Consider the following 115343-nt stretch of genomic DNA (forward strand, 5'->3'; position numbering starts at 1 on the left):
ATGGCTATGGCAATAGTCGTCAGAAGTATTTATATTTGCCAGAGCCACAAAACGATTTCATCTTTTCGATTATTGCGGAAGAAACGGGATTCATCGGTGCGACAGTGGTGTTATTGCTATTTGCCATGCTATTGGTGACAGCGTTTGGCATCGCTATCCGAACGGAGGGGCGTTATGCATTTCTGATGGTCGCTGGAATGGGTTCAATGATCCTTTTTCAAACCTTTTTGAATGTCGGTGTCGTCTCGGGATTACTTCCTGTAACAGGTGTTACACTGCCATTCATCAGTTACGGGGGCTCTTCCTTAATGACGACTTGGATGGCAGCTGGAACTATTATGCATTTTACAAATAAAAAGAAGCCAGTGTGAGAGAGGAGGAGCCGACATGGATAAAGTCATTGATATTGAAGAGCGAATCCCTTCTATGCGTGAGAAGCGTCGTAGAAAGACAAATAAGAAATTCTTGTTCATGTTAATAATATTTGTTGTTGCGCTCCTCGCAATTCTCTATTTCCAATCAGACTTAAGTAAAATCGGTGACATTCATGTTAAAGGAGCAGGGCTCCATGAGTCATCGTTTTATGAAGAACAGAGCGGACTAACGATGGACAACCCTTTATGGAGTTTTAACATTTCGAATGTGGAAAATCGATTGATGGACATTAAGGGTGTTGAGGAAGTAGTAGTCTCTCGAAAATGGCTGCGAAATATCGAAATTGTTATTACTGAATGGAACACGGTTGCTTATCTTGAAGAGAATGGGCAATATAGCTTGTTGCTTGAAAATGGCGATACATTCCCGACGGGGGTGTTATTGCGAGAAGCAGAGGCACCTATCCTTAATAACTTTACGAATGAGGATAGCCTAAAGCGAATGTCTGCTCAATTGTTGAAAATGGAAAGTGATGTATACCATCTCATTTCTGAAATCATTTTCGATGGGGCGGCGGAAGATGAGGATAGTATTACTGTTTACATGGTTGATGGATTTGAAGTTCGCGCTATCATTTCAACATTTGCAGAAAAGATGGCATTCTATCCGGAAGTCACTGCACAATTGAAGGACTATGAAAAAGGTGTTATAGATATGGAAGTGGGCACGTTCTTTGTGCCATTCACGAAAATGTATGGACTTCCAGATGAAGAAGAGGAGGTGGATCCCGTTGACGAAGAAGACGAATGATGAATATAAGAAAAGAGGGAGACATATTCTTTTTTCTGTCGTCTTTCTTGTTCTTGGTTTCATCCTAGCCTTTTCCTATCGAACACTTGGCACGCATGATGAAACTGACAATATTCAATCTGCATCCTTCCTCAATGAAGAAAAATATCGGGAAGATTTGATAAGTCAACAAGAACGTAACAAGGAGTTAACTGATGAAATCGCCGCTAAGCAGGAAGAGATTCGTGAGTATGAGCGTTCCTTTTCTACAAGGGAGGAAGATCATGCCGGTCTCGTTGAAGAGGCACAGGATCTTCGCTTGCTGCTTGGTGTAATACCAGCTGTTGGACAAGGTATCAAAATCACACTAAAAGATGCTGATTATGATCCAGTTGAACAAAATCCGAATGATTATATTGTTCATGAAAGCCATATTTTTCGGGTCATCAATGAACTTAAAATTTCGGGGGCACAAGGATTAGCGATAAATGGACAAAGAATTACGTCAAATTCTTATATTAAATGTACAGGACCTGTCATTACGATTGATGGACGAACTTTTCCTGCTCCATTTGTAATCGAAGCGATCGGAGATATGGATGTACTATCTGCCTCATTGCATTTAAAGGGCGGTGTCATAGATAGTCTCATTCATGATAATATCGTTGTAACAATGGAGCAATTAAAGGAAATCCAATTATCTGCATTGAGGACTGAAAGTTGAAGGTAGGAGGAGGTTGGACGGGTGAAAAAAGTGATACATTGGAGATTCACATTAATCTTGCTAATCGTTGGGTTTATGATAGCCGTCCAATACAGTTCGATGAAAAGTCCAAAGGAGCGCGATACACGAGATATTTGGACAATTCGCAATGAGTTGTCCACAGAAAAACAGCTACACTCCGAATTGCTATCAGAAATCCGGGAGTTGGATAGGACCATTTATACCTATAGATCTTTAAGTGATGAAAATACGGGGAAAGCACTTACCGAAACAGTTGACAAGTTGTATCGGCAGGCAGGTATGACGGATGTGGAAGGACCGGGTATTCTTATCGAGGTGCGACCATCGGCAGAAAGCATTGCATTCGGAACACCAATTCGGGATATTTCTCCAGACTTACTAACCCGCTTTGTCAATGAAGTGAGTCGTTATAAAGGATTTACTCTTGAAATTGATGGTAAACGATTTACAACATTAAGTTCAATCAGAGATATCAATGGTGTGACGACAGTGAACGGATTGAATGTGTCAACCCCACCGTTTTCAATAAAAATCATTTCACCGTCGCTGAAGGAAAGTGAAAAAATGTACAATTATTTAGCAGCCTCACCCATTCACGATGATTTTTATCTGGATAATCTTCTGTTGGATATCGGAAAACCAGTAGAACAATTGGAAATCCGTGGCTTTCCAGAAAAATTCGACAACCAATTTTTGAAGGAAACGCCGAAAGGGGAATGACTATGTGGTTACCTTTGCTCGGATTAATTCTTGGAATTTCACTTGGTTTATTATCAGACATACAAATTCCACAAATTTATAGCAACTACTTATCGATTGCAGTGCTTGCTGCGCTCGATACGTTATTTGGAGGCATCAGGGCCTATTTACAGCAGGTGTACGATGATAAGGTGTTTGTGTCGGGGTTCTTCTTCAACATTGCTCTTGCGGCGATTCTAGCATTTCTAGGGGTGCATTTAGGAGTCGATTTGTATTTAGCGGCAGTTTTTGCTTTTGGTGTACGGTTATTCCAAAATATCGCCGTCATTAGGAGGATTATGCTCACAAAATGGACGGAGCGGGGCAAGCATTCTTCAACAAATGCTTCGGAATAAAAGGATTTGGACAAGAGATGTCGAAAATATTTAGACAATGTACCTGTAATACAATAGAATAAGATATGTATATAATATTAGTGTTTAGAAAGAGTTGCTATGGGAGGTGCTAGTTTGAGCCAATCAGAATTATATGTATCACTTGATATAGGTTCTTCAACAGTTAAAGTATTAATAGGCGAAGTAGATGGCGGGGCTTTACATGTCATTGGAGTAGGTAATGTCCAATCTGCTGGAATCCGCAAAGGGACAATTATCGACATTGACGCAACCGTTCAATCCATCCGTAAGGCGGTTGATCAAGCGGAACGAATGATTGGAATGCAAATTCGCGAAGTCATTCTTGGTATTCCAGCAAACGGGATTTTATTGCAGGATGTTAAAGGTGTTGTAGCTGTGAACTCGGAAAACCGGGAAATTACAGACGATGACTTGGAACGAGTGATGAAATCGGCACAAGTGATGTCCGTTCCGCCTGAACGGGAAATTGTTAATATTATTCCGAAGCAGTTCATAGTGGATGATTATGATGAAATTACAGATCCTCGTGGAATGATCGGTGTACGTCTTGAAATGGATGGTACACTCATTACGACCTCTAAAACGCTTGTTCATAATATATTGCGTTGTGTCGAGCGGGCCGGCCTAGTCATTCGTGAAATTTACTTGCAACCGTTAGCCGCAGGAACGTTTGCATTGACGGATGATGAGAAAAATCACGGAACTGCCTTTATTGATATCGGCGGAGGTTCTACAACAATTGCGATATTCGGAGAAAATCGTTTTATGGCGACGGCAGTTATCCCGGTAGGCGGCGACCATATTACAAAAGATTTATCGATTATTTTAAAAACACCGACGGAACAGGCTAGGAAAATTAAACACCAATATGGTCATGCCTTTTCGGATGATGCTTCCGATGATGAATTATTTGAAGTACCTGTCATTGGAGCAGATTCAAAAGATCAATATAGCCAACGATACATATCGGAAATTATAGGTGTCCGACTGGAAGAGCTCTTTGAACTCATTCTGGACGAGTTTTATCGGATGGGCATACGCGACTTACCGGGCGGTGTCGTACTAACTGGTGGGATTACGAAGCTCGATGGTATTTTACAGCTTGCTAGACATGTGTTGAAAACAAGAGTTCGAATTCATACACCAGAATATATCGGTGTAAGAGAGCCGATGTATACGACGGCAGTAGGGTTAATACGTTATGCACATATGCAAGACACCTATTTTGGTCATGAATCGACTACGGAGACGGTGACAGGGACAGATCATCATGTACCCGCTCCGAGTAACAAGAACAAGCCGGTAGAACGCAACAAAGAAAAGAAGCCGGGTATTTTGGATAAAGCAAAAAAAGTTTTTGACAATTTCTTTGAATAAGTAGATGAGGAGGAGAGACGATGCTAGAATTTGATACGAATATCGACGCGCTTGCGGTTATCAAGGTAATCGGTGTTGGCGGCGGTGGGAATAATGCTGTAAATCGAATGATTGAACATGGTGTACGAGGTGTGGAGTTCATAGCAGTGAACACGGATGCACAAGCTCTCAACCTTTCAAGTGCGGAAGTGAAATTACAAATAGGCGGTAAACTAACACGAGGGCTTGGAGCAGGTGCAAATCCGGAGGTTGGTAAAAAGGCTGCTGAAGAAAGTAAAGAACAGTTAGAGGAAGCGTTACGCGGTGCAGATATGGTATTTGTCACAGCTGGTATGGGCGGCGGAACAGGGACGGGTGCTGCTCCTGTTATCGCACAAATTGCCAAGGATCTTGGCGCACTGACAGTTGGTGTGGTTACAAGACCGTTTACATTTGAGGGACGCAAGCGTTCTACTCAAGCAATTGGTGGCATTACTGCGATGAAGGAATCTGTCGATACGCTCATCGTTATTCCGAACGATAAATTACTAGAAATAGTTGATAAAAATACACCGATGCTAGAAGCATTCCGCGAAGCGGATAATGTTCTACGTCAAGGGGTACAAGGGATCTCGGATTTAATCGCTGTACCGGGTCTTATTAACCTCGACTTTGCGGATGTGAAAACAATTATGTCCAATAAAGGCTCAGCGCTAATGGGAATCGGGATGTCAACGGGTGAAAACCGGGCGGCAGAAGCGGCAAAGAAAGCTATTTCAAGCCCATTGCTCGAAACGTCTATTGACGGTGCAAAAGGCGTTTTGATGAATATTACGGGTGGTTCGAACTTGAGTCTATTTGAAGTGCAAGAAGCCGCAGATATTGTAGCCTCTGCATCAGATGAGGATGTCAATATGATTTTCGGATCTGTCATCAACGATGATTTAAAAGATGAAATTATCGTTACAGTTATTGCAACTGGATTTAATGAAGCGCAACTAATGCAAGCGCGTCCTGCAAGAAGCGCAGGCTTCGGAACGGGTCGTCAACAGGCTGAACAATCAGCAACAACACAACAGCCGCTCACTCGTGAGCGTAGAGAAGAAGCGCCGCAGTTCCAACAACCAGAGCCAACGCGCCAGCAACAGAGCAGTCAGCAGGATGACACGCTCGATATCCCAACATTTTTACGCAATCGTCGTCGATAAAAAAAGAGAAGCTACGTCCTTGTCAATTTTGATGAGGACGTAGCTTTTTTATTTGAAAAAAAGATGCAGAAAAAGTGCAATATATGTCGGTTATTTCATAGGATTTCCTCCTTGTTCCGACAAACATTTTAGCTTTTAAATGCTATCGTTGTTTGCAGGGAGGGCGGTCTATGTACGGGGAAATCATTATTGGCGTGAATATGCTGTTCAATTATGCCATCCTGTCATTTGCGAACAAAGTAGGTAACGCTCATGCGACTCGAAGACGTCTCCTGCTCGCTTCCTTTGTAGGTGCACTACCTGTCACCATTTTTTCGTCATCCGCTGTCGCTGTTGTACTGTCTTTTATCGGCATGACCTATTGTGCTTTTGGCAAGGCTTTTGAGCCGTGGAAGAAATCTGCAACGATAGTGTTGATTGGAGCGGTATTTGCTGGTGGGTTATTAACAGCTTTCCATTTTCGCATCGAGACAGTGAATTCTTCGTTGAATGTCCTTGCTTATGCAATCGTTGCCTATGCAGCTCTCTATGTCATGCATAAGAAATGGCTAGCTGTCAGGATAGCACGACATGTATCAGAATTGAAATCATTGTCAGTGCTTCATATATGGGGACAGGATATTCCGCTAACTGTGTTTGTCGATTCGGGAAATGGTTGTACGGAGCCACTGACTGGCGCGCCTGTCCATTTTGTTGCCCTAAAATCAGTCGATGCTTATTTACCTGAGGATTTGAAAGAGGCATTGTTGGCGTGGGATGCTCAAAATGGGTCTTCGCTAGCGGCGTTCCCAGATAGACATCAAAAATCACTGCGGCTAATTCGACTTGTAACGATTCAAGGACGTTCGTGGGCGGTAGGATTAAAATTTGAGCACTGGACAATTGAAAGCGGGAATTTGCTACAACCTGGCTATATCGTACTTACGGTAAATGATCGTCGGTACCCAGATGGTGCCCAAGCCATTTTACACGTATCTGCAATGGAATCATTAAAAGGAGGAACTGTAGATGTTGCATGAAATGAAAAAGTGGATGTCGGTAATTGCCAGCTTTTTTAAACGAAAAAACGGCGTATACTACATCGGAGGACATGAATCATTACCTAAACCATTAACACGTGAGGAGGAAGCAAAAGCAATTCATGCATTTATGGAGGGCGATATGAATGCAAGAGACACACTCATTGAAAAAAATCTTCGTCTCGTCGTGTACATTGCTCGTCGTTTTGATAATACCAATACGCATATCGAAGATCTCATTAGTATTGGAGCGATTGGACTTATCAAAGCGATTGAGACATTTAAAATTGATAAAAATATAAAATTAGCAACGTATGCATCGCGCTGTATTGAAAATGAAATTCTCATGCATTTACGGAAAACGAATCGAACGCGCTCTGAAATCTCGTTTGACGAACCACTTAATTCAGATGCGGATGGTAATGAACTACTTCTTTCAGATATTCTTGGCACAGATGAGCATATTATTACTGATGATGTTGAAAAGAAAATTGAACGTCAGCACATGATTGAGGCGATTGGAACGCTTGACGAACGAGAACGTTATATTATGGAATGTCGATTTGGTTTGACTGGACAAGTGGAGATGACGCAAAAGGAAGTAGCAGAATTGCTTGGAATTTCCCAGTCCTATATTTCACGGCTTGAAAAGAAAATTATTATGGATTTACGCGAGAGGCTAAATCATTCCATCGTATGATGGTTGAAATTGGAGATGTGATTCCCCGCATATTCTGGATGACTGCGGACAGACTACTGTTACAGTCATCTACAGAATACGGAGGAAGAGCGAATGGTGCGTACAAGAGTAGAAATATGTGGAATCGATACGTCCGAATTGCCATTACTCACGAATGAAGTGATGAAAGCAACGTTTATTAGGCTACAAAGCGGCGATCATTCCGCAAGGGAAGAGCTAGTCATCGGTAATTTGCGACTTGTTCTTAGTTTAGTTCAGCGTTTTGCGTATAGAGGCGAGCAAGCGGATGATTTATTTCAAGTCGGCTGCATTGGCTTACTAAAATCAATTGACAACTTCGACTTGAAACATAATGTACGATTCTCAACGTATGCAGTGCCAATGATTGTTGGAGAGATTAAACGACATTTGCGGGATCATCATTCTATTCGAGTTTCAAGATCACTGCGCGACATTGCGTATAAAGCAATTCGTGCGAAGGAACAATTTATCAATGATAACCAAAAGGAACCGCGCATTTCCGATTTGTCGGAAGCGACGGGAATACCCGCGGATGATATTTTGTTTGCACTCGATGCAATTCAAGATCCGATGTCACTCCATGAGCCAATTAATAGTGACGGCGGAGATCCCGTCTATATGATGGATCAGCTACAGGATAAAACGGTCTCAGAAGAACGCTGGTTGACGTATGTCGCTGTAAAAGAGACGGTATCTGAAATGGATGAGCGGCAGCAGACGATTCTTTCCAAGCGATTTTATTTAGGACAGACGCAGACGGAGATTGCAAAGGAATTAGGTATTTCGCAAGCGCAAATTTCAAGATTGGAAAAAAATGCAGTGAAAATTATTCGGGATGGCATGGACCAGAAAATATAATTGTTAAAAACGAGATGCCAAAATGGTATCTCGTTTTTAATCATATAGTCATTCTAAGGAGGGGTTCATGATGAGATTTTCAGAAATTCAAAAAAAAGAAGTTATTGATGCAACGAAAGGTTCATTCCTTGGGTTTGTACAGGATGCGACGATTGACAGCAAGAATGGGAAAGTGGAGTCATTGCATGTAGGCGGTGGGGATCGAGGTTTGTTTTTCGAAGCTAAAGATAAGAATACAAAACGGGTTAGACTCGAGGATATTATGACAATCGGAAAAGATATTGTATTAGTTGGTAAAAAAGACAACGAAAAATGACTTATTATTGATATGTAGGCGCCCACTTGTTACAATGTAGTGTAAGAACTATGAAAAGTAGTGATAATGGTGAGTAGTTTACAACAAAGAATTGAAAAAATTGAAATTGATATACAGGATGCTTGTGACCGATCAGGTCGAAAGCGCTCAGAAATTACAGTTGTTGCTGTGACGAAAGAAGTGTCTGCGGCAAGAGCTTCAGATGTGATTGAAGCGGGTTTTGCCAATCTTGGTGAAAACCGTCCTGAAGTTTTACTTGAAAAACAGGAAGCGATTCAGAACGGGGCGACCTGGCATTTCATCGGTAATGTTCAAAGCCGAAAAGTGAAAGATATTATCAATCGAATTGATTACTTACATTCTGTTGATCGATTGAGCCTAGCAAAAGAAGTTCAAAAGCGTGCAGAGCAACCTGTTGACTGCTTCATCCAAGTGAACGTATCGGGTGAGGTGAGTAAATCGGGGGTTACGCCAGCTGAACTACCTGCTTTTATCGAACAGATGAGAGCTTACGATAAAATCCGTGTCATTGGTTTAATGACGATGGCACCATTCACGGAGGATATGGATATAGTTCGAGCGGTTTTCCGTTCGTTGCGGGAGCTTCGTGACGGCATAGCAGCTCAAGGATTGTCATATGCACCGTGCACACAATTGTCTATGGGAATGTCCAATGACTTCATAATCGCAATCGAGGAAGGTGCAACTCATGTCAGAATCGGGACTGCACTTGTCGGAGCAGAAAGCGGGGAGGACGCATGAGTATTAAAAATAAATTCGAAAAATGGTTTTACTTAGACGATGAAGAGGATGTTAGTCAAGAACAACAGCCAGGTCATGAGGAGCCACGCGCTTCCCAAGAACCACCACCGCAGCGTAAGGCGCAGCCACGAAGACAGAAACAGCCAATGGGCGAAGCACAACAAGCTGCGACAGTCGTCAGCCTGCAAAGCGTTCAGAAATCGTCTAAAGTGATACTTATCGAACCACGTGTTTATGCAGAAGCGCAAGATATTTCGGAGCATTTGAAAAACAAACGGGCAGTTGTCGTCAACTTACAGCGGATTGAACGTGACCAAGGTATTCGCATTGTGGATTTCCTAAGTGGAACGGTCTATGCGTTAAGTGGAGATATTCAACGCATCGGAACGGATATATTCCTTTGCACGCCTGAAAATGTAGAAGTTGCTGGAGCGATCTCTGACTACTTTGAACGATAGAAATCAATCACGCCAAGGCGTGATTGCGTCCGGATTTTTTCGAGCTTGCTCGAAAAGTACCTTTGAAAATCCGTGACATCCGCCGGAGGCTAAACTTAAATCAGCATGGAGATTGAACACCCACTGATTTGAAATACAACACAGCGCCTATCCTGCCATCTATGGAAGTGGAGGACTTTTGCTGAATTAAGTTGAATGAGGTGTATGAATTAGTATGGTAGTTTTACTTTATAACGGTGTATATTGGGCATTTCAAATTTATACAATAGCGCTAGTTATTTATATTTTGATGTCATGGGTACCATCCACACGCGAAACAAAAATTGGTCAATTTCTTGCGGTTATTGTAGAGCCGTATTTGAGTTTCTTCAGGAAATTCATCCCGCCACTAGGCATGATTGACATATCGCCAATTGTTGCGCTGTTTGCGCTAAGCTTAATTCGTGCGGGTGTTATTTCAATATTGAATATTGTTTTCTTCTAAAATATCATGCAAATCCTCACCTAGGTGAGGATTTTTGTATAAGAGAGGTAAAATCATGGAAACGATTTTGCAGCATTTTCGTAAGGACGAGCAGCCGTTCATTGAGATGGCGGTTGGCTGGATACGTGAGGTTGAGGATAGCTATGCCCCTAAATTGACGGGATTTCTAGACCCGAGACAGCAGTTTATTGTTGAATCACTAGCACGTAACTCTATGTTGTTGGTTGGCTCGTACGGGGCATTTGCCGAGGCAGAGCGACAGCGGATTTTAATCTATCCTGATTATTATGTGCCCGAAACGGAGGATTATCAAATTGCGATATTCAATGTGAAATACGCTACGAAATTTTTGCAGCTGGAGCATAAAGACATTCTTGGATCGATGATGTCGCTGGGCATTGACCGTTCAAAATTTGGTGATATTCGTGTAGGAGAGGATGAAGTACAATTTTCAGTTGCTGATGAGCTGAAGGATTATATGACGGCTAATTTTGTTTCTATCGGCAAAGCGAAGGTGACGGTCGAGGAAAGTAATCAACCGGAAGACTGGATTACTTCGGCAGATAGCTGGACGGAAGAAATGCATATTGTCAGTTCCTTACGACTTGATACAGTTATTGCAGCGCTGGCAAATGTCTCAAGACAAAAAGCGGCATCTCTTATTCATGGAGACAAAGTAAAAGTGAACTGGGCAGTAAGAGATCAGCCTGCGTTTGAACTCCAAGAGTCGGATATGTTATCTATAAGAGGTTCCGGCAGATTTAAAGTGATGGCGATTGAAGGAAGAACACGAAAAGACAAAATTCGCCTCGTCATTGGAAAGTTAGAATGATTTTTCAGATAATAGTTTTCGAAAAATGCTGTTTTCTAACACTTTAGCATGTATAATAGAATGTAAATGATGTTGTAGGGGGATGCGTTGAATGGCTCTATCACCAATCGATATACATAATAAAGAATTCACAAGTAAATTCCGCGGCTATGATGAGGATGAGGTCAACGAATTTCTAGAGCAAATCATGAAAGATTTTGAAAATCTTCTTGAAGAAAATAAAACATTGAAAAATAGCTTGAAGCAATCGACTGAACAAGTTACTCATTTCAATTCGATTGAACAAACGCTACAAAAGTCTATCCTAGTTGCACAGGAGGCGGCAGAGGATGTTCGTCGTAACTCCATGAAAGAATCTAAGTTAATTGTGAAAGAAGCAGAAAAAAATGCAGATCGAATTGTCAATGAAGCACTCACACGTGCCCGTCGAATTTCGGTGGAAATTGAAGATTTGAAAAAGCAATCAAAAGTATTCCGTACTCGTTTCAAAATGCTGATTGAAGCACAGCTGGACTTGATTCAATCTGATGATTGGGATAGTCTAATGGAGTACGAAATTGATACAGAACGGTTAGAAATGGTAGCGGATAACGAGTAAGCTTGACATTTATCTAATTGTACACTTATAATTGTCTCCATATATTTAGAATGGCATTGACAGAGATAGTAATTTTCAAATTTGTGCAAAGCGAGTCGGGGATGGTGAGAGCCCGGTCAACAAATTGGAAATGAAGATCACTCCTGAGCCGGATTGCGGAAAGTATACACAATCCCGGAAACACCCCGTTACGGTGTCTGAGTGGTAGCAAATTCGTTTGCTGCAAGTAGGGTGGTAACGCGAGAATAATTCTTCGTCCCTTTTAGGGGCGGGGGATTTTTTTATGTTCGCAAGTTTCGATTCTCTCTATATGTTGAATGAATGATCCTATATAATCTCTAGCGAAGGCGCCTTACTGGGGTAGCCGAAGCAATAATTTTTTTAACTCAGCTACCATTTTACAGGGGGATTGCTCCGGCATGCCTTGTATAATTTCTGCAAAGGACGCAGAAATTATACAAACCGAACCCTTCGCTGTTCGATTGACAGTGATCTTCTGTCTGGCTTATTGCGGGAGGCATCCCCAAGCGCCAAGCGTTGTTAGTAAGATTTTATTTATCAGCATATAGCAATTTTTCAACATTAAAAGGAGGAATACAAGATGGAATACAAAGATACACTACTAATGCCGAAAACAGGTTTCCCAATGCGTGGAGGTTTACCGACAAATGAGCCTAAAATGCAAGAAAAATGGGGAGAGATGGATATTTATAAATTAGTGCAAGAACGGACAGCGGGTCGCCCGTTCTTCATTCTGCATGACGGACCTCCATACGCGAATGGCGATCTTCATATGGGTCACGCTCTTAACAAAGTGCTAAAAGATATGATTGTCCGCCATAAATCAATGACTGGCTTCCATGCACCATACGTTCCCGGTTGGGATACACACGGTCTGCCAATCGAGCAGGCGCTCGTCAATAAAGGTGTCAAACGCAAAGAACACTCACTTGCTGAATTCCGTAAAATGTGTGAAGACTATGCGTACAGTCAAATCGATAGCCAGCGTTCACAATTTAAACGGATTGGTGTTCGTGGCGATTGGGATAATCCATACATTACGCTGAAACCTGAATTCGAAGCTCGTCAAATCAAAGTATTTGGTGATATGGCGAAAAAAGGTTATATCTACAAAGGTTTGAAACCTGTTTACTGGTCACCTTCAAGTGAATCAGCACTTGCAGAAGCAGAAATTGAATATCAGGATAAAAAATCAGCATCGATTTACGTTGGTTTCCCTGTTAAAGACGGTTTAGGTGTACTTGATACAGACGTACAATTCCTAATTTGGACGACGACTCCATGGACGATTCCTGCCAATCTTGGGATTTCGGTTCACCCAGAGTTCACATACGTAATTGTTAAAGTAGGAGAAGAGAAATTCCTGATTGCGAAAGATCTTCTTGCTTTCGTAGCAACAGAAATCGGTTGGGAAGATTATGTCGTTGAACGTGAATTGAAAGGCTCTGAATTGGATCGCGTTGTTGCGAAACATCCATTGTATGACCGCGATTCACTCGTTATGCTTGGTGAACACGTTACAGCAGAAGCGGGTACTGGATGTGTCCATACAGCACCTGGTCACGGGGAAGATGACTTCTACATCTCGAAAGCTTACGGCATTGATGCATTATCGCCAATTGATGATCGTGGTGTGATGACAGACGAAGCACCTGGCTTTGCAGGATTGTTTTATGAAGATGCGAATAAAGCAATTACAGAAGCGCTCGACAAAGTAGGCGCACTGAAGAAGTTATCATTTATTACACACTCGTACCCACATGATTGGCGCACGAAAAAACCGGTTATTTACCGGGCGACGGCACAATGGTTCGCTTCCATCGAATCATTCCGTACAGAATTGCTAGATGCCATCAACAATACGAAATTCACGCCGGCTTGGGGGGAAACACGTCTGTATAATATGGTTCGTGACCGCGGTGACTGGTGTATTTCACGTCAACGTGTGTGGGGTGTTCCAATTCCTGTGTTCTACGCGGAAAATGGCGAGCCAATTATTACAGATGAAACGATTGATCATGTTGCACAATTATTCCGCGAGCACGGTTCAAATGTTTGGTTTGAACGTGAAGCGAAGGATCTTCTGCCAGCAGGCTTTACGCATGAAGGAAGTCCAAATGGAGAATTTACAAAAGAAACGGACATTATGGACGTTTGGTTTGACTCAGGTACAACGCATCAAGGCGTACTCGTCGAAAGAGATGACCTTGTCTACCCAGCTGATTTGTATTTAGAAGGATCTGACCAATACCGTGGTTGGTTTAACTCGTCTCTAACGACAAGTGTTGCCATCAATGGCCATGCACCTTATAAGGGCTTGCTAAGCCACGGTTTCACACTGGATGGCGAAGGACGTAAAATGAGTAAATCAATCGGTAATGTAATCGTACCTGCAAAAGTGATGAACCAGCTTGGAGCTGACATTCTTCGTCTATGGGTTTCTTCTGTTGATTACACGGCGGATGTGCGGGTTTCGGATTCGAACTTCAAGCAAGTATCTGAAGTATATCGTAAAATCCGTAATACACTGCGCTTCTTGCATGGTAATACGTCTGACTTCAATCCTGCAACAGATGCAGTTGCGTTCGCAGATATGCGCCCTGTAGATCAATTTGTCTATGTGAAATTACAGGATTTGATCAAAGAAGTTCGCGAAGCATATGACAATTATGAATTCGCAACGGTTTACCATGCAGTGAACAACTTCTGTACAGGTGAATTGAGCTCGTTCTACTTGGATATTGCCAAGGATGTTGTCTATATCGAAGGTGCTGACCATCCACATCGTCGTGCGATGCAAACGGTCATGTATGACACATTGATGGCATTGTTGAAATTGTTGACACCAATCGTGCCACATACAACTGATGAAATGTGGGCGTATATCGAGCATAAGGATGAAGTGAGTATCCAGCTAACAGATATGCCGGAAGCGCAAGATCTTGGAGAACAAGCACAGGCACTGCGTGAACGTTTTGCAACGCTAATGCTTGTACGTGATGATGTCTTGAAAGCGCTGGAGGAAGCTCGTAATAGCAAAGTTATTGGTAAATCACTTGAAGCAAAAGTGACGGTTGCAGTTCCTGAAAACTTACAAGGTGTCTTTGCAGCAGAGGATATCGACTTTGCTCAATTCTTTATCGTATCGAAATTTGCTGAGGGCGATGTTACAAACATGCCTGAAGGAACATTGAAACTGGATACAGTCAGCGTTCTTGTTGAACCAGCAGATGGTGAGAAATGTGAGCGTTGTTGGACAATTTCTGAAACAGTTGGTCAGGATGATACACACGCAACGCTATGTGTACGTTGTGCGGATGTTGTGAAAACATACTACGCTTAATTTTTCGGAAAAGAAGCGGCTGCGGCAGTCTAATTGGAAGACTTGCCGTGGCCGTTTTTTTGTTTTATCTAATCTCGAGCGGCAGTCATCCCAAAGCGTTGTTAAAAAGAATCTCAACGTCAGCCTACTAGTTAGTGACACCCTAGCCTCTTAATGTGGTAAAATAATACGTAATCTGTTGGACGGGGGTATCGGGATTGTTTATTTATTATGGATTGGCAGCATTCGTCATTATTTTGGATCAGTTGACGAAATGGCTCGTCGTTACAAACATGGAACTTCGTGAAAGAATCAGTATTGTAGATCCCTATTTAGGCCTACTTTCTCATCGTAATAGAGGAGCGGCATGGGGAATGCTTGAAGGACAAATGTGGTTATTTTATATCGTCACAGTTCTTGTCGTGGCAGGCATCATCTACTTCTTCCATAAAGAAGCGAAAGGCTCTGCCTTATTCGGGTTTAGTTTAATGTTCCTTCTCGGTGGAGCGATTGGCAACTTTATCGATCGTCTATGGCGCAAGGAAGTCGTCGATTTTGTCGATGTCATCATCCCGGTTATCAATTACGATTTCCCGATTTTCAATGTTGCCGATGCCGCATTGACCGTTGGTGTAGTCATGATCATCATCCATGTCATTTTGGATGAAAAAAAGAATAAGAAAAAGGTGTCCTAATGGATCAATTTGAAATTGTAATAACGGAAGAGCAAGCAAATAGTCGTATTGATAAAGCTTTGACAACAGTGAACCCTGACTGGTCACGAACGCAAGTCCAGCAATGGCTGAAGGACGGCTTAGTGCTAGTAGGCGGTGTTCAAGTTAAACCTAATTATAAAGTGAAGCAAGGCGATACAATTATTGTAAATGAACCGGTGCCAGAGGAACTCGACGTCATTGCAGAGGATTTAAATCTTGATATTATTTATGAAGATAAAGACGTCCTCGTTGTCAATAAACCACGCGGTATGGTTGTCCATCCAGCACCAGGACATTCGACAGGAACAGTCGTCAATGGACTAATGTATCACTGCAAGGACTTGTCGGGTATTAACGGCGTGCTTCGCCCTGGAATTGTTCATCGAACAGATAAAGATACATCAGGACTTCTAATGGTAGCCAAAAATGATCAGGCTCATGTGTCGTTGGTGGATCAGCTTGTTGCTAAATCGGTCACACGCGTTTACTGGGCACTTGTTCATGGGCATATTCCACATGATAATGGTACGATTGATGCGCCGATTGGTCGTGATCAACGCGATCGCCAAAGTATGGCCATTGTCGATAAAGGAAAGCATGCAGTGACTCATTTTAAAGTGCTCGAGCGCTTCGGAAATTATACGCTTGTTGAATGCCGATTAGAAACTGGAAGAACGCATCAAATTCGTGTTCATATGAAGTATATCGGTTATCCACTTGTGGGAGATCCGAAATATGGCCCGAAAAAAACGCTTGAATTTGGCGGACAAGTACTGCATGCGGGAACACTCGGATTTAACCATCCGACAACAGGGGAATACATGGAGTTTTCAAGTCCTCTGCCAGAAGATTTTCAAGCTTTGATTGACAAACTTCGAAAAGGCGTTGACAAATCAGAAGAGTGAAGTCTATACTAAACAAAGAAATTGAATAGCGATACCTTTAACATCAGTCCAGAGAGGCTGGGAAGGTTGCACGGAAGTACAACAGAGCTGCTGCGCGCAGTTTCTTTGTACAGTTTTTTCTGCACATATACCCTCCCGCCGTCTAAGGCAGGAGGGTTTTTAATTTGAATTAGTGGGGAGTTCAAACCCCTTACTGATTCTAGCCTTAGACTTAAATTGGAGAAATGGAGGATAGGTCAATGACGGAAAAGGCAAATATTTTAGATGAACAGGCAATTGGCAGGGCAGTCACACGAATTGCTCATGAAATTATTGAACGCAACAAAGGAATTGACGATTGCATTCTTGTTGGCATTAAAACAAGAGGTGCTTATCTCGCCAAAAGACTTGCTGAAAAAATCGAGCAAATCGAAGGCAAGGCTATCAAAACAGGAGAACTCGATATTACGTTGTATCGTGATGATCTTATGCCGAAACATGACAACGAAGAGCCCCTTGTCCAACAAGTGGACATTAAACACGATGTGTCAGACAAGAAAGTAGTTCTTGTCGATGATGTGCTCTACACAGGTAGAACTGTACGTGCGGCGATGGATGCTGTTGTGGATTTAGGTAGACCCGCATCCATACAGTTGGCAGTGCTCGTTGACAGAGGGCACAGAGAATTACCGATTCGTCCTGATTATGTTGGAAAGAACATTCCGACATCGAGCGAAGAACGTGTCGTCGTTAGTGTACAAGAGACAGATGGTAAGGATAGTGTTTCTATCCATTCCATGTAATCAGATCAAATCTAGCAGGGATTTAAACCCCTATAAAATGAAGAAATAGATTCGGGGGAAATTAACAATGACTGAAAAAGTATTAGATGTACATGAAAAGCCTAGGGTAGACAGATGGCTGATCCTTAGCTTACAGCATATGTTCGCCATGTTTGGTGCAACGATTTTAGTTCCACAGCTTGTTGGATTAAGCCCAGCAATTGCGCTACTCACAAGTGGAATTGCAACGATTGTTTTCATAGTTGTAACACGCTTCCAAGTGCCGGCGTACCTAGGCTCATCCTTCGCCTTCATCATTCCAATCCAAGTAGCCACTGAAGCAGGTGGTGTTGGTAGTGCGATGATTGGCAGCATGTTCGTTGCACTCGTTTACGGAATCGTTTCCTTAGTTATTTGGAAAACTGGTCATAGCTGGATTATGAAAGTGTTACCACCGATTGTTGTAGCACCTGTCATTATCGTCATCGGCTTAGCTTTATCGCCAACAGCAATAGGCATGGCAAGCACAATCCAAGTTGGTGAAGAATCAGTATACAGTCTGTTGCATTTCTCAGCGGCACTGGTGACGCTAGCGACTGCGATTATTTGTCTGATGTTTTTCAAAGGCATGATTAGCTTAATGCCAATCTTAATAGGAATTATCGTCGGCTATATCTACTCAGCATTCATCGGCATTCTTGATTTTACAAAAGTACTGGAAGCCAAGTGGTTTGAGTTTCCGAAAATGCTAATTCCGGGTATCGATTATGACTTTGTTGTTACACCTACGCTGCTCATGGTTATGGTACCTATCGCGATTGTCACGATTTCCGAACATATCGGTCATCAACTCGTCTTGGGGCGAATTGTGGAACGAGATTACATAGAAAGTCCTGGTTTACATCGATCACTTCTCGGTGATGGACTAGGTACACTCATTAGTGGGTTTGTCGGTGGACCACCGAAAACAACCTACGGTGAGAATATAGGCGTACTAGCATTGACACGTGTTTACAGCATTTATGTCATTTTAGGGGCGGCAGTCTTTGCCATAGCTTTCTCATTTTTAGGAAAAGTCATGGCAGTCATTGCAACGATTCCGACTGCGGTACTCGGAGGTGTGTCGATTCTTTTATTCGGGATTATCGCATCATCTGGATTACGTATGCTCGTCGATCATAAAATCGATTTTGGTCAACAGCGAAACCTTGTCATCGCATCCGTGATTTTGGTTATTGGAATCGGTGGTGCTACCATCAAGTTCAGCGAGACATTCCAAATCGAAGGAATGGCATTAGCCGCCATCGTTGGTGTTTTACTCAATCTAGTCCTGCCAGGAAAAACAAATAAATCTTTAGCTGACGAAACAAAATAATGACCTTTTAAGATTGTCCAGAGAGGCAATGAAAGGTTCGTTTGACTCCGTTCTTTACAACTAGTAAAGAACGTGGATTGTCATGTGAAACGAGCCTTTCCGCCTGTCGGGAAGGCTCGTTTAAGTTGAATCAGCAAAAGTACCTGCTGATTCAACTTAAGCCTCCGGCGGATGTCGCAAATTTTGAGGGGAGTTAATGGCGCAAGCGCAATTCAAAATTAGGACGCACTTACGCCGAGGCGTAATTGATTACTGTATACAAGCACTAGGCACATCAAAGGAGGCAACATAATGGATCACCTAGTATCGATGAAGCAATTATCGGAAGAAGAAATTATGGCACTTCTTGAACGGGCGGAGACATTTAAAAAATTAGGTGTGCGAGAATTTCCCGGGAAATATACAATAAGCAATTTGTTTTTCGAACCAAGCACTCGAACGAAAATGAGCTTTGAAATGGCTGAACGACAACTTGGCCTTGACGTATTACCATTCGAATCTAGTTTCTCTAGCACGCTAAAAGGGGAAACCTTATATGATACGGTGAAAACACTAGAGGCAATCGGTGTAGATGCACTCGTTATCCGGCATCCTGAAGATGGTTATTATGAGGAGCTCATAGGTCGGACAAGCATATCCATTATTAACGGTGGGGATGGTTCAGGCCAGCATCCGACACAGTCAATGTTAGATTTATTTACGATACGAGAAGAATTTGGCTCATTCAAAGGGCTGAATGTCTTAATTGCAGGAGATATTGTACATAGCCGTGTGGCGCGATCCAATGCGGATGCATTAGAAAAACTAGGCGCCAACGTAACATTTCTTTGTCCAGCTGAATGGGCAGGAGAATTCAACAGCATCAGCTCATGGGATGAAGTAATTGAAACAAGTGATGTTGTCATGCTCCTACGTGTCCAGCATGAAAGACATGGAGGAGAAGAGCTCTTTACGAAAGAAAGTTATCACGAACAATATGGATTAACAGAACAACGTGCAAAACAAATGAAAGAACATGCAATCATTATGCATCCAGGTCCTTTTAACCGAGGTGTTGAAATAGCAGACAGTCTAATAGAATGTAAGCAATCACGAATTTTTAAACAGATGGAGAATGGTGTATTCATACGGGCAGCCGTATTAGAAGCGATTTTGAAAGGGAGGAATTAACATGGAGAAATTGATTCAAGGCGTACAAATGTTAAACGAAGCAGGCGAATTAATCACGGGGGATGTCAAAATTACAGGTGATAAAATTTCGGAAATTGGTAACGGGCTTGACAAGGGTAATGCGGAAACGATTGACGGTAAAGGCCTATTCTTAGCGCCAGGATTCATTGATGTACATGTGCATTTGCGTGAGCCAGGCGGCGAACATAAGGAAACCATTGCAAGTGGAACGCATGCAGCCGCTAAAGGTGGTTACACAACAATTTGTGCGATGCCGAATACACGCCCTGTGCCTGATACGAAAGAAAATTTAACAGTTGTCAATGAATTGATCGAAAAAAATGCACGCATCCGTGTCCTTCCTTACGCATCTATTACGATTCGAGAAGCAGGGAAAGAGCGTACAAACTTGACTGAATTAAAAGAACATGGCGCATTCGCCTTTACAGATGATGGCGTTGGTGTGCAAGAGGCGGGCATGATGTACGAAGCGATGCAAGATGCAGCTACAATTGGAATGCCGATTGTGGCGCACTGTGAAGATAATACGCTAATTTACGGCGGTGCCATGCATGAAGGCAAGAAAAACAAAGAGCTTGGTCTGCCAGGTATTCCTTCGATAGCAGAATCGGTTCATATCGCACGTGATATTTTACTTGCGGAAGCTGCAGGAGCGCATTACCATGTGTGTCACGTTAGTACGAAGGAATCGGTTCGTGTCATTCGCGATGCGAAACGGGCGGGTATTCACGTAACAGGGGAAGTGAGTCCGCACCATCTTCTACTTTGTGAAGATGATATTCCCGGTGATGATGCCGATTGGAAAATGAATCCGCCACTTCGTGGACAAGAGGATCTTGAGGCGCTACGTGAGGGTTTACTTGATGGAACTCTTGATTTCATTGCAACAGACCATGCTCCACATACAGCAGAAGAAAAAGCAAATGGCATGAAAAAAGCACCATTCGGTATTACAGGATTTGAAACAGCGTTCCCACTGCTCTATACGAACTTTGTTCAAAAAGGGACATGGACGTTGAAGCAACTGATTGATTGGATGACGCAAAAACCAGCGGATGTCTTCGGAATGCCTTACGGTAAACTCGAAGTTGGTGCAACAGCGGATTTGGTATTAATTGATTTAAATAAAGAACAAAAAATTGACCGTGCAACATTCGTATCACAAGGGAAGAATACACCGTTTGACGGTTGGACGTGCACGGGCTGGCCGGTAACAACAATTTTCGGCGGACAAGTCGTTTGGGAGGATGGACAATGATGAAAAAACGCATGCTCATTTTAGAAGATGGTACGATTTTTGAAGGAATCGCATTTGGTTCTGACGCTGCTTCAATTGGTGAAACGATCTTTACAACAGGTATGACGGGCTATCAGGAAACCATTTCGAATCCATCAGGGTGCGGACAAATTATTGTTATGACTTACCCGCTAATTGGGAACTACGGCATTAACCGCGATGACTACGAATCCATCGAGCCTGTGGCGAGTGGTGTTGTTGTCCGTGAATTGGAAGACGAGCCATCTAACTTCCGTAGTGGAATGACGCTTTGTGAACTGTTGACTTTAAAAGGGATTCCGGGTATTCAGGGCATTGATACAAGAAAGCTGACGCGTCTATTGCGTGACAAAGGACCACTAAAAGGCATCCTGACAGCAGCTGGAGAAGAAGTAGATGTTGAAGCGACGATTGCTGAGGTAGCTAGCTATGTATTGCCAACTGATCTTGTCGCACGAGTATCTACGAAAAAATCGTATGCAAGTCCAGGCAGTGAAGAACGTGTTGTTCTCATTGATTACGGAATGAAGCATGGTATTTTACGCGAATTAAATAAACGTAACTGTGACGTCATCGTTGTTCCTTATAATACATCTACGAAAGACATTCTGTCATTATTCCCAGATGGCATTGTACTCTCCAACGGACCAGGTAACCCTGAAGATGTTGAAGGCGCGGTAGCAACGATCAAAGCATTACTAGGCAAAGCACCGATTTTTGGAATTGGACTTGGTCATCAGTTACTTGCGCTAGCTTGCGGCGCACGTACAGTTAAGTTGAAAAATGGTCACTATGGCGGCAATCATCCCGTCAAAGACTTGCTAACGGGGCGTACTGAATTGACTTCTCAAGGTCATAGCTATGCGGTCGTTGAAGCATCACTTGAAGGAACGAATTTAGAAGTAACGCACAAAGCACTTAACGATAGTTCGGTTGAAGGAATCAAGAGCACAGAATACGAAGCATTTTCTGTCCAATTCCATCCAGAGGCTTCACCTGGACCAGAGGATTCGAATCACTTGTTTGACCGCTTCACAGCTATCATGAAAACGAGCAGCCGAAAGGAGAATTTCAATGCCTAAACGTCAAGATATTGAAACTATACTAGTAATCGGATCAGGTCCAATCGTTATTGGACAGGCGGCAGAGTTTGACTATGCTGGGACACAAGCTTGTCTGTCCTTAAAAGAAGAGGGTTACCGTGTTATTCTCATTAACTCAAACCCTGCAACGATTATGACAGATACAGAAGTGGCCGATAAAGTCTACATTGAGCCAATCACACTTGAATTTGTCAGCCGTATCATTCGCAAAGAACGTCCTGATGCATTACTACCGACGCTCGGTGGGCAAACGGGACTAAACATGGCGATTGAATTGCATGAATCAGGTATTTTAGACGAACTTAACATTGAAATTCTAGGAACAAAGCTCAATGCGATTCATCAAGCTGAGGACCGTGATTTATTCCGCACGCTGATGAATGAACTAGGTGAGCCTGTGCCAGAAAGTGATATTATTCATAACCTTGAAGAGGCATATGCATTCGTTGAAAGAATTGGCTATCCAGTCATTGTTCGCCCTGCATTTACGCTTGGTGGTACAGGTGGAGGGATTTGTCATGACAATAAAGAACTTGAAGAAATCGTCGCAAGTGGCTTGAAATATAGCCCGGTGACACAATGTCTACTGGAAAAATCAATTGCGGGCTTTAAAGAAATCGAATACGAAGTCATGCGTGACTCAGCAGACAACGCGATTGTTGTTTGTAATATGGAAAACGTCGATGCAGTCGGTATCCATACAGGTGACTCCATCGTTGCGGCACCAAGCCAAACGATGACAGACCGTGAAAATCAAATGCTACGCAATGTATCATTGAAAATTATTCGTGCGCTTGGTATCGAAGGTGGATGTAACGTCCAGCTGGCACTTGATCCGCACAGTTTCGATTATTACATCATTGAGGTAAACCCACGTGTTAGCCGATCATCTGCACTGGCATCGAAAGCAACAGGCTACCCAATTGCAAAATTGGCTGCGAAAATTGCGGTAGGTTTAACGTTAGATGAAATGATGAACCCTGTCACAGGCACAACATACGCTTGTTTCGAACCAGCACTCGATTATATTGTGACAAAAATTCCACGCTGGCCATTCGATAAATTCGAATCAGCAAAACGAAATTTAGGTACACAAATGAAAGCGACAGGCGAAGTAATGGCGATTGGCCGCACATTTGAAGAGTCTATCTTGAAAGCTGTGCGCTCACTTGAAACAGGGCAATTCGGTTTATCCTTGAAAAACGGCGCGGATATGACAGATGAATGGATTGAAAAACGCATCCGTCGTGCTGGTGATGAGCGACTCTTCTTCATTGGTGAAGCATTCCGTAGAGGTGTAACGGTTGCGACGATTCATGAATGGAGTCAAATCGACGTCTTCTTCCTACGCAAGTTAGAGAAAATCGTTCAGTTTGAAGCGGTTCTACAAGCAAGACCTTTCGACCTTGTAACATTGCGGACTGCAAAACGTATGGGCTTCTCCGACGTAACAGTTGCAGAACTGTGGAATACGAATGAGCGTGCTATCTATGATTGGCGTAAAGAGCAAGGACTTATTCCCGTCTATAAGAAAGTCGATACTTGCGCAGGTGAATTTGAATCGGATACACCATATTTCTATGGCACATATGAAGATGAAAATGAATCGGTTAAATCAGAGAAGAAAAGTGTCATCGTTTTAGGTTCAGGTCCAATTCGAATCGGACAAGGTGTTGAGTTTGACTACGCGACAGTACACTCTGTTTGGGCAATTCAGCAGGCGGGTTACGAGGCAATCATCATCAACAACAACCCAGAAACGGTGTCAACGGACTTCTCGATATCCGATAAATTATACTTTGAGCCACTAACAATTGAAGATGTGATGCACATCATCGATTTGGAGCAGCCAGAAGGCGTTATCGTTCAGTTTGGTGGACAGACAGCTATCAATCTGGCGGATGGACTGGAAGCACGTGGCGTGAAAATTCTAGGCACATCCCTTGAGGACATCGATCGTGCAGAAAATCGAGATAAGTTCGAGAGTGCATTACGTGAAATCGGCATTCCCCAACCACTTGGCAAGACAGCTATGTCAGTAGAAGAAGCAGTCGTCATTGCCAATGAAATCGGTTATCCAGTACTCGTTAGACCTTCCTATGTACTTGGAGGGCGTGCAATGGAAATCGTCTACCGCGAAGAAGAGCTACTTCATTATATGGAGCATGCAGTAGAAACAAGCCCTGACCATCCAATTCTTGTTGACCGTTATTTAACAGGAATCGAAATTGAAGTTGATGGTATTTGTGACGGAGAAAACGTCTTAATTCCAGGCATCATGGAGCATATCGAACGTGCTGGAGTTCACTCAGGTGATTCGATTGCTGTTTATCCGCCACAAAGCTTGTCGGCTTCTCAAATGGAAACCATCACGGATTATACGACACGCCTGGCAAAAGGCTTGAAAATCGTCGGTTTGCTTAACATTCAGTTCGTTATTTCAGAAGGGCAAGTGTACGTCATCGAAGTGAATCCACGTTCGAGCCGAACAGTGCCGTTCCTAAGTAAAATTACAGATATCCCGATGGCGAACATCGCAACAAAAGCGATTCTCGGACAGTCAATCCTTGAACAGGGCTATAAAAATGGATTGGCAGAAGCACCTGCTGGCGTTTACGTCAAAGTACCTGTGTTTTCATTCGCGAAATTGCGTCGGGTTGACATTACACTCGGACCTGAAATGAAATCGACTGGTGAGGTTATGGGGAAAGATACAACGCTTGAAAAAGCATTGTATAAAGGCCTCGTAGCAGCGGGTATGGAAATTAAAGAATACGGCTCCGTGCTCATGACTGTATCGGATAAAGATAAAGAAGAAATGGTTGGCATTGCAAAACGTTTTACAGCAATCGGCTATCGTATTTTGGCAACAGAAGGTACGGCAAAAGTATTGAGAAATCTAGATATCCCAGTGAAAGTTGTCGATAAAATCGGTTCTGAAGGACCAACTCTTCTCGACGTGATTCAAAAAGGAGAGGCGCAAGTCGTCATCAATACGTTGACAAAAGGGAAACAACCAGAGCGTGACGGCTTTAGAATTCGCCGAGAATCGGTTGAAAATGGCGTTCCTTGCTTCACTTCTCTTGATACAGCAGATGCGATGCTACGGGTTATTGAATCAATGACGTTCCAAACGGAGGAAATGGGGATACAACAATGATTATTCAGGATCGTATGAAGGTCACGTCGCAACGGCAAATTGCCCATCACATTTTTGAAATGACATTGGCTGGCAATCTGGTCGGGGAAATATCTTCCCCTGGCCAGTTCGTCCACATCCGGGTAGCTGATTCATTTGAACCTTTATTAAGACGTCCGATTTCCATTGCATCGATTGATCAGGAAGCGGGAGAAATGACCATCATTTACCGTGCAGAAGGGCGAGGGACAGCACTTCTATCTCAAAAACGTGCAGGTGATGAAGTCGATGTACTCGGTCCACTAGGCAATGGCTTCCCAGTGGAAGAAACAGCATCGGGGGAGACAGCAATCTTAATTGGTGGGGGCATTGGTGTACCTCCGCTTTATGAACTGTCAAAGCAATTGACGACTCAAGGTGTTACGTGTATCCATGTGCTTGGCTTCCAATCGGATAATGTTGTATTTTATGAAGAAAAATTTGCGGCACTTGGTGATACACATATCGTGACGGTCGATGGAACAGCAGGGACAGCTGGATTTGTTACAACTGTAATGGAGACACTAGGTACGGATTTCGCAACGTATTATAGCTGTGGACCTATGCCGATGTTGAATGCCGTGGAAAAAATGTATGCGGGTAAAAAGGGCTTCCTATCATTCGAACAACGAATGGGCTGCGGTATTGGTGCTTGCTTCGCATGTGTTTGTCAAACAACGGAAGGCAACGATAAAGCGTACATTAAAGTATGCTCGGACGGTCCAGTCTTCCCAGCAGGGGTGGTGGCCATATGAATAGATTAGCGATTGAACTGCCTGGCTTGCAATTGAAAAACCCGATTATGCCAGCGTCTGGTTGTTTCGGATTTGGTAAAGAATACGGCGGGTTATACGATTTATCGTTGCTTGGTGCGATTATGATTAAAGCAACAACGTTGGAAACAAGACTAGGCAATCCGACACCACGTGTGGCAGAAACTGCTTCTGGAATGCTCAATGCAATTGGTTTGCAAAATCCAGGGCTACAAGGCGTATTGGAAGGCGAGTTACCATGGCTTGAACAGTTTGATGTGCCGATTATCGCCAACGTTGCGGGTACAGAAACAGCGGACTATGTAGAAGTAGCGAAAGAAGTATCCAAAGCACCAAACGTGAAAGCATTAGAATTGAATATCTCTTGCCCAAACGTAAAAGCGGGCGGTATTACTTTCGGAACAGATCCTGAGGTGGCAAGAGAGCTTACAAGAGCTGTGAAGGAAGTTTCTCAAGTACCGGTTTATGTGAAACTATCTCCAAACGTTACGGATATCGTATCCATTGCCCAAGCGGTAGAGGCTGGCGGAGCAGACGGTATTACGATGATTAATACGCTAGTTGGTATGCGCTTAGATCAAAAAACAGGACGCCCTGTTATCGCCAATGGTACAGGCGGTTTATCTGGACCAGCCGTCAAGCCAGTGGCAATTCGGATGGTCTATGAAGTAAGCAAAGCGGTTAATATTCCGATTATCGGTATGGGCGGCGTATCAGAAACAGCCGATGTCATTGATTTCCTATCTGCGGGCGCAAGTGCTGTCGCAGTAGGCACAGCAAACTTCGTCAACCCGTTTATTTGCCCACAAATCATTGAGGAATTACCAGCGAAGCTGGACGAGCTTGGAGTCAACCGTATTTCTGAACTAATTGGAAGGAGCCATCGTCTATGAAAACATCTCCGATTATTGCACTCGATTTTGATTCAGCTAAAAAGGCGTTCGACTTCCTCCGTGCGTTTGATGGAGATATCAACGTCAAAGTCGGTATGCAGCTTTATTACAAAGAAGGACCAGCCATTATCGCTCGTTTGAAAGAGCTTGGCTATGACATCTTCCTTGATTTGAAATTGCATGATATTCCAAACACAGTGAAATCAGCGATGGAAGTGCTCGCAGGTTTCGGCGTTGACCTCGTCAATGTCCATGCTGCGGGTAACAAAACGATGATGGAGGCGGCACTTGAAGGATTGGATAAAGGCACACCGTCCGGTATCGCACGTCCTTCAATCATTGCGGTTACACAATTGACATCGACAGACGAGCGCCAAGTTCGAGAAGAGCAGCTAATCGGGGCTTCTTTACAGGAATCTGTCATTCAATATGCGAAGTTGACGAAAGAAGCAGGACTAGACGGAGTGGTTTGTTCTGTCCATGAATCGGCAGTCATTGCAGAAGTGTGTGGAAAAGAATTTTTCAAAGTCACACCAGGCATTCGTCTGGCAGATGGTGGCGCGCATGACCAAAAACGCATTGCGACGCCAGTAGAAGCACGCCTGGCAGGCTCCACACATATCGTTGTGGGACGCGCGATTACAGGTGCAACAGATCCGCGGGCAGCTTATGAACAGATCAATGCATTGTGGAAGGGGACAGAATGATGACGCAGAAAAAAGACATCGCCAAAATCCTATTAAACTTAGGGGCAGTTGAATTAAGCCCACATGAGCCATTCACATGGGCATCAGGCATCGAATCACCGATTTACTGCGATAACCGTTTAACAATGTCTGATCCAGTTGGACGCAAACAAATCGCACAAGGACTTGCGGATATCATTCGTGAAAAGTACCCAGAGACAACAGTGATTGCTGGAACAGCGACAGCGGGCATTCCGCATGCCGCTTGGGTAGCGGACATTCTTGAATTACCAATGGTCTACATCCGTTCAAAAGCAAAAGGACACGGACGTAGCCGTCAAATCGAGGGTAAAATTGATGTCGCTGATAAAGCAATCATCATTGAAGATTTGATTTCCACTGGCGGTAGTAGCTTGAATGCAGCGGAAGCACTTCGTTCTGAAGGTATTGCGGTGACAGGAGTTGTTTCGATCTTTACATATGAACTCCAAAGCGCTGACGAAACATTCGCATCTGCAGGACTGACGTATACAAGCTTGACCGATTTTGGTGCACTCGCTGAAGCGGCACAGGAAAGCGGTGCGATTAGTGAAGAGTCGATCGGCAGTTTGTTGGAGTGGCATGGGAAATTGAAGGCTGGTTTGTTGAAGTAAAGAGAAAAGCTATTCCACGGGTGTTTGACCTGTAGAATAGCTTTTCTAATTGGCACTCGGAAATAATTACTTTTTTAAATCCTCAATGGAATTAACGTCTTCCATATAGGTAGGTACAGCCAATCCTTGTTTAACACCGACCATATTCACTCCGATATCGTCCAATTGTCCATCGAACTTTTCTACATATGTTTTATGGGTATTCGGTAACCAAGCGGCAAATGTTGCATCTGCACTTCCATCAGCAACAGCTGAAAACATTGGACCTGGTTCAACCATTGCTAATTGAACAGTGTAACCCATATCTTCGAGGACGATTTTCATCATATTATGGCTCGCAAGTTCACTGTCCCATGGCGCATAGGCAAGCTTGATTGTATCTCCGTCCACGGTAGCAACTCCATCCGTCCATTCTGCTACTTTTTCTGGATTGTCATCAATCCATGTTTGTGCAGCTTCTTCAGGCTTGACACCATCTTCAATGGCAATCATAATCTGAGCCATGTCATCCATATCCCACTCGAAACGCTCGAAAATCGCATAGGCTTCAGGGAGATCTTCTTTCAACCCAATACGACCAATAGAATGGATTTCTTCAGCATCCCCGTAGATTAGTTTTGGATCATCCAAATACTTTAAATCGAATTTTGAAAACTTCCAATGTGGACTCCAAGCAGTTATGATAATGGGTTCTTCTTTATCATAGGCCCTTTTCAAAGCGGCTGTCATAGTGGCACCAGATCCCGAAGTTACATTCCAATCTGGCAGATCGTATTCTTGAAGTACTTTCGCCGTTAATTCCATATGACCTGATCCAGGGTCAATCCCTACGATTGTATGGTCTACGGATTCACCGACTGCTGCATTTGTGCCTGTCGTTTTATCCTCATTGCTGTCACTACTACAAGCTGCAAGCCCTAACGCCAACAACGCAGCAGTTCCAATCCCAGTTACCTTTTTTAAAAGTGTCATGTTCTTATTTCCTCCTTAATTTTTCCATATATGATATGGATTAAAAATTAATCGGGTATAAGTAAGCGCAATAGGTGTAAATAGAAATTACCAGAAGAGGGGGGGTTGAAACCCTCCATTAAAGAAGAATGACAAAGAAGGCAATTCTTTATAGCCTTATCGGATAAAGAATTTGCTGTAGTATGGGGAGTTTCTCTAGCGAAGAATGATTGTACATTCGCCTTTTCGTGCATCCATACAAATGGTTGACAATTCCCTTTTTTATTTCCAACAAAACAATAGCCTCTTCCATGTTGAGCGGCGTGCATTTTATAGTAAGTTATCTATTATCGATACTAGCCCCCTTATGATAATGATATGTGTTCAACAAACCGCAAATTAACTACATGTAAATCCCTTAATGATCTGGACTGTTCACCATCAGCCATTCATTACCCAACAACAGCTTAACATACTTTTGGTCGTCTTTCTTTTTACATTATTTGAATACTCGCTTTTAATAGTTCTTTATACTTATTCTTTAAAAGGGGGATACTTGGTGATAGTGAAGATAAAGGATTCCTATACCTAGTGTAGTCAAGCGATGTAAGAGGTGTCTGAAACCTTAATATAATTTGACGGTTTAAATAAAATGGAACAGGATTTAATTTTAATAAAAAAGTACTTTTTCACTAATAATAAAAGGGGTGCCTCGTGTGAGACAGCCCTTTGCTTTTAGTTCATGTTCTACTGGAGTGTCATAATGAATATGAAGGATTGGTCAATTTCTCCAATCGCTTCGTCAATCGTTCCCGCCAATCTTCAGCCAGATCCTGAACCGCCAACACTTGTTGGATTCCCTTAATATCCTTCGGACGGTGGAAATAAAGTTGATTGGCAAACAGGATGGACACTTGTTGAGGATGGGATTCGACTAATGTAATGGTCGAATCTTCGCGAACAATGCCTTCTTTTAGCACACGACATAAATAACCTGTAAATCCTGTATCGACCATCCCTTTCATAAGGGGAGGAAGTTCAGTTCTTTTGGTAATTGTGCTACAGGGAATGCGTCCTTGAGTCACTTGAATAACCGCTTCCCCAAGGCGGAAAACATCTCCAATATGAACGTCTTGTTCGAGCATATGGCTCACAGTTATATTTTCCCCGAAAGCTGCGGGTGGTAGAGGCTTGTTAAACTTCTGCTCCCAAAGCGCGTAGTGCTCATATGGATAGACACAAACAGCGCGGTCAAGCCCGCCATGATGTTGTAAATCTGCTACACCATCACCCCGAAAGCCATCTTTTGCTAGAAAGACTTCCTCTACTGTTTCTTTACAAATAGCTGTTTCAAGCTCTTTGTCCGTACCATACTTCATTTTTTTCGGCAATCCGATTGATAAGTTTTTTAATTCAATGATGGTTGTCATATTATGTACCTGCTTTCCGCCAAGTTCAACTTTTCTTATAATTAAACCACAGCGGAACGACGTTATCAAAATAATTTAAGGCACCTGTAAATTGTGTTGAATGAGAGTATGACAATTTTAGATGAAAGACTTGGTACGAAGTGAAATGGATATGATAGTAGAAAGAGGAGGGAACTGTAGATTAGGAAGAGAGATTTAAAGCATGCGAGGAGTTAAAAATTATGAAAGAGTTTAAAATAACTTATTTTTTCAGTGAAAATCATTACATCAGAAGATTTATTCATATGGAATCTTTTGGAAGTGCGGAAGAGCTAATCCGAGGTGAGCGAGATCAATATATATCGTTTCAGGATAGCAGGGGAATCTATCATGAATTGAATACAAAAGGTGTTCGGGTTGTTCAACTATCCGAGTATTTTAGAGTTGATAGAAGTAACGGAGTTAAACAAGAAGGCGAACGTATAGAAAAATAAAAACGACCGTTGATTCCATGCAAATGGAATCAACGGCCGCTTTTCATTTTCGAAGCTTCATTACAACATCTTCATCAGGCGTGACAAACATTGTCTTCTGCTCGAAATAAATGACAAATCCAGGCTTCGATCCATTCGGCTTTTTCACATGCCGCACTTCCGTGTAGTCGACAGGTACGGAAGAAGAACCGCGTGCTTTGCTGAAATAAGCAGATAATGTCGCTGCTTCTCTAATCGTTTCTTCATCGGGATTCGTATCGTGAATGACGACGTGCGATCCAGGAATGTCTTTTGTGTGGAGCCAGACATTATCGCGTGCAGCCATCTTGAACGTCAAATAGTCATTTTGTTTATTGTTTTTACCGACTGAAATTTTGACTCCAGCAGAAGATACATAGGTTTCCGGTGCTGGTTTCTTCGGTTTAATCTTCTTTTTTAGCTTGCGTGCTTTCAGAAAACCGAGTTCCGCAAGTTCTTCGCGTATTTCTTCGATGTCTTCAGGGGAGGCTTGCATGACCTGCTGTTTAATCATTTCAAAGTAGGCAATGTCCTCGGCTGCTTTTTCTAGTTGTTCCGCAATCATTATGAGAGCTGTTTTCGCTTTTACATAGCGTGAATAATAACGCTGAGCATTGTCAATTGGCGTTTTACGAGGATCGAGTGGAATGGATACCGTCGTACCTTCCTCATAATAATTATCTACAACTGCCTCTGTCATCCCTTTTTGCAACGCATAGCTATTGGCGGTCAGTAACTCACCGTACAGCTGAAATGTATCTAACTTCCCAGCAGCATCTTGTTCCTTCGAAAGTTTTTTCACTTTTAAATTTAACTTGGCAATTTCGTTGTCGAGCCAGCGTTCCAAATCCGCTGCCTGTGATTTGACGCGCTCTCTTTCTGCCCGTGCAAAATAGACCTTATCCAATAAATTACCAAGTGTCTCGTATGAGGCAACCGTTTTATCCGCATGTGATAACATAGCTGCGGAAAATACCGTTTTCGTCCCGATTTCTGCAATATTTGGTGTACTAGCTATTCCTTTAAATGAAGCGAGAAATGCTGCAAATAAAGCGAATGTTTCATTCGCAGGGACGCCCCTCATTCTAAATAATAATTCTTCCGCATTAATGGGTGAGAAGCCTGAAAAGGCTCCAACAACGTCCCGAGCACTTTCGAACTGTGGGAACAATGAATTGAATTGTTGCTCGGTTACACTAAATGGATCTGTTTTGTCTTGTGGCGGCGCGGGTATGAAAGGCTGCCCTGGTAACACTGTTCGGTAACTGTTCACAGAAGGTGGTAAATGTTTCATACTATCAATGATCATGTCGCGCTCCGGATCGACGATTAACAAGTTACTGTGCCGGCCCATAATTTCAATATACAATCTTCGACTAATGTCATCCCCGATTTCATTTTTCGCCTGAATATCGAACGTAATAATTCTGTCTGTGCCGAATTGATCGACAGCTGTAATCGTTCCGCCTTCTAGATGTTTGCGCAATACCATACAAAACATCGGAGGTTCAGAAGGGTTTGTAATTGCCTCTTCTGTTAACTGGACGCGTGAATAAGATGAATGGATAGAGATAAGAAGTTTATGATTTTTGCCGCCTGAACGGATAAGAAATACGACTTCTTGTGTGTTGGGCTGATGAATTTTGGAAATGCGTCCGTTTTTCAGAACCTGCAATTCCTGCACCATCGCCGTAGTGAATAAACCGTCAAATGCCATGCTGATTCCTCTTTCAATTCGTTTTGTCCCATTTTACCACTCTATGCGTGTGGTATGGTATAATAAGTGTAGATTGTTTTGATTGAACAACAATAATAGAGCTACCCCATAAGGGTTTTGCTTTAGCGTCAAGTAGACTAGATAAGAAGAGGGATTGCATGTACAAAAAACGTGGGCTTTTGATTGTTCTGTCCGGCCCTTCTGGTGTAGGGAAAGGGACAGTACGAAAAGAGCTTTTTTCTCAACCTGATACGAATTATGAATATTCAATCTCGATGACGACAAGAAGTCCACGAGAAGGTGAAGTGGACGGATCCGATTATTTTTTTAAATCGAGAGCTGAATTTGAACAACTCATTGAGGAAGGCAAACTTCTAGAGTATGCTGAATATGTAGGTAATTATTATGGTACACCACTCGACTATGTCAATGCTACATTGGATGCAGGGAGAGATGTTTTCCTTGAAATCGAAGTTGTTGGAGCGGCACAGGTCCGGGCAAAAGTTCCAGACGGATTATTTATTTTCTTAGCCCCACCAAGCTTGTCGGAGCTGGAAGATCGCCTCGTTGGTAGAGGAACAGAGGCGCCAGACGTCATTGCAACGCGCATTGCAAAAGCGAGAGAAGAACTTGAAATGATGAACTTGTACGATTATGTCGTCGAAAATGACGAAGTTTCAAATGCCTGTGATCGAGTCAATGCGATTGTTTTAGCAGAGCATTGCCGTAGAGAACGTGTAGAAAAACGCTATTTACTTATGCTGGAAGGGGAATAAACGATGTTAACACCAACACTGGATTCATTAAAAGAGAAAGTCGATTCTAAATATACACTAGTCACTCTTGCCTCAAAACGAGCACGTCAAATGCAGGAGGAAGGTACGAAGCTCTTAACTTCGTACAGATCACATAAAAATGTTGGAAAAGCACTTGAGGAAGTCGCAGCAGGCGTTTTATCAAAAGAAAAACAAGATGATTCTATCATTTACGAAGACGAAGTGTAAGTTTAAACCATCAATCAATTACGCCTCGGCGTAATTGCGTCCAAATTTTGAATTGCGCTTGCGCAATTGACTCCCTTCAAAATTTGTGACATCCGCCGGAGGCTTAACTTAAATCAGCCGGGGCTTGAACTTTCACTGAATTTGAAGGTATATCTAGCATTCATCCCACCACTTATAGAAGTGAAGGATTTCTGCTGAATTTAGTTAAAATAAGCATACGCCATACTCCCTTAGAAACGAATTTTCTTTGGGAGTTTGTCATTTTAGAAAGGATGAGAACTATGTTAGTGAACAAAAAAATCCTCCTTTGTGTTACCGGTGGAATCGCAGTCTATAAAGCGGTTGCACTCGTTAGTAAGCTTTCGCAGGCTGGGGCGGATGTGAAGGTCATGATGACGGAGTCGGCACAGCAATTTGTCACACCGTTAACTTTCCAAGCGATGTCTCGAAACGATGTTTTTTATGATACGTTTGACGAAAAAGATTCTCGAGTTATTGCGCATATTGACTTGGCAGATTGGGCTGATCTTGTTGTTGTTGCACCTGCAACAGCAAATGTCATTGGTAAACTGGCAAATGGCATTGCAGATAATATGGTGACGACGACATTACTTGCGACGACAGCTAAGGTGTGGATAGCTCCAGCAATGAATGTTCATATGTATGAAAATAAAGCCGTTATTCGCAATATCAATACGTTGCATGCCGATGGCTATCAGTTTATCGAGCCGTCCGAGGGCTTCTTGGCATGTGGTTACGTAGGGAAAGGTCGCTTAGAAGAACCAGAAAAAATTGTGGAATTGATTAGGGAGCACTTTACGACGCAAAAAAATCTTCCGTTAGTGGGGAAGAAAGTGGTCATTACAGCGGGCCCAACGCGTGAACGAATCGATCCAGTGCGCTATGTGTCAAACTTCTCGAGCGGAAAAATGGGCTATGCAATGGCAGAAGCGGCAGCTGCGCTAGGAGCAGAAACAGTTCTTATTTCTGGGCCTGTTGGGCTGGATAAGCCGACTGGCATGACAGTTATTGATGTTGAAAGTGCGGCTGACATGCTGGAGGCTGTGCAAGCGCAATTCGCTGATGCACATATTGTCGTCAAATCGGCAGCTGTCGCGGACTACCGCCCAAAGCATATTCATCCAGAAAAGATGAAAAAACAAGTGGGTGATTCGGTTATTGAACTCGAACGAACGACAGATATATTAAAAACAATGGGTGATGGAAAGACCCGTCAAATACTTGTAGGCTTTGCTGCGGAAACGAATAATGCTGTTGAGTACGGTAAGGACAAGCTTGCGAGAAAAAATCTAGATTATATTATCGTCAATGATGTTACGGATCCAGATGCAGGATTTGGAAAAGATACGAATGTTGTTACACTACTATCCAAGCGTGGGACACATCAGCATTTCGAAGCAATGGCAAAAAAAAGAATTAGCGAAGGTATTATTTGAAGCTATTTTACAAGAGGAAAGTGAACAACGCAATGATCGCTGAAGTCATTGTAGATGTATCGGCTTATCCGATTGACAGGCCTTTCGATTATCTTGTGCCTGACACGATGGCTGCCGTCATTGAAGTGGGTATTCGCGTGAAGGTACCGTTTGGACCACGAAAAGTACTCGGATATGTAACAGCTTTAAAAGAGGAAAGTGGACTGGATGTAGCCAAATTGAAGCCGATTGATGAGTTGATTGATTTGGAGCCGGTCATTTCGAAAGAACTACTAGCATTATCTGGTTGGCTGGCGAGGCAAACATTGGCTTATGAAATTGATGCACTTCAAGTGATGCTACCAGCTGCGATGCGTGCAAAATATGAAAAATTCATCGTTGTGGAACAAGCAGAAAGCATTAAAGATGAGGATTTTCTTCACCTCCTGGCAGGAAGACAACGGGTTGCGTTAAAAGAAGCGGAAACGCTGGAGATGTTGAAGACAGTGAAACGCTATGCTGAACAAGGCATTGTGACTGTCGATACAGCTATTAACCAGAAAACAGCTGTCAAAAAAGTGCGCATGATTCAAATAGCCAGCGCTGAAATGCTACTAGCAGTCCTCAATGGTGTACATACCAATGCGAAAAAACAAATTGAATTGCTACACTGGATGCAAGAACATGCTGGTCAATTGATACTTGCGAAACAACTGATGGAGCAATCAGGCATTCAGCCTGCCGTGTTAAAAGCGGTGATCGAAAGAGGAGCGGCTACAGAAGAATATACAGAAGTGTACAGAGAGCCTCAAGCACCGGGGTTAAAGGATACAGCGATACCTGTTAACTTGACTGACGAACAATGTATTGCACTTGAGAAGGTCAAAAATTCCGCGGATCAGCAAAAAGCAGAGACATTTCTTCTCCATGGTATTACTGGAAGTGGAAAAACGGAAATCTATTTGCAGGCTATTAAACATGTACTAGACAAAGGGCAGGAAGCGATTGTTCTCGTGCCCGAAATTTCATTGACACCGCAAATGACATTACGATTTAAAGAACGTTTCGGTCCACTCGTTGCGGTGATGCACAGTGGATTATCGGCAGGAGAGAAATACGATGAGTGGCGCAAGATTCAACGAGGTGAAGTCAAGGTTGTTGTTGGCGCAAGATCAGCGATATTTGCCCCGTTTGAAAATATCGGTATCATCATTCTCGATGAAGAACATGAATCGACCTATAAGCAGGAGGATACACCACGCTATCACGCGCGGGATGTTGCCATTAAACGATCTGAATATTATGGCTGTCCGGTTATTTTAGGAAGCGCAACACCCTCATTGGAATCCTACGCGCGAGCATCTAAAGGGGTCTACACATTGCTGACGTTGACAAGACGAGCAAAAGACCAGGAACTTCCTACGGTAACGGTCGTCGATATGCGAGATGAATTAAAAAATGGTAACCGTTCGATGTTTTCATTGCCGTTGGCGGAAGCGGTTCGTTTACGATTGGCGAGAGGGGAACAGACGGTTTTATTCCTCAATAAACGTGGGTTTTCTTCTTTTGTATTGTGTAGGGATTGTGGAACGGTAGTGGAATGTCCGAACTGTGATATTTCACTGACCTATCATCGTGCCAACGAAAGGCTGAAATGTCATTATTGCGGTCACGAGGAACATGTACCTCTTCAATGTCCACAATGTGAAAGTGACTATATCCGATTCTTTGGGACGGGGACTCAAAAAGCGCAGGAAGAAATTGCGAAACTGTTTCCAGAAGCACGTGTCATACGAATGGATGTCGATACGACACGACAAAAAGGGTCTCATGAACGGCTATTAAGGCAGTTCAGTGAAGGGCAAGCGGATATTTTACTTGGAACGCAAATGATTGCGAAGGGACTCGACTTTCCAAATATTACTCTTGTCGGCGTACTTGCCGCGGATACGACATTGCATCTTGCAGATTTCCGTGCCGCAGAAAAAACATTTCAACTGATGACACAAGTGAGCGGACGAGCTGGCCGCCATGAGTTGCCGGGGGAAGTATTCATCCAAACCTATTCTCCTGAACACTACGCCATCGACTTGGCGAAAGCGCAACATTACGAACCATTTTATAATTTAGAGATGGCGGCCAGAAGACAATATGGCTACCCACCATTTTATTTTGTGGCACTCGTCCAGTTTACGCATGAGGATTTGCTAAAAGTAGCCGACTTTGCGGAAAAAGGGGCTAGGTTTTTAAAAGGGAACCTATCGCCCGATACCGTCATCATCGGTCCAACTGCGGCTGCCATTAGCCGTGTGAATAATAGATATCGTTACCAATGTTTGATAAAATACAAAAAAGAGCCGAAGTTGACAGAGGCGCTTCAACAGCTCATTAAGTACTACAGGACAGACTGGATTAAAGCAGGCCTAACGATGACGGTTGATCTGGAGCCAGTGTCCATTTATTAAATTCGGTGATAGTACTGCCATTATTCAAAGGGCGGTACTATCACCTTAACTAGATAGAAAAGAGGAATTGGATTGGCAATACGTAAAATTGTGGAGCACCCAGCACCGGTGCTACGACAAATGTGTAAAGAAGTAGTGAAATTTGATAAGAAGCTTGCGAAGCTTTTGGATGATATGTATGACACGATGGTTGCGGCGGATGGTGTAGGCCTTGCAGCACCACAAATTGGTGAAGCGATACGTGTCGCTATTGTTGATATGGGAGAGGGACAGGACGTAATTGAAATGGTCAACCCTGTTGTGACAGCTATCGGAGGCTCTGAAGTTGAAATTGAAGGCTGTCTTAGTTTCCCAGGTCTATACGGTGAAGTAGAGAGACCATTTTTTGTCCGTGTAGAAGCACAGGAACGGGATGGTTCCTTGTACCAAATTGAAGCTGAGGATTATGAAGCACGCGCTATTCTTCATGAAATCGATCATTTAAATGGTGTGCTGTTTGATTCGAAAATCATTCGAGTGGTCGATCCATCTGAATTTGAAGAAATGGACGAGGAAGAGGAGGCAAGTGAACATGACTAATATCGTATTTATGGGCACGCCAGAATTTTCGGTATCAGTCCTCACAATGCTGCATGAGGAAGGGCATACAATTTCGGCAGTCGTCACGCAACCCGATCGACCGGTTGGACGCAAACGTGTTTTAACGCCGCCACCTGTAAAAGTAGAGGCGCTACGACTCGGCTTACCGATTATTCAGCCTGAAAAACTAACAGGCTCTAGTGAATTAGCGGAAATTATTGCACTCAAACCAGATCTCATTGTAACTGCAGCCTTCGGTCAAATTTTACCGAAAGAATTGCTGGAAGTTCCAAGGCTGGGTTGCATTAATGTCCATGCTTCTTTATTGCCAAAATACCGTGGCGGCGCGCCAATCCATCAGTCTATTATGGACGGGGAAACGGAAACAGGCGTGACGATTATGTATATGGTTGAAAAATTAGATGCAGGCGATATTATTTCACAAGTGGTTGTGCCGATTGCTGACACAGACCATACGGGATTGCTCTTTGATTCATTGTCTGTGGCGGGAACAAAGTTATTGAAGGAAACACTTCCTTCTATAATAGATGGTACAAATAATAAAACGGTCCAAGATGAATCACTTGTGACATTTGCGCGTAATATCTCACGTGAACAAGAGCGGATTGATTGGTCCCAAGGCGGAAAAGCCATCTATGATCAAGTTCGTGGACTCCATCCTTGGCCGGTTGCCTACACGACGATGCAAGGTGAAAACGTCAAGGTTTGGTGGAGTGAAAAGGTTGCAACGCAGTTAGATGCTGAACCGGGTACAATTCTTAAAATTGAACCAGATCGAATTATTGTTAAAGCAGGCGATGATGTCGCTGTCGCGATAACGGATCTCCAACCAGCCGGAAAAAACCGGATGCCAGCGGATGTATTTGTTCGTGGAACCGGATCGAAGTGGAACGAAGGGGACCGATTTGTATGAATACTAGACCGAAAAAGAAAATCTGGAACGGCAATGTCCGGGACGCGGCATTATCTATTTTAATGGAAATTAATAATAACCAAGCATACAGTAATTTATTGCTACACCGAACAATTGAAAAATATGGTATCGAAACGAAAGACCGTGGGCTATTGACGGAATTGACATATGGTACATTACAACATCGCATGGCACTCGATTATTATTTGGAACCTTTTGTTCGTGGGAAACTGGACGGCTGGGTGCGAGAATTGCTTAGAATGTCAATTTATCAAATTGTCTACCTAACGAAAATTCCGCCACATGCGGTTGTCCATGAAGCGGTTGAAATTGCGAAAAGACGTGGTCATAAACGCATTGCGCCAACAGTCAACGGTATTCTTCGTTCGGTCTTACGCAAAGGTGTTCGTTCGTTGGATGATATGGCGGATGGCATCGCAAAAACAGCGATTGAAACGAGCCATCCTGAATGGCTTATTAAGCGCTGGAGTGAACAGTTTGGCGAGGAAGAAGCTGCGATTATGGCGCACGAAAACAATAATCCACCTGCAATGACAGTTCGTGTCAATACAGCTAAAACAACAGTAGCCGAAGCGATTGCATCACTTGAAGCAGAAGGTATTGAAGTCAGAATAGGTGAAGTGGTCCCAGAATGTATCGTTTCCGTCACTAGCAATCCAGCGAATACAGAAGCCTATAAAAAGGGTTGGATTACCATTCAAGACGAAAGCTCCATGCTGCCTGTACTAGCATTAGACGCACAACCTGGCATGAAAGTGCTTGACATGTGTGCAGCGCCAGGTGGGAAAACGACTCATATTGCTGAGAAGATGAAAGATACAGGCGAAGTGTTCGCACATGATATTCATGAACATAAATTGGCTTTGATTGAAGCGAATGCTTCACGACTTGGTTTAACATCCATTCAAGCAAAAAGTGGGGATAGCCGAAAGTTGACGGAAATATACGCTGCATCCTCTTTCGATCGTATCCTTGTTGACGCACCATGCAGTGGACTAGGAGTCATTCGGAGAAAGCCTGAAATTAAGTACAATAAGACAGAAGCTGATTTCAATGGACTCGTACAAATCCAATCTGACCTACTCGATACAGCCCGCGAACTGATTAAACCGGACGGCATCATCGTCTATAGTACATGTACAGTAGAGCATATGGAAAACCGTGGCATGGTGGAACATTTCTTAGCGCGCCATTCAGACATGGAAAAAGTTCCATTAACTCAGTTAAATGACATCGACAAATTAGCAATCGAAGACGATACACTCCAAGTCCTACCACAGCACTTCGGCAGCGACGGATTCTTCGTCACCGTATTCCGTAAAAAACAGCAATAAGTATTTGAGCTACTGACTTTATTTATTCTCTAGCGAAGGCGCCTTACTGGGGTAGCTGAAGCGATAAGACCGAGGGTGGTTTTCCGTCAGGCTTATCGTGGGAAGCATCCCCAAGCGCCGAGCGAATTTCAATGGGATCACTTAATTTCACAGAGAACTCGAAACAAACAAGGGGGGATGGACGTTGCAATTCGAAATCTTATCAGACGTAGGTAGGAAAAGAACCGTTAACGAAGATCGCGCAGCCGTGTACACATTGCCAAACGGCATCATTCTGGCGGTGATAGCAGATGGAATGGGTGGTCACCAGGGCGGAGATTATGCCAGCTCAACAGCTATCCAACTAATTGGCGAGCAATTTATGAAGCTGGATAGTACCAGCTTTGAAGAGGACCAGCATTGGGTAGAATGGCTTCGCGAAGCCGTCAATCATGTCAACAGAGTAATTTATAATTATGCCAATGATAATGAGAACCTGAAAGGAATGGGGACAACATTAGAGGCGGCGCTTATTCGTGGGCGTAGCTGTCTTGTTTCCCATACAGGCGATAGTCGCGTTTATGCTATTAATGATAACGGGATTTGTCAGGTGACACGTGATCATTCCTACGTCAATGTGCTACTTGATAGTGGTGAAATAACGGAGGCGGAGGCGGCTGTCCATCCCCAAAAAAATTGGATTATGAAGGCAATCGGTTCTGAAAAGACGATTGAACCTGATCATTATTCAATTGAATTGGATGAAAAAACTTATTTGCTCCTATGTACAGACGGTTTGAGTAATAAAGTCGATCAACAGCTTATGCGTGAAGTGGTCCTTTCGGATGCTACGCTACATGATAAAGCAAAAAAACTTGTAGATTTAGCAAATGAAATGGGTGGAGAGGATAATATCTCAGTCATTTTGGTTGATTCTACCAAGTCGGAGGTGAATAATCCATGATTGGAAGTAGAATCGGAGAACGTTATGAAATACTTAAAAGTATTGGTGACGGAGGGATGTCGAAGGTTTACTTAGCACATGACATCATTTTAAACCGAGATGTAGCTATTAAAGTTTTGAACTATGATTTCGCGAATGAAGAAGAATTGAAGCGCAGGTTCCAGCGAGAGGCATTGTCTGCTACAAGCTTAACGCATCCACATATTGTCGATATTTTTGATGTGGGTGAGGAGGGAGAACTACTCTATCTTGTAATGGAGTATGTAGAAGGCCAGACGCTGAAAAAATTCATTCAAACAAATGGTCCATTATCTCCTAAACAGGCATTGCCAATTATGCGACAGCTCGTTTCCGCTATATCAAATGCCCATCATAATGGTATTGTGCACCGTGATATTAAGCCGCAAAATATTTTGATGGATGCAGAGGGAAATTTGAAAATTACAGACTTTGGTATTGCGATGGCGCTCAGTGCAACTGCCCATACGAAAACCAATTCGGTAGTTGGTACAGTCCATTATTTATCACCTGAGCAAGCACGTGGTGGGATGGCAACAAAAAAATCTGATATTTATTCACTGGGTATTGTTTTTTATGAATTATTAACAGGCGAACTTCCGTTTTCAGCAGAAACGGCTGTTGCGATTGCACTAAAGCATTTACAGGAGGAAACGCCTTCTGTTCGTGCCTTATTCCCAGCCATTCCACAAAGTGTAGAAAATATCATTCTGAAAGCAACAACGAAAGATGCTGCACATCGTTATCGGTCGGCTGATGAAATGTATGACGATTTACTGACGGCATTGTCATCGGAGCGAGCTGCAGAGCCGAAATTTGTTGTACCATTTGACGACGATCGGACGCATGCGATTCCGGTTGTTACAGAGGCATCCAAGTTTGAAGTGCTGGAAATGACAAAAAAAGTGGAGCCAGTTATCGTAGTTGATCCTCCGCAAATCCCTGTTAAAAAGCGGAAAAAGTGGCCACTCATTGTCGGCGGAATTGCTGGTGCATTTGTGATAGTCCTCCTATTGCTGCTATTACCAGGCTTATTAGGACCTAAAAAAGAATTCATTCCAGAAGTTGCTGGAAAAACGGAAGCTGAAGCAATTGATATTTTATTGGAGGCAGGCTTTAAGTTGGAGGAAACACTGAAACAGCCATCTGAAGAGTTTGAAGAAGGGCAAATTATCCGTACCATCCCGGAAGAAGGAAAGAAGCGGGATGTCGGTTCTGCAGTTACTTTGTATATGAGCACAGGGAAAGATAAGGTGGAGTTTGAGGATTATACAGATCAGGACTATGAACGAGTAGCAGATTTCCTAACAAAGAAAGGCTACAAAGTAGACTCTAAAGAAGCTTTTTCGGATAAAGAGCCAGGTACTATTTTAGAGCAGGATCCGGTAGAGGGGACAGCTGTAGTGCCAGAAGATACAGATGTAGTCTTTACGATAAGTAAGGGAAAAAAACTTCAAAAACTTGAGGATCTCAGAGGGTATGATAAACAAGCGTTGAATGACTATGCGAAGACATCAGGGCTTGCGATTACTGTAGTGGGGGAAGAATATTCACCTACAGTGCCAGCAGGACATGTCATTTGGCAAACACCTAAACAAGGGACGGACATGAAAGATGGGGATAAGGTAGAGGTTGCCCTCTCGAAAGGTGAAGAGAAGAAACCGGATAAGGTCATTGTTCACAACGTGACGATTGAATATTTACCAGAGGAGATTGATGTCGGCGACGGAGAAGTAGATGAGGATGGCAATTGGGTACCGCCCGCACCACCTGTTCTAGTTCCGCAAGAGATTAAGATTTATGTGCAAGATAAGACCAATAATATGGCTAAGCCTGTAGAGGTTTTCACGATTATGGAAAATACTAAGAAGAAGATTAGTGTTGAATTAGAAGAAGGTCAACGCGGGGCTTATATGATTACACGCGATGGCAAAATTATCGTTGAGCAGGCTGTTGATTATAATGAAAAATAGAAAGAAGGTATTGGATGCCGGAAGGACAAATTAGAAAAGCGATTAGTGGGTTTTATTATGTAGAGCAGGATGGGCAATTGATACAGTGTAAGAGTCGTGGGGTGTTTAGAAATCGTGGGATTCATCCACTTGTGGGAGATCATGTAACGTTTGTGCCTGATGGGGATAATGATGCGCTTATTACCGCTGTCCACGAGCGCCGCAATGAGCTCGTACGCCCACCGATTTCTAATATCGATCAAGCCTTGCTTGTGTTTTCGATGGTAGAACCGGCTTTTAGCCCGCACCTGCTGGATCGATTTTTGGTTGTCGTCGAATCGTTTGACGTGCAGCCTGTCATTTGTTTGACGAAAAAGGATTTAGCGGATGGTGAGGAGCTTAAGAAAGTTGCAGAAGCGGCAGCTTATTACAAAAAAATTGGATATGACGTTATTGAAACCTTTATTGATGATGAGTCTCTTTCTGCTACGCTAGAACCTTATTTAAAAGGAAAGACAACCGTTTTAGCAGGGCAGTCTGGTGTTGGAAAGTCGACTTTATTGAATACAGTGTTACCGATCCTTGCGTTGAAAACAGGTGAAATTTCAGAAGCACTTGGTCGGGGGAAACACACGACTCGACATGTAGAGTTACTTGAGATTGCAGGAGGACTTGTTGCAGATACACCGGGCTTCAGTTCACTCGATTTTGATCATATTGAAAAGGAACAATTATCCCATTACTTTGTTGATATGGATGAACTGTCCACGATGTGTAAATTTCGGGGATGCTTACACTTAAAGGAACCAAAGTGTGCCGTGAAAGAGCAGGTAGAGGCTGGCGGAATGCCACGCCATCGGTATGAAAACTACTTGCAATTTATGCAAGAAATATTAGACAGGAAGCCGAGGTACGACAAACATGATTAAAATAGCACCTTCTATTTTAGCAGCTGATTTTTCAAAACTTGCCGACGAGGTAAGAGAAGTAGAAGCAGCAGGGGCAGAGTTGATTCATATCGATGTAATGGATGGTCATTTTGTTCCTAATATTACGATGGGACCAATTGTTGTGGAGGCACTAAGACCAGTGACAAAGCTACCGTTAGATGTCCATTTGATGATTAGCAATCCTGATGCGTATATTGAGCAATTTGCAAAAGCAGGAGCAGACTATATCACGGTTCATGTGGAAGCATGCCCGCATTTGCATCGCACTTTACAGCTCATTAAATCACTCGGTGTAAAATCAGGTGTCGTCTTGAATCCGCATACACCGATTGAAACGATTCAACATGTTCTGGAGGAAGTTGACATGGTGCTGTTTATGACGGTGAATCCTGGATTCGGGGGTCAGAAATTCATCCATTCAGTACTTCCAAAAGTGAAGCAATTGGCGGATATCATCCGCAATCGTAACTTGCCAATTGAAATTGAAATTGACGGCGGTGTCAACGAAGAAACGATTATACCTTGTGTAGAAGCGGGAGCAACAATCCTTGTTGCCGGATCGGCTGTTTTTAATGCATCGGACCGCGCGGCAGCATTACAGCGCATCAAGCTTGCAGGTGAAGGTGCGTTAATAAAATGACAATTGCCGTCGTTTGCGCGGGTGGCCCTCATTCAGAAATTGTAGATATGATGGAATTTCGGTGTGAGGACACAGTTTTCATCGGGGCGGATAGAGGTGCATTACACTTATTGCAACAAGGTATTATTCCACATGAAGCTGTCGGTGATTTCGATTCGGTGTCGATTGATGAATATAATCAAATTGTGGCAGCTGTTCATAAAGTTGGGCGGTTCCGTTCGGAAAAGAATGAAACTGACACGGAACTAGCCGTCGACTGTGCACTCTCGTATAATCCAAACCATGTTATTTTGACAGGTGTTACAGGTGGCAGGCTGGATCATATGGAGTCCGCCCTTCACCTGTTGTACCGTCTTCAGATGAAACATAAAGAAATTCGTTTTTCAATACGCAATACAACGAATGAGTTGTCTATCCTACTGACAGGTCAACATGAATGCGCACGTGATGACCGTTTTCCATACGTTTCTTTCTTCCCTTTTGGCGGGGATGTGGTTGGTCTTACATTATCGGGTTTTAAATACGAGACGCAAGATGAGAGACTCGAAACCGGCATGACTAAATTTACGAGTAACGAACCCGCGGCAGAAGTCTGTACTATCTCATTCCATCGGGGCATATGCTTAATGGTAAGGAGTTCAGATTCCTGAAAGGAGTGGGGAATTGCGCGTTTATACATTTACGATGCCGAAAGTTGTGAGTGGTTTCGTCCGGAAGTGCTTGGTTGTTTTTCAAAAAGAGGATCCGCCAAAGGTTACTGCTAGTAATAAATCTAGAAAAAAGAAAAGAGAAAAAACACCAGGCTGAAGGAATTCAGCCTGGTGTTTTATTTCCGTTCATGTTTAATTTTACGGCGTTAGCCTATAAAATTAAACGCGTTGAACTTTACCTGATTTAAGGGCTCTTGCAGAGACCCATACACGTTTAGGTTTACCGTTAACGAGAATACGGACTTTTTGAAGGTTCGCACCCCAAGTACGTCTGTTAGAGTTCATCGCGTGTGAACGAGAGTTTCCCGCACGGGCTTTGCGTCCTGAAATAACACATTCTTTAGCCATAGTTAGTACCTCCTTGCGAATGATGATTAAGCGATTTACTTGTTATTCGCATACCATAATAATGTATCATATGACAAACGGTGTTGCAACCTTTTTTACGACATCTTTCAAGGTGAATGCCTTTACAGACTTTTTTAGTCCGAAAAATAATAAAGTTGTGCACTCTGTGTATAGTTATTTTGGAACGCCTTAGATTGAACAAATTCTATACGATTATCGTGATGTGTTTTATATACAGGGATGCGGCATCGCCGCATTTCTACACATTTATTCTCGCGGTAATTTTGTCGTGGATAATTCGCCGAAAAGCGAACCGAAAATGATCCAGTGGAAAATGATGCCTTTATTCAGAATACGAATGCTTTCTTTTATTATGATTGTAGATATAGTACAATAGGGGCAAGTGAGAAAAGATGCAGGAGGGACCTAACCATGTCAGTTGAAGTGAAAAATGAATACGGCAAAATCGATATTACAAACGACGTCATTGCTCAAGTAGTTGGCGAAGCGACGATTGAATGTTACGGCATTGTTGGAATGGCTTCAAGGCATCAGATTCGAGATGGATTGACAGAGATACTTCGTAAAGAAAGCTTTGCGCGGGGAGTCATCGTCCGTAACGTTGGAGATGATACGCATATTGATATGTACGTCATTGTTGGATATGGTACTAAAATTTCCGAAGTTGCCTACCAAGTCCAATCGAAAGTAAAGTATACATTGCAAAAAACAATTGGTATGACTGTTAAATCGGTAAATATTTTTGTCCAGGGAGTCCGAGTGACTAACCTGTAGAAGGAGGAAGTAATTTTAATGAAGTCCATAGATGGTTTAAAGTTTGCAGAAATGATAAAGATGGGTGCTCATCACCTCTATCAAAATGCGGACTATGTCGATTCACTTAACGTTTTTCCAGTGCCAGACGGTGATACGGGTACAAATATGAATTTGTCCATGTCATCAGGGGCAAAAGAAACAGAGGTAAACGCTGTTGCCCACCTAGGAGAAACCGCAAATGCATTATCAAAAGGTTTACTTATGGGTGCACGCGGAAATTCGGGTGTCATTTTGTCACAATTATTCCGTGGCTTTGGAAAGTCAGTTGAGAATGAAGCGACTTTAGATGGCGAGAAATTTTCAGTTGCCTTGAAATATGGTGTTGAAACTGCCTATAAAGCAGTGATGAAGCCAGTAGAAGGAACGATTTTGACGGTTGCCAAGGATGCTGCAAATGTTGGTGTAGAAAAAGCGAAAGCAACTGAGGATATCATCGCAGTGATGGAAGCAATCGTGGAGGAAGCGAAAGCATCGCTAGAGCGGACGCCGGATTTATTGCCCGTTTTAAAGGAAGTTGGCGTCGTAGATAGCGGCGGTCAAGGTCTCGTTTATGTATACGAGGGCTTTTTAGCATGTCTAAAAGGCGAAGAACTTCCAGAAAGAACAGTTGTTGGATCGATGGATGACCTAGTGAATGCTGAGCACCATCGTAGTGTTCAAGGCTTCATGAATACGGAAGATATCGAATTTGGCTATTGTACAGAATTTATGGTGAAATTTGCAGCGGATAAATTAGCAACAAATCCGTATGATGAATCTGAATTCCGCCAAGCATTAAGTGAGTTTGGTGATTCACTGCTTGTCATTTCTGATGAGGAAGTTGCCAAAGTACATATTCATACAGAAGAACCAGGCGACGCCCTTAATTATGGACAAAAATTCGGTTCGCTAATCAAAATTAAAATTGAAAACATGCGTGAACAACATATGGAGATTGTCGGTGAGAACTATTCAGCACAAACTCCAACAAAAAAACAGGCGGTCAAACATCCATATGCAGTTGTGACAGTTGCGATGGGGTCTGGTATTGCTGATTTACTGAGAAGTGTAGGGGCATCTGCCGTTATTGAAGGTGGACAAACAATGAACCCATCAACGGAGGATATTGTTAAGGCGATTCAAGAAGTAGGCGCAGAGCGTGTTCTTATTTTACCGAACAATAAAAACATCATTATGGCAGCTGAACAAGCGGCAGAAGTAATCGGTATTGAAGCGGCTGTTGTACCTACAAAAACAGTGCCAGAAGGTCTTGCAGCTATTTTAGCTTTCAATCCGGAAGTAGAAGTGACTGCGAATGCGAATGTGATGAAGGAAGCTGCATCATTTGTCAAAACAGGACAAGTCACATACGCTGTACGCGACACGTCAATAGATGGTGTCGATATTAAAAAAGATGACTTCATGGGTATTGCAGGTGGAAAAATTATTATTTCAACACCTTCACTTGAAGAAGTGATGAAGGCGTTACTCGCTTCACTCGTTGAAGAAGACGATGAAATTGTCACGATTTTATATGGTGAAGATGTTAGTGAAGAACAAGCAGCCGCGATGGTAGATTATGTAGAGAATAACTTTAGTCATACGGAAGTTGAGTTGTATGATGGAAAGCAGCCGCTATATCCGTATATCATTTCAGTGGAATAAGGTTTAAAGGAGCAGTGCACCGTATTTGTGGTGTACTGCTCCTTTAATGATATTATCTAAAAACAATATTTTTTGTTTTAAACCATTTATTCATGTAAAATGAACAGAGTACTATTTCATTTAAAAGGGGATAATATAAGATGAAATTTAGATCCGTTTTTGAAATTATTGGTCCGGTCATGATTGGTCCGTCTTCTTCACATACTGCTGGTGCCGCAAGGATTGGTCGTGTTGCACGGACACTTTTTGGTCGTCAACCTGAGTGGGCAAGAATCCATCTGTATGGTTCGTTCGCACAAACGTATAAAGGTCACGGAACGGATGTAGCAATTATTGGGGGATTGTTAGATTACGATACGTTTGACGAACGCATTAAAACAGCGTTTGAAGAAGCTGCGCAATTGGGGATGACATTTGAATTCATCGCTGAAGAGGAAGAGGCTGACCATCCAAACACAGCACGACTTGTCATTGGCGATAGTAAAGGGACGATGGAGTTAACGGGCATTTCGATTGGCGGGGGAACGATGGAAGTTGTCGATTTGAATGGTTTTCCGTTACGTTTATCAGGACATTATCCAGCGCTTCTTGTTGTTCACGATGATCGTTCTGGTGTCATTGCAAGCGTTTCCAATGTTATTGCGAAGCAGGGCATGAATATCGCTCATATGGAAGTGGGCCGCAAGGAAAAAGGGGAAATGGCTCTTATGGTCATTGAGGTAGATCAGATGATTGACGATACACTATTGAACGAGCTACAGGCCTTGCCGAATGTCACACAAGTTTCAACGTTAGCGAACTAAGGAGGAGAACATATATGGAGATTTTATTTGGTACGGTTAAAGAGCTAGTGGCACTTGCGGAAACGCAACAAAAACCGATTTCAGAAATTATGATTGAACAAGAAATGCTAGTAACGAAACGATCACGTCAAGATATTATTGCACAAATGGATAACAACTTGACTGTAATGGAAAATGCGATTGAAAGAGGGCTTCAGGGCGTGCAATCGACATCTGGTTTAACGGGTGGAGATGCGGTTCTTATGCAAAATTATATCGCGACAGGTAAAGGCTTATCAGGTGATTTGCTATTGGATGCAGTTAGTAAAGCGGTCGCCACAAATGAAGTGAATGCTGCGATGGGCACGATTTGTGCGACACCAACTGCTGGTGCAGCCGGTATTGTACCAGGAACATTATTTGCCGTGAAAAATAAGTTGAATCCAACACGAGAGCAAATGATTAACTATCTCTTTACGACAGGTGCATTCGGTTTTATCGTCGCGAATAATGCCTCGATTTCAGGTGCAGCTGGTGGCTGTCAGGCTGAAACCGGTTCAGCAGGTTCTATGGCAGCAGCTGCTATTGTGGAAATGGCTGGAGGGACACCTCAACAAAGTGCAGAAGCCTTTTCGATTGTGATGAAAAACATGCTTGGACTTGTTTGTGACCCAGTAGCAGGTTTGGTAGAAGTGCCTTGTGTGAAACGCAATGCGATGGGAGCGGCTAAAGCACTTGTTGGAGCAGATATGGCGCTTGCAGGTATCGTTAGTCGTATTCCAACAGATGAAGTCATTGAAGCGATGCATAAAATCGGTCAGTCTATGCCTTCTGCACTACGGGAAACAGCAAAAGGTGGTTTAGCTGCAACACCGACAGGAAAAGCGCTAGAGGCAAAAATATTCGGGAAGGATAATGCTAACAGTGACCTCGTCAATTCATGATGCCGTTACGACAATCAAGGGTGTCGGAAAATCGACAGGTGAACAATTAGAAGCACTTGGGATATCCACAATTTACGACTTTGTCATGACATTCCCGTACCGCCATGAAGATTTTAGATTGAAGGATTTGACTGAAACACCACATAACGAACGGGTGACGATTGAAGGAAGGGTCGAAAGCGAGCCTTCCGTTCTTTTTTTAGGCAAAAATAGGTCGCGTCTACAAATCCGTCTTCTTGCTGGCAGTCATCTCGTGAAGGCGGTCTTTTTCAATCAGCATTATTTAAAGGATCGTTTAGTACCTGGCATGATTGTGACTGTTACAGGCAAGTGGGACCGTGGCAGGCAAGTCATCAATGTGAGCAATTTTAAAGATGGACCAAAGACCGAGCAAGCTGACTTTGAGCCTGTCTATAGCTTAAAGGGCATCATGCATCAAAAGACATTTCGCCGTTTTATGCGCAATGCATTGGATGCCGCTGTTGGGCAATATGAAGAAGCGCTTCCTTTTGATATTCGCGAGGCTTATCGCTTACCTGAAATCGGGCAGGCACTTGAAATGGTTCATTTCCCCACAAGTCCTGAAGATGTTAAGCATGGAAGAAGACGTTTTGTCTATGAGGAATTGCTGCTATTCCAACTAAAAATGCTAGGCATGAAAAAGGCGCGAAAAGAAGCAGAGCAAGGCGTCGCCATTGACTATGATTTGACGAAAGTAAAAGCCTTTATTGCGAGCTTGCCCTTTGAATTGACAGGTGCCCAAAAGCGAGTCGTAAATGAGTTATGCTCAGAATTGAAAAGTCCAATTCGCATGAATCGTCTATTACAAGGTGATGTTGGATCGGGGAAGACAGTTGTGGCGGCTATCGCCCTATACGCGGCTATTACAGCGGGCTTTCAAGGGGCACTGATGGCGCCAACAGAAATCCTGGCCGAGCAACATGCGGCATCACTTGCCGAATGGCTGGAGCCGCATGGTGTTACGGTGGCGTTTTTAGCAGGATCGACGAAGGCGAAGGCGAGAAAAGCTTTGCTAGAACAGCTAGAGTCAGGTGGAATTGATTTGCTAATCGGTACACATGCACTAATCCAACCGGACGTTGTTTTTAGTAATCCTGGATTAGTCATCACGGATGAACAGCATCGTTTCGGTGTCGAGCAACGTCGTATTTTGAGGGATAAAGGATTAAATCCAGACGTCCTATTCATGACGGCGACGCCGATTCCAAGGACGCTGGCTATTACCGCGTTTGGTGAAATGGATGTGTCGATTTTGGATGAATTACCTGCTGGGCGGAAGAAAATCGAAACGCATTGGTTGAAAGAGGATTCACTATTGCCTGTATTACGCAAGATGGAAACAGAGCTGAGCGCAGGACGTCAGGCCTATGTGATTTGCCCTTTGATTGAGGAATCCGATAAGCTGGATGTTCAAAATGCGGTAGATGTGCACGGCCAACTGGCGACTCATTTTGCCGGGAAATATAATGTTGGCCTCATGCACGGTCGTCTTCATGCGGACGATAAGGATGCCATTATGCGTGAATTTAGCGATGGGGACATTCACATATTGGTTTCGACGACAGTCGTAGAAGTTGGGGTGAACGTCCCGAATGCGACGTTTATGCTTATCTATGATGCGACACGCTTTGGACTTGCGCAACTCCATCAATTAAGGGGGCGAGTAGGTCGTGGAGCTGATCAGTCCTATTGTGTTTTGCTAGCCGATCCGAAAACGGAGGAAGGCAAGGAGCGGATGCAAATTATGACGGAGACGAATGATGGCTTTGTTTTAGCAGAAAAGGATTTAGAATTAAGAGGAGCAGGAGATTTCTTCGGAAGAAAGCAAAGTGGGATGCCTGAGTTTAAAGTGGCAGATCCTGTACATGACTATCGAGCACTCGAAACAGCTAGGAAAGATGCAGAACGATTATTGGGCTCCACTCAGTTTTGGGAAAATCCCGAATATGCTGTTCTTCAATCACAACTGGAGCAATCTGGCGCGCTTAGTATGGAAAGGCTGGATTAAGAGATGTGAGTCAAGCGGGAAGCTTATTGGATAAAGGCTAAATTCCTTTAAACGGCGCCTTCCGCATTTCTATACTTGCATTCTCTTTTCCGTCTTTATATACTACTATTAGTACCAAGTGCTAATCCGGAAGGTGAAACGATTGAGAATGCCTAAAAAGGAACGGCAACGACAGCTTGGATTGTTGCTTGAAGAAAACCCGTTTTTAACAGATGGGGAATTAGCGGAGCATTTTACAGTGAGTGTACAGACGATTCGATTGGATCGACTTGAGGGCGGTATCCCAGAGCTAAGGGAACGATTAAAGACTGTTGCTACACGTACGATGCAAGAAGAAGTGAAGTCACTTCATTCCGACGAAATTATTGGAGATATTATAGATATTGAACTTGATAAAAGGGCTTTGTCCATTTTCGATGTGACGCAGGATCATGTTTTCCAACGCAATGGTATTGCGCGCGGGCATCACCTTTTCGCTCAAGCTAATTCATTGGCAGTTGCGGTGATGGATGATGATTTGGCATTGACCGTCAAATCGTCTATTCACTTTTTAAAGCCCGTGAAAGCAGGTGAGCGCGTTGTCGCGCGCGCTGAAGTGAAGAAAGAAAGCTTAGTAGAAAAAAGGACGCTCGTTGAGGTTGTTTCAACAGTTGGTGATGAAACAGTGTTCACGGGAGAGTTTTATATGTACCGGACGACGGATAGGAAGCAGGTAGAAATCATATGATTATAGCGCTAGATGGAATGGGCGGGGATCATGCACCTGGTGAAATTATTGCGGGTGCATTGGAAAGTCTCGCTGCATTTGATGACATACACATACATATTTATGGTGATGAGCAAGCTATGTCGCCATTCTTACAACAACATGAGCGTTTGAAGGTTATCCACTGTACAGAAAAAATTGAGGCGGATGACGAACCAGTTCGAGCAATCCGTCGGAAAAAAGATGCATCTATGGTTAGAATGGCGCAAGCCGTGAAAGATGGCGAAGCGGCGGCATGTGTATCCGCAGGCAATACAGGAGCACTAATGGCCGCAGGCTTGTTTGTCGTTGGACGAATTGACGGTATTGAACGTCCTGCGCTTGCCCCGACACTTCCAACTGTGGATGGCAAAGGCTTCGTTATGCTAGACCTTGGTGCTAATGCAGATGCAAAGCCGTCCCAGCTTGGGCAATATGCGGTAATGGGAAGTATTTACGCAGAAAAAGTGCGAGGCATTGACAATCCGCGTGTAGGTTTACTGAATATAGGCACAGAAGAAGGTAAAGGCAATGAACTGACGAAAGCTGCTTTTGGTGTTCTAACAGAAGCGCCGATTAATTTTATCGGTAATGTGGAGGCGCGTGATTTATTGACCGGTGTAGCGGATGTTGTGGTGACGGATGGTTTTACAGGGAATGTTGTGTTAAAGACCATTGAAGGAACCGCGGGTGCATTCTTCTCGATGCTAAAAGAAGTTTATGGTAGTTCAGTGAAAACGAAATTGTCTGCTGCACTTGTAAAAAATGACTTGCGTGGCTTGAAAAATAAAATGGATTATACAGAATATGGCGGAGCCGGGTTATTTGGCTTAAATTCTCCCGTTATTAAAGCACATGGCTCGTCCAATGCCAATGCTATTTTGAATGCCATCCGACAAGCAAGAACAATGGTGCAATACGATGTTACTGGAACTATTCGCGAAACAGTAAGGAAGGTGGACATTCAATGACGAAAGTAGCATTCATATTCCCAGGACAAGGCTCACAAGCAGTAGGGATGGGAACAGAATTGGCAGCAACCTATGCCGATAGTAAGCAATTTTTTAAGCAAGCTGATGAGGTCCTTGGATTTCAACTAAGTCAGCTTCTTACAGAAGGACCTCAAGCTGAATTGACACTCACTTACAACGCACAGCCGGCGCTTTTAACAGTCGGTTCAATGATTGCCGCACGATTAGTAGAAGCTGGTATCACACCGGATTATACGGCAGGACATAGTCTAGGCGAGTATACAGCGCTTGTTGCTTCAGGCGTTCTGACATTTGCGGATGGTGTGTCTATCGTTCATCAGCGTGGATTATTTATGAACGAAGCTGTTCCGGCAGGTGAAGGGGCAATGGCAGCCATTTTAGGACTGGATGGTGACAAGCTAAAGGCCGTTACTGATGCAATTACGGCAGAGGGCTTTGCCGTTCAACCCGCCAATTTAAATTGTCCGGGACAAATTGTCATTTCCGGCACGAAGGCAGGCGTCGAGAAAGCTTGTGTAGCGTTGAAAGAAGCAGGCGCTAAAAGAGCGATTCCACTCGATGTAAGCGGACCATTCCATTCATCATTGATGGAACCTGCGGCGCAAAAGTTACGTGCGGCGTTGGACGAAGTAACAATGTCAGATGCCACGATTCCGGTCATTGCTAATGTGAATGCATCAGTAGTTACTCATTCGAATGACATCAAAGGCTTCCTTGTTGAACAGCTTTATTCACCTGTTCTGTGGGAGGATTCGGTTCGCACATTGCTGGAGCAAGGCGTTACGCATTTCATCGAATGTGGGCCAGGGAAAGTATTGAGTGGGCTTGTCAAAAAAATAGACCGTAGTGCCACTGTCCTGCCGGTTTATGATGAAGAAACGTTACAAGCTGTCATCGAAGCTTCGAAAGGGTGGTCGTAATGGGGAGATTTGCAGGGAAAACAGCGATTGTTACAGGAGCTTCACGGGGAATTGGACGTGAAATTGCATTGCTTTTAGCTAAGGAAGGCGCGCGTGTAGCGGTTAATTATAGTGGAAGTAAAGGCAAAGCCGATGAAGTCGTTCAATTGATCACGGAGTCTGGTGGAGAGGCATTTGCAATCCAAGCAGACGTTTCAAATGCAGACAGTGTGAAGGTGATGGTCGATCAAACGCTAGAGACTTTTGGTTCGATTGATATTCTCGTTAACAATGCAGGCATTACAAGAGATAATTTGCTAATGCGAATGAAGGATGATGAATGGGATGATGTTATCAACATCAACCTAAAAGGTGTTTTCCTGTGCACGAAAGGTGTTACACGCCAAATGATGAGACAGCGTGCTGGTAAAATTGTCAACGTTGCATCAATCGTTGGCGTATCAGGAAATCCGGGTCAAGCAAACTATGTAGCTGCAAAAGCGGGAGTTATTGGTTTCACGAAAACCGCCGCTAAAGAGCTTGCGTCACGTAATATCAATGTCAATGCTGTAGCTCCAGGCTTTATTACGACGGACATGACCGATGCGTTGAATGAAGAAGTGACAAAACAAATGCTAACAGCAATTCCACTCGGCAAGTTGGGAAGTCCAGCAGATGTAGCGAAAACCGTCCTGTTTTTATTATCAGACGATGCCGCTTATATCACAGGACAGACTATCCATGTTGACGGTGGAATGGTAATGTAATAAAGGTGTATTGCAACAGATGTGTGGTGATTGTTTGTTCGGTTGTGCGCACATTTTAAGTTTTACTCTTGTTGATTGTAGCGTAAGGCGGCGACTCCAGCGGGAATAGCTTGAGCTGAAGACCCTGGACTGAGCGTGGCGAGGGAAGCGGCTGAAGCCAAGCCCGCGGAAAGCGTCCGCCTGAAGCGGAAATCAACCTTGTTCGGATTATGACATTGAGAGGAGGTGACAAATTTGTCAACAGTACTTGAACGTGTAACGAAAGTAATCGTCGATCGCCTTGGTGTCGATGAAAGTGAAGTTAAATTAGAAGCTTCTTTCCGTGACGATCTAGGCGCAGATTCATTGGACGTCGTAGAACTTGTTATGGAATTAGAAGATGAATTCGAAATGGAAATTTCTGATGATGATGCTGAAAAGGTGACGACTGTAGGAGATACAGTTTCGTATATCGAATCAAAAATCAACTAATAGTTATGCCGATTGAGACTCCTTCATCCTTTCTATAAAGGGTGAAGGAGTCTCTTTTCAATTTTTTACGAATCTTTTTTGCACAAAGGCATCGAAAAGGGTAAAATTAAATCATTATGTTTTGAAAGGCAGAATCGGTTATGAACACTAGACGAACTAACGGAAAAACTATCACTGCGACACTCCCAGTTGCGACTCGTACTAAATTTGACGAGCTACAACAAAGATTGGATATTCAATTTAAAAATCATGCACTATTGTACAATGCGTTTACGCATTCATCTTATGTGAATGAGCACCGAAGAAAAAACTTCACTGATAATGAAAGGCTTGAATTTTTAGGAGATGCAGTGCTTGAACTCGGGGTTTCTCAGTTCCTGTATGCAACTGAGCCTGGTATGAGCGAAGGAGAGCTGACGAAATTAAGGGCAGCTATTGTTTGTGAGCCTTCCCTCGTTAAGTTTTCAAACGAACTCCATTTTGGTGATTATATTCTTCTAGGAAAAGGCGAAGAACAAACAGGTGGACGGATGCGACCGGCTCTTCTAGCAGACGTATTTGAAGCGTTTATCGGAGCGCTATACATAGACCAAGGAATGGAAGCAGTCGTGCCGTTTCTTGAGAAAGTCGTCTTTCCTAAAATCAGTATCGGTGCTTTTTCGCATGTGATGGATTATAAAAGTCGTCTACAGGAAATTGTTCAGCAAAAAAATAATGGTCAACTCCAATATGAAATTATTGAAGAGAAAGGTCCGGCTCATGCTAAAAAATTCGTCACTGTTGTTCGTCTCGGGGATGTAGAGCTTGGAACAGGTCTCGGGAAATCGAAAAAAGAAGCTGAACAGGAAGCAGCCCGTCATGCGATTCAAGAACTTAAGAGTCGACAGGCCGAAGGGGAGAGCTAATTGTGTTTCTGAAAAGACTTGAAATTATGGGGTTTAAATCGTTTGCCGAGCGTGTGGGCGTCGATTTTGTGCCGGGCGTGACAGCGGTTGTCGGTCCAAATGGTAGTGGCAAAAGTAATATTACAGATGCCATTCGTTGGGTTCTTGGGGAGCAGTCTGCTAAATCACTTCGGGGTGCGAAGATGGAGGATGTAATTTTCGCAGGGAGTGATTCCCGAAAACCACTTAACTTTGCAGAGGTAACACTTATTTTGGACAATAGCAAAGGGCTATTTCCGCTCGATTATACGGAAATTAGTGTTAGCAGACGGGTGTTTCGTTCTGGGGAAAGTGCGTACTTACTAAATGGTCAGCAATGTCGATTGAAAGACGTCAATGATGTCTTTATGGATTCAGGGCTTGGCAAAGAAGCGTTCTCCATTATATCCCAAGGTCGTGTTGATGAAATTCTCAATAGTCGACCGGAAGATCGCCGGAGTATTTTCGATGAAGCAGCCGGGGTTTTGAAATATAAAACGAGAAAAAAGAAAGCGGAGCACAAGTTATTTGAAACCGAAGATAACTTAGATCGTATTCTTGATATTTTGAAGGAGCTCGATTCGAGAATAGGTCCGCTACAAGAAAGCGCGGAAGCGGCTAAAACACATAGCATACTTACAGAAGAAATGCGTGAGGCAGATGTGAGCTTACTCAACTTCGATGCCAAAAATCTAAGCGATGCCATCATTGCAAAATCAGAGGAAGCTGAAAAGTTTAAGCAAAGTAAAGAGCAGCTAGAATCTGAAGTGGGAAGTGCGGAGCAGCAGTCGGTTGCATTGACTCAACAGTTGAATGCGATAGATGAACAGCTGGATACTTTACAAAAAAAGCTTGTGGAAGCGAGCGCAGAGGCGGAAAAATGGGAAGGTAGACGTTTGCTGTCCTTGGAAAAACGCCGAAACACTGACCAGCAGCTCGAAAGGATTCAGCAGGAGCTTGTTGTGCATGAAGAGGAAAAGCTAGTCCTAGCAGAAAAACTACTATCGGCTCGTGAGAAATTGGCATTGACGGAGACGGATTATGGCGTGATTTCTGTTGAAATGGATGGTATTTCTCAAATTTTGAAACGCTCTGTTAAAGAGACGGAGCAGCAAATTGAAGAGTTAAAGTCGACTTATATTGATTTACTCAATGAGGAAGCGACAATCCGTAATGATTTGAAGCATATAGACGAACGTCTTGAAGGCGAAAAAACTTCATCGGAAAAAATTACACAGCAGACAACGATTCTGAAGGAGAGATTTCAAGAACTCACGAAAGAAAAGGCTGTAAAAGTTGCTGCGTTAGCAGAATTGAAACGACGATTGACAGAGGCTGATGTAGCTTATCGTGAAGTATCGAAGGCTTTGCGGGAAAAAGAAGATGATCTCAATGCCCAGCAGGAGCTTGTGCAAACAGCGTTGAATAAGCAACATGAAATGCGTGGTCGGTTACATGCTTTGGAAAGTATGGAAGCAGATTTTTCTGGCTTTTATTCTGGCGTCAAAGAAGTATTGATTGCGAAAAAATCCGGTAAATTACTCGGTATCGATGGTGCAGTCGCTGAATTGATTTCCGTGGATACTGGCTTTATTAAAGCAGTGGAAACAGCACTTGGTGGTGCCATGCAGCATATTATTACTGCGACCGAGCTGGAAGCGCGAAAAGCCATTGCTTATTTAAAGGCTAAAAATGCTGGGAGAGCTACATTTTTACCAAGAGATGTCATGAAATCGCGGAAGATTCAACCGTCTGCATTGCGTGCCGTGGAGCAACATCCGGAATTTATAGGTACTGCGGATCGTCTTGTGCAAACCGATGAGGCGTATGCGATCATTACTGAAAATCTACTAGGTAATACAATTGTTGCTAAAACACTTGCCGGTGCTTCGGCAATTGCAAAAGCACTTAACTATCGTTTCCGTGTCGTTACGATTGATGGAGATATTGTCAATGCGGGCGGTTCATTAACTGGAGGCGGTGTCAAAGGCCAGGCCTCAGTATTTACGCGGAAAGCCGAGCTTGAAACATTGCAGGTGCAGCTTGCACGGATGGCGGAGTCCATCCAGAATGCTACTGCAAAAATCGGTAACACAAAAATGGATGTAGCGAAAAAACTACATGAAGCAGATCAGTTCCGTAAATTAACCGATAGTCTGCAAATTAGAGTCGCAACGGGTGAGTCAAGCGTTCGTGAGTCAACCATCGCCATTCAAGCCGTGGAAGCAGAAATTGCTTCGACTGATATAGGAAGACGCGGTGCCGAGCATACTGGCTCTGAGCTATTAGATAGGAAATCGTCACTACTGAAAAGCCATGCATATGTTAAAACCAAGTTGACTACGATTCAGACAGAGGTGACCACGCTCGAACGTCTTGCTACCAATTGGCGAAACGAAGAAGCGACGTTAACAAGTCGCTACAATGAGCTACGTGAGCAGGTGGCCGTTTTACGTGAGCAAAAGGTGCATCAGCAATCATCTATTACTGAAATGGAACGTGCAACGGGTCAAGTGGAGCATAAAATCGTTTCATTGCAGGAGCAATTGCAATACTTTACAGGCAATGAAGACGGTCGTGAAATGACGGCTGAGGAAATTGGTGAACAAATTGTTAAGGCGACAGCGGATCGAGCTCTCATTGAAACAGCGATTACGACAGGCAGAGAAGGTCGCGCAAAGCTATCTGACCAATTGGAAGGGCAAAGCGCATTGCTTCGACAACTGAGGGAAAGTTCGGGGAAAGCGATTGCTACACTGAACACCTTGTCTGTCGATGTTTCACGACTCGAAGTGAAGTATGAGGCGGTCACACAACGATTGCTGGATGACTATGGATTATATCCAAATGGCATTATCCCAGCCGATTTTGATGAGCTCCAAATGCGGTCAAGAGTGGAAGAGTTGAAGCGGCAGTTGTCGATTCTTGGCCCAGTCAACCCCGGTGCTATTGAGGAGTTTGCTGAAGTATCCGAGCGACATACGTTTTTAACTGAGCAACGTAATGACTTAGTTGAAGCAAAAAATACATTACGTGAGGCAATGTCTGAAATGGATGCAGAAATGACAATGCGTTTCTCGACGACATTTAATGCAGTTCAAAGCCGTTTTCGTCAAGTGTTTAAAGAGATGTTTGGCGGTGGGGATGCAGATTTAATCCTGACACAACCTGATAATTTACTGGAAACGGGTGTCGAAATTGTCGCACGACCTCCGGGGAAAAAGCTGCAAAATTTGAGCTTATTGTCGGGTGGCGAACGTTCATTGACGGCAATTGCTTTACTGTTTTCCATCATCGAAGTACGACCTGTACCATTTTGTATTCTCGACGAAGTGGAAGCTGCACTCGATGAGGCAAATGTCATCCGATATAGTAAATATTTGAAAAAGACCTCAGACAAGACGCAATTCATCGTCATCACACATCGTAAAGGAACGATGGAGGGCGCTGACGTGCTGTACGGAATTACGATGCAGGAATCAGGGGTTTCCAGACTTATTTCGGTCAAACTATCTGAGGTGCCTGAAGAAGCTATTATGTAAGGGAGCGGATCATCATGTCCTTTTTTAAGAAAATAAAAGAGAAAATCACGGGTACAAATGAAGCTGTAACAGAGAAGTTTAAGGATGGTTTGACGAAAACAAGAGATACATTCACCTCGAAAGTAAATGACCTAGTTGCACGTTTTCGTGAAGTCGATGAGGAGTTCTTCGAGGAACTAGAAGAATTGCTGTTGCAGGCAGACGTAGGCTTTGAAACGGTTATGGAACTCATTGATCAATTAAAGCTAGAAGTACAGCGGAAAAATATTAAAGATACAGCTGGTATTCAATCCGTTATTTCGGAAAAACTCGTTGAAATTTATCAAGCAGGAGAAGAAGTAGATAGTAGCTTAAACATTCAAGAAAATGAACTGACTGTTGTGTTATTAGTCGGGGTGAATGGTGTCGGTAAGACCACGACGATTGGGAAGTTGGCTGCACGACTAATGGCTGAAGGTAAAACAGTGATGCTAGCGGCTGGCGACACATTCCGAGCAGGGGCGATTGACCAACTCGTTGTGTGGGGCGAGCGTGCAGGCGTCGAAGTAATCCGTCAATCAGAAGGTTCTGATCCAGCTGCTGTTATGTACGATGCCATCCGCGCTGCGAAAAATCGCAATGTCGATGTTTTAATTTGTGATACAGCTGGAAGGCTCCAAAACAAAGTGAACTTAATGAATGAGCTGGAAAAAGTACATCGGGTCATTAGTAAGGAAGTAGCAGGTGCGCCGCATGAAGTACTGCTCGCGCTCGATGCGACAACAGGGCAAAATGCATTGGTGCAGGCACAGACATTTAAAGAAGCAACAAACGTCACAGGCATCGTTTTAACGAAGCTTGACGGAACGGCGAAGGGCGGAATTGTCCTTGCCATTCGCAATAAATTGAATATCCCTGTAAAATTTGTCGGCCTTGGTGAAGGAGTAGACGATTTACAGCCATTTGATCCTGAAAAGTATGTCTATGGTCTATTTGCAGATGGACTCGAATTGGAACAGCAGGCAGATGAAACAGACAAGTAATTTTGCTTGACAGTCCATAAACAACATACTATGATGGCATAGGAAGAAACAAGCGGAGGAGGCAAGACTTATCGTGCTTGCAAAAACAACACGCATTAACTTCCTCTTTGATTTTTATCAGTCGCTTTTGACGGATAAACAGAGACTGTATATGCAATTGTATTATTTAGAAGACCTTTCGCTCGGTGAGATTGCAGGGGAATACGGAGTATCACGACAAGCTGTCTATGATAATGTGCGTAGAACGGAAGCAATGCTCGAAGACTATGAAACGAAGTTAAACTTATTTTCGAAGTTTCAACAACGGTTAGAAATTGTGGACCGGTTGGAACAGCTCATAACCGATACAGACGAACAATCGACAACAGTCAGAGAGTTGTTGGTTGAACTAAAAGATCATGAGTAGGGGAGGCTCTGTGCATGGCATTTGAAGGTTTAGCCCAGCGCCTGCAAGGGACGCTACAGAAAATAACGGGCAAGGGTAAGATTAGCGAGGCTGACGTTAAAGAAATGATGCGTGAAGTACGCTTTGCGCTTATTGAGGCAGACGTCAATTTAAAAGTTGTCAAAGAGTTTGTTAAAACAGTAAGTGAACGGGCTGTCGGCCAAGACGTCATGAAGAGTTTGACACCTGGTCAACAAGTCGTCAAAATCGTCAAGGACGAACTGACAAACTTAATGGGCGGCGAACAAAATCCAATCCAATTTGCGAGGAAATCTCCGACAGTCATTATGATGGTTGGTTTGCAAGGGGCGGGGAAAACAACTACCTCTGGGAAACTGGCAACTGTTTTGCGTAAGCGACACAACAAAAAGCCACTTCTTGTGGCGGCAGACGTTTATAGACCCGCTGCCATTCAGCAATTGGAAACACTCGGCAAGCAGTTAACTGTACCGGTTTTTGCGCTTGGCACGGATGTATCTCCGGTTGAAATCGTGCGTCAAGCATTGGCGGAGGCAGAAAAAGAACATCATGATGTTGTCATCATTGACACGGCGGGACGACTTCATGTCGACGAAGTACTGATGCAGGAGCTACAAGACATCCAAGAACTTAGTAAACCGGATGAAGTATTCCTCGTTGTCGATGCAATGACGGGGCAGGATGCTGTTAACGTCGCGCAAAATTTCAATGAAACAGTTGGAATCACAGGTGTTGTCCTAACGAAATTGGACGGAGACACTCGGGGTGGTGCGGCACTTTCCATACGTTCAGTGACTGACAAGCCGATTAAATTTGTCGGGATGGGCGAGAAAATGGATGCGCTGGAACCTTTTCATCCAGAGCGCATGGCTTCAAGAATTCTTGGAATGGGCGACGTCATGTCACTCATTGAAAAAGCCCAAGAGAATGTCGATGAAGAAAAGGCAAAAGAACTTGAACAAAAGTTCCGAACACAGTCCTTTACACTCGACGACTTCCTTGATCAGCTCCAGCAAGTGAAAAAAATGGGTCCAATTGACGAGTTATTGAAAATGATGCCCGGTGCTAATAAAATCAAAGGGCTCGAAAATGCCAAAGTTGACGAAGGTCAAATGGGGCGTGTCGAAGCGGTCATTCAGTCCATGACGATTTCAGAGCGCAATACGCCTGAAATTATTAATGCCAACCGGCGTAAGCGAATTGCTAAAGGGTCCGGAACGACGATTCAAGATGTCAACCGATTGCTTAAACAGTTCGAAGATATGAAGAAGATGATGAAACAAATGACGGGCATGCAACAAAAAGGTAAAAAGAAAAATAAAATGCCTGGATTTGACACGTTATTTAAATAAAGCTAGAAGTTCTCAAACTCTGCTGAATTTATTTAAAGTGTGGACGCAATTATGCCTCGGCGTAATTAATAAAAACCCTGTTTTTAAAAAGAATTTCAAGGTGTTAAGAAAAAACACTTTACAAACATTAAAAAGCTTGATAATATACTATCTTGTGTGAAACTATTCGGAGGTGCAAGTAAAAATGTCAGTAAAAATTCGTCTTAAACGTATGGGAGCAAAGAAAACTCCTTTCTATCGTATTGTTGTAGCAGATTCACGTTCACCACGTGATGGTCGTCAAATCGAAACAGTTGGTACTTACAACCCGCTTACAAAACCAGCGGAAGTAAAAATCAATGAAGAGCTAGCGCTCAAATGGCTTCAGAATGGTGCGAAACCATCTGATACAGTCCGTAACCTGTTTTCTGACCAAGGTATCATGGAGAAATTCCATAACGCTAAACACGGTAAATAATCAGGAGGGGTGCACATGAAGCAGCTGATTGAAACAATCGTCAAACCGTTAGTCGATTATCCCGGTGATGTCCGGGTTGCAATGGATGAGCATGATAATCGTGTCATCTACAAACTATCCGTAAATCCTGATGATATGGGAAAAATAATCGGAAAGCAGGGGCGTGTTGCGAAAGCGATACGAACTATTGTTTATTCAGCAGCAGGCAGTCACCACGGCAAAAAAGTCTATATCGATATTATAGATTGATATGAAAAGGGAAGGAGCCTATGTTCCTTTCCTTTTTTGTCTAAGCAATTCCTTTAATAATGCTTTCGTTATATATCAGTGTTAATTATAGTGAGTTCCGTTGATTGGAGCGGAAAGCGTCCGCCTGAAGCGTAAATCAACAGTATTATTTTAAATAAAGGACGGTGTACGTATGCAATGGTTTAACGTAGGGACAATCGTCAATACACATGGAATTCGTGGAGAGGTTCGTGTGATTTCTCGCACGCATTTTCCCGAAGAACGCTACACAGTAGGCAACAAGCTTGCCCTGTTTATGCCTGATAGTAAAACACCTATTTACTTAGTCGTAGCAAGCCATCGCCAACATAAAAACTTTGACTTATTAACGTTCGAAAATCATTTTAATGTCAATGACGTTGAAAAATACCGAAACGGCATCTTCAAAATTGCAGAAAGCGAACTAGGCGAGCTAGATGAAAACGAATTTTACTATCATGAAATCGTCGGTTGCACAGTTGTAACAACGGAAGGTGTCGACATTGGGAAAGTGACGGAAATTCTTGAAACAGGCGCCAATGATGTATGGACGGTAACGCCAGAAAAAGGAAAGCCGCATTATATTCCATATATCGAAGACATCGTTTTAGAAATTGATATCGACAATAAAAAAATCATTATCGATCCAATGGAAGGCTTGCTGTCATGATGAAAATTGATGTCTTGTCATTGTTTCCGGAAATGTTTGAAGGAGTTCTTCATTCATCCATTATGAAAAAAGCGCAGGCGAATGACGCGGTAGCTTTTGAAGTGACGGACTTCCGCGATTATTCCACAGACAAGCACCATAAGGTTGATGATTACCCGTATGGCGGTGGGGCAGGCATGGTGCTTAAGCCAGAGCCACTCTTTGCGGCAGTAGAAGCGTTAGCTGAGGGGTTAGAAAAACGACCGCGTGTCATTCTCATGTGCCCTCAGGGGGAACGATTTACGCAAAAGAAAGCAGAAGAGCTATCGGATGAAGAACATATCATTTTCATTTGTGGTCATTACGAAGGTTATGATGAACGCATTCGCCAATATTTAGTGACAGACGAGCTATCCATTGGTGATTTTGTTTTGACTGGTGGAGAAATTGCAGCAATGGCTGTTATCGACAGTGTTGTTAGACTGTTACCGAACGTCCTGGGCAATGCTGACTCACCTGTACTAGACTCGTTTTCAACGGGCTTGCTGGAACACCCACAATATACAAGACCGGCTTCGTTCAATGGTCTAGAGGTGCCAGAGATATTATTATCTGGTAACCATGGCAAGATCGAACAATGGCGCCAAGAACAATCACTTCTCCGAACATTCGAACGGAGAAAGGATTTGCTCGAAGACGCGCCACTTACCGACCATCAGCGCAAGCTGCTCCAACAATTAAATCATCAACAAAAATAAACAACTCGCCTTGCACCAGCTTGCACTTTGTGATATTATCTACTATGTACTTCTATAGGGAGTGCATATTGACTGATGTTCCGCTGCAAAGGCAAGAGGTGCATGAGCGTCTGTGGAGAAGGAGAGAAAAAATATGCAACAACTAATTGCAGATATTACAAAAGATCAGCTTCGTGCAGATCACCCAACATTCCGTGCGGGAGACACAGTTCGTTTGCACGTAAAAATCGTTGAGGGAACGCGTGAGCGTATCCAGCTATTTGAAGGTGTCGTCATTAAACGTCGTGGTGGCGGAATCAGTGAAACATTCACAGTCCGTAAAATCTCTAACGGTGTAGGCGTTGAACGTACATTCCCTGTACACACACCAAAAATTACACTACTTGAAGTGGTTCGTCGTGGTAAAGTACGTCGTGCGAAATTGTACTACCTTCGCAGTCTACGCGGAAAAGCTGCACGTATCAAAGAACTTCGATAAAACAAAGATGCAGGAGGCCAACAAAACGGCCTCCTTTCTTTTTGCCTAGAAAATGAATAGACTGTACAATAAGGATAGAAGTATGCGGGAGGCTTTGTCGATGAATGAAGAGAAGAAGAAAAATGAAACATGGGAATGGACGAAGGCGCTATTAATCGCATTCGGTCTTGCAGCGATTATTCGTGTGTTTCTTTTTACACCAATTGTTGTCGATGGAGAATCCATGATGCCGACATTGGAAAACGGTGACCGAATGATTGTGAACAAAATTGGTTATACGATTGGTAAGCCGGATCGTTTTGATATCGTTGTATTCCATGCGCCTGAACAGAAGGACTACATCAAGCGGGTCATTGGGCTTCCTGGCGATACAGTTGAATACCGAGATGACATTTTGTATATTAATGGAAAGTCCCGAAAAGAGCCATATCTCGATCAATATAAGGCGGAAGTGGTTGACAGTCCGTTAACGGAAGATTTCACGCTTGAACAAAAAATTCAAAGCACTACAGTTCCGGAGGGACATGTGTTTGTCCTTGGGGATAATAGACGGAAAAGTAAAGACTCCAGACATATCGGGGCAGTAGCAATTGATGAAATCATTGGCAACACGAACATTGTATTTTGGCCAATCAAAGATTTCGGTTTTGTTAAATAAGAAAGGTGATCACAGTATGACGATTCAATGGTTCCCAGGGCATATGGCGAAAGCACGCCGTGAAGTAACCGAGCAGCTAAAGCTTGTCGATATCGTTTTTGAATTAATCGACGCAAGACTTCCATTATCATCTAGAAATCCGATGATTGACGAGGTGATCCATCAGAAGCCAAGACTTCTTATTTTAAATAAAATGGATCTTGCAGATGAAACGGAAACGGCACGTTGGATTCGCTATTTTGAAATGCAAGGTGATCGTGCAGTTGCCATTAATTCATTCGAAGGAAAAGGTCTTCAGACAGTTATTAAGGCAGCGAAAGAGATTTTGGAGCCGAAGTTAGAACGAATGCGCAAAAGAGGTATTCGCCCAGGTGCAATCCGTGCAATGATTGTAGGGATTCCAAATGTCGGAAAATCTACGCTGATCAATAGACTTGCGAAGAAAAATATTGCGAGAACAGGAAACACACCAGGGGTTACGAAAGCTCAGCAATGGATCAAATTTGAAAAAGAATTAGAGTTGCTTGATACACCAGGGATTCTTTGGCCAAAATTTGAAGACAAAGAGGCGGGTTACAAACTAGCACTTACAGGTGCTATTAAAGATTCCATTGTGAATATGGAGGACCTAGCTGTTTACGGTTTGCGTTTTCTTGAAGCGCATTATCCGAGTCGCTTGTCAGAACGCTACGGTTTGACAACGGTTGGCGAAGACATCCTTCAAGTTTTCAATCAAATTGGCTCACTGCGTAAAGTTTATACAACTGGTGGAGAGGTCGAATACGATAAAGTAGCAGAGCTAATCGTGCGTGATATTCGTAGCGAATATCTTGGTAAGCTAACCTTTGACTTCACAGCTGATCAAATTCAAAATGACTAGGCCGATGCCGATACGGGATTTATTCCCGAGGCTATCGGCTTTTTCTATTATCTGGATTCAACGGAAGACCCCTACTGAATCCAGATAAAGCCTTCGGACGCAACTACGCCTCGCTGTAATTGATAGATGGGTAGAAAAACGCTGTGAATAGCCGATATATGTAGTAAAGTGATTAGGAAATTGAGTTGCGGAAGGTGAGTACACTGACAACGATTAAAGAAATTGTGGAAAAATTACGGACGACAGAAGAGCCCGCACCGTGGATGGAAGAGCTCGCACAAGATTCAAGAGCTGGCGTAAAAACTGCATTGGCAAGATGGCAACGTAACTACAACAAGAAAGAAATCATTCTCCAAGAGCATAGCGCTAAAAGGGCTTTTGACGAGTCGTTTGCGCCATTTGAAGGTGCAAGGGTTGCTGGGGTTGATGAAGCGGGTAGAGGGCCGTTAGCAGGTCCTGTAGTGACGGCAGCAGTCATTTTGCCGCAGGAAGTCCCGGAATTAGTCGGACTCGATGATTCGAAGACCATCTCAAGGGCGGAGCGTCAACGGCTCGCCGCGCTAATCCGCGACGTCGCCATCAGTTATTCGACACATGTCCAAGCGTCACAACGTATTGATGAATTAAATATTTACGCCGCAACAAAAGATTCAATGGAGCAAGCCGTACAATCGCTCGCGGTTAGACCGGACTTTGTCATTGTCGATGCAATGGCACTTCACATAGATTGTCCAACTGCATCTGTTATAAAAGGTGATGCCAAGAGCCTAGCCGTTGCTGCAGCCTCTATTCTCGCGAAGACGACAAGGGATGCGATTATGGATCAGCTGCATATTGATTATCCTGTGTATCATTTCGAGAAAAATGCAGGGTATGGAACAGCGGAACATGTTGAGGCACTAGAAATACACGGTCCATGCGAACATCATCGCGCAACTTTTGAACCAGTCAAATCAATGCTAGCAAAAGGGGGCATGACCAAATGAGCTTTCCAACGATGGCGCCGATAACAAATCCGGTAACGACAGCTGCTACCCAAACGAAACCGCTTGTCTTGAACGAAGGACAGATGTTCCACGGGCAAATTAAGCAACTGTTCCCTGGGCAAATGGCAGAAGTGCAAATTGGTAATCACAAGTTAATTGCCAAGCTAGAAGTACCTTTGAAAGCTGGCGATTCCTACTATTTTCAAGTGAATGCCGTTAAACCAGAACTGCAATTGAAAATCATATCAGGTCCTACACAGACGACGGAAGGGCAAGCTCCTAAATTGGGTGGGCTAATGGACGCGATGCAATTGCCAAAGACACCTGAAATGCAAGCCTTACTCACCTTTGTGATGAAAAATAAAATTCCGATGACAAGGGAGAATTTACTTGAAGCGGAAGCGATGCTCAAAAGTGTACCAGCCGCCGCGCGGAACGAAGCGCTCGCCTCTATCCAAAAGATAATTGAATTGAAATTACCTTTGACGGAAACGAATTTTCGCTCCTTATTAGGTGTCGAGACAAAGGAAGGACTGCACACTGTCCTTGCCTCGCTCAAAAATAGTTTGTTAGCTGATACTGCTGTTAGCTCACAAGCGAAAGATGCTATTCTTGCGGCACTTGACAAGATGGCGAAGCCGTTAATGCAGGCGACAGGAGGAGCACTTCTCGGTCAAGCGTTAGTCACATTACTTAGTAGTACAGAAAGTCCAGAAAACCGGTTTTCTACTTTGCAAATGCTAAAAAGCGCTGGAGTTTTGCCGCCACAAACTTCGCTAGCAAACTTGCAGCAAGTGCTCACTTCGCTACTAACAACAGCGGAAGATGGAGCACGTCCGCAAGCTCCACTGAATGGTGACATAGCACAGCGAGTGAGCGCTCAAACAACGCAGGCCCTTCCGCAGTCTGCACAAGGGCTACAAGAATTAGTAACGCTCCTCAAACAATTGGGCAATGCATCTTCGGAGCAAATGAAAGCCCCTATAGAGGCGTTAAAAGTATTATTAGCGGCTGAACCGACGCTAACGAATGGACAAAAGACGGAGTTGTTGGCAATTCTCAATCGTCCTCTTGGTACACCTCCTGCTGCTGACGTGGCAACGAAGCTTGTCCAGGAATTTAGTCAGGCGCTAATTCGGGGGACGGCTGAGAATGCAGTTGCAACACCGCTTCAGATGCACACGCCGTTCCAAGGCGTGAAAGAACAATTGCTTAACTTACTCGGTCAGCAATTACCGCAACAAGGGGCAGAAAAGCTAGCTGCACTTGTGCAAGCAGCAGAACGCTCCGACAATGGTGCCATTCAAAAAGCACTTCAAACGGCTGAAACGGTAGTTGCCGCCGCTGTCGACGGTAAAACAGTGAAAGAGGCATTGCAAACGGTTATTCGCTCAATGGGTTTCAATTACGAGGCTGGCTTACTAAGTAAGGATGCCGATGTTGGGCGTCTTGCCGAGTCATTAAAGCCGCAATTGCTAGCGTTAATGCAGGACTTAACCGTATCTCCCGCACTACGTGAGGCGGCAGAAACGGTCGTTATGCGGATGAATGGTCCGCTTCTTCAATCTGGAGAAAATGGAGTTCAGCATCAGCTCGTTATGCAAGTGCCACTGGAGTTTTTCGGCAAACGAATTGATGCGACATTGCAGTGGAATGGTCGCATGAAAGCTGATGGTAAAATTGATCCCGATTTTGCCCGGATTCTCTTTTATCTCGACCTCGGTTCCATTAAACAGACAGTCATAGACATGCAAGTACAAAACCGTGTCATTTCAGTGACTGTCTTCAATGCAGATGAATCGCTCAAAGCGCTTGGAGCGCCACTGCAGCAAAGGCTGAGAGAAGGGTTAGAAGCAGTCGGTTACAAATTATCAGCCGTCTTTTTCAAAAACTTTGCTGAGGAAGAACAAAATATGCCCAAAAAGAAGCAAAGTATCGTGACCGATGGACAAGGAGTTGATTTTCGTATATGACGACTGAGAGACATGTCCGAAAAGAGGCGGTTGCACTTTCCTATGACCCGAACTCGAGCAGTGCACCAAAAGTAGTAGCGTCGGGAAAAGGGAAAATTGCTGAAAACATTGTAGAAAAAGCAAAGGAGCATGCTATACCGATTCAAGAAGATCCGAGTCTTGTGGAAATTTTAGGGCAATTGAATATCAATGAATCGATACCAGAAGAGTTATATAAAGCGGTTTCTGAGGTTTTTGCTTACATTTACCAAGTAGATCGTGAGCACGGCTTAATAAAGAAGCAAAAACTCTAAAATCAATCGCGCCTCGGCGTGATTGCGTCCGGAGGCTTTAACTTAATTCAGCAAATGTATCTGTACTGAAAGCAAAGCGTCAGCTATAGGGGGTTGAACCCCTACTGAATTGAATGCTAGATAAAGTTAAATACAACAAATGCCTAGATTCGACATTCAGTTGTGGACATTGTTTGACATGTTTACTACAATGGTTAAGGCAAGTAAATTATGAGATACAAGTTCGATTGGAGGATGTAAGATGAATATCCATGAATATCAAGGTAAACAGTTGCTAAGAGAATATGGTGTAGCTGTTTCAAAAGGCCTTGTTGCTTTCTCTCCTGAAGAGGCAGTTAAAGCGGCAAAAGAGCTAGGTACGGACGTCATCGTTGTCAAAGCACAAATCCACGCGGGTGGACGTGGGAAAGCGGGCGGCGTTAAGATTGCCAAAAATCTTGACGAAGTGCGTGCTTACGCAAAAGAATTGATCGGTAAAACGCTTGTGACGCACCAAACAGGTCCAGAAGGTAAAGAAGTGAAACGTCTTCTTATCGAAGAAGGTTCCGACATTAAAAAAGAATACTATCTTGGACTTGTTCTAGATAGTGCAACAGACCGTGTTACACTAATGGGTTCTGAAGAAGGCGGAATGGACATCGAGGAAGTTGCGGAAGCAACACCTGAAAAGATTTTCAAAGAAGTCATCGACCCAGTAGTAGGATTGACTGGCTTCCAAGCACGTCGTATGGCATTCAACATGAATATTCCTGCACATCTTGTAAACAAAGCAGCGAAATTCATGCTTGGTTTGTACCAAGTATTCGTTGAAAAAGACGCATCTATCGTTGAAATTAACCCACTAGTTGTAACAGGTGGGGACGACGTACTTGCGCTTGATGCGAAGTTCAACTTCGATGACAGTGCACTTTTCCGTCATAAAGACATTCAAGAGCTTCGTGACTTCGATGAAGAAGATCCGAAAGAAATTGAAGCTTCTAAGTATGACCTAAGCTATATTTCCCTAGACGGTAGCGTTGGTTGTATGGTAAACGGTGCAGGTCTTGCAATGGCTACAATGGACACGATTAACTACTTCGGTGGTTCACCTGCTAACTTCCTTGACGTTGGTGGTAGTGCAACGGCTGAAAAAGTAACAGAAGCATTCAAAATCATTCTTTCAGATCCGAATGTTAAAGGCATTTTCGTTAACATTTTCGGTGGTATCATGAAGTGTGACGTTATTGCTGAAGGTGTTATCACTGCATCAAAAGAAGTAGGGCTTCAAGTGCCACTAGTTGTTCGTTTGGAAGGTACAAATGTTGACAAAGGTAAAGCGCTATTGAACGAATCAGGCTTGAACATCATCGCTGCTGATACAATGGCAGACGGTGCTAAAAAGATTGTTGAACTCGTAGGTTAAGAAAGGCAGGGACAAACGATGAGTATTTTTATTAACAAAGATACAAAAGTAATCGTACAAGGAATTACAGGTGCTACAGCACTTTTCCATACACAACAAATGCTTGAATATGGCACGAAAATCGTCGGTGGAGTTACGCCAGGAAAAGGCGGAACAGAAGCAGCGGGTGTACCTGTTTTCAATACAGTTGAAGAAGCTGTTAAAGCAACAGGCGCAAACGTTTCAGTTATTTATGTACCAGCTCCATTTGCAGCAGATGCAATTTTGGAAGCAGTAGATGCAGACCTTGATATGACAATCTGTATTACAGAACATATTCCAGTCTTAGACATGGTAAAAGTGAAGCGCTACATGGAAGGCAAGAAAACACGTCTTGTCGGCCCGAACTGCCCAGGTGTTATTACGGCAGACGAATGTAAAATCGGTATCATGCCTGGTTACATTCATACAAAAGGTCATGTTGGCGTCGTTTCACGCTCAGGTACATTGACGTATGAAGCTACTCACCAATTGAGCCAAGCAGGAATCGGTCAAACGACTGCTGTTGGTATCGGTGGAGACCCAGTAAATGGGACAAACTTTATCGACGTACTAAAAGAATTCAACGAAGACCCTGAAACATATGCGGTTGTCATGATCGGTGAAATCGGTGGAACTGGTGAAGAAGAAGCCGCTGCATGGATCAAAGAAAACATGACGAAGCCTGTCGTTGGCTTTATCGGTGGACAAACAGCTCCTGAAGGAAAACGTATGGGCCATGCTGGTGCCATCATTTCTGGCGGTAAAGGGACTGCTGCTGAAAAAATCAAAGCACTTAACGCTGCTGGCGTTGAAGTTGCAGACACACCATCTGTTATTGGTGAAACGCTTATTAAAGTTATCAAAGAAAAAGGTCTGTACGAAAAGTGTAAAACACATTAATATAAAGGATGTAGCGTATATTTTATGCGCTGCATCTTTTTTATCTTCATTCAGCAAAATATTTTGTACTGAAAGCGAAGCGTCAGCTACAGAAGACTCCCACCTCTATAGGTGGCGAGATGAATGCGGTTTTGTTTTTTCTGTTCAGCGAGTGTTCAAATGCCTGCTGAACGAAGATAAAGCCTCCGGCGGATGTCACAGATTTTGAAAGGAGTCAATCGAGCAAGCTCGATTCAAAATCTGGACGCAATTACGCCAAGTCGTAATTGATATACAAAAAAGTATAAAAAGGAGGAGTTTAATGGAGCTAACGAACGTAGAAAAGCGACTACTAGCGCTGCATTATGTATTTCCGGTACCGTTGAACAGATTGAACAGACTTTATGAGACCGACCCCACTCTCGAAAAGTTGTATACGTACCGACCGATGGAGCTCGTTCACCTACTCGGCATTTCACTGGAGAAGGCCATTCAATTGAAGGAAAGTTTACAGCAAAATAGCATGACTCCGTATGATAAATTATATGAGCGCCATGCCATTACCCCGATCCCATTCTCACATCCCCACTACCCTGAGCAATTACGTGTACTTATTGATCCACCGACCGTTTTGTATACGAAAGGTAATCAGAAAATACTACAAAAACCCTTAAAAATCGCTATTATCGGCTCACGGAAAGCTACTATTTATTCCAAACGAGCCATGTCGCTTATTGTGCCTCCCCTTGTAAAAAATGAAGTTGTCATTGTTTCTGGGCTAGCTAGAGGTGCTGATACGATGGCGCATGAGGCGGCGATTGAATTTGGTGGACAAACGATTGCAGTTCTTGGCCATGGTTTATTTCACCTCTATCCAAAAGAGAATCGGTTGCTTGCTGAGGAAATGGCGAAGCATCAGCTGTTACTAACGGAATATCCGCCTTATGTAAAACCGAAGCGTTGGACATTTCCGATGCGCAATCGAATTATTAGTGGCCTGTCTGATGCTGTCGTTGTAACAGAATCGACTGACAAAAGCGGTACGATGAGTACAGTTGAGCACGCACTCGATCATGGCAAAGATATTTTTACAGTTCCAGGACCTATCACATCGCGGTTGTCTATTGGCCCAAATAAGCTACTAGATGAAGGTGCAAAGCCGATTTGGAATGGTTTTCAAATCGTTGAATCGCTTGTTTCAAATCGTTAAATATATCGTCTTCTTATTGAAAAGGTTGCTTTATTCTTAAATCTGTTATACATTTTGCAACAGATATTCTTTTATCTTCGTTCAGCGGAAAACCTGCTGGATAAAGATAAAGCCTCCGGCGGATGTCGCAGATTTTTTAGGGTGCTTAGGAAGGCAGACTAAGTGCGCGACGTCCTGAAAAGTGTCTTAATTTCTGCAAAGAACGCAGAAATACGGCAAATCGAACCCTTCGCTGTTCGATTCGCAATTACGCCGAGGTATAATTGATAGAATAAATACGGAACCTCTTTAAGGAGGCACATAAATAATGGCAGATTACTTAGTAATCGTGGAATCCCCTGCAAAGGCGAAAACGATTGAACGCTATCTTGGGAAAAAATATAAAGTACGTGCATCACTCGGTCATTTGCGCGATCTTCCGCGCAGTCAAATGGGTGTCGATACTGAAAATAATTATGAACCGAAGTATATTACCATTCGTGGTAAAGGCCCCATTCTTCAAGATTTGAAAAAAGAAGCGAAAAAAGCAAAAAAAATCTTTCTCGCGGCTGACCCCGACAGAGAAGGGGAAGCGATTGCGTGGCATCTAGCACATCAGCTTGGTGTTGACATCGATTCGGATTGTCGTGTCGTCTTCAATGAGATTACGAAAGAGGCAATTAAGGAATCGTTTAAAAATCCAAGGCCGATTGACATGGACCTAGTGGACGCTCAACAAGCGCGCCGCATACTAGATAGACTTGTAGGCTATAACATTAGCCCGATTTTATGGAAGAAAGTTAAAAAAGGTCTTTCAGCTGGACGTGTTCAGTCTGTTGCACTTCGCTTAATCATCGACCGGGAAAATGAAATTCAGACGTTTGTTCCTGAAGAATATTGGAGCATTACGAGCCAATTTAAAAAAGGTAATAAGGAATTTGAAGCTGTATTTTATGGTGATACAAAGAAAAAAGTGAAGCTTGTAAACAAAGAGCAAGTCGATGCAATCATTGGTCAGCTGGACAAAGGTGACTTTGAAATTGCAAACGTCGTGAAAAAAGAACGGAAGCGCAATCCTGCATTACCATTCACTACGTCATCCTTACAGCAAGAGGCTGCCCGTAAGTTGAACTTCCGAGCAAGGAAAACGATGATGCTTGCTCAACAGCTTTATGAGGGGATTAACCTCGGTAAAGAAGGCAGCGTCGGTCTGATCACTTATATGAGAACGGATTCAACGCGAATCGCTGATAGTGCGAAAGAAGAAGCGAAGTCATTTATCGAAACAATGTATGGAAAAGAATTCGTGACGGCAACAAAGCCAGTTAAAAAAGATTCTACTAAAACGCAGGATGCGCACGAGGCGGTTCGACCTACATCTGTTATGCGCCCTCCGGCTGCTATGAAAACAGTGTTATCACGTGATCAATTGCGACTATACAAGCTTATTTGGGAACGTTTCGTCGCGAGCCAGATGGCCCCTGCCATCCTGGATACGGTTACAGTCGATCTTGTGAACAATGATGTTCGCTTTAGAGCGAACGGCTCACAGGTCAAATTCCAAGGGTTTATGAAGGTGTATGTAGAAGGCGATGACGATAAGGAAGAAGAAAAGGATCGTATTTTGCCACCGCTAGAAGAAGGCGAGCATTTGAAATATAGTGATATCGATCCGAAGCAGCACTTTACACAACCACCGCCAAGGTACTCGGAAGCGAGATTAGTCAAAACATTGGAAGAGTTAGGCATAGGTCGTCCTTCCACTTTTGCACCGACGCTTGATACGATTCAAAAGCGCGGCTATGTGACGTTGGATGCCAAGCGCTTTATCCCGACGGAGCTTGGTGAAATTGTCCATCAAGCAGTCAATCAATATTTTCCTGATATTATCGATGTAGAATTTACGGCGCAAATGGAGCAGGGACTTGATAATGTCGAGGAAGGTAACATTAAATGGGTTGAAGTCATTGATTTGTTCTATCGCGATTTTGAAAAGCATGTTCAAGTAGCTGATGCTGAGATGGAAAAAATTGAAATTAAAGATGAGCCTGCTGGTGAGGATTGCGAAAAATGTGGTTTACCAATGGTGTTTAAGCTAGGTCGTTACGGTAAGTTCATGGCTTGCTCTGGTTTTCCAGATTGTCGCAATACGAAGGCGATTATTAAGCCGATTGGCGTCACTTGTCCGACTTGTAAAGAGGGGCAAGTGGTTGAGCGAAAAAGTAAGACGAAGCGGATTTTCTACGGCTGCGACCGTTACCCAGAATGTGAATATGTATCATGGGACAAGCCGGTTGCTAGACCTTGTCCAAAATGTGAGCATACGCTAGTTGAGAAGAAATTGAAAAAAGGTGTACAAATTCAATGTACGGAATGTGATTATAAAGAGGATACACAGCAATAAAGTTGATTTCACTGAATCCGCTACGGTGCTCGGGGTGCCTCCCGCCATAAGCCAGGTAGCTTCGCCACCAGTCTTATGGCTTCGGCGACCCCTTTTAAGGTGCCTTCGCTTGGTTCACAAATCCAACCTTATTAATAAGTATTGTGGAAAGTAGGTAATGGAATGACACCCACCGTAAATGTTATAGGTGCTGGACTTGCTGGAAGTGAGGCTGCGTGGCAAATTGCGAGCCGGGGAGTGAATGTGCGTCTATTTGAAATGAGACCAGTCAAACAGACACCTGCGCATCACACGGACAAATTTGCTGAACTGGTGTGTAGTAACTCATTGCGTGCCAACAACTTAACGAATGCAGTCGGCGTCATCAAAGAAGAGATGAGAAAACTTGATTCGCTCATTATTCGTGCGGCGGATGCCTGTGCAGTTCCGGCCGGAGGAGCGTTAGCTGTTGACCGCCATGAGTTTGCGGGCAATGTAACAGAGACAATTCGAAACCATTCACTCATCGAAATTGTGAATGAGGAAGTAACAGAACTTCCAGAGGGAATTACGATTATTGCGACAGGTCCACTTACATCACCGGCACTTGCGGAGCAAATTCTTAAATTGACAGGTGAGGAATATCTTTATTTCTATGATGCGGCAGCGCCAATCATTGAAAAAGATTCGATTGATATGGACAAGGTTTATTTAAAATCTCGTTATGATAAAGGCGAAGCGGCTTATCTGAACTGTCCGATGAATGAAGAGGAATTCGAACGGTTTCACAACGCTCTCGTTGCAGCGGAAGTAGTTCCTTTAAAAGAATTTGAAAAAGAAATTTACTTTGAAGGCTGTATGCCTGTAGAAGTGCTTGCTCAACGCGGTGAAAAAACCTTGCTATTCGGAGCACTTAAACCAGTAGGCTTAGAGCATCCTGAGACAGGAAAGCGTCCGAAAGCAGTTGTGCAGCTGCGTCAAGATGACGCTGCAGGTACTTTGTACAATATCGTCGGGTTCCAAACGCATATGAAATGGGGAGCGCAAAAAGAAGTTATTAATCTTATTCCGGGGCTGGAAAACGTTGAAATTGTACGCTATGGTGTGATGCATCGAAATACATTTGTCAACTCACCCCGGGTACTAGACGCGACTTATCAATTGAAAGCAAATCCGAATATTTTCTTTGCCGGTCAGATGACAGGTGTTGAAGGATATGTAGAATCAGCTGGTTCAGGTCTAATAGCTGGCATCAATGCGGCAAATTTGGCGCTAGGAAAAGAACCAATCCTCTTCCCACATGAAACGGCATTGGGAAGCATGGCGCGCTATATTACGGAAGCAGACCCCAAAAACTTTCAACCGATGAATATTAATTTCGGATTGTTCCCAGAGCTTGGCGAACGTGTGAAGTCCAAGGTTGAACGTGCAGAAAAACATGCGGAACGTGCATTGAAGACTATACTAGAATTTCAACCAACCGTATCGACTAATTAATAAATGACGAAAAGAAGTAGTTCTGGGAGAAAATCCTAGTCTTCTTCTTTTTTTTACGTTAAAGTACTTAATTGATGTGGCGTAATTTTCAGATATGAACAAATTGTGTCAGGAAAACGAACAAATCAAAAGAGGTCTGACTTCTTATGAAAAGAAAGTTGCTCGATGTTCATCATATAATGTATAGTGAATCGTGGATGACTTTTGAATAAGCGAATTAATCGCCATTTTCTAGTCACTTTGTACGTCAGAGCGCTACTATACTTCGTAAAATGTGTTTTACTATTCAAACGACTCGTAATTTTGTTATAATACCAGAGGCTTTTCATTCTAAGGGGTGAATTATATGGCTCTACAACCATCTCATATTCGGGATGAATACATTACTTATGTCCGCTTGGAAAAAAACTACTCATTTTATACCGTATTAGAATATGAAAAAGATGTCGATGCATTTCTGGAATTTCTAGAGGTCGAAGGAATAACCGATTTGAATGATGTCGCATATTCTGAAGCGAGGCTTTACGTGACAGGCCTGTATGATAAAGGATTGGCAAGAGCGTCGATTTCTAGAAAGATTTCTTCAGTTCGTTCTTTTTTTAAGTTTGCGAATGCTCGCTATGACATCAATGATATTGCATTCCGATCGCTGCATCATCCGAAAAAGGAAGAACGGCTTCCGGCTTTTTTTTATGAAGAGGAACTGGAATTGTTATTTTCGTCTTGTAAAGGGGAAGATAAGAAATCATTACGTGATTATGCCATCCTCGAGTTACTTTATGCAACGGGCATACGTGTAAGTGAGTTGCTATCCATACGAATGAAGGATATTGATGACCATCTAGGCATTGTCCTCATCATGGGGAAGGGTCGTAAAGAACGTTATGTGCCTTTTGGCAGTTATGCACAATCTGCATTGGATGCTTACCGTGAAAACAGTAGGCTGGATTTGATGAAACAGAAAGAGCATGATATGTTATTTGTCAATTTACGTGGTGATCCGCTAACCGATAGAGGGGTGCGTCATATACTAAGCAAGATGATGGAACAGGCATCACTACACTCGAAAATATATCCGCATATGATTCGCCATTCTTTTGCAACGCATCTGCTAGCAGGTGGTGCTGATATGAGAACTGTTCAAGAGTTACTTGGCCATAGTCATTTATCTTCAACGCAAGTGTATACCCATATTACGAAAGAGCATTTACGGAAAACGTATATGAATACGCATCCGCGAGCATAGGAGGAAGATAGGATGGAGTTCCATGCAACGACGATTTTTGCGATTCGCCATGAGGGGTCTTGTGCTATGTCAGGCGATGGGCAGGTAACGGTAGGAAATGCAGTCGTGATGAAGCGTACAGCGAAAAAAGTGCGTAGAATCTTCGGTGGAAAAGTATTGGCAGGATTTGCAGGATCGGTGGCAGACGCCTTCACATTATTTGAATTATTCGAGGCGAAGCTAACGGAGTACAATGGAAATCTTGAACGTGCCTCTGTTGAATTGGCAAAGGAATGGCGTGGAGATCGAATTCTTCGGAAACTTGAAGCGATGTTACTCGTCATGGATAGTGAACGTTTATTACTTGTATCGGGAACAGGAGAGGTTATCGAACCCGATGATGGCATTTTGGCTATTGGTTCGGGCGGCAACTATGCGCTCGCTGCTGGCCGGGCATTGAAAAAGTATAGCGGTCATTCGCTGACTGCGCCGGAAATTGCGAAAGCGGCTTTGGAAACGGCTGCTGAAATTTGTGTCTACACGAATGACAACATTATTGTGGAGGTCCTCGAATGACTAACAGACAGGAACTGACGCCAAAGGAATTGACTGCGCATCTTGACCGTTTTATTATCGGCCAAAACGATGCTAAACGAGCCGTTGCTGTTGCGATTCGTAATCGGTATAGAAGAAGTCGATTACCAGACGAAGAAAAAAGTGAAATCATTCCGAAAAACATTCTAATGATTGGTCCGACTGGTGTTGGGAAGACTGAAATTGCAAGAAGGATTGCTAAGCTAGTCAATGCGCCATTCATTAAAGTCGAAGCGACAAAGTTTACTGAAGTAGGCTATGTCGGACGTGATGTCGAGTCGATGGTAAGAGATCTAACTGAAGTCGGGGTGCGTATTGTTCGGCAAGAACAGCGTGAAGCTGTAAAAGCGCATGCAACTGTCCTAGCTGAGGAACGATTGGTCGAGCTGCTTGTTCCTGAAAAAAAGAAAATGGGTGGCGGTATGCAAAATCCATTTGAAATGCTGTTTGGACAAAAGGCGGAGCCAGAAGAAACCGATTATGCAGAGATTGCCGAAGTGAAGAGCAAACGCTCGACCGTCGCGGCGGGCTTAAAAGCGGGGCAGCTGGAAGAGCAAATGGTCACAATTGAAGTGACTGCTCAGCAACCATCTATGTTTGATGCGCTACAAGGTTCGGGTATGGAACAAATGGGTGCCAATATGCAAGACGCCCTCTCTTCCTTCATGCCGAAAAAATCAGTGAAACGTAAGATGAAAGTAAAGGATGCCCGTAAAGCCCTCGAAGCTGAGGAAGCTGACAAACTGATTGACCATGATGAAATTGCAAGGCGGGCAATTGAATTAACGGAGCAATCGGGCATTATCTTCATTGACGAAATGGACAAAATTGCTAGTCGTAACGGTGGAGGTTCTTCAGCGGATGTTTCGCGAGAAGGTGTTCAGCGAGATATTTTACCGATTGTTGAAGGGTCAACAATTTCGACGAAGTATGGAGCGGTGAAGACAGACTTCATTTTGTTCATTGCAGCGGGTGCCTTTCACACAGCGAAGCCTTCGGATATTATTCCCGAGCTTCAAGGTCGTTTCCCGATTCGTGTTGAACTGGAGAAGCTGTCGAAGGATGATTTTGAACGCATTTTGAAAGAGCCGGACTTCTCGCTAATTCGTCAATATGAAAAATTATTAGCGACTGAAGATGTTGTATTGGATTTTACAGACGAGGCAATTAGCAAACTCGCGGAAATTGCATTTGACGTGAATGATCATACAGAAAATATTGGTGCAAGACGACTTCATACAATTTTGGAGAAGCTACTCGAGGAATTATCATTTGAGGCGGCTGATATTGGACCTACAACAATTAAAATAACACCGGCTTATGTCGATGAAAAGTTAAAAAACATTGCTAAAAACAAAGATTTGTCACAATTTATACTATAATTGAAACGTTTTAGTTTATTTAATGATTGAAAACCTTTAGAATATTCATTAAACACAATAACAAATATATTAACAACTATCCCAAGGAGGAAACAACAAATGTCATTATTAGTAAGAACACGTGAAATCAATGCTATGCTACAAAGATCAGCAGGTAAACCGGTAAACTTTAAAGAAATGGCGGAGAAGTTAAGTTCGGTTATTGAATGTAATGCTTTTATCGTCAGCAGAAAAGGTAAATTACTTGGTCTTGAAATTCACCATCAAATTGAAAACGATCGTATGAAAAAAATGTTTGAAGAACGTAAATTCCCAGAAGAGTACACAAACAGACTGTTTGAAGTAAGAGAAACTTCTTCAAACCTAGATGTTGATAGCATTCATACGGTATTCCCAGTTGAAAACCGTGAGCTGTTCAAAGAAGGCTTGACAACGATTGTTCCAATTATCGGTGGTGGGGAGCGTCTTGGTACGCTAATTTTGGCAAGACTGAAAGAAGATTTCCAAGAAGATGATCTAATTCTTGCTGAGTATGGTGCAACAGTTGTTGGTATGGAAATTTTACGTGAAAAATCAGAGCAAATTGAAACAGAAGCTCGCAGTAAAGCGGTCGTTCAAATGGCTATCAATTCGCTATCTTATAGTGAGCATGAAGCGATTGAGCATATTTTCAATGAGCTTGATGGTAACGAAGGCTTGCTAGTTGCATCTAAAATTGCAGACCGTGTAGGCATTACACGTTCAGTAATCGTCAACGCGCTACGTAAGCTTGAAAGTGCTGGCGTTATCGAATCTCGTTCGTTAGGTATGAAAGGTACTTATATCAAAGTGCTAAATGGTAAATTCCTTGAGGAACTTGAAAAACAAAAATCATAATAAGTTAGTCTAAAAGACGCCTCTTCTGAAATCAGAAGAGGTATTTTTTATGCAATTGAAAGTGTTTTATTGGAAAAAATGTATAGGACTTACGGTTAAATACGCACTTTAGATATAAGTATAATAGACCTATTGGGTTAATTGTAAAAAATTATCTATTGATAAAACGGTTGTTTAGGACTAAGAGATATTCACTGTATTTAATAGACAAGATTCGCTAACATCCGCTACAATAGGAGTATATGTTGAAAAGAGTAGTTTGGTAGCAATCAAAAATGTGATCTTGATATTAAGAAAGGCTGTTTGAATTGTACAACTAAGGGAATATGAGGTGAATAGATGAATATTTTTGGAGGAACAATTTCAGATTTGGAACGCGGTTTGGATTTCTCCGCTACGAAGGGAAAGGCGATTTCACAAAATATTGCAAATGTCGACACTCCGAATTACAAAGCGAAAAACGTTAGTTTTAAAGAAGTGTTTGCAGATGTTAGGGCAAACTCACTAGAAGCCTATCGGACAGATGCCCGTCACATCGCATTCAAATCAAATGGAACGCAGCCGGGTGTATTTAACTATTCGAACTTACGCTATCGCCACAATGGCAACGGAGTAGATATGGATAAGGAACAGGCTGATCTTGCAGCAAACCAAATTTACTACAATGCACTTGTCGATCGAATTAACGGAAAGTTCAATACGCTACAAAATGTGATTAAAGGAGGCCGTTGATATTGACGATTTTTCATAGTTTGAACACATCAGCATCTGCCCTAACTGCACAACGTATGCGTATGGATGTTATTTCATCCAATATGGCAAATATTGATACAACGCGCGGTAAAATGGTCGATGGAGAATGGCAGCCTTATCGCCGTAAAACGGTGACGCTTCAACCACGCGAAGGACAATTTTCATCTATGCTAAATGCTTCGATGGGTAGACAAATAAAAGGCTCTGTAGGTAATGGTGTGACGGTTTCAAGAATTCAGGAGGATACCGAAACGCCATTTAAGCTTGTCTTCGACCCTAGTCATCCAGATGCAAATGATGAGGGCTACGTTGAAATGCCGAATGTGGACCCACTAAGGGAAATGATTGACCTGATGTCGGCAACACGGTCCTATGAGGCGAATATCACTGTGTTAAATGCCAACAAATCAATGCTGATGAAAGCACTTGAAATCGGAAAATAACTGATTTGAAAAGGAGATAACATAATGGCGATACAATCTATTTTAAGTACTGCACCATCTACGGGATTGCTGAAAATGGACACGCAGGTGAAACCAACACCCTATGAATCGCAACAAAATTTCGGTAGCTTACTAAAAAATGCGATTGAAGGCGTCAATACGAAGCAGTATGAATCAGATCTAATGACACAAAAATTGGTCATGGGTGAAAATGTCGAACTTCACGACGTTATGATTACGGCTCAAAAAGCATCAATTGCTTTAAACGCTACAATGGAAGTTCGTAACAAAGTGATTGAAGCATACCAAGAAATTATTAGGATGCCTGTCTAATTGAGTGCATTAAGTGATTGGAAAATGATAATTGAATTACGTATGCTGACCGGGGGATTACAATGAATGAAAGATTGACGAAAATCAGAACGGATGCAAAAGAGTTCTGGTCGGGTCGCACAAAAAAACAAAAAATTACATATGTAGGTTCTACTGTGGCTGTCATTTTAATTGCTGCCTTTCTGACGTTTTATTTGTCTAAGACAAATTATGTGACACTCTATTCGGATGTATCCCGGGCGGAAATTGGACGCATTAAAGAACAGTTAGATAGTCAAGGTGTATCGAATAAAATTGCACCAGGCGGCACATCGATACTTGTACCGCAAGAGCGAGTGGATGACTTACTAGTATCCCTGGCAGCAGAAGGGTTTCCAACTTCAGGTACGCCTGGCTATGCCTTTTTCTTTGAAAATGCCGGCTTCGGAACAACGGACAATGAATTCGATATGATTAAGTTAGGAGCAACGCAAACGGAACTTGCCAACTTACTTAAGGGAATCGAAGGCGTGCAAGATGCAAATGTTGTTATCACGTTGCCGAAACAAGGTGTTTTCCTAAATGATACTACGCAGAAAGCAACTGCTGCTGTCATGTTAAAAACAAATCCAGGGCATCAGTTCACTGAACCGCAAATTAACGCACTTTATAATTTAGTAGCGAATGGTGTGTCGAATCTATCGACAGATGATATTACAATTGTCAATCAGTACTCGGAGTCATTTGATTATGGGACTACTACTAATTCATATGGAACTAATATCACTGACCAGATGTCGGTTAAAAAGACAATTGAACGTGATTTACAACGTCAAATCCAAATGATGCTTGGCACGATGATGGGGCAGGATAAAGTGGTTGTATCCGTAACGACGGATATTGACTTTAAGCTCGAAAATCGAGAAGAGAACATTGTGTTGCCAGTAGATGAGGAAAGTATGGAAGGAATCGCGCTTAGCGTCCAACGTATTACGGAAACATTTACGGGGAACGGAGCGCTCGCGGGTGGTTTAACAGAGGGAGCAGATCCTACTGATAACAGGACAACATTGCAAGAAGGCACAATGTCTAACGGTGACTACGAGCGACTCGAAGAAACAGTAAATAACGAAGTGAACCGTATACGTAAAGAGATTGTTGAAAGTCCATACAAAATTAGAGATATCGGGATCCAAGTAATGCTAGATGGCAATGCAGATACGATACCAGTGGAGATGAGGGGCGAAATCGAAAATATTCTTAAAACGATTGCTCGTACATCGGTAGATAAAGTGGCGGCTGGCGTCGATTTTGAGGATACATTGGATAATAAAATTATCGTATCGGTTCAACCATTCAGCGGGAATACAGATCCATTTGCTGTAACGCAGGCTGTTATTCCGTTATGGGCTTATATTGTAGGAGTTGCATTACTTCTCATTATTGGAATTCTTATCTTTATGTTCTTGCGTAGCAAGCGCAAAGCGCGTGAATTGGAAGAAGAAACGATTATTGAGGAACAACTTGCAACATTTAATGTAGACGATATCAATGATGAGCTTGAAACGGAAGGAACTGTCCGCAGGAAGCAGCTTGAGAAGATGGCGAAAGATAAGCCGGAAGAGTTTGCGAAGTTGCTACGTACATGGATTGCCGACGAATGACGGAGGGATGAATTTTGGTTAAGAAAGAAAAAGGAATGACTGGTAAACAAAAAGCGGCACTCCTGCTCATTTCCCTCGGTCCGGAAGTGTCGGCGGCGGTATATAAGCATTTGAGTGAAGATGAAATTGAACGTTTAACACTTGAAATTTCAGGTGTGAAAAAAGTCGAATCGTCTATAAAAGAAGAGATTATCGAAGAGTTTCATAATATTGCATTAGCACAGGATTATATCTCGCAGGGTGGGATTGGCTATGCGAAAACGGTTCTTGAAAAAGCATTAGGTAAAGATCATGCACAAGCGATTATTAATCGCTTGACATCATCCTTACAAGTAAGACCATTTGATTTTGCGAGACGAGCTGATCCTTCACAAATTTTGAATTTTATACAAAATGAGCATCCACAAACGATTGCGCTGATTTTGTCCTACTTAGAGTCAGAGCAGGCGGGAATGATTTTATCATCATTACCGCAAGAGGTGCAGGCAGATATTGCAAGAAGGATTGCGATGATGGACTCAACTTCACCAGAGGTTATCAGTGAAGTTGAAGCGGTTCTTGAACGTAAACTATCTTCAACAGTGACTCAGGACTTCACGGAGACGGGTGGCGTCGATGCGGTAGTCGAAGTACTGAATGGTGTAGACCGAGCGACAGAGAAAACAATCCTCGATGCGCTTGAAATTCAAGACCCAGAGCTGGCAGAAGAGATCCGCAAGCGGATGTTTGTCTTCGAAGATATTGTTACTTTGGACAATCGTTCAATTCAACGAATTGTACGTGATTGTGAGAACGAAGACTTGATTCTGTCATTAAAAGTTTCTAGTGAGGAAGTAAAAGAAGTTTTGTTCCGCAATATGTCCCAGCGGATGGCGGAATCCTTCAAAGAAGAAATGGATGTTATGGGACCTGTGCGCTTACGTGATGTGGAGGAAGCTCAAGCTCGTATTGTAAGTATTATTAGAAGACTTGAAGATTCTGGTGAAATCATCATCGCGCGTGGCGGAGGAGATGATATCATTGTCTAACGTATTCCGTTCGTTCAATACGATATCTCAACAAGGGCAAATGAGAGAAATCTCAATCCGTAGTTTAGCGATTCCCCAGGAGCTCGATGTAACGGAAGAGTTAACATTAGAGGATGTACTTGCAGAACGTGATCGTCTATTGAAAGCCGCAAAGCATGAAATTGAACAAGAGAAAGCAGAAATCGAACAGATGCGACAAATTGCGACAGAGGATATTTCGGCTATGCAGGAAGCTTGGCAGGATGAAAAAACTGTTCTGCAACAGCAGGCTTACGACGAGGGATTCCAAGTCGGCTTTGAAGAAGGGCATAATAAAGCAGTGTCCGAAATGACTAATGCCGTCCGAATTGCCAATGAAGCAACAGAACAATCCCATAAAAACGCACAGCAATATTTAGATAGTCAAGAGCGAGTAATTCTTGAATTAGGTATGCGTACAGCGGAACGCATCATGGGGCAATCGTTAGAGGATGATGAAACGAATTATATCGCAGTTGTGAAAAGGGCATTGAAGGAAGCACGAGAAATGAAAGAGATTAAGCTATATGTTTCACTCGATTATTTTGAATTAGTTTCTGACAATCGCGCGGAGCTTGCAGCTATTTTTCCACCAGATGTTCCATTTCTAATTTTTGCCAATGAAGAGTTTGAAGCGACGCAATGTTATATCGAAACAAATCACGGTCGAATTGTAGTCAGCATCGATGAACAGCTGAACGAATTAAGAGAAGGGCTCGTTGAAATCATGGAAGGCGGGAATTGACGATGAAAAAAGCGGAGGAGCTAACCGACTTTATACCAAAAGTGAAGACTTTTAAAAAGTTTGGTCGTGTTGCCCGCGTTGTCGGTCTCATGATTGAGTCACAGGGCCCGGAGAGCTCTATCGGAGACGTCTGCCTAATCCATTTGAATACATCTAGCAAGGGTGATTCAATCATTAAGGCAGAGGTCGTAGGCTTTCGGGAAGAAATTGTTATCCTAATGCCTTATATGAATGTTCGCGATATTTCAAGTGGCTGCCTCGTCGAAGGTACAGGCAAACCGCTTGAAGTGAAGGTCGGTATGAATCTAATTGGGAAAGTGCTAGATTCAATGGGGAACCTCATTGACAAAAGCCCACTACCAAAAGGTTTGACGACTGTACGAACAGAACAGGATCCTCCGAATGCGTTAACGCGCCCACCGATTGACGAAAAGCTATCAGTTGGTGTGAAAGCAATAGATGGTATGCTTACGGTCGGAAATGGTCAGCGTGTGGGGATTTTTGCTGGATCGGGTGTCGGGAAAAGTACTTTACTCGGTATGATTGCACGCAATACAACCGCAGATATAAATATTATCGCGCTTATCGGAGAACGGGGCCGTGAAGTTCGTGAATTTATCGAACGCGATCTTGGACCTGAGGGCATGAAAAAGACCATTGTCGTTGCTGCAACTTCAGACCAACCTGCCCTTATGCGCATTAAGGGAGCATACACAGCGACTGCGATTGCGGAGTATTTTAGAGACAAAGGGATGAACGTCATGCTCATGATGGACTCTGTCACCCGAATTGCTATGGCGCAGCGTGAAATTGGATTAGCTGTTGGAGAGCCACCCGCTACCCGTGGCTATACACCATCTGTTTTTGCGATACTTCCTAAAATACTGGAGCGTACCGGTACGAATGAACATGGTGCGATTACAGCGTTCTACACTGTTCTCGTTGATGGTGATGATATGAATGAGCCGATTGCTGATGCAGTCCGAGGGATTTTAGACGGTCATATCGTCTTAGACCGGACGCTGGCAAATAGGGGACAATATCCCGCAATCAACGTTTTGAAAAGTGTCAGTCGGTTAATGAACCATATTGCTGATCCAGAGCATGTAAAAGCGGCGGAAAGATTACGTGATTTGTATTATACGTATAGTAAATCTGAAGACCTCATTAATATAGGCGCTTATAAACGAGGCACGTCGAAAGAAATCGATCAGGCTATTGAATACGAGCCGCTTATTACAAACTATTTGAAGCAAGGCTTTAGGGATAACATTTCAATGGCTGATAGTATAGAAGAACTTATATCACTCGGTATAGGAGGCGGTGCAACGTGAAGGCCTACCAGTATCGCTTTGAAAAAGTGTTGATGTACCGTGAACAAGAAAAAACAGAAACCGAAATCGAGTACAAAGAAGCGGTTCAAGCATTTGAAATTGTGGCCACTCAGCTTTATGACCTGCTGAAAAAGAAGGAAGATACGCTTTTAGAGCAAGTAGAAAAGATGGAAGTTGGTTTTTCAGTTAATGAGATTCATCACTATGTTCGCTTCCTTGAAACCCTTGAAAAAAGGATTGCGGTGGCACAACAGCAAGTTATGCAAGCCCGTTCAAAAATGACTTGGTTCGAGGGGAAGCTGCTGGAAAGAACGCTTGAAGTGCGTAAGTTTGAAAAAATGAAAGAAAAAGATCATGAAAATCATCGTACTGAAATGGAACAGCTGGAAGCAATCCAGCTTGATGAATTAGCAACGTTGAAGTTCCGTAGAAGAGAAAACGGGTGGTAATGTGGTGAAAAAATCAAAAGAAATAAATACAATACCCGAAGAGACGAGTGAAAAAAAGGCTGGGATATTCCAAATTCTTTTGCTTTGGATATTCATCCCGCTGCTCTTTATATCGGCTGTCCTACTCATCCTTGCAAAGTTTGCAGATATCAATGTATTTGACAAGGCAAAAGAATGGACCGAGACACTTCCTTTCGTAAGTGAGAAAAAAGAGGAAGATACGGGTGCTGATAATCTTGTCTTGGAAGAACGCGTTGTGTCGTTACAAGCGGAAATTAAAGAAAAAGAAGCTGAACTGTTCAAGCTGCAAAGTGATTTTGACAAATCAACCGATGAGCAGGATAAGTTGTTAGTTGAACAGCAGAGGCTAGTCGATGAAATTGCCCGACTGACTAACGAACAGGATGATACTAAAAAAGAATTTAAAAGTATCATTACAACTTATGAGCAAATGTCTGCAAAATCGGTAGCGCCAGTCATTACAGAAATGGCAGATACGGAAGCCATTCGTATTTTAGCAAACTTAAAACCGGACATTTTAGCTGCGGTACTTGAGAAGATGGCACCGGAAGACGCTGCCAAGTATACGACATTAATGACAGGTGAGCAATAACGTATTTACCTAAACTTGAAGGGAGGTGAAAGAGTGAATATCGCAGCAATACAAGCTATGCCAGGTCAAAATCTACAAACACCATCGAATGGTGTGCAAAGTGGTCAAGCATCAGCCGGAACGTTTGGTTCAGTTTTCGGAAGTGCAGTTGCAGCTGGAAATGCTGTTATTGTTCCAGTTGAACAGCAGCCCACTGCACAGGTTTCTAATGACTCTATACAAGCTATCTTAAATGCGCAGTCAGTTGAAGAACTGGAAGTGGCTTTAAAAGAACTAGGTAGTGATGGAGTATTAGTTTCCATGCTCAATGTAGGTAGCTTGGAAGAGGTAGCAGGTTTATTAAACATTGAGCCAAAGCAATTGATGGACAGCATTTTATCACTGTTGGAGAAGGCGGGACTTAGTCAAGAGGAGCTCACGGAAGTGGCTTACTCAACTGATTTTTGGACTGTGTTGAATGCAGTTGATAAAGTAGCACCACAGTTTTTTGCTCAATTGTCTGACGAACTGGCAGGCAAGGGGGAACTATCGAAACAACAGGCAGTTGACTTGTTAACAATATTGAAAACAGTCTCGTTAATTGCACCTAAAACTGACTTATTAGTGAAACAAGAGCAACAGGTTTTTTCATTGCAAAGTTATCTTGTTGCAGCAGCAGGACAATTCGAAGAAACGCTTAATGCTAACAGCACGACCAAGCTAGATATGCTACAGTTCATGGATTCGAAGTCGGCAGTCCGTTTTGTCATTCAAACAAATCCAGGGCAATCACAGACAGATGATGAATCGGCTAACAAAAATGCTGAGCCATCTCAGCAAGTTTCAACAAATGTGGCTAATGCAGTAACAGTGCCTAAAGGCGAATTTACGATTACTGAAGCAGAAAATCGTAACAATGCCGCACGTAACGAGGCGTTAGTTCGTGAAATGCAAACTGTCTTCAAACGAGCTAATTTTGGTCAAACTGGCGGAACGAATCGTTTACTCATTAAATTGTACCCAGAACATTTGGGACAAGTTCGTATTGAATTGCTGCAAGTGAACGGTATTATGACCGCGAGAATACTTGCATCCACGGCATTAGGAAAAGAAATGCTCGATAGTCAGCTAAATCAGCTTCGACAAGCGTTCCTACAGCAAAACTTACCAGTAGAACGAATCGATGTTTCTCAAACATTGCAAGATACAGCAAGAAATGATCGCGAGCAGGGCTTCAATCAGCAGTTTAAACAGGATGGTCAAGAAACTAACGATCGGCAAGAGCAAAACGATGAAGAACAATTAACATTCCAGGAATACATGATTGAGTTGGAGGTGTAAAAATGGCCATAGAAGGACAAAAGCCGATTAGTAGCAACGATTATCTTATCAACAAACAGCGCGATGAGCGTAAAACAGGCGATGGAACGTTGGGAAAAGATGACTTTATGAAGCTACTCATCACTCAATTACAGAACCAGGACCCTACGAATCCGATGAAGGATAATGAGTTTATTGCCCAAATGGCGCAGTTTTCAGCACTTGAACAGACGATGAACCTATCTAAGTCATTCGAAAAGTTCGCTGAAGCACAAACGCAAGCACAAATGATTCAGTATACGAGCTTTGTTGGGAAAAATGTTACTTGGCATGAGTTAAAGCTAGATGATCAAGGCAATCCCATTAAAGGCGAAGATGGTAAGCTAGAAGTTGAAGAAGGTACGAATCAAATTGTGTCTATCAAGTATGAAAATGGCGATGTCAAATTCATCTTAGACAATGATAAAGTGATAACACCAGGTAACATCTCAGAAGTGAAGACGGATGGTGCAGGTGGAACAAATAGCCTTGTTGAAGCTAGTGCGCTAATAGGTAAGACAGTAGGGTATATGGACGGTGAAGAAGAAAAAACGGGTAAAGTTATTTCGGTTTCAAAAAAAGGTGGAAAACTGGAGTACATCTTAGAAGGGGACATCCGTGTTGAAGGCAAAAACTTCACTTCAATAAGTGAATAACTAAGAACGGAGCGATTGTATGGACAAACTGAATTTCCATCGCATTCCATCGCAACCGCTTATTCGCCCGGGGCAGCCACAAGTAGCAGCAGCATCTAGCCCTAAGCAGTCATTTATCGAGCATTTAAACAATGCACTACAGCCAGCAACGCTTAAAATAAGCAAACATGCAGCTGACAGGTTAATGGAACGCAATATCCACATATCAGATGCCGAATGGGCACATGTGACGGATAAGGTGAATGAGGCAAAATCCAAAGGAATAAGAGAATCGCTTGTATTGATGGACCAAGCAGCACTAATTGTGAGTGCAAAGAATTCAACGGTTATAACAGCGATGGATCGCGCAGAAGCAAAGGACCAATTATTTACGAATATCGACGGCACAATTGTGCTCAGCTAACATTTTGGCAGGACCGTAAAGGATGCCAACGAGCCGCGGACTGATTGAAGCGGCTACACTCAAAACCGAGAGGGGAAAATTATTTTATGTTACGCTCAATGTACTCAGGTATCTCAGGTCTACGAAACTTCCAAACAAAACTAGACGTTATCGGGAACAACATTGCCAACGTTAATACTTATGGATTTAAAAAAGGACGAGTTATCTTTAAAGATTTGATTTCGCAGACAGTTGCGGGGGCTTCAGGAGGTAATGATTCTCGCGGTGGGGTCAACCCAAAACAAGTAGGGCTTGGATCACAAATATCTGCAATTGATACGATTCATACAGGTGGTTCAACTCAATTTACAGGAAATACACTTGACCTTGCGATTGCAGGAGATGGTTTTTTCCAAGTCGGTGAGATGGATGGTACTGGTGTTGGTGCTACCCTCGGCAATATTCAATATACAAGAGCCGGAAACTTTTATATGGATAAGAGCGGATATTTAGTAGATGCAAGTGGGAAGTATTTAGTGGGTGTTGAGGGGTCAGGAACTTATGCTTCGGCGACGGCGGATGATACAATTGCTCCACCAACAATAGCGGATCCACCAGTGTATACACAAATTTTGATTCCAACAACTGCACAAAGTATGAGCGTTGCACAAGATGGCGCGGTATCATTTGTTGATGAAGATGGTTTTCTAAGATATGCCGGACATCTTGTCATGGCGAAGTTTCCAAATCCAGGTGGGATGCAAAAGGTGGGTGGTAACTACTTCCAACAATCTCCGAACTCGGGAGAGAAGGTAGTGAATATCCCAACCCAAGGTGGTATCGGGGACGTCGAATCCGGTTTCCTAGAAATGTCCAACGTTGACCTTGCAGAAGAATTCACTGAAATGATCGTTGCACAACGTGGTTTCCAAGCGAATACACGTATTATCACAACATCTGATGAAATTCTACAAGAGCTTGTGAACTTGAAACGATAACTAGATTAGTTGAATAGATGAATATCAAAAGTAACTAAGCAAAGGCGCCTTAAAGGGGGAGCTGAAGTGGATTCAATGGTATTCTTTATTTCAAAATATGACAATTAAACTACCATAGCTGTTACTAGAAAAGGAGGGTCGGGCCGGCTCTTGAAGCCCGGCCCCTTACATATGATTCAGGTTACACGCTTGAATGGCAGTACGTTCACCTTGAACGCGCTGTACATAGAGAAAATTGAGTCGTTCCCTGATACGACCATCACGCTTACAACAGGCTCCAAATATGTAGTCCTCGATAAGGCTGAACTTGTTAACAGCCGGATTATCGAATTTTATAAATCGGTTCAGTTGCTATCAAATCCGTTTATCCGAGGTGAAGAAGATGAAGAATAAAGTATTGACAATTGCGCTTATCATTCTAGTATCTATTACACTAATTGGTGTCATTGCACTCATTCTCGTTATGCAGTTGAACAAAGGTGATGCAGGTCCATCAGAACCGACAATTGAAGAAATTATCGAGAACTCGGTGGACATTGAAGAAATTACAACAAATTTAGTTGGTAAACAATTTATCCGTATTTCCTTAAAAATCCAAACGGATAACGTAAAGGCAGCGGATGAATTGTCGAAAAGAGATTTTCAGGTGAAAAATATTTTGATTCAAGAACTATCTGAAATGACGCCGCAGGATTTAGAAGGCAAAGCCGGTAAACAAGCACTAGAAGATTCGATAAAATCACAATTGAACCCACTTATGCAGCAGGGTGAAATTCAAAAGGTCTATATCGTTTCACACATCATTCAATAACGAAAAAAGCACATTGTACGAACCCTAATGCGAGGAGGTGACCATATGGCCGGCGATATTTTATCCCAAAATGAGATAGATGCACTTTTGTCCGCATTATCGACAGGAGAAATGTCTGCAGAAGACATGAAAAAAGATGATGAACCCAGGAAGGTTAAGGTGTATGATTTTAAGCGTGCCCTCCGATTTTCCAAAGATCAGATTCGAAGTTTAACACGAATTCATGAAAACTTTGCGCGACTGTTAACGACCTATTTTTCAGCGCAGCTGCGGACATACGTTCAGATTAATGTCGCATCAGTCGACCAAATTCCATTCGAGGAATTCATTCGGTCGATTCCTAATATGACGCTCATTAATATTTTCGAAGTACCGCCACTAGATGGTAACATCCTAATGGAGGTTAACCCGAATATTGCTTACTCGATGCTCGACCGCCTTATGGGAGGTGTCGGGACAAGTCCGGGGAAAGCTGATAACCTAACTGAAATTGAAACGAAAATCATGACGAACTTATTTGAAAGATCCTTTGATAACTTACGCGAAGCATGGTCTGGTATTATTGACATTGATCCGTTCCTAACGGAGATGGAAGTCAATCCACAGTTTCTTCAAATGATATCGCCAAACGAAACGGTGGTCGTTATTTCGTTCAATATCATGATTGGTGAATCGAGTGGGATGATTAATATTTGTATTCCACACGTTGTGTTAGAGCCGATTGTTCCTAATTTGTCGGTCCGCTATTGGATGCAGTCAAATAAGAAAGAGCCGACGCCTGAACAAAGTGTTGTGCTTGAAAAACGTTTGAAAAAAGCACCTTTACCTGTCGTTGCTGAGCTCGGAAACGGTCAGCTGACGATTGAAGATTTCTTGTATTTACAACTTGGGGATGTCATTCCACTTGATCGTAAAATTGACGCGCCGCTCGTCGTAAAAGTCGGCGATATACCAAAATTCATAGCGCAACCAGGACATCTAGGGAACAGAATGGCTGTGCAGATAATTGACACAATGATAGGAGGGGATGAAGATGATGAGTGATAATATCCTTTCGCAGGAAGAAATCGAAGCATTACTGCGAGGTGAGCCTATTGAGGCTGAAGATTCCACCGTCTCGTCCACCGAGAGTATGGTGACAGCTGATTATTTGGATGAGATAGAGCAGGATACACTAGGTGAAATCGGTAATATTTCCTTCGGAAGCTCGGCAACGGCATTGTCTGCATTGCTCGGACAAAAAGTCGAAATTACAACACCAACAATTTCGGTTGTTCACAAAGAAGAGTTGGAAGCTGAATTTATCCATCCGTATGTAGCTGTTAAAGTGGAATATACAGCAGGTTTAAGCGGTATGAACTTGTTTGTTATTAAGCAAAATGATGCGGCTATCATTGCAGACCTTATGCTCGGTGGAGATGGAACAGAACCGGATATGAATCTTGGGGAAATCCATTTAAGCGCAGTACAAGAAGCGATGAATCAAATGATGGGTTCGGCGGCAACTTCTATGTCGACGATGTTCAATACAAAAGTGGATATATCTCCACCAACTATTGATTTATTAGATATAGAATCTGACCGTGGAAGAGAATTAATCCCACAGGATGAGTTATCCATTAAAGTGTCATTTGCATTAAAAGTCGGCGAGCTGATTGATTCTAATATTATGCAGCTACTGCCGTTAACATTTGGTAAAAACTTAGTCAATACTTTACTGAGTGGGGGAGCTGAAGAAGAAGCCGCAGCCGTCGCTGAAATGGCACCGCCAATTGCACAGCCGGAGCCTACTATGCAACAACCTGTACAACAACCGGCTATGCAGCAGCCTGCTTATGATAATACGCAACAACAATATGCACAGCCTGCACCACAGCAACAGATGCGTATGCAGCAGCCACAAGTAAATGTTCAACAGGCACAGTTTGCTAGCTTTGAAAGTCCTTCGCTGAATCCTTCAGAAACGAATAACTTGAATATGCTTCTTGATATTCCGTTACAAGTGACTGTTGAGTTGGGGAGAACAAAACGTTCCGTTAAGGAAATTTTAGAAATGTCTAGTGGTTCAATTATTGAATTAGACAAGCTTGCAGGTGAACCAGTTGATATACTTGTTAACAATCGCCATATTGCCAAAGGCGAAGTAGTTGTCATTGATGAGAACTTTGGTGTTCGGATCACTGATATTGTAAGCCAAGTAGACCGTTTAAATAATTTACGATGAAATCGGGAGGTAATTGGGAATGAGTAAACGTATTTTAATAGTGGATGACGCTGCATTTATGCGCATGATGATTAAGGATATTTTGACAAAAAACAATTTTGAAGTAGTGGGAGAAGCAGCAGATGGTGCACAGGCTGTTGAGAAATATGAAGAATTAAAGCCTGATCTTGTCACAATGGATATTACAATGCCTGAAATGGATGGTATTGCTGCACTAAAAGCGATTAAAGAAAAAAATCCTTCAGCCACAATCATTATGTGTTCTGCAATGGGGCAACAAGCGATGGTTATCGATGCGATTCAAGCAGGTGCAAAAGACTTTATCGTTAAGCCTTTCCAAGCAGATCGCGTGATTGAAGCTATTGAAAAAGCATTAGGATAATTGACGATGATAGTTACAACTGCAAAAAAGTATTTGTCAGCATTCCTTTTGACAATTCTTCTCGTACCACAACTCGTCATCATACCTGTCCAAGCACAAGAAGATCCGAACAAATCTGTCTCGGACTACTGGGATACGGATAAGGAAAGTAATACAGAAAAAGAAAATGACACAGAAATAAATCTTGAACCCGATACCGATGAGCCAATTGCCGACCCAGCATCTCAAGGGGAGGCAGTTGGTTCGTCAGCGGGTGACTACATAAAAGTAATGGTAGCATTGCTATTCGTTGTCGGCTTATTATACGGACTACTTAAATTGGTCAATCGAAAAAATCGCTTATATGATAAAAATCGTTTCATGAAAAATATGGGTGGAATTTCACTTGGACAACATAAATCAATTCAGCTCGTTATTATCGGAGATTCGTACTATTTAGTAGGAGTCGGAGATGATATTCGTCTGTTGAAAGAAATTACAGACCCTGCCGAGATTAGTAAACTCGTCGAATTTTACAAAGGTGACGATATGGAATTACCAGTAGGAATGCTGAGCCGATTACTAGGAAAGCTGCCAGGTATATCGTCGAAGGACTCAACGACTCAAACGAAGGAGTCAGCTGATTTTGGTGATCTATTCAAAACTAAACTCGATGAGATGAAAGAGGAGAGGAAACGGCATATTAGCCGCTTGACAGAAAAGGAGCGAAACGAAGATGAATGATTTCGTTCAGTTTTTTTCGGACAGTGATGCGGCGAACGTATCGACATCTATTAAAATGATGCTCCTTTTGACAGTCTTATCGCTTGCACCAGCCATTCTTATTTTAATGACTTCCTTTGCACGCATTGTCATTGTTCTATCTTTTGTTAGAACGGCTTTGGCGACACAGCAAATGCCGCCAAACCAAGTACTTGTCGGACTAGCACTTTTTCTAACTTTTTTCATCATGGCTCCGACCTTTCAGCAGGTCAATGAGCAAGCGCTAACTCCATTGTTTGCAGATGAAATAACACTCGAAGAGGCTTATGAAAATGCAAGTATGCCTTTGAAGGAGTTTATGAGTAAGCATACGAGACAAAAGGATTTGGAACTATTTTTACGCTACAACCAGGCAGAGGTTCCTGAGTCGCTTGAAGATTTGCCACTGACGATGTTAGTGCCAGCATTCGCCCTCAGTGAAATTAAGACTGCATTCCAAATGGGCTTCATGATTTTCATTCCGTTTTTAGTCATCGATATGATTGTTGCGAGTATTCTAATGTCGATGGGGATGATGATGTTACCACCGGTCATGATTTCATTACCATTTAAAATTTTGTTGTTTGTACTTGTTGATGGTTGGTATCTTATTATTAAATCATTGTTACAAAGTTTCTAGGAGGGGTTAATATGACGATGGAAACAGTTATAGGGTTAGCTGAGAATGCGGTTTGGGTCATCCTTTTGACATCGGGCCCCCTCCTTATCATTGCATTGGGAACAGGTCTTTCCGTCAGTATTTTCCAGGCGACAACGCAAATTCAGGAACAAACACTTGCATTCGTACCTAAAATTATTGCTGTTCTTGTCGGAGTTGTTCTTTTTGGTCCGTGGATGCTAACGAAGGTAACGACATTTGCAGGTGATATTTTTGAAAATCTTATTAGGTATATCGGATGAATAAATGGAAGAGTTAGTTCCTTCATTCGCCGCATATTTACTTATTTTAACGCGTGTTACTGCATTTTTTGTTACAGTTCCATTGTTCTCTTATCGTGCAATTCCTACAACGCAACGAATTATTTTTGGTGCTTTACTAGCATGGGCACTCGTCTACTCAATTGATATTCCTGTGTTAGAAATAGATGGAGTGTTCATTTTGCTTGTCATCAAAGAAGCGGTGACAGGTTTAGCGATAGGGATTATCGCATTTATCATTATGGCAGCGATTCAAGTTGCAGGAGGCTTTATCGACTTTCAAATGGGATTCGCCATTGCGAACGTCATTGATCCACAAACAGGAGCGCAATCGCCGCTACTCGGTCAATTTTTCAACTCACTGGCCATTCTTTTATTGCTCGCATTGAATGGACATCATATGTTGTTAGACGGTATATTTTATAGCTATCAATTCATTCCGATGGATCAGTTATGGCCCGCTTTAGGTGAGGAACGTTTGGCGGAATTTGTTGTACGAACATTTGCGAACTCATTTTTAATTGCCTTCCAAATGTCGATTCCAATTGTGGCGACCTTGTTCCTTGTCGATTTAGCACTTGGAATTACCGCTAGGGCAGTGCCGCAAATGAATATTTTCGTCATCGGATTTCCTATCAAGATTGGCGTCAGTTTTTTGGTGCTAGTCATTATGATGGGTGTTATGGTGCAGATGATGAAAAAGTTATTTGAAGTGATGATTATCGCTATGAGGGACTTGATGATACTAATTGGAGGTGGCTAACATGATGTTACGGCTTGATCTGCAGTTCTTTGCAGGGGAAAAGACCGAAAAAGCCACTCCTAAAAAACGTCAAGATTCTCGGAAAAAAGGACAGGTACTAAAAAGTCAGGATGTTACAAGTGCAATTGTTCTTCTCACTGTGTTTCTTTTTTTGTTTTTTATCGCAGGATTCATGAGGGACCGTTTTTTTATATTTTTCAAGCAGGCATTTATCGAGTATGTGCCACTCGCTCACCTTGATGCGGATAAGGCAATGCTCATTTACGCTGAAGTGCTCGTTCAAATGGCCTTTATATTATTACCTATTATGATTGCTGCAGTTGTTGCAGGCTTAGCGGGAAATTTATTTCAAATCGGCTTATTGTTTACGACAGAGCCGCTAAAATTCGATTTAAAGAAAATTGACCCTATTAAAGGGCTCAAACGTATTTTTTCTATAAGAGCAATTATTGAATTAATGAAATCGGTATTAAAAATATCATTTATCGGTGCAACAACAGTGCTTATTCTATTGGCGAATATTGATAAAGTACTGGCGCTTGCATTTAAAAGCCCTTGGGATGTGATGACAACTGTCGCGCAGTTAGCAGCTCTCATGGGAATTACTGCGGCATTCGTTTTGTTATTCATTTCAATACTCGATTTTTTCTATCAGAAATATGACTATGAAAAAAATCTCCGAATGTCCAAACAGGATATTAAGGATGAACATAAGAACGTTGAAGGAGATCCAATTATTAAATCTCGCATTAAACAACGTCAGCGTGAGATGGCGATGCGACGCATGATGCAGGAAGTTCCACATGCGGATGTTGTCATTACGAACCCGACGCATTACGCAATTGCTTTAAAGTACGATGATGAAAATATGGATGCGCCAATCGTAGTCGCAAAGGGTGTCGATTTTGTTGCCCAAAAGATAAAAATCATTGCAAAAGAACATGAGATTATGATGGTTGAAAATCGACCGTTGGCAAGAGCGATGTATGATGAAGTGGAGATTGGGGGACGTATCCCTGAAGAATTTTTTAAAGCCGTTGCAGAAATATTGGCGTATGTCTATCGCATACAACGTAAAATTTGATTTAGCCAACAAGGAAGGATGTAGTTCAATCCTTCCTACCAGTTGGCTAAAAGCCTCCGGCGGATGTCACAGATTTTGAAAGGAGTGAATTGAGCATGCTCAATTCAAAATCTGGACGCAAATACGCCAAGGCGTATTTGATTAATATAAAAAGGTGGGGATGACATGAAATTAAGAGAAATAGGCGTGCTCGCTGCGGTTATAATGATTGTCGCGATGCTTGTCATCCCGCTTCCAACTTGGCTACTGAGCTTCCTGATTATTATTAATATTACATTAGGTTTAATGGTTTTAATGACATCTATGAATATGAAGGAAGCATTGGAGTTTTCTATATTCCCAACGCTTGTGCTTCTTCTAACATTATTTCGCTTAGGATTGAACGTTTCTACAACGAGAGCAATTCTATCAAATGGTGATGCGGGTGGTGTTGTTGAAACGTTCGGGACGTTTGTAACTGGTGGGAACGTTGTTGTTGGTCTTGTCGTTTTCTCAATCCTCGTCATCATTCAGTTCATCGTTATTACAAAAGGGGCGGAGCGGGTATCGGAAGTTGCAGCTCGATTTACCCTAGATGCCATGCCAGGTAAACAAATGAGTATTGACGCCGACTTGAACGCGGGGATGATTTCCGAAGTAGAGGCACGGACTCGTCGTGAAAAAGTAAGTAACGAAGCCGACTTTTATGGTGCGATGGATGGGGCAACGAAATTCGTTAAAGGGGATGCCATTGCTGGTATTATCATCGTCATCATTAACTTGATTGTCGGAATGATTATCGGAGTAGTCCAAATGGGACTTCCTTTCGGTGAAGCTGCCTTACTCTTTTCGCAGTTAACAGTAGGTGATGGAATCGTTTCTCAAATCCCAGCCCTTTTGATTTCAACAGCAACAGGGATTGTCGTTACACGGGCAACATCAGAAGGGAATCTTGGTTCAGATATTACGAATCAGCTTCTTGGACAAACGAAGTTACTCTACGTAGGTGCTGTAACTGTTCTGTTACTTGGACTTGCGACACCTATCAATGACATGCTAACGATTCCAATTGCGGCTGCACTTGCCATAGGGGCATTTGTTATGTCACGTCAATCTGAGGAAGATCCAAAGGAATTGCTAGAGATGGAAGAGGATACTGAAACAGAAGGAATGAAGAGCCCTGAGAATGTCGTCAATCTTCTCAATGTCGATCCTATCGAATTTGAGTTTGGCTATGGGCTAATACCGCTCGTCGATGCGACGCAAGGCGGGGATTTGCTCGATCGGGTCGTCATGATACGAAGGCAGCTAGCTATCGAATTAGGTCTCGTTATCCCGGTTGTTCGTATTCGAGATAATATTCAATTACAGCCAAATGAGTACAGAATCAAAATAAAGGGAAGTGAGTTAGCAAGGGGAGAACTTCTTCTTGACCATTATCTAGCCATGAGCCCTGGTGGCGATGACTCAATCGAAGGAATTGATACAATTGAGCCGTCATTCGGGTTACCTGCTAAATGGATTGCGGAGGATGTTAAAGAAGATGCAGAAATCCTAGGGTATACTGTTGTCGATCCGCCAAGTGTTGTGTCGACACATTTAACTGAAGTGATTCGTGCCAATGCAGCAGATTTGATTGGGCGTCAGGAAACAAAGCAACTCGTCGATCATGTGCGTGAAACCTTCCCAATTCTTGTCGACGAGTTGACACCGACTCCGTTGTCAATTGGAGAAATCCAAAAAGTATTGGCGAAATTGCTGAACGAACATGTGTCGGTTCGAAATTTACCGATTATCTTTGAAACACTTGCGGATTATTCGAAATATACATCAGATATTGATGTATTGACGGAGTATGTCAGACAAGCGCTTGCAAGGCAAATTACCAATCAGTATGCAGCGTCTGGTCAATCACTCAAAGTGTTAACAGTATCTGGGAAGATTGAGAAAATGATTGCGGATAATATTCAGCAAACCGAGCAAGGAAACTATTTGTCTATCGACCCAGGACATTCGCAAGAAATTTTAGAATCGATCGCGGGTGAAGTAGAGCGTGTTGCGTTGATGGATCAATCACCAGTTGTTCTTTGCTCGCCAGCAATCCGAATGTATTTAAGACAAATAACAGAGCGGTATTTCCCGCAAATTCCAGTATTGTCGTATAATGAGCTTGAAGCAACGATTGAAGTTCAAAGCGTCGGGGTGGTGGATATCTGATGAAAATGAAAAAATATAGTGCAGAAACAATGGTCGAGGCTATGAAAAAAGTACGTACTGATTTTGGTGAAGACGCCATTATTCTTAGTTCTACTGTTGTCAATTCGAAAGGATTTCTTGGTCTTTTTAAAAAGAAGTCTGTAGAAGTTGTTGCAGGCTTTGATGAACCGGCTCCGAAAATGGAAGAACCGGTACTTCCATTTAGTTCGCCACAAATTGTCAGTGCCGATAAAACCTCGGTGGAATTGAAAAAAGAAATGAATGAAATGAAAAAAATGCTAAAGGATATGCAGCAGTCAGCTAGTCACTCTCGTTTACCTGATGAACTAAAGCCAGTACTGTTTCATCTTGAGGAGCAAGGCTTATCTTCGAGTCTTATTACACAAATTGGTGAAGATATATATAATCGGATGAAGGCTGAGAAAAAAGACTTCACATACGAAGAGCAGTTACATATGATCAAAGAGTTTTTAGAAAGGGAAATCAGTGACCTGCCGTTTGGGGGTATCTCTTTCGACAAAAGATTCATAAATGTACTCGGTCCTACAGGAGTTGGAAAAACAACGACTATTGCTAAGATTGCTGCGAGGGCTCTTTTAGAAAATAAGAAAAAAATCGGATTTATAACAACAGATACTTATCGAATTGCGGCAATAGAGCAGCTTCGTACATATGCGAACTTATTACAAGCGCCGGTTGAGGTTGCCTATAATAGCGAGGACTTCGAAAAAGCAATTGCAAAACTTGCTGATCGTGATGTTATCTTCATCGATACCGCGGGCCGAAATTATAAAGAAGTAAAATTTGTAGAAGATTTAACAAGGCTTATTGACTTTTCATTAGATATGGAATCGTTCCTCGTTCTTTCGATGACATCAAAAGAACAGGATATGAAAATAATTATTGAACAGTTCAATCAATTTGCGGTTGAAAAGTTTATTTTCACGAAAATGGATGAAACGAGCTCAATTGGACCACTGTTTAATTTGATGAAAGACTATCGTATTGGCACTGCTTATTATACAGATGGTCAGGAAGTACCTGAGGATATTACCGAAGCGGACAGCGATAAGTTGATTTCTTTACTGCTGAAGGGTGCCTATGATGCGTGATCAGGCAGAAACACTAAGACTCAAAATGTTAAAGTCCAAAGGTGAGCTTTCTAGGTCGATTGCTATTGTCAGTGGAAAAGGGGGCGTTGGAAAATCAAACTTTTCAACGAATTTCGCCCACTCACTTCTTGCAAAAGGTAAGAAGGTTATCATTGTCGATATGGATATCGGGATGGGCAATATTCACATCCTTCTTGGAATGGCCCCACGCTATAGTTTGAAAGATTATTTACTTGGTCAAGAACAACTAATTGAAATTATTAACGAGACACCAGAAGGACTGCACTTCATCTCTGGAGGCTCAGGACTTGAGAATGTATTGGAATGGTCCGAGAGTATGTTCGAACTTTTAATTCAAGCATTTGAGTTTTTACAACAAAGATATGACTTCATTTTATTCGATATGGGAGCAGGGGCAACACAACGTTCGATTGAATTGATTGTGGCGGTCGATGAAATCATTGTCATTTCGACGACAGAGCCAACTTCTATTACAGACGCTTACTCTATGATGAAGTTTATATGTTTGCAAGATCCTGATAAAAAATTGCATATGGTCAGCAACCGTGTTTCGAGGGATGAGGAAGAAAATGAAGCTGTCGTTCGATTACAGTACGCAATGCGGAAGTTTTTGGGGAAGGAGACGACAATTCTTGGTTTTCTTCCAGAAGATCCGGTTGTCCATAAGGCGGTTGTTGCACAAAAACCATTTTTACTTCTATTTCCGAGTGCACCTATTTCGAAGCGAATGAAAATAATCGCAGAAAATTTTGTTGGAGCAAGTTTGGATGAAACGTCCAAACGTGGAGAAGGATTTCTCGGGAAATTGAGAAGCATATTTACGAAAGGACGTGGATGATTTGGGTACAGGCAATCGGAAGAAAGCGCTTGTTGTGGATGATTCAGCGTTTATGCGTAAGCTTATTTCAGATTTTCTTTCGGGGCATCCCGACATCGAGGTAATCGGGACTGCACGTAATGGTCAAGAAGCTGTTGAAAAAGTACGAACTTTAAAACCAGATGTTGTCACTATGGACGTTGAGATGCCTATTATGAATGGCCTTGAAGCCTTGAAGGAAATTATGGACAAACATCCAGTTCCAATTGTCATGCTATCCAGTACAACAAAAATAGGTGCGGAAAATACGATTCTTGCAATGGAATATGGAGCCGTTGACTTTGTCGCGAAGCCAGGCGGAGCAATCTCCTTAAATCTTCATGAGGTGCAAGGAGAGATAGTAGAAAAAGTCATTGCTGCCTTAGGAGTTCGGATGTCGACGCTTACACAAAAGATGCCTAGCCAGCGATTGTCGGCATCGGTTGTACCTAAAGTTGCAAGTAAACAAGTAGAACCGCAAGTGAAAATGCCCTCCTCAGAGAGCCCATCAAGTCCGGTGAAGAGTAGATCGAAGATTAAGATTTCCAAAATGGGTAAGATGTTTGTTATAATAGGCACATCGACAGGGGGACCTCGGGCACTACAGGAAGTTTTGACAGGTCTACCGGCTTCGATTGGCGTTCCAATCCTTATAGTTCAGCATATGCCGCCTGGGTTTACAAAATCGCTTGCGGATAGGTTGGATGGTCTGTGTAATATTCACGTAAAAGAAGCAGAAGATGGTGAACTCCTTGAAAATGGAACGGCATATATCGCGCCGGGGGGAAAGCATTTAAAGATGGAAAAGAAAGGCATGAACTATTTTGTGAAGCTAGATGCCATCGATCCACCCCGTATGGGTCATCGCCCATCCGTTGATGTTCTACTCGAATCAGCAGCAGAAAACACGGATGTGAACTATCTGACCGTCATTATGACAGGGATGGGCTATGACGGGAAAGTCGGGATGGAAGTACTACGCAAAAACGGTCGAACAGTGACAATTGCTGAATCGGCAAAGACATCTGTCGTTTACGGAATGCCAAAAGCCGTAAAGGAAGCTGGACTTACCGATGAAGTGGTGGACTTGCACAATATATCAGAAACAATTTTGGAAATCATAAAGTCTTAGAGGGGGCGTCACGATGGATACAAATCAATATTTAGAAATGTTCATTGATGAGAGTAAGGAACATCTTCAATCTTGTAACGAGCATTTGTTAGAACTGGAGAAAAACCCGCAAGATTTAGCAATTGTCAATGAAATATTCCGATCTGCGCATACGCTAAAAGGAATGTCAGCCACAATGGGCTATGAAGATATAGCCGACTTAACACATATGATGGAAAATGTTTTGGATGCAATTCGTAACTCGAAAATTCCAGTCACAACTGAGATTTTTGATGTTGTTCTTCAGGCAGTTGATTATCTGGAAGAGATGGTTATGGACATCGCATCCGGTGGGACTGGTAAAAAGGATGTTCGTGAGCTCGTAGAGTCACTGAATCGTATTGAGGCAGGCGGTGCTTCTGTTGCTGCTGCAGTTGTTGAAACAGCAGTAACTGTAGTAGAAGAAAAAGTTGCTCTAAGCTATGACGATTATGAAATGACTGTCATTAGCCAATCATTTGAGCAAGGCTTTAACGCACTTGAAATAACTGTTGAATTACGGGAAGATTGTGTGCTAAAGGCAGCAAGGGTCTTCATGGTGTTTGGCATACTTGAAAAAGTCGGTGAAATTGTTAAATCTGAGCCGAAAGTTGAACAACTTGAAAATGAAGAGTTTGCCGAAACCTTTACTGTGGCTTTGATCACAAAAGAAACTCCGGATGTTTTGCGTGGGAAAGTGATGAAAGTATCTGAAGTGGAATCTGTGACAGTTACTGAACTCACAAATGATTACTTAAAAGATGGTAAGCGTGCGAAGGATAATGAGGCAGTGAAAGCTATCGAAACGGGTGTCGCTGTTCAACAAGGGACAGAAGTGAAGAAAGAACCAGCTGGTCAAAAAGGAAAACGAAATACAGGCGTACAATCAGGGAATAAGACAATTCGTGTCAATATTGATCGTCTCGATATTTTAATGAACTTATTCGAAGAGCTTGTCATTGATCGTGGAAGGCTCCAGTCTATTGCAAGTGAGCTGCAGAATCCGGAATTGAATGAAACTGTTGAACGAATGACACGGGTATCAGGTGATTTGCAAAGCATCATCTTGAATATGCGTATGATTCCAGTTGAAACAGTCTTCAATCGTTTCCCGAAAATGGTTAGGCAGCTGGCAAGAGACTTAGATAAAAAAGTGAATCTTGAAATCATTGGTGCTGAAACGGAACTAGACCGTACAGTCATTGACGAAATCGGTGATCCGCTCGTTCACTTAATCCGTAATGCACTTGATCACGGCGTGGAAAGCCCAGCGCAGCGTCTCGCAAAAGGGAAGCCAGAAGAGGGAACTGTTACGCTACGTGCTTATCACTCTGGAAATCACGTATTCATAGAGCTTGAGGATGATGGAGCTGGCGTCAGCCGCGAGCGTGTTGTTGCCAAGGCGATTGCAAATGGCATTGTGACAGAAGAAATTGCGAAAGCAATGACGGATCGACAAGTGGCAGAACTCATTTTAGCATCAGGCTTCTCAACAGCCGAGAAAATTTCGGATGTATCTGGACGCGGAGTTGGTCTGGATGTCGTGAAAAATACGATTGAATCACTTGGAGGTTATATCTCCATAGAGTCGACAGAAGGACAAGGTTCCCTATTCCAAGTTCAATTGCCATTAACATTGACAATTATTTCAGTAATGCTTGTAGAGCTCGAGAAAGAAATATACGCAATTCCATTATCATCGATCATTGAAACGGCAATCATTCAGACTTCAGATATTCTGAGTGCTCATAATCAAAAAGTCATTGATTTCCGTGGCAATATCATACCACTTGTATACTTGAAAGAAATTTTCGAAATGCCAGGACTTGACGAATCTGAGAGCTTCCAGTCAGTCGTAATCGTTCGTAAAGGTGAAAAACTAGCGGGATTAGTTGTTGATTCATTCATTGGTCAACAAGAGATTGTTTTGAAATCTCTTGGTAATTACTTGCAAAGTGTTTTTGCAATATCTGGTGCAACAATTCTTGGAAATGGACAAGTTGCACTGATTGTCGATTGCAACTCATTGATCAAATAGGCGGGAGTGAAAAGTTATGACTGAGATGCTTAATCAGAATGAAATGAAAGTTATTGTTTTCGAACTAATGGACAAAGAATATGCAATTAGTGTGGATGTTGTTCAGTCCATCGAGAAGATGCTGTCCATTTCACGCGTTCCGAAAACCCCGTCTTATGTGAAAGGGGTTCTCAATCTTAGAGGTGTCGTTACACCAATCGTCGATTTACGAGAGCGGTTCGGTCTTGATACGAAAGAGATGGATGAAAGTACAAGAATCATTATTGTTACTTTAGAGGATTATGATGTAGGGCTAATTGTCGACGCGGCGAATGATGTACTTGACATTCCAGCAGAATCAATAGAGCCACAGCCAGAGGTCGTTGGTTCGGTTGAGGTGGACTTTATCTCTGGTGTAGCTAAAGTTGATAAACGACTGCTTGTCATGTTGAATCTGGATAAAGTGTTAGAGCCTATTAAGAGGGTGACTTCAGATGACCTCTGAAAGCCCCATCACGGATATGCATCTTGATGTTCTAAAGGAAATTGGGAATATCGGTGCGGCGCATGCGGCAACGTCTTTGTCACAGCTACTGGATCGCAAAATCGATATGCATGTACCAAATGTGAAGCTCGTATCATTTGATGAAATGTTTGATCTTGCAGGAGGGGCAGAAGCGACTGTAGCAGGTATTTTCCTTCGCATTGAGGGAGATTTATCAGGTAGCATGTTCTTCGTTCTGTCCCTAGAGTCGGCCAATCACTTCATTAGAAGTTTGATAGATGACGAGTCGTTTGATTTTGGAGCCTCCACTCTTCCTGATATAGGTGTGTCCGCTATGCAGGAACTAGGTAATATTCTTTCAGGTTCTTATTTGTCTGCGTTGTCCGACTTCACAGGCTTGAAAATCTATCCGACAGTCCCTTCATTGAGCGTGGATATGGTTGGAGCTATCGTTAGTTTTGGACTGATTGAGGTGTCTCATTATAGCGATGAAGTGATTGTCATTGACACACAGATTCGTGAAGAAGGAGAGAGCGGCAGTACAAGTGTTGACGGTCACTTTTTCTTGCTTCCGGATCCTTCATCCTACATTACGATTTTTAAGTCACTGGGTGTGATGTAGGATGATGGTATTAAAAGAGGTTGTTAGAGTCGGGATTGCAGATATGAATATTGTTAAAGCACCAATGACAATCCGTACATCTGGACTTGGCTCTTGTGTCGGTGTCGTTTTATATGATGAAACGAAGAAAGTTGCAGGTTTGTTACATATTATGCTTCCAGATTCTACTCTCGGCAAATCAAGTCAGCTGAATGTAGCCAAGTTTGCTGATACCGGTATTTATGCATTGATGGAAATGCTAAAAGTAGAAGGTGTCAGGCCGATGTCCCTTAAGGCGAAAATTGCCGGTGGTTCTCAAATGTTCCAATTCGGTTCAAGTGATACGATTCGTATCGGGCCGCGAAATGTGGAAGCAGTAAAAGAGGAATTGAAGCGATTATCTATTCCTATCTTAGCTGAAGATACTGGTGGATCTAGTGGCCGCACGATTGAGTTTGATCCGGCAACAGCGATTCTTAGTGTACGGACAGTTAACCAAGGAACGAAAGAACTTTGAGTAAGTACAGGTTTTACTGTCTTGTTACTGGGGTCTAGACAAAGAAAGTCGGCGGCTGATCGGTTCAGTCGCCTTTTTTCATGCTTATTTGCTATAATAGTAAGTAACTAGAATCATCATTGAGAGTGAGGGATTCGATGTCGAAACAGGATTTGATGGAGGAAGATACAAGTTGGGACCTGTGGATTCGTACTCGCGATCCTGAGGCGGGGGATATCCTTGTTCAAAGATATACTCCACTTGTCACTTACCATGTGCAACGGATTAGCTCAGGATTGCCACGCAATGTTTCGCGAGATGATATTATGAGTCTTGGACTTCATGGCTTATTCGACGCGTTGACAAAATTCGATCCGAGTCGAGATTTGAAATTCGACACGTATGCTTCCTTCCGGATTCGCGGAACAATCATTGATGGCTTACGAAAAGAGGATTGGCTACCACGTTCCTCAAGAGAAAAGTCAAAAAAACTTGAAGATGAAATTACAAAACTCGAACAGAAATTACTACGACATGCAACACCTGAAGAAATCGCCAGTCATATGGGAATGAGCGTCGATGATGTTTATCAAACTGTTCATGAACATTATTTTTCAAACGTCTTATCGATAGATGAAAAAGTCAATGATGATGACGATGAAGGGCTGAAATCATTTGTGATTAAGGATCAGGAGACGAAAACACCTGAACAACGCACATTGATGACTGAGTTAGTTGGCGATTTGATAACTAAAATTAATGAATTAAATAAAAACGAACAACTTGTACTCAATCTTTTCTATACAGAAGAAATGACGCTGACGGAAATTGGTGAAATTTTAAGCTTATCTACTTCTCGAATATCTCAAATTCACTCAAAGGCACTATTTAAACTTCGTAAGCTATTAGCATCTGAAATAGTAGATGGAGGGATTTTATGAGTTTAAAAGGGATTGAATTGCAAATTGCAATACCAAAGACGTTCGATGCGGGGAAGGTCGCAGAGCAGAAGCATCAGCAGACACAATTGAACCAGGATCAGGCTACAGCTCGTATGGAACAGCAAATGATTAAAAATAGCGAAACAGTTTTAGAATCAGAGAAATATGCTAAAACGGATGCCGATGCTGATCAGCGTGAAAGAGAACGTGCTGAGAAAGAAGAACGGCAACGGCTACAAAAAGAAGAGGAGAGGAAGAACACGGTGCATCCTTATAAAGGATCATTCGTTGATTTCTCAGGGTAATTAAAATGATTGTATGGTTAGTTTTGGGTCTATTGTTTATTGTACAAATCATGAGTTTTTATTTTTTAGCATTGCTGTATACAAAGGTGTCGAAGTTTGACGACCTTGAAAAGAAGCAACGCAAACTCATGATTGAAATGGATGATTCTATTGGTGCCTATTTATCGGAATTGAAGGATGAGAATGAGCGATTAATCGAACAACTTGTCGAGCGTGATAACAAGCCCTTTGCTAAAAAAGTAGTGGACAGTATTTTGACTAACGGGCAAGAGCATACAGTTACAGTGGAACAAGCCCAGCCGGTGTTACGTGTCAGTAAGCCTACGATACCTGTCAATGTTGCGCTCAAGTCCTATAATGCCGTGACGACAAACCAACAAGGGCCAACAATCGTAGTGGATGATGATCGCACACAAGCTATAAAATTATTTGACGCGGGAAAATCCATCGAGGAAATTGCTAAGGCATTAGGCAAAGGTAAAACAGAAATAGAACTCATTTTGAAATTCAGATGAATGTGGTTGCAAACATAATAGCGCTATGGTATATTATCTAGTGGTATTACTACGCACGTGCACGGACGATAGAGAGGGTGCCGAAAGGTCGCTCTACCGGATGAAGCGCACGGAGGAATCTAACCAAACAGGAGGAATAACAAATGTCAGTAATCTCAATGAAACAACTGCTTGAAGCAGGGGTACACTTCGGACACCAAACACGTCGTTGGAACCCAAAAATGAAGAAATTTATCTTCGTAGAACGTAACGGTATCTACATCATCGATCTACAAAAAACAGTAAAAAAACTTGAAGAAGCATATGCATTTATGCGTCAAGTTGGTGCTGATGGTGGAAAAGTCCTATTCGTAGGAACGAAAAAACAAGCACAAGAAGCAATTAAAGAAGAAGCTGAACGCGCTGGAATGTACTACATCAACCAACGCTGGCTCGGCGGAACGCTAACAAACTTCGGCACGATTCAAAAACGTGTTGCTCGTATGAAACAAATCGAGAAAATGGAAGAAGACGGTACATTCGACGTACTTCCTAAAAAAGAAGTTGGACAGCTTAAAAAAGAACATGAACGCCTCGTTAAATTCCTTGGCGGAATCCGTGATATGAAAGCAATTCCTGACGTTATGTTCGTTGTTGACCCACGCAAAGAACGTATCGCAGTTGCAGAAGCAATTAAATTAAACATTCCACTAGTCGGAATCGTTGATACAAACTGTGATCCGGACGAAATCGACTACATCATTCCAGCGAACGATGATGCGATTCGTGCAGTACGTCTTTTAACTGGTAAAATGGCTGACGCTTTGCTTGAATCAAGACAAGGCGAAGACGAAGAGACGACTGAAGAGGAAGCAGTAGCTGCAGAGTAAATTCAGTAAACAACGAGACGATAAGCGGCTTATACCCTTATCGTCTTTTTTAGGAATTACGTACTATTTTAGGAGGAATTATAAAATGGCGATTACAGCTCAAATGGTAAAAGAACTACGTGAAAAAACAGGTGCAGGTATGATGGACTGCAAAAAAGCACTAACTGAAGTAAACGGTGATATGGAAGCAGCAATTGACTTCCTTCGTGAAAAAGGACTTTCTAGCGCAGCTAAAAAGGCTGACCGTATTGCAGCGGAAGGTTCAACATCTATCTATGTGAACGGAAACGAAGCAATCCTTCTAGAAGTGAATGCTGAAACAGATTTCGTTGCTAAAAACGAAGGATTCCAAGTACTTGTGCAAGAGCTTGCAGAGCATCTTCTTGCTACAAAGCCAGCTTCAATCGAAGAAGCACATGATTCTAAAATGTCAAATGGTCTATCAGTTGCCGACCACATTTCAAATGCTGTTGCGAAAATCGGTGAGAAATTAACACTTCGTCGCTTCGAAATTCGTACAAAAACAGATGCAGACGCATTCGGTCCATATCTTCACATGGGTGGTCGTATTGGTGTTCTTACAATCCTTGAAGGTTCAACTGATGCAGACGCAGCGAAAGATGTTGCGATGCACGTTGCAGCTTTGAACCCGAAATATGTATCACGTGACCAAGTTTCTGAAGAAGAAGTTGAGCGTGAGCGTAAAGTTCTAACAGAGCAAGCGTTGAATGAAGGAAAACCTGAGAATATTGTAGCGAAAATGGTCGAAGGCCGTATCGGTAAATATTTCGAAGAGATTTGTGTATTAGATCAAGCGTTCGTTAAAAACTCTGATCAAAAAGTTCGTGACTTCGTAAAATCAACTGGCGGTACATTAGTAGAGTTTATTCGCTATGCTGTTGGTGAAGGTATCGAAAAACGTGAAGATAACTTTGCTGAAGAAGTTATGAACCAAGTTAAAGGTAACTAATTTATCTTTGTTCGATTTATCATAAGAATATCTAATGGGGAACACATGCGTGTGTTCCCTATTTTTCAAGAAAACGAAGTAGATGGAGGGTATACATGAGCGTCCCAGAATATAAACGAATCGTCTTAAAGTTAAGCGGTGAAGCACTTGCTGGTGATAAAGGTTTTGGGCTATCACCCGAAATCATTAAAACAGTTGCGGAACAAGTAAAAGAAGTAGTAGATCTAGATGTCGAAGTAGCAGTCGTTGTCGGAGGCGGCAATATCTGGCGTGGTAAGATTGGTAGCGAAATGGGCATGGACCGCGCAACGGCAGATTATATGGGAATGCTTGCAACCGTAATGAACTCACTTGCTTTGCAAGATTCACTTGAAAAGCTCGGTGTTGAAACTCGTGTATCTTCTTCGATTGAAATGAGGCAAGTCGCGGAACCATACATACGTCGTAAAGCAATCCGACACCTTGAAAAGAAGCGGGTTGTCATTTTTGCGGCAGGTACCGGAAATCCATATTTTTCGACAGATACGACAGCAGCGCTTCGAGCAGCAGAAATTGAAGCAGATGTAATTTTAATGGCGAAAAATAATGTGGACGGCGTCTATTCTGCCGACCCGTTGAAAGATAAAAATGCAGTTAAATTTAAAGAATTGGCTTATCTAGATGTCATCAGTCAAGGTCTTGAAGTGATGGATTCTACTGCTTCAACCCTTTGTATGGACAATGACATCCCACTCGTAGTATTCTCAATTATGGAAACTGGAAATATAAAAAGAGCCGTTCTCGGTGAACCGATTGGGACGGTTGTTAGGAGGAATTTATAATGCCAACAGCAGTGATGGACCAAGCGAAAGATCGTATGGAAAAAGCAATAGGTGCGTATACAAGAGAGCTTGCATCGATTCGTGCAGGACGCGCAAATGCTTCTTTATTAGACAGAATTTCTGTCGAGTATTACGGAGCGCCTACGCCTCTTAGTCAAATGGCAGCAATTTCAGTACCAGAAGCTCGTCTTCTTGTCATCCAACCATATGACAAAACGACGATTGGTGATATTGAAAAAGCGATTATGAAATCGGATATTGGGATTACACCATCAAGTGATGGGACACTTATTCGACTAGCAATTCCTTTATTGACAGAAGATCGTCGTAAAGAGCTTGTTAAATTAGTGAAAAAAGAAGCAGAAGATGCAAAAATTGCGATTCGTAACATTCGTCGTGATGCAAATGATGATTTCAAAAAACTTGAAAAAAGTAGCGATATTACTGAAGATGAATTACGTCGTAATGGTGAAGAAATCCAAAAGTTGACGGATTCAACAATTGTAAAGGTCGATGCAATTGCTAAAGACAAAGAAAACGAAATCATGGAAATCTGATAGAAGAACCTTCTATATTCCGGGACGTCCTAATTCCAGGACGTCTTTTTTTCTTATAAAATGAAATTTATCGTCTAATTTGTTACGATAGAGTATGTACTTGCTCTGAAAAGTAGCTGAGTGGAGGAAACAACATGCTTGAAAAACTCTTGCGAAAAAAAATAGCGGTATCCGATACCGCAATAACGGACAGGATTGCAATTGTCAAAAGCAAGCCAATCCCTGCTCATGTGGCGATTATAATGGATGGAAACGGCAGATGGGCGAAGCAACGCAGCTTGCCGCGAATAGCCGGTCATCATGAAGGGATGAAAACGGTTCGTAAAATTACGCGTATCGCAAATGAACTCGGCATTAAGGTGCTTACACTGTATGCTTTCTCGACGGAGAATTGGAAACGCCCGAAATTAGAAATAGATTTTTTGATGAAGTTACCCGGAGAATTTCTCAGTACATATCTCCCTGAACTGGTCGAACAAAATGTCAAAGTTGAAATGATAGGAAACTTCGACATGTTACCGAATCATACAAAAGAGGCTATTCAGAAAGCGATGGTCGCAACTGCCCATAATGATGGACTAACATTAAACTTTGCTATGAATTACGGAAGCAGACTAGAACTCGTCGAGTCGGTAAAAGAAATTGCAGCACTCGTCGCAGACGGGAAAATAGCACTCGAGGATATTAATGAGTCGCTCATTGGATCCCATTTGATGACTGCCCATTTACCGGAGCCGGATTTGCTTATTCGCACAAGCGGTGAAGTTAGACTCTCCAATTTCATGCTCTGGCAGCTTGCTTATGCTGAATTTTCATTTACAGATGTATTATGGCCAGATTTTAATGCGACATGCATGTTGAACGCTATTGAGGAATTCCAATTACGAAATCGACGTTTTGGAAGCGTGGAAGGAGAAGGGGACGTTTGAAACAAAGAATACTGACGGCAATCATAGCGGCTGCCGTATTCGTTCCGCTTGTCATTGTAGGAGGCTTACCTTTTACATTGGCTGTGTATGTCATTGCGTCAATCGGTTTATTTGAACTATTACGCATGAGAGAAATAAAATTATTATCAGTGGAAGGCTTGTTGACCTGGGCT

121 protein-coding genes and 1 other annotated feature (2 of these 122 only partly in view) are annotated in these 115343 nt (G+C 42.7%); of the genes, 117 read left to right on the top strand and 4 right to left on the bottom strand.

Going from position 1 to position 115343, the window contains the following annotated elements; all coding sequences use genetic code 11:
• The 29 genes from ftsW to pyrE all read left to right on the top strand — a co-directional run.
• Positions 1-371, top strand: the end of a protein-coding gene (gene ftsW, locus R2B77_RS03470) for a putative lipid II flippase FtsW (RefSeq protein WP_203246144.1). 700 nt of this gene lie to the left of the window's left edge; only the last 371 of its 1071 coding nucleotides appear in the window; the start codon falls outside the window, past its left edge; the stop codon is at positions 369-371.
• A 16-nt stretch (positions 372-387) separates the two neighbouring features.
• Positions 388-1185, top strand: a complete 798-nt coding sequence (locus R2B77_RS03475) for a cell division protein FtsQ/DivIB (RefSeq protein WP_203246145.1) — start codon at positions 388-390, stop codon at positions 1183-1185.
• Entirely contained in the window at positions 1166-1888 is a 723-nt protein-coding gene (locus tag R2B77_RS03480) for a DUF881 domain-containing protein (protein WP_203246146.1), read from the top strand. The genes R2B77_RS03475 and R2B77_RS03480 overlap by 20 nt, the downstream gene beginning before the upstream one ends.
• Before the next feature lie 21 nt (positions 1889-1909).
• Positions 1910-2629: a DUF881 domain-containing protein gene (locus R2B77_RS03485; RefSeq protein WP_203246147.1), complete on the top strand. Its 720-nt coding sequence runs from the start codon at positions 1910-1912 to the stop codon at positions 2627-2629.
• A 2-nt stretch (positions 2630-2631) separates the two neighbouring features.
• Positions 2632-3003, top strand: coding sequence for a small basic family protein (locus R2B77_RS03490; RefSeq protein WP_203246148.1), 372 nt, complete (start codon positions 2632-2634; stop codon positions 3001-3003).
• Positions 3004-3117: 114 nt separating this feature from the next.
• Positions 3118-4401 carry a cell division protein FtsA gene (gene ftsA / locus R2B77_RS03495; RefSeq protein WP_203246149.1) on the top strand — a complete coding sequence of 428 codons (1284 nt, stop codon included), beginning with the start codon at positions 3118-3120 and terminating at the stop codon, positions 4399-4401.
• Between the two features lie 20 nt (positions 4402-4421).
• Positions 4422-5588, top strand: a complete 1167-nt coding sequence (gene ftsZ, locus R2B77_RS03500) for a cell division protein FtsZ (RefSeq protein ID WP_203246150.1) — start codon at positions 4422-4424, stop codon at positions 5586-5588.
• Positions 5589-5758: 170 nt separating this feature from the next.
• On the top strand, positions 5759-6607 hold the full coding sequence (locus R2B77_RS03505; RefSeq protein WP_203246151.1) for a sigma-E processing peptidase SpoIIGA: 849 nt from the start codon (positions 5759-5761) through the stop codon (positions 6605-6607).
• Positions 6597-7307, top strand: coding sequence for an RNA polymerase sporulation sigma factor SigE (gene sigE / locus R2B77_RS03510; protein ID WP_203246152.1), 711 nt, complete (start codon positions 6597-6599; stop codon positions 7305-7307). The genes R2B77_RS03505 and sigE overlap by 11 nt, the downstream gene beginning before the upstream one ends.
• Before the next feature lie 93 nt (positions 7308-7400).
• The gene (sigG, locus tag R2B77_RS03515) at positions 7401-8186 is read left to right on the top strand and encodes an RNA polymerase sporulation sigma factor SigG (RefSeq protein ID WP_203246153.1); all 786 of its coding nucleotides are present in this window, start codon (positions 7401-7403) and stop codon (positions 8184-8186) included.
• A 70-nt stretch (positions 8187-8256) separates the two neighbouring features.
• Entirely contained in the window at positions 8257-8502 is a 246-nt protein-coding gene (locus R2B77_RS03520; protein ID WP_203246154.1) for a PRC-barrel domain-containing protein, read from the top strand.
• A gap of 66 nt (positions 8503-8568) precedes the next feature.
• Positions 8569-9264, top strand: a complete 696-nt coding sequence (locus tag R2B77_RS03525) for a YggS family pyridoxal phosphate-dependent enzyme (RefSeq protein ID WP_203246155.1) — start codon at positions 8569-8571, stop codon at positions 9262-9264.
• Positions 9261-9722 (top strand): cell division protein SepF, encoded by a 462-nt coding sequence (locus tag R2B77_RS03530; protein WP_203246156.1) that lies wholly within the window; start codon positions 9261-9263, stop codon positions 9720-9722. The genes R2B77_RS03525 and R2B77_RS03530 overlap by 4 nt, the downstream gene beginning before the upstream one ends.
• Positions 9723-9936: 214 nt before the next feature.
• Entirely contained in the window at positions 9937-10206 is a 270-nt protein-coding gene (locus R2B77_RS03535) for a YggT family protein (protein WP_203246157.1), read from the top strand.
• A 55-nt stretch (positions 10207-10261) separates the two neighbouring features.
• The gene (locus tag R2B77_RS03540) at positions 10262-11038 is read left to right on the top strand and encodes a YlmH family RNA-binding protein (RefSeq protein ID WP_203246158.1); all 777 of its coding nucleotides are present in this window, start codon (positions 10262-10264) and stop codon (positions 11036-11038) included.
• A gap of 91 nt (positions 11039-11129) precedes the next feature.
• A complete protein-coding gene (locus tag R2B77_RS03545; protein ID WP_203246159.1) occupies positions 11130-11636 on the top strand; it encodes a DivIVA domain-containing protein in 507 nt (168 codons plus the stop codon).
• A gap of 47 nt (positions 11637-11683) precedes the next feature.
• Positions 11684-11900 (top strand) — a binding site (T-box leader).
• A 337-nt stretch (positions 11901-12237) separates the two neighbouring features.
• Complete coding sequence (ileS, locus tag R2B77_RS03550; protein WP_203246160.1) at positions 12238-15000, top strand: isoleucine--tRNA ligase; 2763 nt, start codon at positions 12238-12240, stop codon at positions 14998-15000.
• Positions 15001-15197: 197 nt separating this feature from the next.
• The gene (gene lspA / locus R2B77_RS03555) at positions 15198-15674 is read left to right on the top strand and encodes a signal peptidase II (RefSeq protein WP_212391078.1); all 477 of its coding nucleotides are present in this window, start codon (positions 15198-15200) and stop codon (positions 15672-15674) included.
• A complete protein-coding gene (locus tag R2B77_RS03560; RefSeq protein ID WP_203246161.1) occupies positions 15674-16600 on the top strand; it encodes an RluA family pseudouridine synthase in 927 nt (308 codons plus the stop codon). The genes lspA and R2B77_RS03560 overlap by 1 nt, the downstream gene beginning before the upstream one ends.
• 239 nt (positions 16601-16839) lie before the next feature.
• Entirely contained in the window at positions 16840-17382 is a 543-nt protein-coding gene (gene pyrR, locus R2B77_RS03565; RefSeq protein ID WP_203246162.1) for a bifunctional pyr operon transcriptional regulator/uracil phosphoribosyltransferase PyrR, read from the top strand.
• A 67-nt stretch (positions 17383-17449) separates the two neighbouring features.
• On the top strand, positions 17450-18736 hold the full coding sequence (locus R2B77_RS03570) for a solute carrier family 23 protein (protein WP_203246163.1): 1287 nt from the start codon (positions 17450-17452) through the stop codon (positions 18734-18736).
• 291 nt (positions 18737-19027) lie between these two features.
• Complete coding sequence (locus tag R2B77_RS03575; protein WP_203246164.1) at positions 19028-19906, top strand: aspartate carbamoyltransferase catalytic subunit; 879 nt, start codon at positions 19028-19030, stop codon at positions 19904-19906.
• Between the two features lies 1 nt (position 19907).
• Positions 19908-21185: a dihydroorotase gene (locus tag R2B77_RS03580; protein WP_203246165.1), complete on the top strand. Its 1278-nt coding sequence runs from the start codon at positions 19908-19910 to the stop codon at positions 21183-21185.
• On the top strand, positions 21185-22285 hold the full coding sequence (locus tag R2B77_RS03585) for a carbamoyl phosphate synthase small subunit (RefSeq protein WP_203246578.1): 1101 nt from the start codon (positions 21185-21187) through the stop codon (positions 22283-22285). The genes R2B77_RS03580 and R2B77_RS03585 overlap by 1 nt, the downstream gene beginning before the upstream one ends.
• Positions 22278-25466 carry a carbamoyl-phosphate synthase large subunit gene (gene carB, locus R2B77_RS03590; RefSeq protein ID WP_203246166.1) on the top strand — a complete coding sequence of 1063 codons (3189 nt, stop codon included), beginning with the start codon at positions 22278-22280 and terminating at the stop codon, positions 25464-25466. The genes R2B77_RS03585 and carB overlap by 8 nt, the downstream gene beginning before the upstream one ends.
• Positions 25463-26239, top strand: a complete 777-nt coding sequence (locus R2B77_RS03595; RefSeq protein ID WP_203246167.1) for a dihydroorotate dehydrogenase electron transfer subunit — start codon at positions 25463-25465, stop codon at positions 26237-26239. The genes carB and R2B77_RS03595 overlap by 4 nt, the downstream gene beginning before the upstream one ends.
• Positions 26236-27150, top strand: coding sequence for a dihydroorotate dehydrogenase (locus R2B77_RS03600; RefSeq protein WP_203246168.1), 915 nt, complete (start codon positions 26236-26238; stop codon positions 27148-27150). The genes R2B77_RS03595 and R2B77_RS03600 overlap by 4 nt, the downstream gene beginning before the upstream one ends.
• Positions 27147-27857 carry an orotidine-5'-phosphate decarboxylase gene (pyrF, locus tag R2B77_RS03605; protein WP_203246169.1) on the top strand — a complete coding sequence of 237 codons (711 nt, stop codon included), beginning with the start codon at positions 27147-27149 and terminating at the stop codon, positions 27855-27857. The genes R2B77_RS03600 and pyrF overlap by 4 nt, the downstream gene beginning before the upstream one ends.
• The gene (gene pyrE, locus R2B77_RS03610; RefSeq protein ID WP_203246170.1) at positions 27857-28489 is read left to right on the top strand and encodes an orotate phosphoribosyltransferase; all 633 of its coding nucleotides are present in this window, start codon (positions 27857-27859) and stop codon (positions 28487-28489) included. The genes pyrF and pyrE overlap by 1 nt, the downstream gene beginning before the upstream one ends.
• A 66-nt stretch (positions 28490-28555) precedes the next feature.
• Here the strand turns inward: pyrE and R2B77_RS03615 are convergent, their stop codons facing one another.
• Together R2B77_RS03615 and R2B77_RS03620 are read right to left on the bottom strand one after the other, a co-directional pair.
• Entirely contained in the window at positions 28556-29461 is a 906-nt protein-coding gene (locus R2B77_RS03615; protein WP_203246171.1) for a glycine betaine ABC transporter substrate-binding protein, read from the bottom strand.
• Between the two features lie 737 nt (positions 29462-30198).
• Positions 30199-30870 carry an MOSC domain-containing protein gene (locus tag R2B77_RS03620; RefSeq protein WP_203246172.1) on the bottom strand — a complete coding sequence of 224 codons (672 nt, stop codon included), beginning with the start codon at positions 30868-30870 and terminating at the stop codon, positions 30199-30201.
• A gap of 221 nt (positions 30871-31091) precedes the next feature.
• On the opposite strand from R2B77_RS03620, the gene R2B77_RS03625 reads away from it, so the two are divergent.
• A complete protein-coding gene (locus tag R2B77_RS03625) occupies positions 31092-31343 on the top strand; it encodes a hypothetical protein (protein ID WP_203246173.1) in 252 nt (83 codons plus the stop codon).
• Between the two features lie 43 nt (positions 31344-31386).
• Here the strand turns inward: R2B77_RS03625 and R2B77_RS03630 are convergent, their stop codons facing one another.
• On the bottom strand, positions 31387-33078 hold the full coding sequence (locus R2B77_RS03630; protein WP_203246174.1) for an Rqc2 family fibronectin-binding protein: 1692 nt from the start codon (positions 33076-33078) through the stop codon (positions 31387-31389).
• Between the two features lie 158 nt (positions 33079-33236).
• Here R2B77_RS03630 and gmk point away from each other — a divergent pair, with 158 nt between their 5' ends.
• From gmk to spoVM, 13 genes are all read left to right on the top strand, one after another.
• The gene (gmk, locus tag R2B77_RS03635; RefSeq protein ID WP_203246175.1) at positions 33237-33854 is read left to right on the top strand and encodes a guanylate kinase; all 618 of its coding nucleotides are present in this window, start codon (positions 33237-33239) and stop codon (positions 33852-33854) included.
• Between the two features lie 3 nt (positions 33855-33857).
• On the top strand, positions 33858-34082 hold the full coding sequence (gene rpoZ, locus R2B77_RS03640; protein WP_203246176.1) for a DNA-directed RNA polymerase subunit omega: 225 nt from the start codon (positions 33858-33860) through the stop codon (positions 34080-34082).
• 281 nt (positions 34083-34363) lie between these two features.
• A complete protein-coding gene (gene coaBC / locus R2B77_RS03645; protein ID WP_322555647.1) occupies positions 34364-35539 on the top strand; it encodes a bifunctional phosphopantothenoylcysteine decarboxylase/phosphopantothenate--cysteine ligase CoaBC in 1176 nt (391 codons plus the stop codon).
• Between the two features lie 32 nt (positions 35540-35571).
• A complete protein-coding gene (gene priA / locus R2B77_RS03650; RefSeq protein ID WP_203246579.1) occupies positions 35572-37983 on the top strand; it encodes a primosomal protein N' in 2412 nt (803 codons plus the stop codon).
• A gap of 72 nt (positions 37984-38055) precedes the next feature.
• Positions 38056-38562 (top strand): peptide deformylase, encoded by a 507-nt coding sequence (gene def, locus R2B77_RS03655; RefSeq protein ID WP_203246178.1) that lies wholly within the window; start codon positions 38056-38058, stop codon positions 38560-38562.
• Positions 38555-39496, top strand: a complete 942-nt coding sequence (gene fmt / locus R2B77_RS03660) for a methionyl-tRNA formyltransferase (RefSeq protein ID WP_203246179.1) — start codon at positions 38555-38557, stop codon at positions 39494-39496. The genes def and fmt overlap by 8 nt, the downstream gene beginning before the upstream one ends.
• Positions 39493-40851: a 16S rRNA (cytosine(967)-C(5))-methyltransferase RsmB gene (rsmB, locus tag R2B77_RS03665; RefSeq protein ID WP_203246180.1), complete on the top strand. Its 1359-nt coding sequence runs from the start codon at positions 39493-39495 to the stop codon at positions 40849-40851. The genes fmt and rsmB overlap by 4 nt, the downstream gene beginning before the upstream one ends.
• Before the next feature lie 184 nt (positions 40852-41035).
• Positions 41036-41794, top strand: coding sequence for a Stp1/IreP family PP2C-type Ser/Thr phosphatase (locus R2B77_RS03670; RefSeq protein ID WP_203246181.1), 759 nt, complete (start codon positions 41036-41038; stop codon positions 41792-41794).
• Positions 41791-43785 carry a Stk1 family PASTA domain-containing Ser/Thr kinase gene (gene pknB, locus R2B77_RS03675; RefSeq protein WP_203246182.1) on the top strand — a complete coding sequence of 665 codons (1995 nt, stop codon included), beginning with the start codon at positions 41791-41793 and terminating at the stop codon, positions 43783-43785. Before R2B77_RS03670 ends, pknB begins: the two co-directional genes overlap by 4 nt.
• Before the next feature lie 14 nt (positions 43786-43799).
• The gene (gene rsgA, locus R2B77_RS03680; protein WP_203246183.1) at positions 43800-44693 is read left to right on the top strand and encodes a ribosome small subunit-dependent GTPase A; all 894 of its coding nucleotides are present in this window, start codon (positions 43800-43802) and stop codon (positions 44691-44693) included.
• Complete coding sequence (rpe, locus tag R2B77_RS03685; protein WP_203246184.1) at positions 44686-45354, top strand: ribulose-phosphate 3-epimerase; 669 nt, start codon at positions 44686-44688, stop codon at positions 45352-45354. Before rsgA ends, rpe begins: the two co-directional genes overlap by 8 nt.
• Entirely contained in the window at positions 45351-46004 is a 654-nt protein-coding gene (locus tag R2B77_RS03690) for a thiamine diphosphokinase (protein ID WP_203246185.1), read from the top strand. The genes rpe and R2B77_RS03690 overlap by 4 nt, the downstream gene beginning before the upstream one ends.
• A gap of 13 nt (positions 46005-46017) precedes the next feature.
• Positions 46018-46161 (top strand): stage V sporulation protein SpoVM, encoded by a 144-nt coding sequence (spoVM, locus tag R2B77_RS03695; protein ID WP_203246186.1) that lies wholly within the window; start codon positions 46018-46020, stop codon positions 46159-46161.
• A 62-nt stretch (positions 46162-46223) separates the two neighbouring features.
• On the opposite strand, the gene rpmB is transcribed toward spoVM, so the two are convergent.
• Positions 46224-46412: a 50S ribosomal protein L28 gene (gene rpmB, locus R2B77_RS03700; protein ID WP_203246187.1), complete on the bottom strand. Its 189-nt coding sequence runs from the start codon at positions 46410-46412 to the stop codon at positions 46224-46226.
• A 432-nt stretch (positions 46413-46844) separates the two neighbouring features.
• Between rpmB and R2B77_RS03705 the strand changes: the two genes are divergently transcribed.
• From R2B77_RS03705 to R2B77_RS04070, 74 genes are all read left to right on the top strand, one after another.
• Positions 46845-47207 (top strand): Asp23/Gls24 family envelope stress response protein, encoded by a 363-nt coding sequence (locus tag R2B77_RS03705; RefSeq protein ID WP_203246188.1) that lies wholly within the window; start codon positions 46845-46847, stop codon positions 47205-47207.
• 18 nt (positions 47208-47225) lie between these two features.
• Complete coding sequence (locus R2B77_RS03710; protein WP_212391080.1) at positions 47226-48893, top strand: DAK2 domain-containing protein; 1668 nt, start codon at positions 47226-47228, stop codon at positions 48891-48893.
• A gap of 140 nt (positions 48894-49033) precedes the next feature.
• On the top strand, positions 49034-49696 hold the full coding sequence (gene sdaAB / locus R2B77_RS03715; RefSeq protein ID WP_203246189.1) for an L-serine ammonia-lyase, iron-sulfur-dependent subunit beta: 663 nt from the start codon (positions 49034-49036) through the stop codon (positions 49694-49696).
• Positions 49697-49710: 14 nt separating this feature from the next.
• Positions 49711-50619, top strand: a complete 909-nt coding sequence (sdaAA, locus tag R2B77_RS03720) for an L-serine ammonia-lyase, iron-sulfur-dependent, subunit alpha (RefSeq protein WP_203246190.1) — start codon at positions 49711-49713, stop codon at positions 50617-50619.
• Positions 50591-52648, top strand: coding sequence for an ATP-dependent DNA helicase RecG (recG, locus tag R2B77_RS03725; RefSeq protein WP_203246191.1), 2058 nt, complete (start codon positions 50591-50593; stop codon positions 52646-52648). The genes sdaAA and recG overlap by 29 nt, the downstream gene beginning before the upstream one ends.
• A gap of 142 nt (positions 52649-52790) precedes the next feature.
• A complete protein-coding gene (gene fapR, locus R2B77_RS03730; protein ID WP_212391082.1) occupies positions 52791-53375 on the top strand; it encodes a transcription factor FapR in 585 nt (194 codons plus the stop codon).
• Complete coding sequence (gene plsX / locus R2B77_RS03735; RefSeq protein ID WP_203246192.1) at positions 53372-54364, top strand: phosphate acyltransferase PlsX; 993 nt, start codon at positions 53372-53374, stop codon at positions 54362-54364. The genes fapR and plsX overlap by 4 nt, the downstream gene beginning before the upstream one ends.
• Positions 54361-55305: an ACP S-malonyltransferase gene (gene fabD, locus R2B77_RS03740; protein ID WP_203246193.1), complete on the top strand. Its 945-nt coding sequence runs from the start codon at positions 54361-54363 to the stop codon at positions 55303-55305. Before plsX ends, fabD begins: the two co-directional genes overlap by 4 nt.
• Positions 55305-56051 carry a 3-oxoacyl-[acyl-carrier-protein] reductase gene (gene fabG, locus R2B77_RS03745; RefSeq protein ID WP_203246194.1) on the top strand — a complete coding sequence of 249 codons (747 nt, stop codon included), beginning with the start codon at positions 55305-55307 and terminating at the stop codon, positions 56049-56051. Before fabD ends, fabG begins: the two co-directional genes overlap by 1 nt.
• Positions 56052-56285: 234 nt before the next feature.
• The gene (locus tag R2B77_RS03750; protein ID WP_203246195.1) at positions 56286-56522 is read left to right on the top strand and encodes an acyl carrier protein; all 237 of its coding nucleotides are present in this window, start codon (positions 56286-56288) and stop codon (positions 56520-56522) included.
• Positions 56523-56662: 140 nt separating this feature from the next.
• Complete coding sequence (gene rnc, locus R2B77_RS03755; RefSeq protein WP_203246196.1) at positions 56663-57427, top strand: ribonuclease III; 765 nt, start codon at positions 56663-56665, stop codon at positions 57425-57427.
• 2 nt (positions 57428-57429) lie between these two features.
• On the top strand, positions 57430-60987 hold the full coding sequence (gene smc, locus R2B77_RS03760; RefSeq protein ID WP_203246197.1) for a chromosome segregation protein SMC: 3558 nt from the start codon (positions 57430-57432) through the stop codon (positions 60985-60987).
• A gap of 14 nt (positions 60988-61001) precedes the next feature.
• Entirely contained in the window at positions 61002-62009 is a 1008-nt protein-coding gene (gene ftsY, locus R2B77_RS03765; protein WP_203246198.1) for a signal recognition particle-docking protein FtsY, read from the top strand.
• 73 nt (positions 62010-62082) lie between these two features.
• Positions 62083-62415: a putative DNA-binding protein gene (locus R2B77_RS03770; RefSeq protein ID WP_203246199.1), complete on the top strand. Its 333-nt coding sequence runs from the start codon at positions 62083-62085 to the stop codon at positions 62413-62415.
• A gap of 14 nt (positions 62416-62429) precedes the next feature.
• A complete protein-coding gene (gene ffh / locus R2B77_RS03775; protein ID WP_203246200.1) occupies positions 62430-63785 on the top strand; it encodes a signal recognition particle protein in 1356 nt (451 codons plus the stop codon).
• A 184-nt stretch (positions 63786-63969) separates the two neighbouring features.
• Positions 63970-64242: a 30S ribosomal protein S16 gene (gene rpsP / locus R2B77_RS03780; RefSeq protein ID WP_203246201.1), complete on the top strand. Its 273-nt coding sequence runs from the start codon at positions 63970-63972 to the stop codon at positions 64240-64242.
• Between the two features lie 15 nt (positions 64243-64257).
• The gene (locus R2B77_RS03785; RefSeq protein ID WP_203246202.1) at positions 64258-64491 is read left to right on the top strand and encodes a KH domain-containing protein; all 234 of its coding nucleotides are present in this window, start codon (positions 64258-64260) and stop codon (positions 64489-64491) included.
• A 172-nt stretch (positions 64492-64663) separates the two neighbouring features.
• Positions 64664-65179 carry a ribosome maturation factor RimM gene (gene rimM / locus R2B77_RS03790; protein ID WP_203246203.1) on the top strand — a complete coding sequence of 172 codons (516 nt, stop codon included), beginning with the start codon at positions 64664-64666 and terminating at the stop codon, positions 65177-65179.
• Positions 65179-65916 (top strand): tRNA (guanosine(37)-N1)-methyltransferase TrmD, encoded by a 738-nt coding sequence (gene trmD, locus R2B77_RS03795; RefSeq protein WP_203246582.1) that lies wholly within the window; start codon positions 65179-65181, stop codon positions 65914-65916. The genes rimM and trmD overlap by 1 nt, the downstream gene beginning before the upstream one ends.
• A 133-nt stretch (positions 65917-66049) precedes the next feature.
• Entirely contained in the window at positions 66050-66394 is a 345-nt protein-coding gene (gene rplS, locus R2B77_RS03800; protein WP_203246204.1) for a 50S ribosomal protein L19, read from the top strand.
• Between the two features lie 100 nt (positions 66395-66494).
• On the top strand, positions 66495-67052 hold the full coding sequence (gene lepB / locus R2B77_RS03805; protein ID WP_203246205.1) for a signal peptidase I: 558 nt from the start codon (positions 66495-66497) through the stop codon (positions 67050-67052).
• A 16-nt stretch (positions 67053-67068) separates the two neighbouring features.
• Positions 67069-67932, top strand: coding sequence for a ribosome biogenesis GTPase YlqF (gene ylqF / locus R2B77_RS03810; RefSeq protein WP_203246206.1), 864 nt, complete (start codon positions 67069-67071; stop codon positions 67930-67932).
• 194 nt (positions 67933-68126) lie between these two features.
• On the top strand, positions 68127-68918 hold the full coding sequence (locus tag R2B77_RS03815) for a ribonuclease HII (protein WP_203246207.1): 792 nt from the start codon (positions 68127-68129) through the stop codon (positions 68916-68918).
• Positions 68915-70891, top strand: a complete 1977-nt coding sequence (locus tag R2B77_RS03820) for a hypothetical protein (RefSeq protein WP_203246208.1) — start codon at positions 68915-68917, stop codon at positions 70889-70891. The genes R2B77_RS03815 and R2B77_RS03820 overlap by 4 nt, the downstream gene beginning before the upstream one ends.
• The gene (locus R2B77_RS03825; protein ID WP_203246209.1) at positions 70888-71184 is read left to right on the top strand and encodes an EscU/YscU/HrcU family type III secretion system export apparatus switch protein; all 297 of its coding nucleotides are present in this window, start codon (positions 70888-70890) and stop codon (positions 71182-71184) included. The genes R2B77_RS03820 and R2B77_RS03825 overlap by 4 nt, the downstream gene beginning before the upstream one ends.
• A 241-nt stretch (positions 71185-71425) precedes the next feature.
• Positions 71426-72586 (top strand): ADP-forming succinate--CoA ligase subunit beta, encoded by a 1161-nt coding sequence (sucC, locus tag R2B77_RS03830; protein ID WP_203246210.1) that lies wholly within the window; start codon positions 71426-71428, stop codon positions 72584-72586.
• An 18-nt stretch (positions 72587-72604) separates the two neighbouring features.
• Positions 72605-73507 (top strand): succinate--CoA ligase subunit alpha, encoded by a 903-nt coding sequence (sucD, locus tag R2B77_RS03835; RefSeq protein WP_203246211.1) that lies wholly within the window; start codon positions 72605-72607, stop codon positions 73505-73507.
• A gap of 301 nt (positions 73508-73808) precedes the next feature.
• Entirely contained in the window at positions 73809-74696 is an 888-nt protein-coding gene (dprA, locus tag R2B77_RS03840) for a DNA-processing protein DprA (protein WP_203246212.1), read from the top strand.
• Between the two features lie 307 nt (positions 74697-75003).
• On the top strand, positions 75004-77079 hold the full coding sequence (gene topA, locus R2B77_RS03845; RefSeq protein WP_203246213.1) for a type I DNA topoisomerase: 2076 nt from the start codon (positions 75004-75006) through the stop codon (positions 77077-77079).
• Between the two features lie 162 nt (positions 77080-77241).
• Positions 77242-78555, top strand: a complete 1314-nt coding sequence (gene trmFO, locus R2B77_RS03850) for an FADH(2)-oxidizing methylenetetrahydrofolate--tRNA-(uracil(54)-C(5))-methyltransferase TrmFO (RefSeq protein WP_203246214.1) — start codon at positions 77242-77244, stop codon at positions 78553-78555.
• Between the two features lie 346 nt (positions 78556-78901).
• Complete coding sequence (gene xerC / locus R2B77_RS03855; protein WP_203246215.1) at positions 78902-79801, top strand: tyrosine recombinase XerC; 900 nt, start codon at positions 78902-78904, stop codon at positions 79799-79801.
• A gap of 12 nt (positions 79802-79813) precedes the next feature.
• Entirely contained in the window at positions 79814-80356 is a 543-nt protein-coding gene (gene hslV, locus R2B77_RS03860; protein WP_203246216.1) for an ATP-dependent protease subunit HslV, read from the top strand.
• Positions 80353-81756: an ATP-dependent protease ATPase subunit HslU gene (gene hslU, locus R2B77_RS03865; protein ID WP_203246217.1), complete on the top strand. Its 1404-nt coding sequence runs from the start codon at positions 80353-80355 to the stop codon at positions 81754-81756. Before hslV ends, hslU begins: the two co-directional genes overlap by 4 nt.
• Before the next feature lie 99 nt (positions 81757-81855).
• The gene (gene codY / locus R2B77_RS03870; protein ID WP_203246218.1) at positions 81856-82632 is read left to right on the top strand and encodes a GTP-sensing pleiotropic transcriptional regulator CodY; all 777 of its coding nucleotides are present in this window, start codon (positions 81856-81858) and stop codon (positions 82630-82632) included.
• A gap of 339 nt (positions 82633-82971) precedes the next feature.
• Positions 82972-83364, top strand: coding sequence for a flagellar basal body rod protein FlgB (flgB, locus tag R2B77_RS03875; protein WP_203246219.1), 393 nt, complete (start codon positions 82972-82974; stop codon positions 83362-83364).
• A gap of 2 nt (positions 83365-83366) precedes the next feature.
• Complete coding sequence (gene flgC / locus R2B77_RS03880) at positions 83367-83828, top strand: flagellar basal body rod protein FlgC (protein WP_203246220.1); 462 nt, start codon at positions 83367-83369, stop codon at positions 83826-83828.
• A gap of 24 nt (positions 83829-83852) precedes the next feature.
• Positions 83853-84161: a flagellar hook-basal body complex protein FliE gene (gene fliE, locus R2B77_RS03885; RefSeq protein WP_203246221.1), complete on the top strand. Its 309-nt coding sequence runs from the start codon at positions 83853-83855 to the stop codon at positions 84159-84161.
• A gap of 62 nt (positions 84162-84223) precedes the next feature.
• Complete coding sequence (fliF, locus tag R2B77_RS03890; RefSeq protein ID WP_203246222.1) at positions 84224-85804, top strand: flagellar basal-body MS-ring/collar protein FliF; 1581 nt, start codon at positions 84224-84226, stop codon at positions 85802-85804.
• A 14-nt stretch (positions 85805-85818) separates the two neighbouring features.
• Positions 85819-86832, top strand: coding sequence for a flagellar motor switch protein FliG (fliG, locus tag R2B77_RS03895; protein WP_212391084.1), 1014 nt, complete (start codon positions 85819-85821; stop codon positions 86830-86832).
• A complete protein-coding gene (fliH, locus tag R2B77_RS03900; RefSeq protein WP_203246223.1) occupies positions 86825-87595 on the top strand; it encodes a flagellar assembly protein FliH in 771 nt (256 codons plus the stop codon). Before fliG ends, fliH begins: the two co-directional genes overlap by 8 nt.
• A 2-nt stretch (positions 87596-87597) precedes the next feature.
• Positions 87598-88929 carry a flagellar protein export ATPase FliI gene (gene fliI, locus R2B77_RS03905; protein ID WP_203246584.1) on the top strand — a complete coding sequence of 444 codons (1332 nt, stop codon included), beginning with the start codon at positions 87598-87600 and terminating at the stop codon, positions 88927-88929.
• Entirely contained in the window at positions 88926-89378 is a 453-nt protein-coding gene (fliJ, locus tag R2B77_RS03910) for a flagellar export protein FliJ (protein ID WP_203246224.1), read from the top strand. Before fliI ends, fliJ begins: the two co-directional genes overlap by 4 nt.
• Before the next feature lie 4 nt (positions 89379-89382).
• Entirely contained in the window at positions 89383-89991 is a 609-nt protein-coding gene (locus R2B77_RS03915) for a MotE family protein (protein WP_203246225.1), read from the top strand.
• A gap of 33 nt (positions 89992-90024) precedes the next feature.
• The gene (locus R2B77_RS03920) at positions 90025-91311 is read left to right on the top strand and encodes a flagellar hook-length control protein FliK (RefSeq protein ID WP_203246226.1); all 1287 of its coding nucleotides are present in this window, start codon (positions 90025-90027) and stop codon (positions 91309-91311) included.
• 2 nt (positions 91312-91313) lie between these two features.
• On the top strand, positions 91314-91985 hold the full coding sequence (gene flgD / locus R2B77_RS03925; protein ID WP_203246227.1) for a flagellar hook assembly protein FlgD: 672 nt from the start codon (positions 91314-91316) through the stop codon (positions 91983-91985).
• A 19-nt stretch (positions 91986-92004) separates the two neighbouring features.
• On the top strand, positions 92005-92388 hold the full coding sequence (locus R2B77_RS03930; RefSeq protein WP_203246228.1) for a TIGR02530 family flagellar biosynthesis protein: 384 nt from the start codon (positions 92005-92007) through the stop codon (positions 92386-92388).
• 86 nt (positions 92389-92474) lie between these two features.
• Complete coding sequence (gene flgG, locus R2B77_RS03935; RefSeq protein WP_203246229.1) at positions 92475-93365, top strand: flagellar basal body rod protein FlgG; 891 nt, start codon at positions 92475-92477, stop codon at positions 93363-93365.
• A gap of 171 nt (positions 93366-93536) precedes the next feature.
• A complete protein-coding gene (locus R2B77_RS03940; RefSeq protein ID WP_203246585.1) occupies positions 93537-93758 on the top strand; it encodes a flagellar FlbD family protein in 222 nt (73 codons plus the stop codon).
• Positions 93748-94176: a flagellar basal body-associated protein FliL gene (gene fliL, locus R2B77_RS03945; protein WP_203246230.1), complete on the top strand. Its 429-nt coding sequence runs from the start codon at positions 93748-93750 to the stop codon at positions 94174-94176. Before R2B77_RS03940 ends, fliL begins: the two co-directional genes overlap by 11 nt.
• A 45-nt stretch (positions 94177-94221) precedes the next feature.
• A complete protein-coding gene (gene fliM / locus R2B77_RS03950) occupies positions 94222-95220 on the top strand; it encodes a flagellar motor switch protein FliM (protein ID WP_203246231.1) in 999 nt (332 codons plus the stop codon).
• Positions 95213-96400: a flagellar motor switch phosphatase FliY gene (fliY, locus tag R2B77_RS03955; RefSeq protein ID WP_212391173.1), complete on the top strand. Its 1188-nt coding sequence runs from the start codon at positions 95213-95215 to the stop codon at positions 96398-96400. The genes fliM and fliY overlap by 8 nt, the downstream gene beginning before the upstream one ends.
• A 19-nt stretch (positions 96401-96419) precedes the next feature.
• Positions 96420-96782, top strand: a complete 363-nt coding sequence (locus R2B77_RS03960) for a response regulator (protein ID WP_203246233.1) — start codon at positions 96420-96422, stop codon at positions 96780-96782.
• A 6-nt stretch (positions 96783-96788) separates the two neighbouring features.
• On the top strand, positions 96789-97505 hold the full coding sequence (locus R2B77_RS03965) for a flagellar biosynthetic protein FliO (RefSeq protein WP_203246234.1): 717 nt from the start codon (positions 96789-96791) through the stop codon (positions 97503-97505).
• On the top strand, positions 97498-98163 hold the full coding sequence (fliP, locus tag R2B77_RS03970; RefSeq protein WP_203246235.1) for a flagellar type III secretion system pore protein FliP: 666 nt from the start codon (positions 97498-97500) through the stop codon (positions 98161-98163). Before R2B77_RS03965 ends, fliP begins: the two co-directional genes overlap by 8 nt.
• Before the next feature lie 11 nt (positions 98164-98174).
• Positions 98175-98444, top strand: a complete 270-nt coding sequence (gene fliQ / locus R2B77_RS03975; protein WP_203246236.1) for a flagellar biosynthesis protein FliQ — start codon at positions 98175-98177, stop codon at positions 98442-98444.
• Between the two features lie 4 nt (positions 98445-98448).
• The gene (fliR, locus tag R2B77_RS03980; protein ID WP_203246237.1) at positions 98449-99225 is read left to right on the top strand and encodes a flagellar biosynthetic protein FliR; all 777 of its coding nucleotides are present in this window, start codon (positions 98449-98451) and stop codon (positions 99223-99225) included.
• 1 nt (position 99226) lies between these two features.
• Positions 99227-100309: a flagellar biosynthesis protein FlhB gene (flhB, locus tag R2B77_RS03985; RefSeq protein ID WP_203246238.1), complete on the top strand. Its 1083-nt coding sequence runs from the start codon at positions 99227-99229 to the stop codon at positions 100307-100309.
• 165 nt (positions 100310-100474) lie between these two features.
• Positions 100475-102505 (top strand): flagellar biosynthesis protein FlhA, encoded by a 2031-nt coding sequence (gene flhA / locus R2B77_RS03990; RefSeq protein WP_203246239.1) that lies wholly within the window; start codon positions 100475-100477, stop codon positions 102503-102505.
• On the top strand, positions 102505-103617 hold the full coding sequence (gene flhF, locus R2B77_RS03995) for a flagellar biosynthesis protein FlhF (protein WP_203246240.1): 1113 nt from the start codon (positions 102505-102507) through the stop codon (positions 103615-103617). Before flhA ends, flhF begins: the two co-directional genes overlap by 1 nt.
• On the top strand, positions 103607-104476 hold the full coding sequence (locus R2B77_RS04000) for a MinD/ParA family protein (RefSeq protein WP_203246241.1): 870 nt from the start codon (positions 103607-103609) through the stop codon (positions 104474-104476). The genes flhF and R2B77_RS04000 overlap by 11 nt, the downstream gene beginning before the upstream one ends.
• A gap of 1 nt (position 104477) precedes the next feature.
• The gene (locus R2B77_RS04005) at positions 104478-105626 is read left to right on the top strand and encodes a protein-glutamate methylesterase/protein-glutamine glutaminase (RefSeq protein ID WP_203246242.1); all 1149 of its coding nucleotides are present in this window, start codon (positions 104478-104480) and stop codon (positions 105624-105626) included.
• 13 nt (positions 105627-105639) lie between these two features.
• On the top strand, positions 105640-107682 hold the full coding sequence (locus R2B77_RS04010; protein ID WP_203246243.1) for a chemotaxis protein CheW: 2043 nt from the start codon (positions 105640-105642) through the stop codon (positions 107680-107682).
• A gap of 16 nt (positions 107683-107698) precedes the next feature.
• Positions 107699-108166 (top strand): chemotaxis protein CheW, encoded by a 468-nt coding sequence (locus R2B77_RS04015; protein WP_203246244.1) that lies wholly within the window; start codon positions 107699-107701, stop codon positions 108164-108166.
• Complete coding sequence (locus R2B77_RS04020; protein ID WP_203246245.1) at positions 108156-108788, top strand: chemotaxis protein CheC; 633 nt, start codon at positions 108156-108158, stop codon at positions 108786-108788. The genes R2B77_RS04015 and R2B77_RS04020 overlap by 11 nt, the downstream gene beginning before the upstream one ends.
• Position 108789: 1 nt before the next feature.
• Positions 108790-109284, top strand: coding sequence for a chemotaxis protein CheD (locus R2B77_RS04025; protein ID WP_203246246.1), 495 nt, complete (start codon positions 108790-108792; stop codon positions 109282-109284).
• A 137-nt stretch (positions 109285-109421) separates the two neighbouring features.
• On the top strand, positions 109422-110204 hold the full coding sequence (locus R2B77_RS04030) for a FliA/WhiG family RNA polymerase sigma factor (RefSeq protein ID WP_212391088.1): 783 nt from the start codon (positions 109422-109424) through the stop codon (positions 110202-110204).
• Positions 110201-110509 (top strand): hypothetical protein, encoded by a 309-nt coding sequence (locus tag R2B77_RS04035; protein ID WP_203246247.1) that lies wholly within the window; start codon positions 110201-110203, stop codon positions 110507-110509. Before R2B77_RS04030 ends, R2B77_RS04035 begins: the two co-directional genes overlap by 4 nt.
• Before the next feature lie 5 nt (positions 110510-110514).
• Positions 110515-111024: a hypothetical protein gene (locus tag R2B77_RS04040; protein WP_203246248.1), complete on the top strand. Its 510-nt coding sequence runs from the start codon at positions 110515-110517 to the stop codon at positions 111022-111024.
• 143 nt (positions 111025-111167) lie between these two features.
• Complete coding sequence (gene rpsB, locus R2B77_RS04045; RefSeq protein ID WP_203246249.1) at positions 111168-111893, top strand: 30S ribosomal protein S2; 726 nt, start codon at positions 111168-111170, stop codon at positions 111891-111893.
• A gap of 85 nt (positions 111894-111978) precedes the next feature.
• A complete protein-coding gene (tsf, locus tag R2B77_RS04050) occupies positions 111979-112863 on the top strand; it encodes a translation elongation factor Ts (protein ID WP_203246250.1) in 885 nt (294 codons plus the stop codon).
• Between the two features lie 95 nt (positions 112864-112958).
• Complete coding sequence (pyrH, locus tag R2B77_RS04055) at positions 112959-113684, top strand: UMP kinase (RefSeq protein WP_203246251.1); 726 nt, start codon at positions 112959-112961, stop codon at positions 113682-113684.
• A complete protein-coding gene (gene frr, locus R2B77_RS04060) occupies positions 113684-114241 on the top strand; it encodes a ribosome recycling factor (protein ID WP_203246252.1) in 558 nt (185 codons plus the stop codon). Before pyrH ends, frr begins: the two co-directional genes overlap by 1 nt.
• Before the next feature lie 134 nt (positions 114242-114375).
• A complete protein-coding gene (locus tag R2B77_RS04065; RefSeq protein WP_203246253.1) occupies positions 114376-115170 on the top strand; it encodes an isoprenyl transferase in 795 nt (264 codons plus the stop codon).
• Positions 115167-115343 carry the 5' end (the start) of a phosphatidate cytidylyltransferase gene (locus R2B77_RS04070; RefSeq protein WP_203246254.1) on the top strand. It continues 618 nt past the right edge of the window, so only the first 177 of its 795 coding nucleotides appear in the window; its start codon is at positions 115167-115169; its stop codon lies beyond the right edge, outside the window. Before R2B77_RS04065 ends, R2B77_RS04070 begins: the two co-directional genes overlap by 4 nt.

Origin of the sequence: Sporosarcina beigongshangi (genome assembly GCF_033485195.1) — a bacterium.
Lineage (GTDB): Bacteria > Bacillota > Bacilli > Bacillales_A > Planococcaceae > Sporosarcina > Sporosarcina beigongshangi.

Bases quoted from the DNA above. Each gene is read 5' to 3' on its own strand.
- R2B77_RS03475 (WP_203246145.1), top strand. From the start codon at position 388: ATGGATAAAGTCATTGATATTGAAGAGCGAATCCCTTCTATGCGTGAG.
- R2B77_RS03490 (WP_203246148.1), top strand. From the start codon at position 2,632: ATGTGGTTACCTTTGCTCGGATTAATTCTTGGAATTTCACTTGGTTTA.
- ftsZ (WP_203246150.1), top strand. From the start codon at position 4,422: ATGCTAGAATTTGATACGAATATCGACGCGCTTGCGGTTATCAAGGTA.
- R2B77_RS03505 (WP_203246151.1), top strand. From the start codon at position 5,759: ATGTACGGGGAAATCATTATTGGCGTGAATATGCTGTTCAATTATGCC.
- sigE (WP_203246152.1), top strand. From the start codon at position 6,597: ATGTTGCATGAAATGAAAAAGTGGATGTCGGTAATTGCCAGCTTTTTT.
- sigG (WP_203246153.1), top strand. From the start codon at position 7,401: ATGGTGCGTACAAGAGTAGAAATATGTGGAATCGATACGTCCGAATTG.
- R2B77_RS03520 (WP_203246154.1), top strand. From the start codon at position 8,257: ATGAGATTTTCAGAAATTCAAAAAAAAGAAGTTATTGATGCAACGAAA.
- R2B77_RS03525 (WP_203246155.1), top strand. From the start codon at position 8,569: ATGGTGAGTAGTTTACAACAAAGAATTGAAAAAATTGAAATTGATATA.
- R2B77_RS03530 (WP_203246156.1), top strand. From the start codon at position 9,261: ATGAGTATTAAAAATAAATTCGAAAAATGGTTTTACTTAGACGATGAA.
- R2B77_RS03535 (WP_203246157.1), top strand. From the start codon at position 9,937: ATGGTAGTTTTACTTTATAACGGTGTATATTGGGCATTTCAAATTTAT.
- R2B77_RS03540 (WP_203246158.1), top strand. From the start codon at position 10,262: ATGGAAACGATTTTGCAGCATTTTCGTAAGGACGAGCAGCCGTTCATT.
- R2B77_RS03545 (WP_203246159.1), top strand. From the start codon at position 11,130: ATGGCTCTATCACCAATCGATATACATAATAAAGAATTCACAAGTAAA.
- ileS (WP_203246160.1), top strand. From the start codon at position 12,238: ATGGAATACAAAGATACACTACTAATGCCGAAAACAGGTTTCCCAATG.
- R2B77_RS03560 (WP_203246161.1), top strand. From the start codon at position 15,674: ATGGATCAATTTGAAATTGTAATAACGGAAGAGCAAGCAAATAGTCGT.
- pyrR (WP_203246162.1), top strand. From the start codon at position 16,840: ATGACGGAAAAGGCAAATATTTTAGATGAACAGGCAATTGGCAGGGCA.
- R2B77_RS03570 (WP_203246163.1), top strand. From the start codon at position 17,450: ATGACTGAAAAAGTATTAGATGTACATGAAAAGCCTAGGGTAGACAGA.
- R2B77_RS03575 (WP_203246164.1), top strand. From the start codon at position 19,028: ATGGATCACCTAGTATCGATGAAGCAATTATCGGAAGAAGAAATTATG.
- R2B77_RS03580 (WP_203246165.1), top strand. From the start codon at position 19,908: ATGGAGAAATTGATTCAAGGCGTACAAATGTTAAACGAAGCAGGCGAA.
- R2B77_RS03585 (WP_203246578.1), top strand. From the start codon at position 21,185: ATGAAAAAACGCATGCTCATTTTAGAAGATGGTACGATTTTTGAAGGA.
- carB (WP_203246166.1), top strand. From the start codon at position 22,278: ATGCCTAAACGTCAAGATATTGAAACTATACTAGTAATCGGATCAGGT.
- R2B77_RS03595 (WP_203246167.1), top strand. From the start codon at position 25,463: ATGATTATTCAGGATCGTATGAAGGTCACGTCGCAACGGCAAATTGCC.
- R2B77_RS03600 (WP_203246168.1), top strand. From the start codon at position 26,236: ATGAATAGATTAGCGATTGAACTGCCTGGCTTGCAATTGAAAAACCCG.
- pyrF (WP_203246169.1), top strand. From the start codon at position 27,147: ATGAAAACATCTCCGATTATTGCACTCGATTTTGATTCAGCTAAAAAG.
- pyrE (WP_203246170.1), top strand. From the start codon at position 27,857: ATGACGCAGAAAAAAGACATCGCCAAAATCCTATTAAACTTAGGGGCA.
- R2B77_RS03615 (WP_203246171.1), bottom strand. From the start codon at position 29,461: ATGACACTTTTAAAAAAGGTAACTGGGATTGGAACTGCTGCGTTGTTG.
- R2B77_RS03620 (WP_203246172.1), bottom strand. From the start codon at position 30,870: ATGACAACCATCATTGAATTAAAAAACTTATCAATCGGATTGCCGAAA.
- R2B77_RS03625 (WP_203246173.1), top strand. From the start codon at position 31,092: ATGAAAGAGTTTAAAATAACTTATTTTTTCAGTGAAAATCATTACATC.
- R2B77_RS03630 (WP_203246174.1), bottom strand. From the start codon at position 33,078: ATGGCATTTGACGGTTTATTCACTACGGCGATGGTGCAGGAATTGCAG.
- gmk (WP_203246175.1), top strand. From the start codon at position 33,237: ATGTACAAAAAACGTGGGCTTTTGATTGTTCTGTCCGGCCCTTCTGGT.
- rpoZ (WP_203246176.1), top strand. From the start codon at position 33,858: ATGTTAACACCAACACTGGATTCATTAAAAGAGAAAGTCGATTCTAAA.
- coaBC (WP_322555647.1), top strand. From the start codon at position 34,364: ATGTTAGTGAACAAAAAAATCCTCCTTTGTGTTACCGGTGGAATCGCA.
- priA (WP_203246579.1), top strand. From the start codon at position 35,572: ATGATCGCTGAAGTCATTGTAGATGTATCGGCTTATCCGATTGACAGG.
- fmt (WP_203246179.1), top strand. From the start codon at position 38,555: ATGACTAATATCGTATTTATGGGCACGCCAGAATTTTCGGTATCAGTC.
- rsmB (WP_203246180.1), top strand. From the start codon at position 39,493: ATGAATACTAGACCGAAAAAGAAAATCTGGAACGGCAATGTCCGGGAC.
- pknB (WP_203246182.1), top strand. From the start codon at position 41,791: ATGATTGGAAGTAGAATCGGAGAACGTTATGAAATACTTAAAAGTATT.
- rsgA (WP_203246183.1), top strand. From the start codon at position 43,800: ATGCCGGAAGGACAAATTAGAAAAGCGATTAGTGGGTTTTATTATGTA.
- rpe (WP_203246184.1), top strand. From the start codon at position 44,686: ATGATTAAAATAGCACCTTCTATTTTAGCAGCTGATTTTTCAAAACTT.
- R2B77_RS03690 (WP_203246185.1), top strand. From the start codon at position 45,351: ATGACAATTGCCGTCGTTTGCGCGGGTGGCCCTCATTCAGAAATTGTA.
- rpmB (WP_203246187.1), bottom strand. From the start codon at position 46,412: ATGGCTAAAGAATGTGTTATTTCAGGACGCAAAGCCCGTGCGGGAAAC.
- R2B77_RS03705 (WP_203246188.1), top strand. From the start codon at position 46,845: ATGTCAGTTGAAGTGAAAAATGAATACGGCAAAATCGATATTACAAAC.
- R2B77_RS03710 (WP_212391080.1), top strand. From the start codon at position 47,226: ATGAAGTCCATAGATGGTTTAAAGTTTGCAGAAATGATAAAGATGGGT.
- sdaAB (WP_203246189.1), top strand. From the start codon at position 49,034: ATGAAATTTAGATCCGTTTTTGAAATTATTGGTCCGGTCATGATTGGT.
- sdaAA (WP_203246190.1), top strand. From the start codon at position 49,711: ATGGAGATTTTATTTGGTACGGTTAAAGAGCTAGTGGCACTTGCGGAA.
- recG (WP_203246191.1), top strand. From the start codon at position 50,591: ATGCTAACAGTGACCTCGTCAATTCATGATGCCGTTACGACAATCAAG.
- plsX (WP_203246192.1), top strand. From the start codon at position 53,372: ATGATTATAGCGCTAGATGGAATGGGCGGGGATCATGCACCTGGTGAA.
- fabD (WP_203246193.1), top strand. From the start codon at position 54,361: ATGACGAAAGTAGCATTCATATTCCCAGGACAAGGCTCACAAGCAGTA.
- fabG (WP_203246194.1), top strand. From the start codon at position 55,305: ATGGGGAGATTTGCAGGGAAAACAGCGATTGTTACAGGAGCTTCACGG.
- rnc (WP_203246196.1), top strand. From the start codon at position 56,663: ATGAACACTAGACGAACTAACGGAAAAACTATCACTGCGACACTCCCA.
- ftsY (WP_203246198.1), top strand. From the start codon at position 61,002: ATGTCCTTTTTTAAGAAAATAAAAGAGAAAATCACGGGTACAAATGAA.
- ffh (WP_203246200.1), top strand. From the start codon at position 62,430: ATGGCATTTGAAGGTTTAGCCCAGCGCCTGCAAGGGACGCTACAGAAA.
- rpsP (WP_203246201.1), top strand. From the start codon at position 63,970: ATGTCAGTAAAAATTCGTCTTAAACGTATGGGAGCAAAGAAAACTCCT.
- R2B77_RS03785 (WP_203246202.1), top strand. From the start codon at position 64,258: ATGAAGCAGCTGATTGAAACAATCGTCAAACCGTTAGTCGATTATCCC.
- rimM (WP_203246203.1), top strand. From the start codon at position 64,664: ATGCAATGGTTTAACGTAGGGACAATCGTCAATACACATGGAATTCGT.
- trmD (WP_203246582.1), top strand. From the start codon at position 65,179: ATGAAAATTGATGTCTTGTCATTGTTTCCGGAAATGTTTGAAGGAGTT.
- rplS (WP_203246204.1), top strand. From the start codon at position 66,050: ATGCAACAACTAATTGCAGATATTACAAAAGATCAGCTTCGTGCAGAT.
- lepB (WP_203246205.1), top strand. From the start codon at position 66,495: ATGAATGAAGAGAAGAAGAAAAATGAAACATGGGAATGGACGAAGGCG.
- ylqF (WP_203246206.1), top strand. From the start codon at position 67,069: ATGACGATTCAATGGTTCCCAGGGCATATGGCGAAAGCACGCCGTGAA.
- R2B77_RS03820 (WP_203246208.1), top strand. From the start codon at position 68,915: ATGAGCTTTCCAACGATGGCGCCGATAACAAATCCGGTAACGACAGCT.
- R2B77_RS03825 (WP_203246209.1), top strand. From the start codon at position 70,888: ATGACGACTGAGAGACATGTCCGAAAAGAGGCGGTTGCACTTTCCTAT.
- sucC (WP_203246210.1), top strand. From the start codon at position 71,426: ATGAATATCCATGAATATCAAGGTAAACAGTTGCTAAGAGAATATGGT.
- sucD (WP_203246211.1), top strand. From the start codon at position 72,605: ATGAGTATTTTTATTAACAAAGATACAAAAGTAATCGTACAAGGAATT.
- dprA (WP_203246212.1), top strand. From the start codon at position 73,809: ATGGAGCTAACGAACGTAGAAAAGCGACTACTAGCGCTGCATTATGTA.
- topA (WP_203246213.1), top strand. From the start codon at position 75,004: ATGGCAGATTACTTAGTAATCGTGGAATCCCCTGCAAAGGCGAAAACG.
- trmFO (WP_203246214.1), top strand. From the start codon at position 77,242: ATGACACCCACCGTAAATGTTATAGGTGCTGGACTTGCTGGAAGTGAG.
- xerC (WP_203246215.1), top strand. From the start codon at position 78,902: ATGGCTCTACAACCATCTCATATTCGGGATGAATACATTACTTATGTC.
- hslV (WP_203246216.1), top strand. From the start codon at position 79,814: ATGGAGTTCCATGCAACGACGATTTTTGCGATTCGCCATGAGGGGTCT.
- hslU (WP_203246217.1), top strand. From the start codon at position 80,353: ATGACTAACAGACAGGAACTGACGCCAAAGGAATTGACTGCGCATCTT.
- codY (WP_203246218.1), top strand. From the start codon at position 81,856: ATGTCATTATTAGTAAGAACACGTGAAATCAATGCTATGCTACAAAGA.
- flgB (WP_203246219.1), top strand. From the start codon at position 82,972: ATGAATATTTTTGGAGGAACAATTTCAGATTTGGAACGCGGTTTGGAT.
- fliE (WP_203246221.1), top strand. From the start codon at position 83,853: ATGGCGATACAATCTATTTTAAGTACTGCACCATCTACGGGATTGCTG.
- fliF (WP_203246222.1), top strand. From the start codon at position 84,224: ATGAATGAAAGATTGACGAAAATCAGAACGGATGCAAAAGAGTTCTGG.
- fliI (WP_203246584.1), top strand. From the start codon at position 87,598: ATGAAAAAAGCGGAGGAGCTAACCGACTTTATACCAAAAGTGAAGACT.
- flgD (WP_203246227.1), top strand. From the start codon at position 91,314: ATGGCCATAGAAGGACAAAAGCCGATTAGTAGCAACGATTATCTTATC.
- R2B77_RS03930 (WP_203246228.1), top strand. From the start codon at position 92,005: ATGGACAAACTGAATTTCCATCGCATTCCATCGCAACCGCTTATTCGC.
- flgG (WP_203246229.1), top strand. From the start codon at position 92,475: ATGTTACGCTCAATGTACTCAGGTATCTCAGGTCTACGAAACTTCCAA.
- R2B77_RS03940 (WP_203246585.1), top strand. From the start codon at position 93,537: ATGATTCAGGTTACACGCTTGAATGGCAGTACGTTCACCTTGAACGCG.
- fliL (WP_203246230.1), top strand. From the start codon at position 93,748: ATGAAGAATAAAGTATTGACAATTGCGCTTATCATTCTAGTATCTATT.
- fliM (WP_203246231.1), top strand. From the start codon at position 94,222: ATGGCCGGCGATATTTTATCCCAAAATGAGATAGATGCACTTTTGTCC.
- fliY (WP_212391173.1), top strand. From the start codon at position 95,213: ATGAGTGATAATATCCTTTCGCAGGAAGAAATCGAAGCATTACTGCGA.
- R2B77_RS03960 (WP_203246233.1), top strand. From the start codon at position 96,420: ATGAGTAAACGTATTTTAATAGTGGATGACGCTGCATTTATGCGCATG.
- R2B77_RS03965 (WP_203246234.1), top strand. From the start codon at position 96,789: ATGATAGTTACAACTGCAAAAAAGTATTTGTCAGCATTCCTTTTGACA.
- fliP (WP_203246235.1), top strand. From the start codon at position 97,498: ATGAATGATTTCGTTCAGTTTTTTTCGGACAGTGATGCGGCGAACGTA.
- fliQ (WP_203246236.1), top strand. From the start codon at position 98,175: ATGACGATGGAAACAGTTATAGGGTTAGCTGAGAATGCGGTTTGGGTC.
- fliR (WP_203246237.1), top strand. From the start codon at position 98,449: ATGGAAGAGTTAGTTCCTTCATTCGCCGCATATTTACTTATTTTAACG.
- flhB (WP_203246238.1), top strand. From the start codon at position 99,227: ATGATGTTACGGCTTGATCTGCAGTTCTTTGCAGGGGAAAAGACCGAA.
- flhA (WP_203246239.1), top strand. From the start codon at position 100,475: ATGAAATTAAGAGAAATAGGCGTGCTCGCTGCGGTTATAATGATTGTC.
- flhF (WP_203246240.1), top strand. From the start codon at position 102,505: ATGAAAATGAAAAAATATAGTGCAGAAACAATGGTCGAGGCTATGAAA.
- R2B77_RS04000 (WP_203246241.1), top strand. From the start codon at position 103,607: ATGATGCGTGATCAGGCAGAAACACTAAGACTCAAAATGTTAAAGTCC.
- R2B77_RS04010 (WP_203246243.1), top strand. From the start codon at position 105,640: ATGGATACAAATCAATATTTAGAAATGTTCATTGATGAGAGTAAGGAA.
- R2B77_RS04015 (WP_203246244.1), top strand. From the start codon at position 107,699: ATGACTGAGATGCTTAATCAGAATGAAATGAAAGTTATTGTTTTCGAA.
- R2B77_RS04020 (WP_203246245.1), top strand. From the start codon at position 108,156: ATGACCTCTGAAAGCCCCATCACGGATATGCATCTTGATGTTCTAAAG.
- R2B77_RS04025 (WP_203246246.1), top strand. From the start codon at position 108,790: ATGATGGTATTAAAAGAGGTTGTTAGAGTCGGGATTGCAGATATGAAT.
- R2B77_RS04030 (WP_212391088.1), top strand. From the start codon at position 109,422: ATGTCGAAACAGGATTTGATGGAGGAAGATACAAGTTGGGACCTGTGG.
- R2B77_RS04035 (WP_203246247.1), top strand. From the start codon at position 110,201: ATGAGTTTAAAAGGGATTGAATTGCAAATTGCAATACCAAAGACGTTC.
- R2B77_RS04040 (WP_203246248.1), top strand. From the start codon at position 110,515: ATGATTGTATGGTTAGTTTTGGGTCTATTGTTTATTGTACAAATCATG.
- rpsB (WP_203246249.1), top strand. From the start codon at position 111,168: ATGTCAGTAATCTCAATGAAACAACTGCTTGAAGCAGGGGTACACTTC.
- tsf (WP_203246250.1), top strand. From the start codon at position 111,979: ATGGCGATTACAGCTCAAATGGTAAAAGAACTACGTGAAAAAACAGGT.
- pyrH (WP_203246251.1), top strand. From the start codon at position 112,959: ATGAGCGTCCCAGAATATAAACGAATCGTCTTAAAGTTAAGCGGTGAA.
- frr (WP_203246252.1), top strand. From the start codon at position 113,684: ATGCCAACAGCAGTGATGGACCAAGCGAAAGATCGTATGGAAAAAGCA.
- R2B77_RS04065 (WP_203246253.1), top strand. From the start codon at position 114,376: ATGCTTGAAAAACTCTTGCGAAAAAAAATAGCGGTATCCGATACCGCA.